The organism is Gilliamella sp. B2911, from assembly GCF_026536965.1.
Lineage (GTDB): Bacteria > Pseudomonadota > Gammaproteobacteria > Enterobacterales > Orbaceae > Gilliamella > Gilliamella apicola_E.
This window is the reverse complement of the sequence record NZ_JAFNNA010000006.1, coordinates 1-115343: the sequence shown is the minus strand read 5'-3', so window position 1 is coordinate 115343 and position 115343 is coordinate 1. Positions and strand designations below refer to the sequence as shown.

Genomic DNA, 115343 nt, shown 5'->3' with positions numbered 1-115343 from the left:
ACTGTTTTAATGCTTCTTCCATTGGGTTCACATCAAAACGCTCAGCTAATAATCTGAACTCTTCCGTGGATATGGTTTGACGTTTTCCTCCCATTGATAGGACTTTTACAAGAACTTCTGCTGATTTTTCAGCTGTATCAATCAAGCCGAAAGCTTCATCTAACGTTGGTCCTGTTCCAAATACACCATGGAAAGCCCATAACACTAAACTATGTTTTGCCATCTGTTTTGCAGTGGCATAACCAATTTCGTCTTTTCCTGGAACCATCCAAGGAACGACACCAACACCATCTGGAAATACAACTAAACATTCGGTACTCATTTCCCACAACAATCGCGTTATTACCGCAGTATCAAGTTCTAGGACATAAGTTAATGCAATTAAATTGGTCGCATGACAGTGCATGATCACGCGGTCTTTTCCTTGGCTTTGTTCGATTCTTACAATATGTGATTGCAGATGAGCAGCGAGTTCAGAAGTCGGTAATCCACCATTTATTAATCCCCACATGATGTAATAACCCTTGCCTTGTTCATCAATTTTGACAATGGCTAACGTATCAGCAGGATCTAAAATGACATTGCGGAAAAACTTACCTGATCCTGTGACAATAAAGTACTGGTTAGCAAGTTTAGTCACATCTTGTGTTAACGATACGTGACGGGGATTTTTATAAAAGTCACTTTGAAAAGAGACCACATCACTTTCAAGTAATCTTAAGCTGACATTACCACCATTACGCTCATCCCATCCTTTTAACCACATATCGTAAGTGGCTTTGATCATCCCTTTTACAAACCAAGAAGAAAGAATCTGTTGCATTTTGTTTTCCTTATGATCGTTTAGTTAAAACTGTTGTTTCATATTGACGAACTTCATCTAACCATCGGCTACCAACTGGTACGTCATTCAATAAACAGTACTGATCCCAAACTGCTTGCCAAGGTAATGATTTTTGTTCTTCGAGTAATGCTAGTCGTGAAGTAAAGTCACGATCGTGTTCATATTTTTTTAATTGTTCGGTAGGTTCTAATAGTGCTTTTAACAAGCATTTTTTCATGTTTCGCGTGCCAATTACCCAAGCGGCAATACGGTTTATAGAGGCATCAAAGAAATCTAAACCAATATGTACTCGGTCAAATAGTTTGTTTCGAATGATTTCACTCGCGATATTTTGAGTTTCATCATCAAAGAGCACTACGTGATCACTATCCCAACGCACTGGACGGCTAACATGTAGTAAGAGATGTTCAACAAAAGGCATTACGGCAGAAATTTTGTCTGAAATGACTTCAGTTGGATGGAAATGTCCAGCATCTAAACATAGTGCAGTTTTACGTGATGTAGCATAAGCGAGATAGAATTCATTTGATCCAGCAGTATAAGATTCAAGACCAATACCAAATAATTTACTTTCGACTGCATCAATGTGATATTTTTGATCAATCTTTTCTCGAATAATTTCATCCAATGATTCAACTAAATGTTGTCTTGGTGCAAATTTATCGACAGTAATGTCTTTCATTCCATCTGGTAGCCAGATATTCATGACTGATGGTGTACCTAATTCTTTACCAAAATATTCTGATACCTTACGACAAGCTTTTCCGTGATCTATCCAGAATTGACGAATTTCTGGATTAACATGAGTAAGAGTGCCTTCGTTACTCAAAGGGTGTGAAAAATATGTTGGATTGAAATCTAGACCAATCTGATGTTTTTTAGCCCATTTGACCCAATTGGCAAAGTGTTCTGGTTTGACTTCATTACGATCGACTTTTTGATCTGATTCTAAATAAGAAGCATGTAGATTTAATCGTTTTGGTCCTGGTATAAGGCTAAAGGCTTTATCTAAATCTGATCTTAATTCATCTGCATTACGAGCTTTCCCCGGATAATTACCTGTCGCTTGTATACCACCAGTTAATTCACCTTCTTGCTTTTCAAAACCAGCAACATCATCGCCTTGCCAGCAATGTACAGAAATCGGTAATTTTGCCATTGCTGCTATAGCAGCATCTGTATCCACACCGATTTCAGCAAATCTTGCTTTAGCGATCTGATAGGCATTTTCAATTGCGCTCATGAAATACTCCTTAATAAATATAAAATTTTTCTATAATTGGTTAATTACTTTTGGGTTGATAATATTTAGTGTCAAAATTCTGTGAAATGAGTTGTCTTAATGCGTTAACATCAGCAATTTCACCTAATGAAATTAACTGGTAACCCACATTGCCTAAGGCTGATGATTCAATGGGACCTGCGGTAACATTGACATTGCATAAGTCAGCACATAACTGGTTTAAAAAAGCATTTTGGCAACCACCACCGACAATATGTAATGTGTTAATTGGTTTACCACTTAGCATCGATAATTCGTTTAATACATCTCGATATAGATGTGCTAGGCTGTCAAAAATACATCTCACCAATTGAGGGAGATTTTTAGGCGCCTGACCAATGTTTTCTAAACATACCTGTTTGATGGTTTCTGTCATATCATCAGGATTTAGAAACCTTGGATCATTAGGATTAATGAGAAAAGCAAAAGGTTGCTCTTGTTTTGCCAATGTGATTAATTGATTGATATCTTTGACTTCGTGTTCAGAACAAACGCGTTGGAATAACCATAATCCCATGATGTTTTTTAACACTCGATAATTACCATCAACACCACCTTCATTGGTAATATTCGCTTTTAACGCTTCTTTTCCTGTGAAAGGTTGTTTAGATTCCAATCCCATAAGTGACCAAGTACCTGAACATAAATAAGCACTATGTTGGTCCATTAATGGCGCAGCAATAACAGCACTGGCAGTATCATGACTTGCAATTGCAATTACTGGAATACGATCTCCCTTGGCACTTTGCCAATATCCAACTTGGTTTCCGGGCATACAAATATCACCAAACCATTTACGTGGTATGCCTAGATAATCAAGTAGATCTTTGTCCCAAGTTTGAGTTGCAACATTAACAAGTTGGGTTGTGGTAGCATTGGTATATTCACGATTTAAAACACCGGTCAATCGATAAATTAGGTAATCAGGAATCATCATAAAATCAGATACTTGTGACAGCCAAGATGGTGATTCAAGCATCATAGCTTTGAGTTGATAGAGTGTATTGAAGGTTAAGAATTGAATTCCGGTTTTTTGATAAATATTTTCTGTTCCAATTTCATCTTGTACCTTTGACATGATATTGTCAGTACGATGATCACGATAAGAGTATGTCGGTCCGACGATTTGGCCTTGCTTGTCAAGCAATACATAATCAACGCCCCATGTATCTATACCAATACTATCGAGTTTGATTCCTTGTTGAATAATTTTGTTTAATCCATTTAAGATTTCTTGTTCTAAATAGTTCAAATCCCAACAAAAATTTTTACCATCACTTTTATACCCATTACTGAATCGGTGGATTTCTGTTAATGTAATTTTTTGAGATTGATAACTCGACAACATAACTCGGCCACTAGATGCACCTAAATCAATTGCAGCAATATATCTATCTGCCATTATAACTACCCTCAATTTTGCTAATGGGGATAGTCTAGAGAACTATTTTGATAGACACTTTTAATTGACTGCCATTGTTAGTGAAGTTTGGCAAAATTTTTAAAATGCTTGTGATCTTTGCCACAAAATATGAATTAAGTTGTGCTATTTATACTTTCAGAATAAATATTGATATAATGCATTATTTCGAAATTAATTTGAGAGCTATCTATGTTAAATCAGTTAAAAGCAATTATTCAGTATCTTCTTCCAAAACAATTATTAACTACCCTATTTGGTTGGTTAGCTAACAGACGTTTAGGAAAAGTCACTACATGGATGATTATCGGTTTTTGTAAATTATATAAAATCGATTTAAGTGAAGCTAAATTGACTGATGCTAAAGAGTACATAACGTTCAATGACTTTTTCGCTCGTGAGCTAAAAGAAGATGCGCGAACAATCGATGATTCGGCAAATAGTATTGTAATGCCAGCAGACGGGGTAATTAGTCAATTTGGTAACATTCAAGATAATCTTCTTTTGCAAGCTAAAGGACATTTTTATTCTTTAGAATCACTGCTTGCTTGTCATCCTGATATGATTAAGTTTTTTAAAAATGGATCTTTTGCGACTACCTACTTATCACCTAAAAACTACCATCGTTTTCATATGCCTTGTGATGGTATATTGCGTGAGATGATTTATGTTCCTGGCTCACTATTTTCAGTGAATAAAGCAACAACAGAAACTATTCCTAATATTTTTGCTCGAAATGAACGTGTAATTTGTCTATTTGAAACTGAATTTGGACCAATGGCACAAATTATGGTTGGGGCAACGATTGTAGGAAGTATTGAATTAAATTGGGAAGGCGTTATTACGCCTCCTCGTGACGGCATAATGAAACGTTGGACTTATTCTGGTCAGATTAAATTAGCGAAGGGTGAAGATATGGGTTGCTTTAAATTAGGTTCAACCGTTATTACGCTGTTTGCTTCAAATGCTGTTGAATTTGACAGCCATCTTAAACTTGGTGACGTTACTCGTGTAGGTCAAAAACTAGCTGAAAGGATCTAACTTTATGTTGATGCGTGGTTTTTTGGGTGGAATATTACTCCTTCTGTCTTGCTTTGCTTTTGCTGAAGAATCAATACCCAATATTGATAATGAAGATCAGCTTACCGAAGTTATTGCTAAGCTTAATGAAAAAAATGAAGATCTTCGTCAGAATATGGAGTATCAAAAAGCGCATTTAACCAGTATCATCAATGAACAAAATAATATTAATACCCAAATTTCCCATGTTCAAAATACGCTCGCAACCCTTGCTGAACAGGGTGAATGGTTAAGTTTTTCAACAGCATTAGGTGAAACCCTTCGCCAACAATTATTACGATTACCTGAAAAACCTAAATCACAACCCCTTGATGCTGAAATCGCAGAAGCCAAAGTTCAGCAACTCAATTATTCAAATACCTTAGCTAGGCTAGATAGTTACCCTACGTTACCAAGTAATTTGAATAATCTAAAATCAGCTAGTCAATATCGCCGTTTATTAAGAGAACAAAGTGAGCTCATCAAAACGTTGATTTCGGGTACTGATACCACGATTCTTGAACTAACTAAATTAAAAATATCGAATAAGCAACTAACCAATGCTATCGATGAGGTTAATGATGCTGCACACCGTTACTTTTTCTGGGTTGCTGACGTCAATCCCGTTTCATTAAGTTTTATTCTTGATTTAGCCAGAGATGTAGTTTATGTCACCGTTCAAATTGATACGCTGTCACAACTATATAATGCTGGTGTTGAAGTGCTTAGTGCGCCAAAACCACTGTTTTTCCTAGTATTATCTTTATTGTTTGTATTTGTACATTTCAAAATGCGAGGAAAATATAACGCTTTCTTAAATAAATCGGCGGCTCGGGTTGGTAAAGTCACCCAAGATAGTTATTCACTTACTTTGGAAGTGATTGTTTTGTCATTAATTATGGCATTGCCGGTTCCTATTTTATGGGCTGCTTTGGGTTATGCTCTTCAAATTAACTGGGATTATCCTGTAGCCGTTGCTCTAGGCTATGGCGTTAATGCAGCTGCTCCAATTTTGTGGGTGTTTATTATCACCGCGCATTTTGCGTCTCAAAATGGGCTATTTATTACTCATTTTGGATGGTCAAAGAAAAATGTCCGTCAAGCTATGAAATATTATCAACTGTCGGTTTGGGTGGTTATCCCTTTAGTAATGGTAGTAATGAGCTTTGATCAGTTTAACAATCGTCAATTTGCAGCAACTATCGGTCGAACTGCGTTCATTATTCTCTGTTTTGCACTCGTATTTATGACTAATTCTATTCATCGCGCTGGAGTTCCACTTTATATCGATAAAAAAGGATCTGGCGATAATTTATTAAGTCATATTCTGTGGTTTGTGTTGTTGAGTGCACCATGGTTAGCCATTATTGCTGCTTGTTTAGGTTATTTATCGACAGCTGAAGTGTTATTAGGACGATTAGAAGCTTCGGTCATTATCTGGTTTGGCTTGTTAGTGGTCTATTTTATGATACGCCGTTGGATGTGGATACAAAAACGACGAATTGAATTTGAACGTACAAAACAACGTCGATTAGAACGTATGCAGCGCGCTAAAGGAATTGAAGAAGATCTCACCCCATTAAATGATAATATGGATGAACCTGTTATCGACTTAGATGTGATCAGTGCCCAATCATTACAACTAGTCAGGTCAATTATTATGCTAATTGCTTTAATTAGTATGATTTTACTTTGGTCTGAACTTCATTCCGCTTTTGCCTTTATGAATAATATCAAGCTATGGGGAACAAGTACCATTATTAATGGCAACGAAATTGAACAACATATTACCCTAGGTGCTGTCTGTATCGCGATCTTGGTTATGACCATTACTGTTCAGTTAGTAAAAAACTTACCTGCGCTGCTTGAGTTAGGCATTTTACAACATTTAGACCTCGCACCCGGCACTGGATATGCCATTTCAACCGTATCAAAATATATTATTTTGATGGTTGGTTGTATGATTGCTTTTTCATTTATCGGGATTGATTGGTCTAAGATTCAGTGGTTAATAGCGGCATTAGGTGTTGGTTTAGGATTTGGTTTACAAGAGATTTTTGCTAACTTTATTTCTGGCTTAATTATTCTGTTTGAAAAACCGGTAAGAATTGGCGATACCGTAACTATTCGTGATTTAACAGGTAATATTACCAAAATTAATACTCGTGCAATAACGATTGTTGATTGGGATCGTAAAGAAATTGTTATGCCAAATAAGGCTTTTATTACTGAACAATTGGTCAACTGGTCTTTATCTGACTCAATTACTCGTATTGTGTTAACTATACCCGCTACGATTGATGCCGATAGTGAACTGGTTATGAAGCTATTACAACAAGTTTCAGAGGAGTGTGAATTTGTTCTTAACGATCCTGAACCGCAAGTTTTTTTAGTGGATATTCAAGAAGGTATTCAATTATTTGAGCTACGTGTTTTTGCAGCTGAAATGGGACATCGTATGAAATTACGTAGCTCAATACAGAAATTGATTCTTGAAGCTTATCGCCAACATAATTTGACATTGCCATTCCCACCTTTACAAACCAATTTAGAAGCGCTTGGTCGCAAAAGTGGGCGTCGTAGTTATACAATTGGTACTATTTAACCAAACAAGGTTTCTAACCATGGCACCCCAAATGCACCGGGTGCCAATAAAACAAATGCCCAGATTGGTGCTGAAGCAATATTGGCGATATTGAATTTTGTTGCTGGCATATGCATTGTTCCTGCAATTAATGGAACGATTGCACGCAATGGTCCAAAGAATCGACCAATAAACACGCCGAAAGTACCGTATCTCTGGAAAAATTGTTCAGCACGAAATATCATTTTTGGGTATTTATTTAAAGGCCATGAAGAGATTACCTGTTGGTGATAATGTTTACCTAACCAATAAGAGATAAAATCCCCTACAATGGCACCTAATGATGCCGATATCAAAACAGGAACAAATGAGATCACCCCTGTTCCCACTAATGCTCCTGCACCTAATAAAATTGCTGTAGCAGGTACCAGCAATGAAATAATCGCTAATGACTCGCCAAACGCTAATATGAAAATAATTGGCAATGCCCAAATTTGATGATGCTCAATAAATTGCATAATAGTATGCGTAATCTCATTTAATGACATAATTTTTTAGCTTCTATTTTTTTAGAATAACTCATTTTAACACAACAAAAGCAGTATAGTTCGACTAATCATTGGTAGAAACTAACAAAAGTAATAAGTTAAATGACAGGCTTTTTATTGATATCAACCTCAGTTATTATAATTGGAATTAAATTGCTAATAATGATGAGACATACCATGACAGTAGGCATTGAAAAATGTAATGTGAATAAATTTAAACAAGGTCAATTACAACCATTGCAAGAAGATACTGTCGCAATTGAAAAACCTGTTGCGCTTATTTATAACGGTATTTCTCACGTGGTAATGATGGCAACACCCAAAGATCTTAATTATTTTGCTATTGGCTTTTCATTAACAGAAAAAATCATCGAGTCTGTTGATGAAATTTATGGTATTGAGATCATCGATACTAAGCAAGGCATTGAAGTCCATATTGAGCTATCTTCACGACGTTTTATGCAATTAAAAGAAAAACGTCGAAATTTAACTGGTAGAAGTGGCTGTGGAATTTGTGGTACCGAACAGATAGAGCAAGTTTGCCAGTTTATTCCCCCCCTTTCTTTGAACGATAAAATTCATCTTTCTGATTTTGAACAGTCCCTTAATTATCTGAAGAAGGTTCAAACTGTGGGCAGCCAAACTGGTTGTACCCATGCTGCGGTATGGTTAGATTTAAACGGTAATTTTATTGTTGGATTTGAAGATGTGGGTAGGCATGTCGCTTTAGATAAGCTATTAGGCTATCGTGCCACATTTCTACGAAAACATAATGAAAATTTAAAAGGGGTAATTCTTGTTTCAAGTCGGGCAAGTTATGAAATAGTACAAAAAACAGCCCGTTGTGGAGTCGAGATCCTCTTTGCCGTTTCAGCAGCAACTTCTATGGCGATTGAACAAGCTAAACAGTGTCAGTTAACATTAGTTGGATTTTTTAGAGATACTCAAGGTGTTATTTATTCTACTAAAGAACGTATTCTCAAATAATATGCAGTTTTTATTTAAATTAATTAAAAATTAATCGATATTAATTATCACAATAAAAACAATATATTAACTTTTTTATACGAAGATATCTCATTCCACGTCTTTCTTTATTGGTCGAAGATCATCATAATATACGCTAAAAATAAAAATGACTTTGTTTTTATTATAGATTACGTGAACTTTTTCTATTTATGATTTTGATCACACAGTTTTATCAATTAAGTAGCTACTAAAATTTGAAAGGATAGTGTTATGCATCAAACAGCAGATATTCAACAAGCAGTTAACTATATTCAACAACACACAGACAAAAAACCAACAATCGGGATTATACTTGGATCAGGTTTAGGTCCTTTTGCCGATACTCTTGAAGATGCCATTCATATTCCTTATGACAATATCCCTCACTTTGCTAAATCTGCTGCTGTTGGCCATGCAAATGAATTAGTGATTGGTAAATGCGGTGATAAGACTGTTGTCGCAATGAAAGGCCGTTTTCATTACTATGAAGGTTTTTCATTAGATCAAGTTACCTTCCCTGTGCGTGTAATGAAAATGCTAGGCGTTGAAAAACTAATCATTACCAATGCTTGTGGCGCAGTCAATACTAGCTTTAAGCCAGGGGATTTAATGATAATCACTGATCACATTAACTTAACAGCCAATAATCCATTAATGGGGCCAAATAATCCTGAATTAGGGGTTCGCTTTTTGGATGTAAGCGAAGTTTATAATAAGCAATTAAGAGCAACAGTTAGCGAAGTAGCCAAGGAACTAAATATCACATTACAACAAGGTGTTTATGCTTGGTGGACAGGCCCAACTTATGAAACCCCAGCAGAAATCAGAATGATCCGTACCCTTGGTGCTGATGCGGTTGGTATGTCTACGGTTCCTGAAGCAATTATTGCTCATCACTCTGGCATTAAAACTATCGGTATTTCATGTTTAACTAATATGGCTTGTGGCATTTTAGATCAACCTTTAGGGCATGAAGAAGTGATTGAAACAGCTGAACGCGTTAAATCAACTTTCTTACAATTGATAACTAAAACAATTGCGCGTTTTTAATTTGTATAATTTCATATCAGCAGTTCACTTTATTTTGGATATAAATAATGAACATGAAGCATAGATTACAAGTAATGATGTTTTTTCAATATTTTATTTGGGGAAGCTGGTTGACAACTTTTGGTATTTATTTAATCAATACGTTGCATTTCTCTGGTGCAGAAGTCGGTCTGGTTTATAGCACTAAAGGCTTTGCGGCATTATTTATGCCGTTTATTATTGGAATAATTGCGGATAAATTTATTCCACCAAAATACTTATTTATGCTTTGCCATACTGTTTGTGCTATTGCACTATTTTATGCGGCAACCGCAACAACACCAATTCAACTTTATTGGTTGATGCTTATCAATGCAATGGCTTTTATGCCAACAATTGCATTATCTAATTCAATTAGTTATCACTGTTTAGATAAAAGCAATTTAGACTCTGTTACCGTTTTTCCAAAAATTCGTGTTTTTGGGACAATAGGCTTTATTATTGCTATGTGGACAATCAGTTTACTAAAATTCGATATTAGTAATGCACAGCTCTATATTGCTTGTGGTGCGTCTGTGATTTTGGTCATCTACAGTGCGACTTTACCTGATATTAAAGTCATCGCTAATCAACAACAATCATGGATTTCACGCCTTGGCTTAGATGCGTTTGTATTATTGAAAAACCCAGTAATGTCGATATTTTTTCTCTTTTCGATGCTATTAGGGGCTATATTACAAATCACCAACACCTTCGGTGGAGCATTTTTAAAAGATTTTGGTAGAATCCCAGAATTTCAAGATAGCGTGATTGTACAACATCCAGCAATATTATTATCAGTGTCACAAATGGCTGAAGTTGCCTTCATTTTGACGATCCCATTTTTTCTCAAGAAATTTGGAATCAAAAAAGTCATAATAATCAGCTTAATCGCTTGGACACTTAGATTTGGCTTTTTTGCCTATGGTGATCCAACGCCATTTGGTTTTGTATTATTGATGTTATCAATGATTGTATATGGTTGTGCTTTTGACTTCTTTAATATTTCAGGCTCTATCTTTATTGAGAAAGAAGTTAACTCTAATATACGTGCGAGTGCCCAAGGGCTATTTATGACGATGGTTAATGGTATTGGTGCGATTATAGGTTCTTTTATCAGTGGTTTTGTCGTTGATATCAATACTCATGATGGATTAAAAGATTGGCACTCAATATGGTTAATTTTTGCGGCTTACGCATTAATTTTAGGTTTTGTTTTTTATTTTACCTTTAATTATAAACAATCTGCGAAGTAACATCTTATCAATATAAATAAGGGATACATCGTCCCTTATTTATCCTCTGTTTTTTTTGAGTATTACCATACCGTAAAAAATAGTGACATAAAGCCGCAAGATATAGCTTGTCGGCTATGATTGTTTTATGCGCCAATTATTGGCGATAAATATAGTTTTAAAAGTAATGAGATTTTAGTATGAAAGAAAAATTTTTTGGTGGTTTATTAGTTTTTTTAGGTGCATGTAGTTTTGGCGTTCTCTCTTCTATTGTAAAAACCGCTTATCAATCAGGTTATACCCTAGGACAAGTTACTGGTGTTCAATGTTTTTTAGGTATGTTGATATTATGGGGGATCCATCTGATTGTAAAAACGCTCAAACAACCAAAGATTAAAAATAAAAAAACATTAACCCCAAAATGGAAAGTATGTGCAGTAGGTATATTTCCCGGATTAGTGGGTATTTGCTATTATCAATGTGTACAGTTGGTGCCAGCATCAATTGCGATTATTTTGCTTATGCAATACTTATGGATTAGTGTCATTATTGATTTTGTTATTTTTAAAAATAGACCTTCACCACTTCAATTAGTCACAGTCGTTATCATAATTGTTGGTAGTTGTTTTGCTGCTGGTCTTTTTAATCAAGCTATTGAATTAAATTTAACAGGTTGTTTATTTGGTTTTCTAGCAGCGCTTATGTATTCGCTTTTTATTACAACTAGTAGCAATATCGGCAATGAATTACCAAAATTAGAGAAAAGTGCCTTGATGATAACCGGTGCTTGTATTGTGACTTTCTGTATTTTTCCGCCACTATTTTTCTTTGAACTCAGTATTGACGATAAAATTTATCAACTCGGATTTTTATTGGCCTTATTAGGTACGGTCTTACCCCCTTTTCTATTTTCAGTCGGTATGCCTAAAATCGGCATTTCGCTGAGTGCGATTTTATCCGCTGCAGAACTGCCTGTAGCTGTAACCTGCTCTTATTTTTATTTAAAAGAATCGGTCTATTTGAATCAATGGATTGGAGTAGTGATTATTTTGTTTGCAATCGCCTTACCAAATCTAAAACATTTAAAGAAATAATATTCAATAAATTAAGTGTGGTTATCCACACTTAATTATCTTCAAACAGATCTTGTACTTAACTTTTTAACCAATAGTCTAAATATTCTTTACAGGATTCTTTTGTTACTCACAAATATTATAACGTTAAGCATAGGCTGTTTTTATCTATCGTGGAGATACAATAAGTTACCCTGATCCCCATTATTTTATCTTGAAGAATATTTGACGTGATAACAATTAGTATATTGTAATAATTTTGAGCTCAAAATCGCTCGAGTGAAAAGAGCAAAAAAAATAATCAGAATGCCAATAATATTTTTCACCGTTATTCTGCCCATTAAAATAATGAAATGTTTAAATAATCTCGCTAAATTAAATTAACAATATATCATTTATCAAATACTGGACAAAAATATAAAAAAATACTAGTATTTAATAACCTGAAAAACAGTAATGTTATTGATAAAATAGTTTATGTTTTTTAAGGTATTTTTTACATCTTTAAAATAAAGTCTTTACCGAGGTTGATACATTTTGTTATTTAGTTTATTTAGTTAAATAAAGTAGAAATGAAGTAATATTATCTTTTGGTATTTAAAAATTTATTGATCGTCCCAATATAAAGTAATATATTTTTATCTTAAAAATATTTTTCATCACCAAGAGTTAATTATTTTCTAAAAATATTTTCTAGTAGAGTAATAACGAAAGAGTTTAAGTCCGATATACGATAAATTAGTAGTTGAGTTTATCCCTTTTATTGCAAACATTTTCAAGAAGATTTGATACTTCTTAAATGGACTTATATCAACCAATGATTGGATTGAGGTATCAATATGCCCCCTAATCTATATTCTAAGACAAATATTTTATCAAGATGAATAGCTTGACTGAGTGATAAATGTTTAGTTGTAAGAAGTCTTATTTATTTTAATCCAGATAGAGTTTATTTAGTTAATCTTTGATTTGTAGATCATAATTGGTATTTTTTTAATTAGTTTTTTCAAAATATTATGGAGGGTACTGAAAAAATAGCCGGTTTAAATAAGCTAGTAATTAGTCTGATAGGCTTATAGTAATCGTATGGTCTTTTTTGTAAAAAAAACACAAGTTTTAATAGTCAGTAGTAAATAGCAGTATTTTAAAAATCTTAATTGATTTTTATTTATAAACATAAAGTTATACAGATATACAGATATACCTTGGCAATGAGTGTTTATTATCAAATTTATTGTTCTATTTTTACCCTGAATTAAAAAGGAAGTTACAGAATGAAGACATATAAAAAGCCATTATTTACCTTAGTGCACAGTAATGATGCTATTCCTGAACACAAAACTTTAGCTTATTTAGATTCAACATTAAATGATTATACCGATCACATCGACGAAATTATTGGTTTACGTATCAAGGAGTTAAAGCTACACCATTCTGAATACAGGGAACATCATAATGACACTAATAAGAAATCAGGTTTTTCATTTATTTTCCCTGAAATATTTGAATCAGAACACCATAAAAAACAGATTGGCATGTTAAAAGAAGAGATGTTAATTGCCAAAGAGTCCAATAAAGTTATGGAATTACTTAGTGATCGTTTAAAAGAATTTGCCAAATTTTACCCAGAAATACAACTTAATTTAAATAATGTTCAACTATTACCAACTAAATTTAAAGAGTACCTTTTTGCTCCACCTTTAGTCTTAACCGAAGATAATGCAATTATGCTTTGGGATGACTAGAAAAAAACTTAACAATAATTAATAAGCTAAAAATCTACAGTAGTAACATACTGTAGATTTTTTTTATTTATAGTTTTATATATTAACTATTAAATGCGCTTTCTCCGTGACTATTAATATCAAGTCCTTCACGTTCATATTCTTCTGAAACACGTAAACCAACTGTAATATCAGCGATTTTATAAGCAATGAAGGCAATAATTGCAGTCCAAATTACACAGGTAATCACACTCATTAATTGTATGCCAACTTGGCTAGCCATAGTAACGCCTTCGGCAAAGCCTATACCACCCAGTGATTCGGAGGTAAATACTCCAGTTAATATACAGCCAACAATACCACACACGCCATGAACGCCAAATACGTCGCAAGTATCATCTACTTTTAAGACTCTTTTTAAAGATGATACGCCCCATACTCCTGCAAAACCACAAGCAAGCCCAATTAACATTGCTCCACCAACACCAACAAAGCCAGCAGCAGGTGTTACACCAACTAATCCAGCTATTACACCCGATGCAGCGCCTAAACATGATGGTTTGCCACGTAGTATCCATTCGGCAATGGTCCAGGCGAGTACAGCTGCGGCTGTTGCAGCTACGGTATTGATAAAGGCTAGTCCAGCGATTTCGTCAGCGTGTGTTGATGATCCTGCATTGAATCCAAACCAACCAATATATAATATTGCGGCCCCTAAATAAACATAAGGTAGGTTGAATGGTTTTAATGGTTCACGGTTATAGCCAATACGGCTTTTAAGCATATAAGCACCTAATAGACCGGCAACAGCTGCATTGATGTGCACAACGGTTCCGCCAGCGAAATCCAATGCACCTTCATCACCAAGGATACCACCACCCCATACCATATGAGCCATTGGAATATAGGAAAAAGTAAACCATAACACCATAAAGATAAGGACAGCTGAAAAACGGACTCTTTCAGCAAACGCACCTAAGATTAAACAACAAGTAATACAAGCAAATGAACCTTGGAATGCAATCCAAATTAGTTCGTAAATCGAACCTGAAATATCAGTAATACCAACATTAACCAATAAGAATTGCTCAAAATTGCCGAAAAACCAGTTACCTTCACCAAATGCTAATGAATACCCATAAGTAATCCATAATACAGCAATTAAAGAAAAGGTGACTAAGACTTGCGATAACATGGATAACACATTTTTAGATCGTAATAATCCGCCATAAAAAAATGCTATACCAGGCACAGACATAAATAACACTAATGCAGTACAAATCATCATAAAACCATTATCGGCTTTATCCGCAATTTCCACTTCGTCGGCAAAGACTGGACTGGCTAAAACTAAACTTAAAGAGAGAATAATTTTCTTCAACATAATGATATCCTTATTGATAGTTATAGTGCTGACTCATCAGTCTCGCCGGTACGAATTCGAACTACGTGTTCTAATGGCGTAACAAATATTTTGCCATCACCTATTTTTCCGGTATACGCAGCTTTTGTAATGGTGTTAATGACTTCATCAAGTAATTCATCGCTAATGGCTAACTCTATTTTTACTTTTGGTAAAAAGTTAACATTGTATTCAGCGCCTCGGTACAGTTCGGCGTGACCTTTTTGTCGGCCAAAACCTTTAACTTCAGTAACAGTTAAACCAGTAACACCTATATTGGATAGTGATTCCCTAACCTCTTCTAATTTAAAAGGCTTAATAACTACAGTGACAAATTTCATCCATTACTCCTTATAACTATTAATCTTATTAAAGTTAATGCAAAGGGCGTGCCAAAAATTAAAAAGAGGGTGATTAATATTGTGAAATACTTAAAATGAGTAAAGGTTATTAGTTGCTATTTAAAAAAAGTTGAGGAACGGGGTTTTTGACGCTAAAAATAGCCTCATTGTCGCACTAATATGGTGCTTGTGCTTATTTTTGGTGCTGTTTTAAATGTGCCAAATTAGAATGTTACCATTAATTTTCGATATTCATCATAAGCAAAATGGTCAGTCATACCGCTGATATAATCTTGAATTAAGCGACAACGATAGTAAAATTCCCAACAATCAAAGTGTTGATTGTCTATCTGCTCAAGTGCTTGTTGATAAGCTACGCAATGTTTTGCTGATAGTTTGTGATACAACCGAGTTTCGATAGGATATTTTTTGTGATTACCTGTTTTGACTAATTTTATAAAATCATCAGTAGGCATAGCTAAAAGTGGGCTGTAGATCTCTAGCAATCCAGTAATGATTCGGTAACCTTGCAGTTCGATATTTTCAACCGTTTCATGGTTAAAGATGTGTTCAAAGCCAACTGTTTTGAAGATACTAAGTAATTTATATTCCGCACCATGATCTTCAAGTAGAGCATGATTAAAGGAACCATGATAAATTGCTTCGATGTTTTCGATAAATCGTTCAGCTGCATGAGGTACGAGTTGACCAATGGTATTTACTCGCAGATACATAAAAAACTGGTCGATACCTATCGCTTCAAATTCATTCTTTTTCAAATTTTCATAAGGGCGATTCACAACTTCATCAAATAAATCACCTTTTTTAACGGGTCCCCATGCTTCTTTTAAATAATGATAAAGCTGCTGAACAGTTAAAATTTTCTTTTCTACAGCATCTTCAAGATCGGCGATACAGTAGGAAATATCATCTGCTGCTTCCATAATATAAGTAAGCGGATAACGATGGAAAGGTTGGATATCAAGTTGTTCCGAAAGTGTTTTAATAAAAGACTCTTCAGATAGATAATACCCAGGTTTTTTCATTAAGTAATTAAATTCATCAGGTATAGGATCAGACCAATAAGCTGGTTTCGAATATTTAAGAATTGACGCAATTTGCGAGTAAGTTAAATTGAGTCGTAAAATCGTATGAACTAATCGAATCGCTTGTGCATTACCCTCAAAATTAGAGAGATCTTGGCGTATTTTTAATTTTAATGATTGAGTTGATTTATCATCAGTATCCTGAATATTAAGCACTGAGTAGCATGACGTTTTATCTATACCTAAACGCATACCAAACCAATGATTGATTGCCGCTTCACCAAAGTGACCAAAAGGTGGATTACCTATATCATGCATTAAACATGCCATTTCAACTAGGCTTTCAATTGACATAACTGAATTTTCAAGGCCAAAGGCTTTTAATTGTCCAGATTTATTAAGTCGATAAATAATCTCTTTTACAATATAACGACCAACTTGTTGTACTTCCATTGAATGAGTAAGGCGTGTTCGAACGACAGAATTACGCTCTAATGGAAATACTTGTGTTTTTTGTTGTAAACGCCTAATGGCAGCAGAATTAAGGATGCGACCACGATCACTTTCGAAAAAGCGTAAAACCGAGTAATCATCAAATGCTTCACGCGGTTTACTTGCATATCGTTGATAATTAATTTTTTTACTAAAGTCGATCATATCGCAGTCCCTTGATTTAATCAGCTATAATTTTTGTTTTGCCCACGCTATTGGTTGACTATATTTCGCTGGTAATAAAAAGGATAATTGGTTTAATGCTTCAATTAATTTTGGACTATAGTTATGAGTTAGGTTGATGTGTCCAACTTTTCGCCCTTCTCTTACTTCTTTTTCATACCAGTGTAGATGCGCTAAATCAACTGATAACCATTTGACATTAAAATCTGTTCCAATCAAATTCACCATGACCGATGGGCAAAAAACATCCGGTTTAGGCATTGGTAGTCCTAAAATTGCCCTTAAGTGTAATTCGAATTGGCTAATAGATGCCCCATTTTGGGTCCAATGCCCGCTATTATGTACTCTTGGCGCTAATTCATTAATTAGTAAGTTATCCCCAATAACAAAACATTCCATCGCCATAACGCCTACATAATTGAGTTTATGCATGATGCTTGAAAGCATCTGTTCAGCTTTATTCTGCAATGTATTATTTTTACTAGGAATGGCAACACTCATTTTTAAAATGCCATCTTGATGGAAATTATTTGTTAATGGATAAAAGACAGTTTCACCTTTGGCATTTCTGGCACCAACTAGTGATAGCTCTTCTTCAAAAGGAATGGCTTGTTCAACAATAGCATGTTGATAAACATCGTCTGGAATCGAATCGTGAGCAGTTATGCGCCATTGGCCTCGACCATCATAGCCACCTGTTCGACGTTTTACGATTAATAAATCACCCAAATTTTTAAATAAATTCGGCCAATCATTTTCATTATTAAGCGGGTACCATTTAGCCGTAGGTAAGTTAAGCTCATCAAGTAACTGCTTTTGACTTAAACGATCTGCTATTATTGGAAATACATCTCGATTAATGAAGTGGGGGTGGCTCGCTAAGAGTTGAGTAAATGTTGTTTCGGGCCAACGCTCAATTTCAGCAGTAATGACTGAACTTTGGTAAGGGATGGTTGCAGGATCAACATCCAAGCCAACTGGATAGACATGGATTCCTAAAGGTTCACCAGCTTGTCTAAGCATTCGTCCTAGCTGGCCATTTCCTAAAACACAAACAGATTGCATTGTCATATTAAATATCGACTCTCGGATCAGGATTATTCAAAACTTCATCAGTTTGACTCAATCGCCAATTTGATAAACGTAGATAGATCTCTGGGTTATGCAATGCCAGAATTTGTGCAGCTAATAAAGCTGCATTTGCCGCTCCAGCTTTACCTATAGCTAAAGTACCAACAGGAATACCTTTAGGCATTTGTACGATAGAATAAAGGCTATCAATACCACTAAGCGCTGCACTTTGTACTGGAACACCTAACACTGGTACTAGTGTTTTCGCCGCTAACATACCAGGTAAATGCGCAGCCCCACCTGCTCCAGCTATGATCACATCAAAACCTCGTGATTTGGCATTTTGCGCAAATTCAAACAATTTATCGGGTGTTCGGTGTGCAGAAACAATTTCGACATGATAAGCAATGGTTAAAGTATCTAAGATATCCGCAGCATGTTGCATGGTACTCCAATCACTTTTCGAGCCCATTACAATGGCAATTTTAGGTTGAGTATGCATAAACGTTTATAGGAAGATATAAAATATTAAGTGTTCAAAGTATACACTAAAATTAAATGAATGGGCTAGCAAGAAGTAAGGTTGATTATCAATAAGTTAAATTATTAGATTGAGAATATCCGCCAAGATTATGACGGATAATTATCTGTATATTACGGACTCACTGCCGCAACAATTTTTATTTCAATTAAATACTCTTTTTTCATTAACCCTGCATGAACGGTACAACGAACAGGCGCTTTTCCTTTTGCTACCCATTCGTCCCATGCTTTGTTCATGGCAGAGAAATCGTTTTTATTTACTAAAAATAGTGTCGCATCAAGAATGCGAGTTTTATCACTATTTGCTCTAGCCAAGATGTGATCTATTTCAGCTAATGCACTTTTAGTTTGTATATAAGCATCATCACTCAAATCAGTTGGAACACTAGTATAGTAAATTACATTGTTATGAATTACTGCTTCTGACCACCTTTCCGCAGGATCTATTCGTGTTATTGTCATTATATTTTCCTTAAAGACTATTTATTAAGATACCTTTATAAAATCCGAACGCAATTTTTTAATCTCATCACGTAATACACCTGCTTTTTCAAATTCAAGATTCTGAGCAGCTTCGTACATCATGGCTTCAAGTTCTTTAACTCTTGCCTGAACTTCTTTTATTGAAACATAATTATACTGACCACCTTGTTCAAATGCTTGAATTTTAGCCGTTGATTTTTTAGTGCTTAAACCTGCATCTAAGATATCTTTGATTTCTTTACGCACTGATTTTGGTGTAATTCCATGTTCCTGATTGAAATCTTCCTGTTTTTTACGACGCCTTGCAGTTTCATCAATAGTGAGTTGCATTGCTGGCGTAATTTTATCAGCATATAATATTGCTTTACCATTAACATTTCGAGCTGCGCGTCCCACGGTCTGAATTAATGAGCTTTCAGAACGTAGAAATCCTTCTCGGTCAGCATCTAAAATTGCGACTAATGATACTTCTGGGATATCTAATCCTTCTCGAAGTAAGTTAATACCAACTAATACATCAATCTTACCTAAACGCAAGTCGCGAATAATTTCCATTCGTTCAACAGTGTTGATATCAGAATGCAAATATTTAACATTGACATTATGTTCTGATAAATAGTCTGTCAAATTCTCAGCCATTCGCTTAGTCAATGTGGTCACAAGAACGCGTTCGTCTTGGTTTATGCGTAATTTAATTTCAGACAAAAGATCATCAACTTGAGTAGCCACAGGCCTAACTTCGATGATTGGATCTAATAATCCTGTAGGTCTTACCACTTGTTCGATGATTTCACCTGCTGATTTTTCAATTTCATATTTAGCAGGTGTTGCCGAAACATAAATTGTTTGTGGCATGATATTTTCAAATTCTGTAAATTTTAATGGTCTATTATCTAAAGCCGAAGGTAATCGAAAACCGTATTCAACCAGATTAAGTTTTCGCGATCTATCACCATTATACATTGCACCCAATTGTGGGATTGCTACATGCGATTCATCAATAAACAATAAGCCATCAGCCGGTAAATAATCAAATAATGTTGCTGGCGGATCGCCTGCATTTCGTCCTGCTAAATAACGAGAATAGTTTTCTATCCCAGAACAATAACCAAGCTCTGTCATCATCTCAATATCAAATAGTGTGCGTTGAGTTAATCGTTGCTCTTCTAGTAGACGATTATTGTCCAACAATACTCTTTGGCGTTCTTGAAGCTCTTGCTTAATTTCAACAATCGCGTCATCCATGATGTTTCTTGGTGTGACATAGTGTGTTTTTGGATAAATAGTAATACGTGGTACTTCATTAATTGCATTACCTGTTAATGGATCAAATATGACTATTCTTTCAACTTCATCATCAAAAAGCTCAACACGCACTGCATGTTCATCTGAATCAGCTGGAAATATATCAATCACATCGCCACGAACACGAAAAGTACCGCGACTAAAGCCAATTTCATTACGTGTATATTGTAATTCTGCTAAGCGCGTTAATACTGCGCGTTGGTCAGTAATCGTCCCTCTTGCCAAATGTAATATCATTGACATGTAAGTTTCAGGTGCACCTAAACCATAAATAGCCGATACCGAAGCAACGATAACAACATCACGGCGTTCTAATAATGATTTGGTTGCCGATAGTCTCATTTGTTCAATGTGCTCGTTAATCGATGCATCTTTCTCTATAAATGTGTCTGTAGACGGAACATAAGATTCTGGCTGATAATAATCATAATAAGAGACGAAATATTCCACCGCATTATCCGGAAAGAACGCTTTCATTTCACCATATAGTTGAGCAGCCAAAGTCTTATTAGGCGCTAAAATAATTGTTGGGCGATTATGCTTTGCAATAACATTAGCCATGGTAAAAGTTTTACCAGATCCTGTTACTCCTAATAATGTTTGATGCGCAATTCCATCATCAAGATTTTGATTTATACGATCAATTGCTACCGGCTGATCACCTGCTGGTTTAAAATCAGAACATAATTTAAATTTTCTCATTACATCGCAACCTAAAATTTCACCTATTAATAAAAATTATCCCCAAAAACACTTGACCTTTAAAAATGTTATATTTTTTGTTCAGTTAAGTTAAAAGTTTGTTAAGACATTATTAAAACTATACCTTGATTTATCGTAACGTTATGATTAATAATAATTATTAAAATCATGGCTAAGTTGTAATCAAATTAAATAAAAACCTGATAGACATTGAAGTTAGCACACTTTTCAATTAACTATTCACAGACTTATCCACAGGCAACGGGGATAACTTGCTAAGTATAATCAATATAGACTTTTTTGAATTTTTAGCTTAAAAAAACGCCACTAAAAAAAAGTTTTTTTATTGATTATTTCTATTTTTAAGTCTCATTTTAATAGTTTATAACTAATCCATTATTTGATACGCTCAATTTTATATTGATAGCCAACAGTATCATTTGGCACAAAAGTTAATCGATGAGTGATGCATTTTGGTGCATCTTCTGCATGATGTGAAACAAACAATAATTGTGTACGACCTTTACCAATTAAATTATCAATCCAATTTTTTACTAGTTCTCTATTTAGATGATCCAGTCCTTGTAGCGGTTCATCTAAGATAAGTAATGTTGGATGTTTCACTAAAGCTCTCGCTATCAATACTAATCGCTGTTGTCCCCAAGATAATGATTGAAAGGGTTTATCGGCTAAATCAGTCAAATCTAGTAATTGTAACCATTGCTTAACTAACTTTGCTTGTTTATCACTAATCGCTTGGTAGACCCCAATTGAATCAAAGTACCCCGATACCAATACATTTTCCACACTCAAGCTAACTCGATAGTCAAGATGAAAACTACTACTGACATAACCAATATGACGTTTAATATCCCATATTGTTTCGCCAGACCCTCGTTTTCGCCCAAATAGCGTCAAATCATTACTATAACCTTGAGGATGATCGCCAGTTATTAGACTTAATAATGTCGATTTACCTGCGCCATTTGGACCAATGATCTGCCAATTTTCATTCGCTTTTACCAACCAACTAAGTCCATTAATAATTGCCTTTCCATCATATTGAACATGACCATTATTTAATATAATGCGGTCTAATGTATCGGGTAGTTGAATGGGTGTTTCATCCGGTTCGGGTAAAGTAAAGTTTGATAGCTGTTCTAAATTCGCAAGTTGCTTGATGGCTACGTCATTTAATATGGTGTCTTTGGATCCAAATTTCAATAGCTGGCAGTTAGCAAGTATTCCAATATTTTTTACAAATATTGGGATTTCATTAAAACGATTCAACACCATTACAATCGTAATATTTTTTTCAGAGAGTTGTTTAAGTTTTTCAGCTAGGTTTGCTCGAGATGCAACATCTAAACCATCAAACGGTTCATCTAAAATTAGCAGTTCCGGTCGGCTCATTAATGTGCGACATATCAATGTTTTGCGTGTTTCACCGGTTGAGAGATATTTAAAGCGACGATCTAACAGATGTTCAATACCAAATTGTCGGGCTAAATGTTCGCAAAGTTCGGCATCTTGATTAACTTCTTGAATAATTTCTGCTGTAGTTAATCCAGTATCATCTTCGTTGTCACTAAGCATATCGGTATTATTGCGTTTCCATTCATCATCTATTATTTTTTGAAGTTGCTCAAATGAGATATGCGCTATTGATTTAAATTGATTGATAACTTTACCCGACAATAACGGTTGATTACCAGCTAATGCTTTAGCCAATACCGACTTGCCCGAGCCATTTCGACCTACAAAAGCGACAATGTCACCACTATTGATAGTCAATGATTCAATTTTAAAAACGTTGAAATCACTTATTTTATATACTGCATTTTCAATTTGTAACATAAATACCTCAAACTGCTAGACTAATGTGGCAACAATGATGTTCTGGGGATGGATGGATATGGTAGTTTTTTGGCCTTCGGTTAATTTTAGATGATTAATTTCACTGGTTGATTTATTAGCATAAAGCATCAGACCGGAAGGTAATGAAAATGAGATCTCAGATAATTGACCATCGCTTACTATTTTTTCAACTTTAACTCTTAATTGATTTTCATTTAAATCATTCAATTCAATCAAAGGTGCTTTAATCAATAAAAGAACAGTTTTATCAATATTCAATTTTAAACGCGCAATACTTTGTTGAGTTATATAAGCTTTTAATTCAGTTTGGTTATCACTTAATTTTACTTTTACAAACCCAGCTATATTGTTAGTTTCAATGCTCGAAACATTGCCATAGATTTGATTACGGGCGCTAGTCTGTAATGATAATTTAGCGGTTATTTTTAATATATCATCAAGAGGAATATTGTCGTCATTTAGAATATTAAAAGCATTATATTGGAGTTGAGTTAAGAGATCATAAAGCTGAATAAACCTTATCGCATAAGCGCTAAGTTTTGTGCCTCCGCCATTTTTACCACCCGTTGCTGTTATTAAAAAAGGTTTTGGTGATAACTGATTGATTTCGTTTATCGCATCCCAAGCAGTTTTATAGCTAATACCGACTTTCTTAGCCGCTTGGGTTAGTGAGCCAGTTAGTTCAATTGCTTTTAATAAGGCAATTCGTCTGGGATCAGTAAATAATTGCTGATTTATGTTTAAAGTTAATAATATTTCTGGTGACAGCATTACTTTATGCCTTAATTGAATAAACAAGCTACTTTCAATAAAAAAGTAAATCTATTGTAGACGTTTTTTTCTTTTCCTTCAAAAAATGTCCTTAGCCTTATTCGTAAAGAATAAAAATAGTGTACTGCTTAAAGTTTGATTGTACTTTATTAATAAATTTTGATAGCATCGCTATATAGTTCATTATATAACGAATGTGAGGAATAAAATGCGTAGAATCATTGGTGTATCACTATTTATAGTAACTTTACTCGTCAGTTTAACAACATCTGCCACCCAAAAAATTACGGTATTTGCAGCAGCATCACTTACTAATGCAATGCAAGATATTGCAACTTCTTACAAAGATGCAGAAATTGTTTTCTCATTTGCTTCATCTTCTGTATTAGCCAAACAAATTGAACAAGGGGCACCTGCTGATATTTTTATGTCTGCTGACCAAAAGTGGATGAATTATCTTATTGAACACAAAGTTGCAACAGATAAACAGAATTTGTTAAAAAATGGATTAGTATTGATTGCTCCAAAACAATCTAAATTAGAAAAGGTAGAAATTAATGCAAATACTGATTGGCAAGCCATTTTACCAAAAGGAGAAAGGTTAGCTGTTGGTGATCCTGACCATGTACCTGCAGGGCTTTATGCTAAGGAATCTTTAACCAATTTAGGCGTATTTGATAAATTATTGCCTCAAATGGCGCCAGCAAGTAATGTTCGTGATGCATTAATGTTAGTTGAGCGTAATGAAGCTGCATTAGGTATTGTTTACAGTACTGATGCGAAAGTAAGTGATAAAGTGAAAATTATTGGTAGTTTTCCCGCTGAGACATTTACGCCAATTGAATATCCGATCACATTACTTAAACCTGAAGCAAAAGAATTTTATCAATATTTAAGTTCTGAAACTGCCAAAAAGATTTTCCAAAAATATGGTTTTATAACTGAATAGAATTTAAACAAGATGATGTTAACTGAGTATGAATGGCAAACATTGCTGTTAAGCTTGAAAATAGCAGGAGCAGCAATTGTCTTTAGCCTTCCAATAGGTGTGTTGACAGCTTGGATTTTAGCAAGATGTCAATTTATCGGTAAATCACTATTTGATAGCATTGTCCATTTGCCTTTAGTGTTGCCTCCAGTAGTATTAGGCTATCTTCTACTCTTAACAATGGGTCGCCATGGCTTTATTGGCGAATGGTTAGATAAATATTTTCATTTAAGCTTTAGCTTCAATTGGCAAGGTGCAGCTTTAGCTTCTGCTGTGGTTGCGTTCCCGCTTATGGTTCGATCGATTCGATTAGCAATTGAATCGATAGATTCACGTTTAGAAAATGTAGCTCGAACTTTAGGTGCTAAACCATTTCGAGTCTTTATGACTGTCACGCTACCATTAGCTTTCCCTGGAATTTTAATGGGAGTCGTGCTCGGTTTTGCTCGTTGCTTGGGTGAATTTGGCGCGACAATTACCTTTGTATCAAACATTCAAGGAGAAACACGCACCCTTCCATTAGCAATGTACACCTTATTACAAACCCCAGATGGCGAGTCAGGAGCATTACGACTTTGTATTGTTTCGATCATTTTATCTTTAGTTGCCTTATTCGTTTCAGAGATGCTAAATCGTTGGCATAAAAAGAAATTAACAGGATAGCGATAATGTTAAATATCAATGTAAGCAAAAAACTTGCCTCGTTTGTTTTCGAATTTAAACATGAAATTAACTGCCAAGGTGTGACTGCTGTTTTAGGGGTTTCTGGTTCGGGAAAATCAACACTTATCAACCTTATTAATGGTTTAATCAAACCTGATAACGGTTATATCAATTTAAAACAAGATAGTTTAGTCGATACAGAAAAACATATTTTTGTCACACCAGAGAAAAGACAAATTGGTACTGTTTTTCAAGATGCACTACTTTTTCCTCATTATAAAGTAATCAAAAATTTAACTTATGGGGCACGATCGTTAAATACAGAAAAATTTGATGATATTGTCAATGTGCTCAATATTGGTTCACTACTTGATCGTTATCCAGCGATGCTGTCAGGTGGTGAAAAACAGCGAGTTGCCATTGGTCGAGCTTTATTAACCAACCCCAAATTATTATTGATGGATGAACCTTTATCCGCTTTAGATATGCCCCGTAAAAAGGAGTTATTAAGCTATATTAATAAACTAGTGAGTGACTTGAACATACCTATTATCTATGTCACCCATAATATTAATGAAGTCAAACGTATTGCTCAGCATGTAGCCGTGTTAGAACAGGGGAAATTAATAGACTTTGGTACGACAGAACAAATATTACAAAGTAACTATTTGAAAGACTGGCTATAAAGCTTTAATGTAGTACTATTCTCTTCTTGTTTTATATATGAAACACCATCATGCCAAGCACCTAATACTATTCTGGTTACTGATTCACCATTAATGGTTAGATGATGGGTTGCAGGTTTATGAGTATGGCCATGAACCATTATATTGGCATTATTCTCAATCATCATATCAATCACTGCTTGTGGATTTACATCCATGATAGTTTCTGATTTTATTTGATTATGCTGACTACTCTCTTTTCGTAATTTCGTCGCAATTTTTAATCGAATAAATAATGGTAAGAATAAAAATAACTTTTGTAGCCACTTTTTATGCATGATTTTTCGGAATTTTTGGTATTGATGATCATCAATACAAAGCAGGTCGCCATGTAAAAAAACAATATTTTTATCCTGATTGACTAAACAATTAATATCACCTAGGAAGGTCATATCACATCGTTTAGCATAGTCTTTACCAATCAGAAAATCACGATTACCGTGGACAAAAAACTTTTTAATTTGCTTTGAGGATAACTCATTTAAAGCATCCGAAATCTGCTTGTGTAGTTTTGAATCAACATCATCCCCCACCCAATAGTCAAACAAATCCCCTAGAATATAGAGTTCACAGCCATTAGGTAATTGTTTAAGAAATGACAAAAAGCCTGCTGTAATATCAAAATGATGTGCAGCAGGCTCGTTTTCACCGAGGTGAATATCTGCGATAAAAAAGCGAACAGGATTATTCAACCGTTACACTCTTAATCACGACATCTTCAACTGGCACATCAGAATGCATTCCATTACGGCCAGTTTTAACGGCTTTGATCTTATCGACAACATCCATGCCATCCACAACTTCTGCAAATACGCAGTAACCAAAACCATTAATATCAGAAGAACGATAATTTAAATAATCATTATCAACGACATTAATAAAGAATTGAGCCGTCGCGGAATGAGGATCACTTGTACGTGCCATAGCTAAAGTACCACGACTATTTTTTAGACCATTAGCAGCCTCATTTTTGATTGGAGCCTTAGTTTTTTTCTGTTTCATACCTGGCTCAAATCCACCACCTTGAATCATAAAATTATTAATCACTCGATGGAATATAGTGTTGTCATAGAAACCTTCTTTACAATATTCAACAAAATTTTTGACTGTTTCAGGAGCTTTATCATCAAAAGTATTGATCTTAATATCACCTAAAGAAGTATGAAATATAATCATAAGATGTCCTTATTTTCATTTTTTAATTCATAAAAATCATAATACAAATCTGTCTATTATCTTAGACTTACTCGCTAAATCTTTCACATGCCTCTAATGTATTACTCATTAACATTGCAACCGTCATTGGCCCTACTCCACCAGGTACAGGTGTGATCCAACCGGCATGTTGGCTAGCAATATCGAATTCTACATCTCCAACAAGTTTGCCATCAGGTAAACGGTTAATTCCAACATCAATTACGATAGCACCAGGTTTGATCCATTCTCCCTTAACATAGTTAGGGATTCCAACACCCGCAACAACAATATCAGCATTACGAACATGCTTTTCTAAATCAATAGTTCTGCTATGAGTAATCGTTGTGGTACAACCTAATAACAATAATTCTAACGCCATAGGACGTCCAACAATGCTCGATGCGCCTACAACTGTTGCGTTTAAGCCAGATAAATTAATGCCGGTTGATTCTAACATTTTAACAACACCATACGGCGTGCATGGGCGTAATATCGGATCGCGTTGTAATAAATGACCAATATTATAAGGATGAAAACCATCAACATCTTTACGAGGATCGATACGCTCTAACACTTTTGTCTTATCAATGTTATCTGGTAATGGAAGCTGAACTAAGATGCCATGAACATCGGCTCGTTGATTTAATTCATCGATCAACGCTAATAATGCCTCAGTGGTTGAAGATGGATAATCATAAGCAAAAGAAGCAAAGCCGACATCGTCACAAGCTTTTTGCTTATTTTTAACATAAATTTTAGAAGCGGGATCAGAACCAACTTGTATAACAGCTAGTCCTGGAACAGATAAACCTTGTTCAGTCCGTGATTTTACCTTTTTGGCTATTTCGTTACGTATTTGCTGCGCTAACGCTTTACCATCAATTATTTTTGCAGTCATAAGCGATTACTTCTTTTACCCAATGAATGGGGTATTCTCGCAAAAGTTTTTATTATTGTCTATTCACTTATCGGTTGATTGACTAAGTTCTGTTAAAATCTGTTGATATTGTTTGTCTATATCAGTAATTACCGAACAAATATGTGAATCGAATGCTTTAAGTTTAGGTTTTTGAGCTTTCCATTCATTTTTTGAGATATCTTTGATGGCACCGAAGTTTTTAAAGAAGTTAAATTCTAAAATACTTCCCCCCACAACATTATAAAAAATACGTTCACCGATATCTTGTCCATCTTTTTTTAATTTATTAAAGTTTTGGTAATAAAATTTTGTTGTTCCATTTTCAGTTATAATTGAACGATGTAACAACTTAACTAATCGTTTATATAATTTATTTAATTCACCATGTAGTTCTCGGTCATCACTTAATTTTCTTGTTATTGCTAGATCGAAAGCAACTTTTACTTCCAATAATAAATCTAATGATTGTTGTTCTAGTTGTGGTAATTGTGATCTTAGACTTTTTTGAAACTCATTGAGATTTTTACGTAATTGAGGGCTAGCTGATATTGTTTTCTTATTAAGTATTACTTTGCCATCATTCTTGATCGATAAATCATTCGACTTATTTACGATTTGGATGTTGTCTTTATTTATCACTATATCGTAATTGGGTTTTACAGCACACTCTTTTTGTGCCGCAAACACTGTTATTGATAAGGTTAATGAAAAAATAACTATTATTTTTTTTAGCATTTTGACATCCATTTAATGGTTGAAATTTAAATTATAGCGAGTAATATCAAATTAGCATCAATTTTAAGAATTAAAAAACCCCGTTCCTCAACTTTTTTTAATAAAAGCAGCTATAAAATAATCAATTAATCATTTAAATGATTAAAACGTATACCTTACACGCTATGCGGATGTAATATCAATAGATATAATCTATTATATCAACTAGATTTATCTACTTTTTTTTATTCAAAACTAAAGTATAGTAATTTTATTCAATTTAACTCATAGAGGTGAAATATGTACGCTGTTATTTTTGGACGTCAAGGATGTCCATATTGTGTGCGAGCTAAAGAGCTTGCCGAAAAGTTATCTCAAGAACGTGATGATTTTTCATATCGATATGTAGATATAAATGCAGAAGGTATTACCAAGGAAGATCTTTCTAAAAGTGTTGGTAAACCGGTTGAAACCGTACCACAAATTTTTATTGATGAAAAACCAATTGGCGGCTGTACTGATTTTGAAGCATATGCCAAAGCTAATTTGGGATTATTTCAAGACTAAATACTTTTGCACATCAAATACAGATAAACCATTTCGGTGGTTTATCTTAACGCCCCGGCAATTTTTGCCATGTAACTTCATTACGCAAATAAGTTGGCTCGACATCTTCAACTTTAACCACTTCATTTCTTAACCATTTTTGATGAGCGATAACCACCAAATCTTGTGCTTCTGGTAAGAATACTTCACTAGGCTTAGTTCCTGTTAACATTTCAGGATAAGTTTGCCAACCTGTACCTGCTGAGTAATAATCATTATGACTTTTTTGAATTTTATTGATTACATTTTCAGGTTTGACGACACATTCTGGAATGATCGTTTGCCAATTTTGGTTTTGATACTCATATTGTCCTAAATAGACTTCGCCCATTCTAGCATCTATCGCAGGTATGACTTTCTTTGCCTCTGTTTTCCTATAAGCGCCTTGCGCTAGGGTCATCAAAGTTGAGACACCTATCATCGGTTTATCAATTCCTAATGCTAATCCTTGAGCTACACCAATACCTATTCTTACTCCAGTAAAGCTACCAGGACCTTGAGCAAAAGCAATAGCATCAAGTTGTGAAAGCGTGCAACCTGATTGACTTAAAATTTTATCAACCATTGGTAAGATCTTTTTAGTATGATCACGTGCCGAAATCATAAAATCATGAGTGATTTCATTTCGAAAAAATAGAGCTACGGAACAAGCTTCTGTCGAAGTATCAATGGCTAAAATAGTACTCATTTGGTTTCCAGATTATCTGATTGGTTGTTAGATAATAAAAAATTGATTACCTTGTTAACATCTCGGGTTCTTGGCGATGGTGGTAAACTATTTATAAACGTTGCCCCATAAGGTCGCATAACTAATCTATTATCGCAAATAATAATTGCTCCTCGATCATTATGATGACGGATTAATCGCCCAACACCTTGTTTTAAGGTAATAACGGCTTCAGGTAATTGCACTTCATTAAAGGCATCGCCACCTTGCATTTGGCAATCTTCCATTCTCGCTTTCATTAAGGGATCATCTGGTGAGGTAAACGGTAATTTATCTATAATAACACAAGATAAAGTATCTCCCCTAACATCAATCCCTTCCCAAAAACTGCTCGTTGCGATTAATAGTGCATTACCACTTTCAATAAACTGTTCAAGAAGTTTTGATTTGCTTGTTTCACCTTGAACTAAAACCGGTAACTCGGTATGTAAGCGAAAATGTTCAGCTAATGCATTCATCATTGCATAAGATGTACAAAGGAAAAAACAACGCCCTTTGTTTGCCTCAATAACCGGTAATAAAATATTGACAAGTTTTTCAGCATTGCCCCTTTCATTTGGTGATGGTATATAACGTGGTACACACAAAATAGTCTGATTGATATAATCAAATGGGCTTTCTAAAATTAATGATTCTGCATTAGTTAAACCTAAACGTTTGGTAAAATAATCTAATTGATTATCAACTGATAATGTTGCTGATGTGAAAATCCAGGCACCTTTACGCTGGATTAATAATTCCTCAAATTTTTCCGTTACCGACAATGGAGTTAATGCAAAGAGGAAAGAGCTGTATGAACTTTCATACCAATAACTGAAACCTGGTACATGAGTTTCGGACAATTTTTTTAATAATTGCTGGTATTGGTTAACTCGATCATAACAATTATCTAAAGTTGTGGATCGCCCTATCGCTAATAACAGAACTTCTTTGCAAAAATCAAGCGCATCAAATAAATAAGATAATTCTTGTTTAATATTGGTTTGATTAAATAGATAACGAAGATTTCCTTTATTATTTTGCTGGCTTATCAACAATCTTAAATCTTGGGTACATTTTTGTAGTTTATCAGCACACTGCTGGAGTTGTGACATGTCTTTGACTTCTGTTCGATAAGCCAAATTTATCTCTTTAGCTAAGTCGAACAGTTGTCGACTTGTTAACTGCTCACCAAAATAGTGACACGCAAGATCAGGAAGTTGATGCGCTTCATCAAATATCATCACATCAGCTTTAGGAATTAGTTCACCAAATCCGGTATCTTTCACAACAACATCAGCTAAAAATAGATGATGATTAACAACAACAATATCAGCGTTCATGGCTCTTTTACGAGCTTTAACCACATAACAATCGTTGTAATGTTCACAATCACTACCCAAACAATTATCATTTGTGCTAGTTAAAATTGGCCAAATTGGATTATCTTCGGTAACAGTTGTACATTTACTAATGTCACCATCTTTTGTTTTGATTGACCAATTTTTAACCCGAACCAGATCAGTTCGTAAATTCTTATCTAAATCTCCGGCAGCAGCATATTGATGATACATGCGCTCTAAACAGAGATAATTGGCTCGACCTTTAAGAAGTGAAATTTTACCAGTATAATTTAAAGCTTTTTTGATAATGGGTAAGTCTTTACTATATAACTGTTCTTGTAAATTCTTGGAGCCTGTCGAGATTATTGCTTTTTTCTCACTGCGTAATGCAGGAACTAAATATGCAAAGGTTTTACCCGTTCCAGTACCCGCTTCGACCACCAATGACTTTTGTGCATTTATTGCTTCAGTGACCTTATTTGCCATATGTCTTTGTGGTTCTCTAGCAACAAAACCATCTATAGCTGTCGCAAGCAAACCATTTTCTGCAAAATCATTAATCACTTAAAATGCACCTAATTAGAAGATAAGCCCAATTTGTCTATGTATATTGGAAAATTTATTTAAGAAATAAGCTAACGTTTGAAAAAAATAAAATATTCATAAAGTTGAGATGAAATTATAAATAAACAGTTATCTAAATTACAAGCTATACTATAGCAATAACCCAGACAAAAATATATACATGAATATTCACTATAAAGAAAAAGCTTAGTTAGAAATAGATTAAGTTTCAAATCTATTGACTAAATAAGCTTATATCTATTAACCGTATATATTTTAGTATTACTTTTTAAACTTAGTTTTTAGATAAATTAGATAATGCTTTATTCCTAATAGATATTTTTTTTGCTTAAACATTAACTTTGAATAAGCACGAATTGAAGAAGTTTTTTTAGGATTATACAAAGGTAAACTGTCATTCTGCCATGGTGATTTTTCTAAATAAGCATCAAATAATTTAGAGCGATAAGGCTCATGCCAAGGTTTATTTTTCGTTATATAATGAATAAAAATAGTTTCGCTAGGGACTTTTGCATCTTCATTACCATTAACCGATAATGCTAATAAATTATTAAATTTTCTTGGCAATATTAATCGTTTTTCTCCGACACAAATATTCAAAACATCTTGGTCTGGATATTGGTACTTTTCACCACTATTCAATAGTTCTAATGTCTTATCAGTAATTTCGTCTTCGCACCAAAGAGGAATATTAATCAGCATAACACCAGAATTAAAATAAGAGCCTTCAACTATATGATATTTAGTACATTGAGATTGTTGCATATATGGTTCGTCAGCAACCGCGGCGACTAAAATACAACTTAAATCAATACTATCAATTTCTGATAAACTATTAATACATAAAGTATCACTATCAACATAAAGTAATTTATCAGTAGTATTTTTTAATAATATTGGTGCTATTAAACGAACACAGGCTGAAAGTGGAAATTGTTCGGTATTTTTTTGATCGACTTTAAACTGATCATTAATAATATATTCAGTTATTGATATAGTATCGAACTTTATTTCACTAAATTTAAGTCTATTTTCATCAGATAGATTATGAGTAAATAAATGAAAATGAATCGGTCTTAAAGGATTATTTTCAAAAATAGATAAAATATTTACACCTGCTGATAATGCATAATTATCATCAAAGCATAATAAAATATGCAAAACAGACTGGTTATTGTCAAAATTATGTGACAGTAATTCATTTCTTTTGTTAATAAATCTATCAACTTGAATCACGACGAACATCCTTATCGTTTTTTAGTAACTTTGTGCTTAAGATAAAGTAAATAATATTTGAACGCCGAAAAATACTTTTTCTGACTAGCTAACAATTTTGCATACCGTCTTGTAGTTGAAGGCGCATTTTCATTAGCCAATGATAATTTTTGATTAGCCCATGGTGAAGAAGCAATATAAGTTTGATAAAGTGGAGTTAAATATAACTGATACCATGGTTTATTGCCGGTAACATAATGAATAATAACAGTATCTTCACTTAACAAATTATCTTCATTACCACCAACGGTAAGTGATGTAAGTTGATTATAAATTTTAGGAAGAAAAACAGTTTTACCTTGCATTAATATATTTAAAACATCTTGATCAGCAAACTTATATACTTTACCGCTATTTATCATAGCAAACGCTTTATCAGTAAGATTATTATCTACCCACATATCAGTATTAATATAGATCATTCCGGCATTAAAATATTCACCGTAAGGGATATCACAAGCTGGGCATTGTTTTTCTTGCGTTTTATCAACATCAGGTACCACTGCTGCATATTTATCACTTAAATCAGTGTGAATTAATTCATTAAGATTATTTGTACAAAGTACATCGCAATCTAAATACAAAACTCGCGAAGTCACTTTATTTAATATCTGAGGAACGACAAATCGTAAGCAGGTTGAGGCAGACACATGCAATACTAATGTATCAGGATTAATAGAAAAATCATCCCCTATTTCATAACAAATTATGCTAATATTATCGTTGTTTAGTTGATTAAACATTGATATTTTTTCATTAGTTACATTATTAACAAATAAATGAAATACCAGATTTTTATCCATATTATTTGAGATAACTGAGGACATCGCTATTCCTGCTGGCATTGCATAATTGTCATCAAAACAAAATGCAATATGTGTGGTTTCTAAAGATGCTTGAGCATTTTCAAATAATGTAGTGATTTTTTTGATAAAAAGATTTTCTTTCATTTTTACTAATATTTAAGGATGATTTTAGAAAATTTGAAATAACATTGTAACATACGTTAAATTAAACAATGAAGTAATAATCAATTTTATATTGACATATTAATTGGGTAATGACTAAATATCACGATAAGTTATTTAAGAGTGTCTGGAATGAATAATATTATTAATATTGCATATTGTACTGATTCAAATTATCTTGAACATGTAGGTGTGTCGATAAGTTCTATAATACATAATAATCTCAATAATAATATTCATTTTCATGTTTTTTTGTATGATGTTTCGCTAGAGGAACAACAGAAGTTAGAACAACTTAGTCCTTCAATTACGCTACATTCAATCCCTTTAGATGAGTTGACAAAATATTCTGATACTCAAAATTACAAAGTCAAACATATTAATCGGTCGATGTATATACGACTATTAGTTCCCAGACTATTAAAGGGTGTTGTTGATAAATTCATTTATCTTGATGCGGATACTTTATGTTTTGCTAATATTTCTTCAATTTCGGATATTAATATAGATTCGGTGGTTTGTGGTGTAACGCCCGATTCATTAGACAAAGAAAATATGTTGAAAAACCAGAAAAGGCTTCAACTTAATTCAACTAATTATTTTAACTCTGGTTTTTTGTATATTAATGTTAATAAGTGGATTGAGTTTGATACTGAAAATAAAGTTAATCAAATATTACTATCGTCTGAAAAAAAACATCTAATTTATCCTGATCAAGATGCTTTAAATGTCGTATTACAAAATCAAGTTTTATGGATAGATCCTAAATGGAATTATTTATTTACCTGGATAAATGACAAGCAAAAAGAGACATTTTTTTACAACAAAAAATCGTTACCATACATAATTCATTTTACTGGTGCAAGAAAGATGTGGTATCAAGAACACACTGGACTTGCACAAAATTTGTATAATTTTTATAAACACTTCACCCCTTGGGCAAATACCCCTCTTAAAAGTTATAAGTATAAAATGCGGGTTAATGATTATCGTATTTATGCCAAATCTCATCTTAAAGATAAAAATTTGATTAGTAGCTTAAAGTATTATTTGCTTTATTTAGTTTTGAAAATAAAGAAACAGTCTTAATTTAATTAAATATATTTATGCATAGTTGTAATTAATCTATCAGGCTTAAATGTATTATTACTAACATAAAAAATTTTTTGTTTATCCATATTATTATTAGGTAACCAGATATCTTTATCTATTCACAATTCCATATTTGGATGATATCTTCTATATATTATTTATCTGAAATCAAATTTTATTATAACCATTTGAAATAATTTGATAATTAAATATAAAAAGACTTTGAATTTTTGAATCTGTCCGAAAATGTTTAAAGGTGTTATGATCATCACATCACCAATGTAATCATTTCTGATTAAAAATCTTTTTTAACAAACTTAGGATTTAGCTGATTCTTTCTTTTGACAAATAAAAAAATTAAAATAGAAATAATTTTTAATTAAATGAATATCCTAATTTTTAGGAAAAATTACATTTCCAGTTGAATTCTTGAAATTTATATTTCAATCCATTTAAAATTATCTCTATTTAGAGCGTTATTTCATTCTAATTTTATTAATTCTTCTTTTAACTGTTCAAGTACAATGTTTGGATTAAGATTTGCAATTGGATCACCTAGACCTGTACCAAGATTTTCTTTAGTGAATATTTGCAATGCATTAGGATAGTTAGGTCCCCATACAAAGTTATTAATAAATTTATTATCAATTATTCGATTATTATATATACAAAGCATTTTTTTATCATATATCGATGCAACATGTACAATTGAAGTATCAACGGTAATAACTAAAGTTGCGAACTTAATCAAAGCTACAGTTTCAAAAAAGGAGCCTAACGGATTAATAATGATATTTGTTGAGGTCTTAATATGTTTTATTTTATTCGGCTCCCCAACTACTATAGTTACACAATTATCATAGTGAGATAGAAAAGATAAAATAGTTTCAATTTGTGTATCTGAAAAGCTTCTTGCTATATTGGAACCATAAGGGTTAAAAATAATAATATTTTTACCTGATAATAAATAGGGCCTAATAAATTTTTCTACAGATTCATGAGCTTGATCAGGAAGATTCACATGATATTTAATTGAATCAGCTTCTATATTTAATAGTTTTAAAATTTGTTCACTTCTCTTTGAAATATGTGATGTATATTGATCATAAAAAATCGATGTATCATACAATTTATATTTTTCTTGATTAAAACCTATAGTATGTAAAGGATTAATCGCTAAAATTATTTGAGAACGTCTTATACTATTATGACCTTTATCAACAAGATCAATAGCTACGTCAATAGATAAACTATTAAGTTGTTTTTTAAATTGCTTTATCCCTTTCTTTTTATCATACAATATAACACCATCAACAGTAATAAATTGTTCAAACAGAAATGCAATTCTTTTTTCAACTACAACATATACTTTTAATCTATTTTCTCTTAAAGATTTAATCAAATAAGAAGTAACTATTGCATCACCAATACCTTGATCATTCATTAAAATAGCTGCTGAAAGGTACTCTTTCGGAGTTAACGGTGATCTTACCTTTTTTTTTCGATTTAAAAGAGCTAATTTAACAGCTAGTTTTATTGGTTTAATTTTTAAATTCCGCTGCCTATTTAAGAATTTAATAAACTCCAAAAATTTATTTATCATCTTCCTTTTAAGATCCTAAAGTGAAAAATTTTAGCAAATTATTTATTATTAATTTTTGATATTATTTATTAAAATTTATTTGATACAAATCTGCATACAATCCATTTAATGACAACAACTCTTTATGGGTACCTTGCTCTATAATTTTACCACTGTCTATTACTAATATTTTATTAGCATTTTCAATGGTGGATAAACGATGTGCAATAATGAGCGATGTTCGCCCTTTTTGTAAATCATCTAAAGCTTTTTGTATTGCTTGTTCTGATTCTGTATCTAAGGCTGAAGTTGCTTCGTCAAGAATTAAAATAGGAGTGTTTCGTAATAACGCTCTTGCTATAGCAATCCTTTGGCGTTGACCACCAGATAATAATACACCACTCTCACCAACAATTGTTTCGAATCCGTTTTCAAGTCCCATTATAAAATCATAGGCATAGGCTTGTTTAGCTGCTTCCTCTATTTGCTCTTGTGAATAATCTCCAACTCGGCCATAAGCAATATTATTTGCAACAGTATCATTAAATAAGTGTACATTTTGTGAAACCAAACCAATTTGATTGCGTAAACAACTTAGTGTTAAGTCTTGAATATTATGGTTATCAATCAAAATTTCACCGTTACTGATATCATAAAAGCGAGTAAGCAAACTTGCTATTGTACTTTTTCCTGAGCCAGAACGACCAACTAAAGCAATGGTTTTACATGGTTCGACTGAAAAACTAATATTTTGTAAAGCTGGTTCTTGTCTGCTTTCGTAAGTAAAACTGACATTTTTAAATTCAATGGCGCCTTGTACCCGTTGAATATTTATTTTGCCATCATCTTTTTCAATTGGTTGTTCAAAAATAGCAAATAGAGTTTGACAAGCAGCCATACCTTTTTGAAAATCAGCATTAACACTCGTTAGACTTTTTATTGGTTGCATCAACGCAACTAGTGAAGAAAAAACAACTGTAAATTGACCTGGTGTAATATTTAAATCAGGGTTACTCGCCATTAACAGAACAAACGCAATGGCAAAGGAAATTATAAGTTGAACTATAGGTGTTGATAAAGCTGATATTGAGACTAGTCTCATACCATCTCGCCGAAATTTATTATTTACTTTATTGAAGTTTTTAGACTCTTCATCTTGTGCACCAAAAAGAATAATTTCACGATGCCCTTTCAACATTTGCTCGACGGACATAGTTACCCCACCCATCGAATTTTGCATGTTTTTAGCTAATTTCCTAAATTTTACCGATATAAAAGTTATTAAACCTATCACAATGGGAGTAATGATAATTAATGATAAAGATAGTTCCCAACTATTGATAAACATTGTATAAAAAAGCCCACAAATAAAGGCAGACTCTCGAACAATTGTAATTAATGCATCAGAAGAAGATGAAGCGACTTGGTCGGTATCATAGGTTATACGTGAAAGTAATCTTCCTGTTGAGTTTTTATCATAAAAACTTACTGGTGCATCAACAAAATGGTTAAAAAGTTGTTGACGAATTTTAAGTACGATTTTTGTGGAAATAAAAGATAAAAAGAATGAATATCCATAATTAGCAACTCCTCTCAGAAGAACTAACCCAAAAATATAGAAAGGAGCCATAATTAAAAATTGCTGATCGTTTTGAACAAATCCCTTATCCAATAAAGGTTGTAGCATACCAATCAATGAAGTATCAGCAAAAGCACTAATAACGAGTAAAATTATTGATAATAAAAGAATTAATTTATGTTTGGCAATATAAGGCCATAACTTGGAAAAAGTTTGCCATGTTGAAGCATCTTTATCGATATCACTATGAGCTGATTGAATATTTTTTTTCATAAAATTTTTTTATTAAGAATTAAATTGCATTTGGTACATTTTGGCATAAATACCATTTTCAAGTACCAGCTTATTATGTGGGCCTTCTTCGACTATTTTTCCATCATCAATAACTAATATACGATCAGATTGTTCAATAGTTGATAATCGATGAGCAATAATTATAGAAGTTCGATTTTTTTGTAAATTTTCTATTGCTTGTTGAACTAATCGTTCAGATTCATTATCTAACGCTGAAGTAGCTTCATCGAAAACTAATATTGGGCTATTACGCAAAAGCACTCTGGCGATCGCAATTCGTTGTCGTTGCCCACCTGAAAGTAAAATACCATTATCGCCAATTTCTGTATCAAAACCATGTTCTAATTTTTCGATAAATTCTATCGCATTAGCCTGAATTGCTGCATTAATAATATCTTGCTTCTTATATTTATTTTTGGCCCCATACACAATATTGTCAGCTATAGTACTATTAAATAAATGCACTTTTTGTGATACAAATCCAATTTGATTACGTAGCGATTTTAGCGTGTAATTTTTAATATTTATACCATCAAGCAATATTTCCCCTTTTTCTACATCATAAAATCTTGGAATCAAACTTGCTATAGTTGATTTTCCTGCGCCAGAACGACCGACCAATGCTACAGTTTCACCTGGCTTGATTTTAAAACTTATATTATTTAAAGAAGGAGTAGTTCTGGAAGGATAAGTATAGGTTACTTGATGAAATTCAATTTCTCCATTTGCGCGCTGCAACTCAACTGTTCCATTATCTTCTTCTACAGGAGAATTTAAAAGCCCAAAAAGCGATTCGCAGGCCACAGAGCCTTTTTGTAATTCAAGATGAACACTCGTCAATTCTCTCAAAGGTCTCATAACAGCAACCATAGCAGAAAAAACAACAGTAAAAGATCCAGGAGTAATATCTATAGTTTGGTTTGCCACAAGAAATAAAATAAAACCTAACGCTAGTGTTGCTATTAGTTGAATTATTGGAGTTGACAGTCCAGACACTAATACGATTTTTAATAAACTTCGCCTAAAAATTTTATTGATTATATAAAAATTGTTTTTTTCATATTTTTGAGCATTAAAAACTAGTATTTCTTTATGACCTTTTAACATTTCATCGGCAGCAGTTGTTATATTCCCTATTCCTTTTTGCATAGAAAGAAGTGAATTTCGGAATTTTTTTGCAATAAATTGAGCAATAAAAATAACTAAAGGTACGACAATAATAAGGACTAATGCCAATTTCCAATTCCCATAAAACATCACTATGCATAATCCGATTGCATAAGCTATTTCTCTTACTAATATAATTAGCGCATCAGAAGATGCTTTAGATAATAGCTGTGTGTTATATGTAATAACAGTAACAAGTTCACCAACTGGATTTTTGTCTAAAAAATTAATAGGACTTTTGACTAAATGATCAAAAATCAATTGACGAAAATTAGTTATAACTTTACCTGAAAGCCAAGAAAGACAATAAGTTGAACAGTAGTTAGACAAACCACGTAATGCGATTAAAGCAATAATACCAACTGAAAAAAGAATAAGTAATTCATAATTTTTATCCATTAATCCATTGTCTAATAACGGTTTAGTTAATGAAATTAATGTTGCATCAGTTGCGGCATTCAATAAAAGAGCAAAAATTGCAACAATTAAAGCTTTTTTATGGGGATAAATAAAAGGCCACAATTGTTTAATGGTATTCAGAGAGCTATATTTATTTGACATAAGAAAGTAAATAAGTTTATTTGAAGTCGAATTATACTATACATACTTTGTGAATTTAAATTTTATTGCAATTCTTTTTCAACTAGAAATAATTTTTATAACCTTTATAATAATGTAAAGAATATTCAAATTAACTATCACTATTTAAACTGATCAACAGATAATAATAAGTTAAAAAGAACAGACGCATTGATTTTCGTGTTTTTTTCAATAAGTAATAGACATGATTTATTATAACTCAATAACAATAATAATAAATTAGATAGAAATTAATTTAGTTCAAATAATGCAACAGGAAACAAGCAATGTATTTTAATGCGAGTAGTATTATTAAAAAAAAAATTACAATTGGAACCACCAGTGATATTAATATCAAACAGTTAAACATTGCTTATGGAATTGATAAAAACTTTTTTTTAGGCTGTGCTGTTTCAATTACATCTATCTTATTAACTAATTCAGAACTCAATTTTAATTTTCATATTTTCACAAACTCTATTAATGATGATTTTCAGCAAAAATTACAACAATTAACAGACAAATATAAAACCCAAATAACTATATATTTAGTGGAAGATTCTTATTTTAAGAATTTACCAACAACAATAAATTGGACATTAGCAACATATTTCCGATTCATTGTCGCAGATTATTTTTACAATAAAATAGACAAAATACTTTATTTAGATGCTGATATTTTATGTATAGGATCTTTAGTTGAATTGTTCAACTTAGAATTTGATAACAATATTGCTTATGTAGTTATTGAAAAAGACCCAATATGGTGGGAAAAATGTGCAAAAAGGCTTAATGAAAATAAATTATTGAATGGTTATTTTAACGCAGGTTTTCTACTAGTTAATCTGAAAAAATGGAAAGAGAATAATATAAATGAAAAAGCATTAAAATTGCTAACAAACGAGAACTTACGTAAGAAATTTACCCATTTAGATCAAGATGTGTTAAATCTATTATTATTGGATAAAGTTAAGTACCTTGATAGAAAATATAACCAACAAATTAGTATTAATTACGAGTTAAAATATAAATCAAATAAAGTTCGCAAATATCCTATAACCGATGCAACTATATTAATTCATTATATTGGACCTACAAAACCTTGGCACAAATGGGCTGAAAATTATGAATGTTCAAAATATTTTTTGGATGCAAAAAATAATTCTCCATGGCAAATGACACCCTTATTATTAGCTACCACTTCGAGCCAAATGAGATATTGTGCAAAACATAAGTTACATCAAAATAAAGTCGTTGAGAGTTTAATTAGTTATTTCATTTATTGCTTGAAAAAATTAAAATCTTATTTTTAATCGAAAGCATCTGTAATTGTTTCTAACATTGCATTGGAGCTATATTTGTATAATTTATGTAAACTGATTGGAACGAATGGACATTCTAAAAATTTTTTTATTTGATGGTGATTATTTTCATCAAGAATAAAAATTTGCTCTGGAGAATAAAAATCATATTCTTTTATAGATTTATTAGTAGTAATTAATCTTTTATTCAATAACACTGCTTCAATAGCTCTTAAAGTTACACCTGTTTGACCTATTTGTCCTATTTCTAAGATGACATCACTATGTTTTACTTTTTCAATATTATCTAAATAACTAATTTTATTACCGAGTTTATAATAATCTGATGAGTGAAATAAACTTTCAGTATTGGTTGCTTTATAGTTAATTAAATTAAAATCTGTTTGATAACCATTTTCATGCAAAATAGGGGCAATTCTGTTAAGCACTTTAGCTCTATCATCCCAATACTCCCCGATGAAAAAACATGTTTTAATAATATTAGATTTGTTATCTTGTTCGGCTCGCAATTTTTTCATTTCTGAATATGTAAAAGGAAGAAACTGATTCAAATATATAAATTTATATTTCTTACAATCATTAAAATCAAAACTGTATATTTTATCAAAATATGGTGTAATTTTACTTATATAATCTTCATTTTGTTGTAACCATTTTTTTTTATTTTTCATACTATCGTTTAAAACATCAATAGTATCTCGTAACACCAAAACTCGATGGCATTTAACATCCTTAATTAAATCTATAAATCCTGAAACACCAAAACCACTACATAATAAGATATCATCATATTTCAATTGTCTTAATTTTATAAATTGATGAAATTTTATAAACCAATGTCGAGGAAGGTTATTTCTATCAAGTTTTAAATTAATATTTCTAAAATGTTTCATTAATTTATTAAAAAGTACAACATCGTACTCAGACTTAAGGGTATTAACCATATATTTTTCATAGTCAGCATTCCACTCGGCAAAATAAATAGTCATACTTTAACCCTTAATTGAATCAATTTTAGCTATACAAAGTTCAAGTTTTTCAACCATATCTGAACTTAAAATACCATATTGATTTAGTTTTTTCATATCAAGAACAGAATATTTTGGTCTTTTTGCTTTAAATTGAAAAAATGAGGTTTTAACAGGAAAAACTTCCGGTATCTTATTCAATTTGCCTTGATTGGTAGCTGTCGTTATTATTTGCTTGGTAAATGAATACCAAGACATAGATTTATTACCACAATAGTGATAAATACCCCCTACAATATTTTTTTCGATAATACGAATCATCAACTCAGCTAGATCTCCTGCATAGGTTGGACATCCAATCTGATCATCCACTATAGATAATTTATTATTCTGATTGACTAATTTTAAAATAGTTTTTACAAAGTTATTTCCATATTCACTAAATACCCAAGATGTGCGAATTATTATTGCTGATGAATCAACACTCATAACAGCAATTTCACCTTCTCGTTTTGTTTTACCATAGACATTGATAGGATTTGTCAAATCATCTTCTGTATAAGGATATTTTTTTAAACCGTCGAAAACATAATCCGTTGAAATATGGATGAATTTAGCTCTATTTTTTTTTGCCGCTAAAGCCAAGTTTTCTGGACCAAAAACATTAACTTTATAAGCCAAATCGTATTCAGTTTCAGCATTATCAACAGCAGTATATGCAGCTGCATTTACAATTACATCTGGTTTATATTTAGCAATCCATTTTTCGACATTGGATCTATCGCTAATATCCAGTTCAAAATGATTTGCAGTAATCAATTGCCAATTATTAGGATATATATCACAAAAGCACTGTCCTACTTGACCTTGAGCACCAGTTAACAAAACTTTCATTAAGTTATAATAATTCCTGTAAAGTTTTACCTAATTTATCTTTATCTGATAATATTGGATTTTTCATCGGCCAATTAATATTAATAGTAGGATCATTCCACGACAAGCATTCCTCAGAACTTGGATTATAATAATCAGTACATTTATATTCAAAAGCAGCAAAATCAGATAAAACTTGAAAACCATGTGCAAATCCAGGTGGAACCCATAATTGAGTATGATTATCTGATGACAAAATCATGCCCACCCATTTACCAAAAGTCTTAGAATCCTTTCTTATATCTACTGCAACGTCAAAAACTTTACCTTGAACAACTCTCAGTAATTTTCCTTGAGGATTATCTTTTTGGAAATGCAATCCGCGTAATACATTTTTATATGAATATGAGTAATTATCTTGGACAAAGTCATATTCAATCCTTAATAACTTTTGATAAAGTTTCTTCTGAAAAATTTCAAAAAAATGACCTCTATTATCTTTATAAATTCTTGGCTGAATAATTTTCAGCCCAGGAATTGTTGTTTCAAAAATTTGCATAATTAAATCTTTTCAACTAATTGATATAAATATTGACCATATAAAGTTTTTTTAGCATCTAACGCCTCCCTTCTCACCTGTTCCGCACTCAACCAGCCATTTCTAAATGAAATTTCTTCTAAACAGGCAACTTTTAATCCCTGCCTTTTTTCGATAATTTGGACAAAAGATGATGCTTCAAGCAAGCTATCGTGGGTTCCTGTATCAAGCCAAGCAAATCCTCTACCAAGGATCTCAACATTCAATAATCCAGAATCTAAATACATTTGATTAAGTGTAGTTATTTCTAATTCTCCGCGGCTCGATGGCTTAACTTGTTTTGCCATCTCGACTACATTTTCATCATAAAAATAAAGTCCTGTCACAGCCCAATTTGATTTCGGTTTAATGGGTTTTTCTTCAATAGACAGTGCTTTGAAATTTATATCAAAATCTACAACCCCAAAACGTTCAGGATCTACGACTTGATAACCAAAAATAGTCGCTCCTACTTTGTTAGCTACAACTTTCTCCAACTTTTTACCAAAACTTTCACCAAAAAAAAGGTTGTCACCCAAAATAAGAGCACAACGTTGTTTTTGAATAAACTCCTCACCTATAATAAATGCCTGAGCTAAACCTTCAGGTTTTGCTTGTACTGCATAACTTAGTTTAATTCCAAAGCGAGAACCATCACCTAATAATCGTTGAAACATAGGCATGTCATCCGGAGTTGTAATAATTAAAATATCACGAATCCCAGCTATCATTAATACTGATAATGGATAATAAATCATTGGTTTATCATAAATAGGTAATAACTGTTTAGATACACCTCGAGTTATAGGATAAAGACGGGTTCCTGAACCACCTGCAAGCACTATACCTTTCATAAATATTCCTATTTTTTGATTATCCCTTGTCGCGAACTTATATATGTACCATCTTTGATATGCTCACACCAACTTTTGTGATCTAGATACCATTGTACTGTTTTTCTCATTCCGCTTTTAAAAGTTTCTTGAGGTTGCCATCCTAAGTCTTTATATATTTTTGATGCATCAATTGCATATCGCTGATCATGCCCAGGTCTATCAGTTACATACGTGATTAGATCTTTATAGTGATTAACACCATTAGGTTTAATTTGCACTAACTCTTCAAGCAAATCACAGATTATATTCACAACATCAATATTTTTTTGTTCATTGTGCCCACCAATATTATAGGTTTCACCTACAATGGCTTTAGTCGCAACTAAATAAAGTGCTCTAGCATGATCTTCAACATATAACCAATCCCTTATTTGCTGACCATTTCCATAAACAGGTAACGGTTTGCCTTCAATTGCATTAAGTATTGTTAGAGGAATTAGCTTTTCAGGAAAATGATACGGCCCATAGTTATTAGAGCAGTTCGTAATAATAGTAGGTAAACCAAATGTTCTATACCAAGCACGGACTAAATGATCGCTTGAAGCTTTTGAAGCTGAATAAGGGCTACTTGGTGAATAAGGCGTTCTTTCAGTAAATAGATCATTGGTACCATGTAAGTCACCATATACTTCATCAGTAGAAATATGATGAAAACGAAAATTATTTTTCTTATCTTTTTCTAAACTATGCCAATATGTTAAAGCTGATTCCAAAAGCGTATATGTACCAATTATATTTGTTTCAATAAATACTGATGGATTATCAATAGAACGGTCAACATGACTTTCAGCAGCTAAATGCATTATAATATCAGGTTTAAAATCATTCAGAATATTGTCAATAGCTTTTCGATCACAAATATCAACTTGTCTGAAATTAAAGCGATTATTTTTAGATACTTCATCTAAAGATTCCAAATTACCAGCATATGTTAATTTATCAATAACTAATACATGATGTTCAGTTTCTTCTATAATATAGCGTACAACAGCAGAACCTATAAATCCAGCTCCACCAGTAATAATAAATTTCATATGTTATCAATCCTAATCATTAGCATATTTAAAATAAATCTTTTAAATATTATTCTTACTTATAATAGCCACAGCCATTGCTGTATCTTTATCATGAGATAAACTTATTTTAATATCCAAATTTTCATAGCCTTTTTTTAAAATTCTTACTATTGGATAATTCGTTTTTCTATCATTTTCAATTTCTATTTCATGAATTAATATATTATTTATACCAATACCACTTAATGCTTTAATTACTGCTTCTTTAGCACAGAATCTGACAGCTAGATGTTGTGCTGGGTAGGATTTTGATAAACAATAATCAAGCTCTATTAATGAAAATATTTTTTCTAAGAAAACAGTATTAGAAACTTTATCTACAAACCTGTTAATTTTTTCAACATCACATCCAACAGAAAACATCATTTAATCCAATTTAAAGAAATTTTTTGCTAATAATTAAATCAATTCCGCAAAAATGTAATACCCACATTTTTACACTGTTTTTTCTATATCTACGTATTTCAATTATGTTATAAATTAAGTTTACTCTTTTAGTTAATTTTCCAAATAAAAAACAATTAAGTACCTCTTTATTGACATTTTTAAAATTTGTTTTAGTTAACAAAATATTTTCATACTGTAATGTCAAATCATATAAATTCTGGATTTTTTCACTTTGTTTAATAGTGTTACTCTGATGCCACCTATAAGAAAAAAGCACTTTATCTAAATATTTAATTTTCGAATACTTAGATATTTGAAGATTCATAAACCAATCTTCTAGCGGAGCATTTTCATTATTTAGCCCAGTTTTGTCATATATTGATTTTCGAACTAAATAACCATTGGGAATATGATTACCTCGATATAAATATAAATAAGAACCAAAATTCGTGCCTAATTGTTTAATTTTTAGAAATTCTGCAAATGTTTTATAACAAGCATTCGCTTCATTATAAGTGATATTCCTTTTTTTATCCCAGTAACAAACTATACCATTACTATCGATAATTTCATTATTTCCGACAACTAAAGCATACTCTTTATGTTTTTCTAAAAAACAAACTTGATCTGTAATAGCGTTCGGTTTTGCTAAATCATCTGATGCAATATAATATAAGTATTCGCCATGCGACAACTTTATAAGTTCATTGCAAGTTAGACCAATACCTCGATTTTTTTGTTTCTTGAAATAAACATTTACAAAATGTTCTTTACAAACGTTTTCCATTTCAAGTGTTTTTTCAAATGTTAAATCAGTTGAACCGTCATCAATAATAATTAATTCAATTTTCTCATAAGTTTGAGAAATAATTGATTCTATTGTTTTCTGTACAAAAGTTTCATGGTTATATGATGAAATCAGTACAGAAACTAGAGGTAACTTATCGATATTCATTTATTACCTGAACAACTTTTTTAATTTCCTCATCAGTCATTACAGGACTGATTGGTAGTGATAAAACTTCTCTATGTATTTTCTCAGTAATAGGTAAACTCAATTCATTCCATTCTTTATATGCTACTTGCTTATGAATAGGAATTGGATAATGAATTAATGTTTGTATTCCATATTCCAATAAATAATTTTGTAAATGTTCTCTATTTTTTGTTCTTATTACAAATAAATGCCACACATGCATTTCTTCAACAGATGACTTTGGCAAAATAATTAATGGATTGGTTATATTGTTAATATAATAATTGGCAATACTACGCCTTTTTTTATTATCATTATCTAGATGAGGTAATTTAACATTTAAGACTGCAGCTTGAATTTCATCTAATCTTGAATTTTCGCCTTTATATAAATTAACATATTTTTGATTTGAACCATAATTAGCCAATGCTTTAACTTTCAAATACAAATCTTTATCATTTGTTGTAATCGCACCACCATCACCTAAACAACCTAAATTTTTCCCAGGGTAAAAAGAAAAACCACTGGCATCACCAAGATTACCAACTCTTCTACCTTTATAAATAGCACCATGAGCTTGAGCTGAATCTTCAATTATTTTTAAGTTGTATTTTTCAGCTAATTGCCATACATCACTCATATCAACTGCTTGTCCATATAAATGAACAACCATAATAGCCTTAGTTTTAGGTGTAATCGCTTTCTCAATAAGTTTTGTATCAATATTATAAGTATTTATATCTGGTTCAACTAATACTGGTTTACAACCATTAGCTGAAATTGCCAGTACTGATGCAATATAAGTATTAGCAGGAACAATAATTTCATCATTAGAAGCAAATCCATATGCTTTGATTATTAGATCAAGCGCATCTAAACCGTTTGCTACACCAATTGCATATTTTGTTCCACAATATTCTGAGAAAGTTTCTTCAAAAGCTTTATTCTCATCACCTTGTAAATACCAACCTTTATCGAATATTTGTTCAATTTTCTGTTGTATTGCTATTTGGTATTGATTATTTATTTTCTTAAGATCTAAAAATTTTATTTCATTTATTTCTTCTTCATTTTTTTTCATCAAAATTTTTTCCTCTTAATTTTTCTTTCTCAATACAGTCTGGAAATGAATATCCAGTTTGAATATTTAATGCAAATAACTTAATAAAGAATAGATAAAATTTACAAGCATTAAACTTTTTATAAGATTTCCATAATGGAATCTTAAATAAATAATATTTTTTCGAATATTGTGCATATTTAGCACTAAACAATCTAAATCTCCCAAATAATAAAAAATGTCTTTCCCTAGGAGATAAATAAAGTTTATAGATACTGACACCAAAAATATAAATTGATTTTTTGATAAAAGAATTGTAAGGCATAACTTTAAATAATTTTTTTAAATCTTTATATGTTAATGAGGTATTATAAAGAGCTTCAACAAATATATTACCAATTTTTTTAATATTGGCATGGTGTTCAACAAGATAATTATAACTTTTTTCCCCAAACTCTTTTTTTAACCCTTTATCATAAATATCTTCTATAACTTTATCAATTTGTTGAGCTTTAGGATTAATATTATCTTTTTCATTCGTTTGACCCAACTGAAGTCCTTGCGCATCAAAAATCCATAAAAATTTATTAATAGATATCGGAATATTTGTTTCGTGCATACCTATTACTGGTATTTTTAATGCAGCACCATTAAGCATAGATGTTCCCATAGCAAATAATACATCAATATTATTTGTAATGTAATTATCCCTATCCTCATTAATCATTCGACCACAGAAAATAAAGGTTATTTTATCTTCATATTTTTCAACAATATGCTTCAATTCATTTTCGTATAATCCATTCCCAATAATATGAAAATACTTAGGTCTTGAATCTTTACTTTTATATAAGCACTCTAATAAATTAATTAAAGATAAACACTTAGTATATGCTAGTCGACCAAGCCAACCAAAATTAATTTGTTTTTTAGATATAAGTTTAGGAGAACTTTTAAGTACTTTAGAACTTATCGGAAAATAGATAGGTAAATAAGGTTGAGGAAAAACAACACCTAGCGGTTTACCTCCTCTTACAGCACAACCTTCATCAATAGAAAGGACCGCATCTTTTTTTTTCAACAAATATCCTAATTTATTTATTTCATTTTTTTGGCAAAGAATGTCCCACCCAATTATCGTTTCCCACAAAATAGTTAATATACGCACATTCTGTCGATTAGCTATTCGAGAAATCGTTGTTATTCTATCCAATGGAGTAAAAAGTATTGAATTTTCATCTAATTTAAAATAATAATTATTAGGGTCGTAAGCAATATACTCAACTCGCTCATCTTGGAAATTAGTAGTTATTGTTCCATCAATAAAGTCAATTACGGCAACTTGAATGTTTGTATAATCTAATAAATATTTCATTAAATTAATTAAAAAAGGCTCTCCACCACCTGACGGAATATAAGAAGGAAAATAAAAATAAACTTTATTAACAAGATTCTCATTTTTTATTTTATTCACGATATCAACTTTACCTTGATTATAAAAAATCATAAAAGACCATAAAAATAATCTTTTAAACTATCAAAATCATTTTTATTTAAAACAAAATACAAGTTATCTTCATCTTGACTGATTTCTTTTGCACCTTTCATTTTATGATAATTAATTACTTTATTATTACCCTTCCTTACATCAAAATAATTATTTTGTAAATTTAAAATATCAAAAACACAATGCTGCAATAATAAATCACCCTCTATTACTTCCTGTACAGAAGCACCATTTTTCATCAACCAACTACCACCAGTACATTCATTATCTTTAATATTATAAAGTCTGACTGTACCTAATGGTTCTTTTACCTTATTTTCAATAATGAAATAGTATTCATTATTCAATTTTTTATAATTATTTAAATAGTCTATTTGTTTTTTTAAATCATTTTCTGTCTTATGTAAAAACTTAGATTTAGACTCATCGGTTCTCAAAGATAAAATGAATTCTGCATCGTCTATTTCTACTTCACGTAAGTTAACATGCTTGCCGATAATAGGATCAGGAATTTTTATTTTATCCAAAGCAACCTCCATCCATAATATAATTTTGACCAGTAATCCAACGAGCTTTATCTGATAATAAAAATGTAGACATTTCAGCTATATCGCTAGGTTTACCTATACCTAAAGCATAATTCGAAACATCTGCCCCAATTGATTCCTTATTTTTAAAATACATTGGAGTTTCAACGAAAGCCGGAGATATACAATTACAACGTACTCCTCTTGATGCTACTTCTTTACTGATAGATTTAGCTGAGGCAATCAGAGCGGCTTTAGATGCAGCATATAATGACTGTCCTTTTTCAGGATAAACACCTGCGGTAGAAGCAATAAAAATGATACTAGCTCCTGAACCAACATTAACCCTTTTATCTATAAAACCCTTTGCTAAAAAGAGAGGTGCAAAATAATTAATATCGAATAATAATTTTCCATTATTGAGATCTAATGCTTGAATAGGTGAAGGCATATCCATTCCAGCACTACATACCATTCCAGTAAATTTACCATATTTATCTTTTAAAGCTTTAATATAATTTGGTAATTCACCTATATCCTCTGAAAGATCTTTCTGTTCGATAAGCAAAGCTTCTGGCGTTTCAGATTGCTTTTTTAGTAATAACAATCTTTCTTGATTCCTACCTATAGCAACAACAGTTGCTCCCAATTTATTTAAGAAAAGTGAAATTTCTTGCCCAATACCTGAACTAGCCCCAGTAACAATAAATATCTGTTCTTTTGAAAAAGAATTCATTATGTTAGATTCCTGCTTTAATTGCTACATCATCTATTGTTTTCATATTTTGAAAATCATCAAATACGACTTTAACACCAAAATTTTGGTCCAGAAAAGCAACCGTTGCCAATTTTGCTAAAGAATCCCACTCTTCTATATCATCTAGGATCATATCAAACGATAAAATATCTTCAGTTTGCAAAATATCTTGAAACTTTTCTAAAAATTCTTCTCTATTCATAAAATTTACCCTTCTTTAAATTGTTTAGCCCAATATAAGGCTTGTTCCATTCTTGTTGAACTTTTAGATGGATTCTTCATTACAGAAACACCACCATTATATATATCTTTAATATTAACTACAGCTGCTCCCCATGACAATCCCACACCAAATGCTGAAATTAATATATGGTTTACAATATTATTGTTTAGTTGATCACAAATAACCGTTGCTACGGAATTAGTGGAATTATTACCATATTTTGAAAAGGTTTCCGATGAGGTTTTGTCTGACGGGATATTTGCGATTCTTGCAACATTTTCTACAATTTGTTTATTTGCCTGATGAATAACAAAATAGTCTATTTCAGATATATCTTTTTGAGAAAACTCTAATACTTGTTTGATATTTTTAGGAGCAACATCCATTGTGAAATTAAAAACATCCATTCCGTGTAAAATTTCATCACCAATAAACCATACGTTACCTGCTGCATCAACTTCGCTTATATTAACAATATCTTCTTTTATCGGAAGTTTTCGTCCTCCCGCTGGAACTATAATTCTATCCCACCCTTTACCATCAGTCCCTAAAGAAAAATAAGCTGAATTATCTTCTGAAGAGTATGTTATGTAAGTTGCAGACGCGGCATCACCAAATAATGGATTACATTTTCTATTTGCAACATTAGAATGAGTGCTAGGTGCATCGCCAGCAACTAATAATACATTTTTGGCTGCCCCACTTGCTATTAAAGAATGAACCATCCATAGACCATAAACATATCCAGAGCAACCCAAACTAATATCAAATGTAGCACAATTTGGACTTAATGAGAGCCTGCCATGTAAAATACATGACGATGAAGGCAATAAATAGTCTGGACTTTGACATACAAGCACTAATGCATCTATATCATTTCGATCTATACTCATATCCGTTATTAATTTATTAGCAGCAGCTTCACATAAATCAATTGCTGTAGTATCCCCCATGACAACATGACGTTTTCCAAAACCAATCATTCTTTTTGCTCGTTCAAGCTTTTTAGTATTATTATCAAAATACTTTATTTCATCATCAATGTTGATAATATTTTCAGGAACAATTGTTGTGATACCTTTAATACAACTATTTTTTAAACAAACGTTACTCATTTTTTTCTCCAGAATAAATTTGAGGAGTTAAAATAGTAATATCATCTAAAGCCAATTGACAGGCTCCCCATGACAAGCCTATTCCAAAGCCTTGAATTATGACTTGAGTAGAAGAGTTAATTTTATCAAATAATGTTGCACATATTGTTCCTGGTATTGCAGCACTATTTTGATTACCAAAATCAGAAAAAATAACAGGAACTTTTTCTTTTGGTAATTGAGCTGATTTAGAAATAGTATCAACTATGTATTTATTTCCTTGGTGAAATAAGAAATAATCTATTTCATCTTTCATTTTACCTGAATATTCCAAAATATCTTTTAGCAAAGGAGGCTGTTCAGTTAAAGTAAAATTGAATATTTCAAAACCATTCATATAAATATTTTCTTGGCTTCTTGTATTTCCATCTTTATCAATGATCTCTTTTCGAGTTTCCTCTGAAGAAGGCAAACGATATGCACCAGCAGGCTGTAACATATGTTTTACACCTGTACCATCAGATTTCAAAATAAAATATGATGGTGCATTTTTTTCTGTTTTTTCAATTATAGTTGCCGAACCAGCATCACAAAATAAAGGATATTCTGTTCTATCTTTAGGGTTTGCTGATTTACTTAATGTGTCTCCTGTTAGTAATAATATTCTATTTAATCCAGATGATACCATCATATAAGATAACCAAAGACCATACACAAATCCAGAACAACCTAGTTCAACATCAAGCGCCAATGTTTCCTTAGGAAATTGGAGCTTTTCATGTATAACATGAGCATTACCTGGCATAAAATAATCTGGAGTTTGTGTAACAAATATAATTGCATCAATGTCATTTACAGATATCTTTGTTTCACATAATAGTCTTCTAGCAGCATCTTCACATAAATCACACGTTGTCGTATCTTGTGCAGCAACATAGCGTGTACCAAAACCGATTGTTTTTTTTAGTCTAGCTAAAAAGGCATCATCATTATTATAATAAAAGGGATCATCATCAATAACTCTTTTATTTTCACCTAAAGTAATCGACATACCTTTTATCGTAACATTATTAAAATGGGATTTTGCCATATTAAGATTATCCTTTATTTATTTGAACTAACTCAACCATCATCATATTTTTTAACATTAAAAAACAAATTTTGCTAAAAAATGTTGCTTTAGTTATTGGTACAACGACTATAGCTTTGTTGCTAGCTATTAGTGAAGCAACATCTTTTTCAATATCATTTGTCTCATAAGCAAAATGATAAAATTTAATCCCCTTTTCTAAACATGATGTTAATGGTCCTTTATCAGTTAAATTTTCTAATAACTCAAGAGTGGGTTGCCCTTTTGCTTCAATAAAAATACCTTTTATGCCCTGAATATTATCACAAAAAAAATCTGATGATTCTTTATAGCCAAGCATCTTATAATAAGCTAGCTCTTTTTCAATATTGCGAGTTGCTACACCAATATGGTGAAATTTTAAATTAAAAGTTAATGCACTATTCATTATTAACAATCTCGATTTTTATTCCATCAGTAATTATTTCATTAGGAACAGAACACAAAATATAACCATTTTTTTCAAGGTTATTGTTATAAAATTCACTTAACCATTTTAAAGCAGGAGTATTTCTTTCTCCTTTTTTATAATTTATTTTTATTTTATCAATAGTTTGTAATTTATCTTTACCCAGTTTAAACATAAATGGAATCATTATCGACTCTAAATTGCGTCCTAGCGCTCTACAACTTACAGTCAATTCATTCAAAATCAATATGTTACTTTCAATATCTTTAGATAAAACTAAAATAGCAATAATACCACTATCGGATAGATTATCAGACATTGAAGCAGTTATTACACAACTTTTATCTGATTTTAATAAATTAGTTAACTCCAACTCACTATAACGCTGGTAATTTAAAATAAATTGATTTGTTTTACCTAAAAGCTCAGCACATCTAGGTATTTTTGCAACATCATTGATGGAAAAACAAAGCTTTATTCCTAATTTTTTAAAGTAATCTTGAGGTGAAAGAGTTTTAGCCATTATGCTTCTTTCTTTATTAGCTCGGATATCTTTATCTCGAATTAAATCTTCATTTGATTTTTTTAGCTTCATTAAGCCTGGATAATATTTTACAATTTGCGCAGTCTGATTACTGTCATTAGCCAATATAGTCTTAAGACCTAACCCATTTGTATTTTCAATTTCTGCAGGATTATCATCAATGAACAACATAGCATCTGTGCCAATATTAAGTTCATGAGCCAAACTTTTTATATTTTCATATTTTGAATTCCAATTAACTCGGATGGCAGTAAAATCTTCTAATCTCAAAATAAAATCAGTTCTTTTCTTAAAAAGCTCTATAACATCACTTTCTTCATTTTTTGACGCTAAACAAAGAAACATGCCATTATCTTTCAATTTTTTTACTTCTTTTTGTAGTTCTAAATTAGGAAGTAAACAATCAACTCCATCCTCACCCAGTATACCTTGATATAGCGTGTTATCTAGATCGAGAATAACAGCTTTAATAATAGGCTTAAAAACCGCCGGTATATACTGTAAACCTATCACTCTGGCACAATATAAACTGGCTTTATTAGATAATCTCGTTCCTGAATAAGGTTCTTTTATTAAATCAAAAGCATCATCTTTCAATAAATTCAATTCTTGATTTAAAGAAAATATATAACAATCAGGAATATTATTTGATAAAATAATTTCAGTTTTATTTCCAATGCAAATAAAAATAATTGGAGAATCAGATAACCCTCTTAAAGCTTGTGCTCTTTCATTAATAAAGCCAGAGATATCATCCATCTTATACCGAGCAACATCTAACCAAATTAAATTCAAATCAGCATTTAATTGCTGAAAATTTAAACTGTCATCATAGCTACTATATATATATTCTGCAGAAAGTTCTGAAAAAGCCAAAAAAGAATTTAAAACGCTAGCTATCATTTCGAAGGAATGATTTCTATATACAGCTATTTTTATTTTTTGGTAATTTTTCTCAGGCTCTATAGATAATAAATTAAATCTTTTTAGATCATTTGCAAAAAGAGTCTTAATTAAAATATTAGTATTCAATTAATTTATCCTATAAATTTCTAATTTCTTCTATGATTTTTGACATTGAAGTTAAAGTTGGAATTGTTTCTGGTTTAAAAGTTATCCCAAGTTCTTCTTCTAATACCATTATTACTTCAATATGTTTCATAGAGTCCCATTTGGGTTCTGAATCCATTGATAAATTATCGTTTATATTAATTGTTCGTTTAAATAAGGTTGAAAAAATTTCAACAATTTTATCATTTAATTGATTTGACATTTTTATTCCTTTGTTTGTATTTGTGTCATATAAAAACTTTCATATTCTCTTATATAGTCATTTTCATCATAAAAATCATCCGCTAGAACTACCAGTACCGCATTTTCAGAAAAATTTTGCATTATATGCCACACTGGTCCTTCGAGAACAAGACCTATATTCGGAGAGTTTAACGAATATGTTTGTTTTTTATTTTGATATTCACAATAAATATCAACTGAACCTGATACTGCTATCAATAATTGCTTTAATTTTTTATGGGCGTGAAATCCTCTTGAAATATTTTTTTTGGTACTATAGATATAGTACATACGTTTGATATCGAAACCAATATTTCTACTATTTTCTAATGAAATTAAGGATCCTCTGTCATCCCCTAAAAGATTAAAATTAACCAGTTCTGCTTTTGGTTTTATCATGTGAATAAACTCTGTTAACTTAAAATTAAACTTTTGTAAAGTACACCATTTACGAAATAATTGGAAATATTTTTATAATATTGGGTGAAAAAGGTTAATAATAACCACAACTATTGTAAATCAAAAATCGCTAATTTTTCTTGATTCTACCGCCCCACCCCATAATCCCTAAGCTTATTAGCAATCGCAGTATGCGATACACCCAATCTTTTTGCGAGTTTTCTAGAGCTTGGATATTCGGTATACAAGCTTTTTAAAACTTCTTTTTCGAATTGTTTGGTCATTTCATCAAGTGTTTTATTTTCGATATCATTGATCCAAGAAACTTGGGTCGATGTTATCGTAGGTAGAACAATATCTTTTACTGTTAATTGTGATGATGTCAATTGAGATAATGCGGAATAAAGTACATTTTTAAGCTGTCTTACATTACCTGGCCAAGAGTATTGCGTTAAGTAAGGAATAACATCCTGACTCACTTTTGGCGGTGTAATACCTTGCTTATTAGCAAATTCATCAATGAAAATATGAGTAAGTGGTTCTATGTCATCCTTGCGCTCTTTTAGTGAAGGTAAATTTAAAGACAATACATTCAAGCGATAATAAAGATCTTTCCTAAACTTTCCTTGTTCCACCAACTCAGCTAAATCAACTTTAGTCGCACAGATGATTCTAACATCAACGTAAACTTCGTTATCGTCACCTACTCTTCGAAAATATCCATCATTAATAAAACGTAATAATTTGGTTTGCATTTGGAATGACATCTCATCAATGCCATCAAGTAATACAGAACCACCATTTGCTTGCTCAAAAAAACCTTTTTTACTTTCAACTGCTCCGGGATAAGCGCCTGCTGCATGTCCATAAAGTTCACTTTCAACAACATCATCGGGCATTGCTGCACAATTTAAACCTAAAAAAGCTTTATCACCCCTAGGACTATATTGGTGACATGCGCTAGCTAATAAATCTTTACCAGTCCCAGTTTCACCAGTGATTAGTAATGGTTCTCGTTGCACCGAAAATGCTTTAGCTTGAGCAATCAACTTTTGCATAGCTTGACTTTGAACGGCAAAAATATCAAAAGCATGACTGCCAACAACATTGATTTTTGATAGTCGTCTTTTTAAATATTCAACCGGTTGTAAAACAAAAGTAATTTTGAATGATTCACGGACTTTTTGCAATAAAAAATACTGCGAATTTAAAACAATAATAGCATCATCATGCTGAGCTAAATTGAATGCTGCATCCAAATTAAATACATTTTGATAATCAAATTTTTGATTTAAATTCAATAAATTAACAGAAAATAGCGCTTTTGCTACATTATTATAAGCCAACAGTTTTGAATTATTATCGATTTCAATGATGGCTGCTTGCATTATAATTATCCCACTTTTCATTTAACTTCATTAAATTGTTATGACGAACTTGCCACTCATGGCTATTAATTAAGTCAACACAATTGATTTTAGTTGTCGTCAATAACTGTTTTGCTTTATCAGTTAGTAATGATTGTTTTTTATTTAAATTAGTCAACGCATCTAAAATAGCTAATGTGCCATTGCGGTTATTACATGCCAATAATAAATCACAACCAGCATTAAGTGCAGCTTCTGCTCGTTGAGCATGATTACCTAAAATCGCTGCACCTTCCATTGATAAATCATCCGAAAATATAATGCCATTAAAATGTAATTGTTCACGTAATACAGTTTTAAGCCAAAATGCTGATCCGCTAGCTGGTTTATCATTAAATTCAGGATAAATGACGTGAGCAGGCATAATGGCATCAAGTTTCTTTTCTGCGATCAATTTTGCAAAGATCTGCATATCATTTTCAATAAGTGCTTTAGATCGATGATCAATTGGTGTTTCTTTATGAGAATCAGCAATCACATGACCATGACCGGGAAAATGTTTACCCGTTGTTTTCATCCCTGCACAATGCATACCATCAATCATAGATGATGCAATTTGATAAGCAATATTGATATCTGAATGAAAGGATCGACTACCTATTGCTAAACACTCATGGCCTAAATCTAATACCGGCGCATAACTAAGATCGATATCGTAGGCAATCAATTCTATAGCCAACAACCAGCCAGCATCGAAGGCCAATGATTTAGCCTTTTCGATATCATTAAGCAATGCGAATGATTGAGCAGGAGGAATATGGGTAAAACCTTTTTTAAAGCGTTGAACTCGCCCCCCCTCATGATCGACCGAAATTAATAAACGCTCAGATGTGGTAGCACGAATCTGTTTAATAAGTTCAGTTAATTGTTCTGGATCTTCGTAATTACGACTAAATAAGATGATACCTGCAACCAACGGATTTTGTAGAAGCTTTACATCATCATTAGTTAACGATGTTCCTTGCACATCAATCAATAAAGGCCCCATTATTCCGCAGCCCCTTGAACATTATTCGATGGCATATCTTTTGATGTTACCCGTTGTAAAATTTCACCAGTTTGCGTTGAAAGTAACTCCATAGAAAGGTTTGCATTATCATTTTCTGATGGAGATTTATAAAGTGTAGTAAAAAGCACATATCCAGCATTCATTGATTTTGCTAAGCCTATCATTTTGCTTCGTGATACAAGTTTATCATCAGCCGAAATACCTAATGCTTGTTTGGCTCGGTTGATAGATTGCCTATCAGCGACAGTAAAAAGATTTTGTTTATTCATTAAGCTATGTAACGTTTCATCAACCTGATTTGTTGCTAAATAATCTCCACTGCGATTTTGAATATCACTAATCAACAAAACTTTATTGCCTTCAATTGAGGATGAAGATTGCATTATTTTATTTACAAGTGGTGATAAAATTGTATTCCAATCAATTGTCTTTGCAATCTGTGGAGGCGTATCTACTACACCTGGATCACTCGGTGTTTCAATTGGGGCTTTAACTTCAGTTTTTTGATTAGAACCTAAAAGTTGACAACCAGCCAAGCTTAAAGCCAGCATACTAATTACTGCGGTACGTTTTAACTGTTTCATATAAGTTAACCTATTAATCGCCCTAAATTTTTACCACCCAATAAATGCATATGAATATGAAAGACTTCTTGTCCCGCATCCTTATTACAATTCATAATTAGACGGTAACCACTCTCATCAATACCTTCCTGCTTGGCAATTTTAGCTGCCACTACCACCATATGACCAAGCAAAGCTTCATCAGACGCTTCTATATGATTTATGGTTGGAATCAATTTATTGGGAATAATTAAGATATGTGTAGGAGCTTGAGGCGAAATATCTCGAAATGCAGTAACTTTATCATCTTGAAAGACAATATCAGAAGGAATTTCACGGCGAATAATCTTACTAAAAATGGTTTCTTCAGCCATATAAACACTCCCTAAAAAAATAGCTATTAATTTTAAATTTTTATTCTGTTAAGAATAGCATACTTTAATGACAAAAATGTATAGATATCGTTACATTTTTATATTTACGCTTCATATTTTGATAAAAAAAGTTGAGGAACGGGGTTTTTGAGGGAGCTAGTAGCCGTTTTTTTGATGATTAAGACTATATTTTCCTCGTAAATAGCCAAATCGTATTTTTATAACTTATTCATTTGTTAAAGAGATTAATTTGATATATAATGCGCCGTCGATTTCAACCGCTTAATTTTCATGTTCCTTGCTTTCAATGGGTTGCGGTTGCCCCGACAGAAAGCTGATTAATCCGTAGGGAGCGATAATGCGTCATTACGAAATTGTATTTATGGTTCACCCAGATCAAAGTGAACAAGTACCTGGTATGATTGAACGTTATACTGGTACATTAACCACTGATGGTGGAAAAATCCATCGTTTAGAAGATTGGGGTCGTCGCCAATTAGCCTATCCTATCGAAAAACTGCATAAAGCACACTATGTGTTAATGAATGTAGAAGCTACTCAAGAAGCAGTAAATGAACTTGAAGATAACTTCCGTTTCAATGATGCAGTAATTCGCAGTTTAATTATGCGCACAAAACACGCTGTAACTGAAACATCACCTATGCTAAAAGCTAAAGATGAACGTCGTAGTTCAGAAGAAGATTATAGCGATGTAAACATGGACGATGATTCAGAAGAATAATCGTTTAGTTTTGTCGGGCTTGGTTACCAAAACCCCGATAAAAAAAATGAGTCCCAGTGGGATTTTACACTGCCAGTTTTATTTAGAACACGTTTCTGAACAAATCGAAGCAGGATTCCCAAGACAAGCATGGTGCACAATGCCAGTTATTGTCAGTGGACAACAAGAGTTAAGTTACAGTATTAAAAAAGGCAGCAAAGTATTAGTAAGTGGCTTTATCAGCACACATACTAAACGAGATAAAACCAGTCAATTAGTTTTACATGCTGACCAAATTAAACTATTAGGAGAATAGCCAAATGGCACGTTATTTCCGTCGTCGCAAATTCTGCCGTTTTACAGCAGAAGGCGTTAAAGAAATTGATTATAAAGATGTTTCTTTATTAAAAAGCTATATCACAGAAAGTGGTAAAATTGTACCAAGCCGTATCACTGGTACTAGCGCAAAATATCAACGTCAATTAGCTCGCGCTATCAAACGCGCTCGTTACTTGGCATTATTACCATATACTGACAACCATCAGTAATTAGCAACAGAGGGAACATATAATGCAAATTATTCTACTCGATAAAGTTGCTAATTTAGGCAGCTTAGGTGATCAAGTTAATGTTAAAGCGGGTTATGCTCGTAACTTTTTAATTCCACAAGGTAAAGCAGTACCTGCGACTAAAAAGAATATTGAATTCTTTGAAGCGCGTCGTGCTGAATTAGAAGCAAAACTAGCAGAAACGTTAAAAGCCGCAGAAGAGCGCGTATCTGAAATCAATGCATTAGGTAAAGTAACTATTACTTCTAAAGCGGGTGATGAAGGTCGTCTATTCGGTTCAATTGGTACTCGTGATATCGCTGATGCAGTTAAAGCTCGTGGTATTCAAGTATCAAAAAGCGAAGTTCGCCTGCCAAATGGTGTATTACGTACTACTGGTGAACACGAAGTGTTATTCCAAGTACATAGCGAAGCTTTTGCTAAAATTATTGTTGAGATTATTCCTGAATAATCATCAGATAATAGCAATAAAAAAACCCGTTTACTATAACGGGTTTTTTATTATATCAATTTATTTTTTCTATCTATTACTACCTTAACAAGAATAATTCATTAAACGATTTTGTGACTTATTCTTCAGTTTGAACTTCTGTTTCTGATTTTACTTGTTCTTCTTTATAAAGTTTATTGTCGTACATTTTGACAAACGGCAAATAAATCACCAAAGCTAATATTGCTGAAAGTATCGCAACAAACATAGCACGATAATCACCACCGGTACCAATAAATGCCCCTAATCCCATTGGTGATGGCCACGGCACTAGCGCAATAATAGGATTCATAAAACCACTACTTATAGCAAAATAACCTAAAGTACCACAAGCCATTGGCGCTAATAAAAATGGTATGGCAAGATATGGGTTATAAACTATCGGCATACCAAAAATAATTGGCTCATTGATATTAAAGATTGCAGGAACTGCTGAGGCTCGACCTAAAATTTTCAATTGACTCGACTTAGCACAAAAAGCAATAAAGAATGTCATAAGAAGTGTAGAACCTGAACCACCTAAAATAACCAAAGAATTGTTAAACTCTCCCGCAAATGGAATATGAGCACCACCAACGTTTTCATTCATATTAGCCAGCATTATTGGTGTTATAAAAGCACCAATGATACTTGCACCATGAATACCTACAACCCAAAGCGCATGAATTAAAAATAAAATGACCATAATACCAAGCCAGCTTTTAGTCAAATTGGTTACAAAGGTAAATGGAACACCAATAATATCGAAAATATCAGTACCAAAGAAAATTAAAATACCGTTTAAAATAATAACTGTAAAAGCAATAACAAAGGTTGGAATTAGTGCAGTAAATGAGCGTGATACACCTAATGGAACGGTTTCAGGCATTTTAACCACCCAGTTACGACGTACACAGAGGAAATAAAGTTGAGTTGCCACAATAGCCATTACTATTGCAATAAAAATACCCGAAGTACCTAATCGGAAAACAAATGGTTGTAATCGTAATCCATTGAAGACTTCACTTTGGTCACTAAGTAATACCATAGAACCATTTTGTAGAACTAATTCCGGTAAAGTCATAACAAAAGCAAATACTGATAACATAGCACCATTAAGCGCATTCACTTTTAAACCGGTTTCTTCTTCCTCAATTTTGGTTAATTCATAACCAACTACAATATTAAAATAAAGCGCCAATATTCCCATTGTCGCTGTGTTCGCAATCATATAAAGATCGCTTACTTTGAAAATGGTATTTTGGAAAAGAGTTTCTAATCCAGTAAATGTCATTGGTAATGTATTAAATACTAAAAACATCGACCCAACGATACAAAAAGGAACTGATGCCATCCCCGCTGCCATTACTGCCCTTACAATCTTAAACTGCGATATTTTAGCCATCGGAGTCATTAGATATTTTTGTAGCAACACAAATCCGGTATTCATTTTGTTTTCCTCATTTAATTAATGATTTCTTGATAAGCTTGAATTCTTTTAAAATGTTTATCCTCATTACGTTCGATTTTTTTCAATTTTATTAATATAAGAATTGTAAAAACTAAACTTGTTAACATTATTCCCAATAGTATGTTTATGGCCTCTTGTGAATTTTTTAAGAATGGAAAGAAAAAGTGAAATAATGGAGTGAATATCGAAACAATTAACGCAATGATAGATATCAACATTATTTGATAAAATAAACTTGCATAGCGTAGATGGTTTTTATGATTTCGATAAAGTTTAATTTGCTCAAAACTGGTTAGCGTAGCAAGTATTATGAGCATAATAGGTAGCACGATAGCTATAGATAAACTTCCCATCAAAAAAACTGCCCAATAGAGATTTATAAACAAAAAAAATGCTGTAGCATAACGAACCGCTAAAAAGCGATTAAAATAGAGGTTAGTCAAACTAACTTTTTTATGTAATTTAAGTTGGCTTTCTAGTGGTGTATTCATCTCAAACCTCTTTATTGATTTGATAACTTATATGTTTGTTGATATAGATGGGACATCTCAATAGCAATTTCTCTCAATGTCATCGTCGTCATCAAATGATCTTGAGCATGAACCATAATGATTTCCATCTCAATTTTAGTGCCACTTGCATAAGATTGAAGCAATTCAGTTTGAGATTTATGTGCTTCTAAAATCTCATGATTGGCTTCTTCAAGTAACTGCGTTGCTTGTTCGAAATTAGCCTCTCTCATCGCTTTAAATGCAAGGTGAATTTTGGTTTTGGCATTACCACTATGCAAAATAATATTGAAAGCAGTAATTTGAATATCCTCCGAGCTCATTATGTCAGTCATTGCTACGCTCCTTTTTCAATTAGTTGGATAAAGTAAGATTTGAATTGATTAAAATCGGTAATTTTTAACATTGCATCTTGCATAGCTAAATCATCAATTAAATTGACAATCGCTTTGGTCATCATAGCTAAGTTGGAATTTTGGTATATTGATGGAGAAATCATAAAAATAAACTTAACATCTTGATAATTTATATCCCAACTCACACCTTGAGGCATAACAGCAATCGCTATTTTGGCTATCTTACCTACTGGAATAGCTGGATGAGGAACCACTATGGTTGGACTAAAGATTATTTCACCTAACGCCATCCTTTTTTCCATCTGTTTTTTCATCTCTTGCTTAAAGTTCTTTGATTCATTGATAGATAATAAATCAAGCAAATGATCCAACACGGCTTGTTTAGATGGTTTATTGGGACACAAGTAAAAAAAATCAGCAGCAATTTCATCAAATACTTGAGCTATATATTTTGAATGATTCTGTTTTTTATCATCAATTGGTAAGAAATTTTTGGGTAATGAATTGGGGGTTTGTCTATGAGAAAGATATCGGCGAATTGCTTGAACATCTTCCTCACAAAAAAATACAGAGACATGAAATACTGGTACTTTAAATACTTTGGATGATAAATCGACAGAAGAAATAATAAAATCGATATCATTTAACATCCCTTGTTCTATTTCATAATAACCACGTGTTGCTATAATTTTTACTCGCTCATCAAATTCACTTTCTACTCGATTTTTAAGTAATTGTGCACTACCAAGCCCCGTTGCGCAGATAATTAATACTTTAGCTTTCTGTTCATTTTTTAATTTTTCCAGTGATGCTAAAAAATGAAGTGCTAAATATCCCCACTCATCATCAATGACGTCATATTTATTTAAATTGGGTAGTTGATTGAAATAATGTTTAACTAACCCAAAAACTTCACCATATTGGCTTTTAATTTCATCTATTAGAGGATTTTCTAATTTTATATTCTGTGCTAAACGCACAAGCATTGGTTTTAAATGCTGAATTAACCCATTTTTCAACTGTTCATCATGCCAAAAAGGATAGCCTGTTTCTTGTTCAATTTTTAAAAGTAAATTAGTTAATAAAGCGCCAAGTTCTTCATCAAGATCGTCTTGGATTAAATTTGATTTACTCATCAAATGTAGCGTAAGGTACATTTGCTCTTCTTTAGGAAAATGAAAACCAATTATCGATTCAATACGAGCGATGATTCGATTAGCAACTTGATATTCAATAGCTGAATCAGCTGAAACAAGTAAATCAAGATTTTGGATTGTAAGCCCCGACTGCAAACGTTTAATACTTAATGACAAATGTAGGACTATATTTTGAATCATTACATCAGATAATTTGATATTCGCTTCACGACACTCATCTAAAATAATGATAGTTAAGGTATCAAAGCTAATTGCTTCACATGCTTGATTAAAATAGGATAAATGGTGTAAAAAATTGATTGAATCCTCATGAAAAAAGTAACTCATAATAAAATGACGTTTAGCTTTTTCTTCACCATCAACATAAATTAAAGAATGGCTTTTTTTAAGCGTGAGTTCATAAGGTTGTAATTGGGACTTAATTTCCGTAATATCTTTATTCAATTGGGATGAGCTAATAAATAGCTGTTCAGATAATGCTTCAACATCAATTTTTTGGCTTTCAAGTAATAATAAATTAAGGATATAGTGCTTTCGTTCACTTGCTTCCCGGCATTGGGATTTCTCAATATTTTTATCTAATAAATGATATTCAATCAAAAATAAATTAAATGCAGTTCGATCTAATATTTCAAGTTGAAAACCATAGCCTTGTTTACTAACAATATTACCGCCATTGCGTTCTATTAATGTTTTTAAATCTTTAAGATAGGTACGTACAGTACGATCTGATAACGATAATTCCTCCGCGAGTTCTTGACTACTTTTAAATCCATTTTTAGAACGAATTAATAAACTAATAAGTTCTCGTTGTTTTTGTTTTATCATTATCTACTATACCTTAACTATTAATGAGAATTATCCTAAAAGATCAAGTCATTAAAATATAAGCTACTTCTATGATGCGATTATTAAACTAAACAATCGCATCAAGAACGGTAGAACTCAGATTTGCCTAAATTTAATTAATATTGTCCTCAACTAATTTAGCTAGTTGTTCAATACCAGATTGAATTGGAATATAAGCCTGAAAAGGAATACTCACAACAGGTTTACCCACTTCATCACCAAATGCTTTTAATTTATCAAACATCATCATGGTTTGTGGACTAATTAAAAACAGTGAAAAATCACTATTTTTAATTTTATTACTACCTTCAGTTGCAGATACCGCATCAAGTTCAATAGGTACATTTTTACTAGCAAAAAATTCAGTTACCTTTTTGGCCATAAGCGATGATGACATGCCAGCTGCACAAATAATTAACGCTTTTTTCATAACTTCTCCTAATGAATTTAAATCGTTATAAGGTTTCACCATTTGACTCAATGACTTTTTTATACCAAGCAAATGAATCTTTACGGCTACGTTTTAAGGTTCCATTACCTTTATTGTCTTTATCAACATAAATAAAGCCGTAACGTTTTTCCATTTCACCGGTTCCAGCTGACACTAAATCAATACAACCCCATGGAGTATATCCCATCAAATCTACACCATCTTCTTCAACCGCTAACTTCATTTGTTTAATATGTTCTCGAAGATATTCAATACGATAACTATCATGAATACTTCCATCAGCTTCAACTTTATCATATGCACCAAATCCATTTTCCACAATGAAAAGCGGTAAATGATACATATCAGTTAGCCAATTTAATGTGTAGCGCAAACCTTCCGGATCGATCTGCCACCCCCAATCAGATTTTTTAACGTATTGATTACCAATTAAATCGGTTTTTTCATTATATTCATAGTTATCTGATTTTTTTCTAATCGCATTAGACATGTAATAACTAAAACCAATGTAATCGACTGTACCGTTTTCTAATACTTCGAGATCTTGGCTTGTCACGTCTAATTTAAAGCCTTTGCGTTGCCAGTATTTGATAATATGATTAGGATATTGACCATGAACATGAACATCAGTAAAGAAATACTTACGTTCCATGACTTTTTGAGCCATTAAGATATCACCTGGTTTACAGGTTTCCGGATAGATTGGCACAACGGCAATCATACAACCAATTTGAAAATCAGGATTGATAGCATGACCTATTTGCACCGCTTTTGCACTAGCAACCAATTCATAATGTGCCGCTTGATACATTATTTGTTCACGATTATCGCCAGCTTTATAGTAGATACCAGAGTTAGTAAACGGTGCAAAGTCTTCATCAAAATTGGCTTGATTATTGATTTCATTAAACGTCATCCAATATTTAACTTTATTTTTGTAACGATCAAAGCAAACCTCTGCAAAGCGCACAAAGAAATCAATTAATTTACGATTACGAAAACCGCCATATTCGGTAACTAAATAATAAGGTAATTCAAAGTGCGAAAGGGTAACAACCGGCTCAATATTATATTTTAAACATTCATCGAAAAGATCATCATAAAACTTCAACCCTTCTTCATTTGGTGCAAGCTCATCACCTTTCGGGAAGATTCGAGTCCAAGCAATCGAAGTTCGAAAACATTTAAACCCCATTTCAGCGAAGAGTTTAATATCATCTTTATAATGATGATAAAAGTCGATAGCCTCGTGATTAGGATAATACTCACCAGGAATGATTCCTTCGGTAATTTTTCGATAACTTTTAGGCGATCCAACAGTCATCACATCGGCAACACTAGGCCCCTTACCACCAGCTTGCCAAGCACCCTCTAATTGATGAGCAGCAACCGCACCACCCCATAAAAAATCTTTTGGTAAACCTTTATTATTCATAATCAAGCACCTGTATTATTAAGAATTCAAGTTAAGTATAAAAGGAAAAAAATCGAATTACGAACCAATATTTTCCGTATTGATAAGGAAAATAGATATGCATTGCTGGAATGTCCTAAACATAATTAGGACATATTTAGAACAGTATCAACTTATCTTAAAAGATAATTTAGATAGGTTTTTGAATCCAACTTTTCTTTTATAATCATTCTTGCTCGATGCAATCTGCTTTTTACTGCCTCAATAGTGATACCCAATTTTTCAGCAACTTCGGGTGCACTATATTCTTCAATATCGCGCAAAATTAATACTTGACGATAGATGAATGGTAACGAACCAATAGCATTGGTTAAATCAATATGCAGACTCAAATCTGTATTTTGCATAGCGATGTTTTCTAGATTAAATTCACTATTAATACTTTTTGATTGTCTAGCTCTAAATAATCGATAACACTCCCTTTCAATAATTCGAAATAACCAGCTGGCGAAAGTCGCTATTGTTTTCAATGTGCCAATTTTTCTATACATTAGCCAAAGAGCGATTTGCACAGCATCTTCAACATCTTCAGCTGAAGAACAAGTTCGCCTAGCAAACCTTTATCAGGTTGGCAAAGGATAAGTAGTTGTTCTAAAGCTTGTTTATTGCCCATACAAGCCGCTTGAATGAGTTTTTCGTTTTTTAGGTTCATATAATTTAATTATTGTGAATTTTTTAATTTTGTTATGCTAAAAGTATCATTTCCTAAGACTTTTAAATAACATTTATTTGATTATATAGAGGATGAATAGTGGCAAAAGGATTCATAAAAATTTGCAATTTTAGATATTGATTAAATCTGCGTGCGGATTATGACGATCAATTAGTCGAGCAAATTCCTATCATATTTATGAAATTTTGAAGATATCACTAAATTGAATATTTAAGCTTGAATATTCAATTGGTAAGTATTAAATAAATGCTTCAAATCCGTTGGCATATTTAGTCGGTACAAATTCAATTATGTCGTACTCGGCAATTTGATAAATATAAAACGGATCTTCTTGCATTATTGCTAGTGCTTGTTCTTTACTTTCTGCACGACAAAGAATCACCCCACCAGTACGAGGAACTTTGCGACCAGAAGCAATAAAATGCCCTGATTGATAATGACGTTCTAGATAATCGATATGTTGCGGTAAGTATTTTTCTACTTCACTAATGGATTTCAGGTAGGTAAGAGAGAAAATAAACATTTTAATGTCTCCATTTAAAAAATAATAAGCCAACCATATATGTTGGCTTTGATTATACTAGTTTTTATTGAGCATAAATCATACACTATTATGAGAATGTTAAAAAAAAGTATACATCGTTAAAATTACTATTTTGCAACCCATTTGCCGTTTTCATCTTTATGATAAAGCTTTTCAACCGCTGACCAAGCAACACGAAAAGCAACTTGCTCTGGTGAACTATTGTCTCGTCGTTTTTTAGGATCTTGATACTCTTTTATGGCACTATTGAATGCTTCTTTAAAAATATCTTGAGCATGGACAGGTAAAACATGTCGAACAGATTCTGGTAAGTCATCTCGTGTTTGATAAGGCATATCACATTCCCCTATTTAAAATACTCAAATAAAATTAATCATTCTAAACAGTCATTGCGAATTTTACTTTCAAAACAGCTAAAAGTAAATTTAGTCTGATATTATAGGAAATACAAGAATTATTACACAATCAATTGTGTTAATTTTTATCTGAATAGATCTAGGTACTAATAAAGTGGTGTAAAATGACACCACTTTATTGCATATTGATTTACTTATTTACATCAACCACAAAGCGACCTTTAATTTTACTTGCGATCATCTTATTTGCCACTTCAATGCATTCATTTAATGCAATAGTCTGGGCGATATGAGAATACAGCTTTTCATCCATGTTTTCTGCTATTAATTGCCAAGCAGCTATTCGTTTATCATAACTAGCCATCACACTATCCACACCAGCTAATGTCACTCCTCGTAAAATAAACGGTGCAACCGTTGCAGGGAAATCCATACCTTGCGCAAGACCACAACAAGCAACAATACCACCATATTGAGTTTGTGCACAAATATTGGCTAATGTATAAGAGCCAACCACGTCGATTGCTGCAGACCATAACTCTTTTTGTAACGGTCGATTAGGCTCTTTCAAAGATTGACCATCAATAATTTCGACAGTACCAAGTTTATGCAGATAATCTTCATCTGCCACTTTGCTAGTGGAGGCAGCAACCTGATAACCTAATTTACTCAATAACGCGACAGCAACTGAACCTACACCGCCTGTCGCTCCCGTAACTAAAATCTTGCCATCTTCTGGTTTAACGCCAAAATCAATAATGCGTTTCACACATAATGCCGCTGTATATCCCGCCGTGCCAAGCACCATGGATTGATAAGGAGTCATATTTTTCGGTAATGGAATTAACCATTCTGATTTTAAATAGGCATATTGCCCTAAACATCCCCAGTGCGTTTCACCACATCCCCAACCATTCAAGATGACAATATCCCCTTTTTGATAGTGACCATTTGCACATTCAATGACACTACCCACGCCATCAATGCCCGGTATCATTGGCCATTGTCTTACAACCGGGCTTTTGTTAGTCAGTGCTAACGCATCTTTATAGTTGATACTTGAATAGTGGACTTGGATTAGTGTGTCGCCTTGTTGAGCAAGTAATTGTTGTTGAGGTACGGCTTTTATTGAATGGGTAAAACCGTGAGTATCATTTTTTTCTAATACTATCGCTTTGAATGACATGGTTATTCCTTATTACGTTTGGCAGTATAAGATTTGCTAATTTACTCAATAGGTCGATCAGCAAGTCAATTAACAGGCTGATTTTGTGTAACTAGACAATTGATCTAAAAATTATAGACCAACTGTCTTGTCTATTGCAATCAATATCATTCAATCTATTAGATACGTAAAAAATGGTATTAACTGTTTTTATCAATGTGGTTAATTTTAAGGTCAATTCTTCTAGCATAAATTTGTAAGATTGTTTTCATATAAAAAACCGATATTTGTTAAGATCACATAATATCGGTTTAGTCTGTGTTTATTACGCTATTTACCAGTTAGCTTTGATGCCTATTGAACCATTGATTGGAGCTTTTACTCGGGCATTTCCACCATTTGACCAAATATGACCCAATTCGCCATAGGCGGTTAATTGATTATTAATGTCAAAACTTCCACCAATAGCCAATTCGGTACTGGTGTGTGAAGCTCCACTTCTGATTGATGTTGTGTAACTCGATGTAGCAAAATGTGTATGATCATCTCCGTTCGGCGAATAGAATAGGTTTGCTCTTGCATAGGGACGTAAAGTGCCTAGGTCAAGGTCAACTTCGTTTTCGACTCTACCCCCAATACGGAATAGCCAAGCATTATTGTTACTGTGTTTGACTGTTGTGTTACCTTTTATATGGCTTTTATCCAGATCAAGCCATTGGTGTATAATTTGTGCTTGAGGTTCTAGCTTCCAACCATTATCAAATAACGTAAAAGGTTTACCAAATTCGACTGAAGCGGTGCCGCCATAACCTTTTTGTTTGCTGTCGGCGTTACTGTTTGGTTTGATATTGACTTTATGTCGAGCCGCTTGCAAGACGAGATCGACATAACTTCCGTCATCATGGTTATATGTACTATAAGCACCGATAAAATACGTGTTCGTGGTATTTTTTCCAACATGTCCATTTACACCACTGGCAAACCCGTTAACTTTTAAATCACCGTAGAGATAACCCCAATAAGCACCAAAACGCCAATGATTAGTCTGCCAGATATCACTACCTAATTGTAAACCGGTGTGATTTCCTTTGCTGTGAGTATTCAATACGCCATTTTGTTTTATATCGTTGCGTGCAGCAATGGTTCTACCCCACGTGTTTGTCTCTTCGTTGGTTGGTGTATTACCAATGCGCTGATGTAGATTGCTGAGCATGATAATATCAGCTTGGCGTAATTGTTCACCAACAGCTGAATAGAGCGGTACTTGTTTTCGATAGGTTATGCGTCGGTTATTGATATTCGTTTTATCTTCTTGTTCATGATTTGAACCAATAATATGGTTTAAGTCATTATTATTTTCTTTATTGCCCGATTGATGATTGTTGTTCGAATCATTATTGGTTTTATCTTTATTTTGATCTTCAGATTCTTTCTTCAAATAGGAGCGTAAATACCAATTTTCGTTTTGCTTATTCAGATCCCCTTTATAAAGATAATATTCGTAGGCACCGGCTTCTAAATGTCCACCTTGAAGATTGAAAGCATCATTAGTGCTGCTTCCTGTTACATTCACAATTTTAATGCCGTTTGTGTTTGTGGTGTCAGCCCCAATCCCATTGACATTATTTATCTGTATTTGTGTTTTTCCAGTGACATGACCATTCACATTTAATCTATCGGTATCGCTTTCGCTGCCTTGTACAACAGTATCCAGTATTAATTTACCATTGTTGCCGACATAGTCACCGTTGATGATTAAATTTTCCCCAGCATTTGCATTACTAAGCGTAATGGTGCCTGCATTATTCACATTACCGTTTACCGTTGCTTGATTTAATGATCTTTGTAATTTTAAAACCGCATCCGAGTTTAGGTTGAGGTTTTGTGTATCTAAATCACCGGTTAATGTAAAAGTTACCGCTTGTCCCACATTGATGTTTTCCCAATTAAGAACAGAAACATCGCCAATACGTCCTGTACTTGTTGATGATCCCGTCAGATTTTGGTAAAGATTGAGTGTATCGGTTGAAGTTGATTGTGCATTACGAGTCACATCACTACCACCATCAATAATGGTGAGATCGGTCACATTTGCATTTTTATGAATGGTCAGCGTATTATTACCTGTGCCAAGCTGAATTAGTCCACTGACTTTTGAACCATCATTTAGGGTAATGATCGCATCACTAATTTCATTTTTGATTGATGCGCCTATTACGGCTGAAACATCTGCCCCCGCATTGAGATTTAGATAGGTTTTTGTCCCTACGTTGCCTGATGAATAGATACCCGCACCAGGCCGGCTAAGTTGGTTTTCTCCCTTACCAATTACTGTACCAGCGATATCAATTCTGGTAAAGCCTGTCCCGTTGTTGGTGACATTAATCCCACTATTTAGTCCAATGATGCTACCCGCTGTTTGCGATAAGATGAGATCACTCGATGTGTTGCCATTTTTCACTAATATTCCTGATCCATTGTCACCATTGACTTTCCCCGATACGGTAACGGATGAAAAACCGGTACCTAAATTAGTCACATTAATCCCATTCTCCGAGCTGGTTATGCTACTTGTTGACTTCTGATCAATATAGAGATGTTGAGCATTATTTTTATTCGAGGCAGAGATCGCATCGCCGTGTCCTGCTTTAATGTTCCCTTCAACAGTAATGGTTGTCGATCCCTGTCCTTGGTTAGTCAGATTGACACCATTTTTACTTCCCTGAATATTTGCATGATTTTGAAGCGAAAAGGTTAAATCTTTGGTTGTTGTGTCATTTGCTACAATTAATGCATCTAAAGAATGACTTATGACGCTTCCATTAATGTTAATAGAGGTTGAGCCATGACCTTTATTGACTAAATTGATACCATTAAGTTGTCCTTGAATAGTGGCATTATTATCAAGTATGACCGATAAATCTTGAGCAGTTGTATGATTTGAAGCAACGACCGCATCAAAAGTTGAACCGGTTACATTTCCGCTTAATGTTATATATGATGAACCTTGCCCTTTGTTGGTAATATTGATACCGTTTTTTTTGCCTGTAATGTCACCGCCTATATGATTTATCTTCATATTTTGGGTTTTTACATCGTTAACGGCATATAATCCATCGTATTGTGCACCCGTTACTGATCCTAAAGTAGTAATGTTAGTGTCACCAAGCCCGTTGTTTGCCATATTGATACCATTTAATTCACCATAAATATCCCCAGATGATTGCTTAACGGTTAGATCATGTGATTTCGCGCCGTTTAACGCGTACATACCATCATTATTTTGACCTTTTATTGTGCCAGCGGTTGAAATTGAGGTCGATCCATTCCCATGATTTGCAATGTTGATCCCATTTTTATTCCCTTTAATGCTTCCAGCGGATTGATTAATGGTTAAATGTTGGGTATTGGATTGATTTGCTGAATATAAACCGTCATTTTGATTGCCAATCACTTCGCCTGATGTGTTGATTGTGGTTGAGCCTTTTCCGCTATTGGCCATATTAATGCCGTTTAAATTACCGTTTATTTTTCCTTGTTCTTGATTGACGGTAATGTTTTGCGTATTGATATCATTAAAAGCATACATACCATCGTTATTTTTACCAATTATTTCACCCGATGTCGTAATTTGGGTCGAACCGTTCCCTTTATTTGCCATGTTAATACCATTCTTATTACCTTGAATGCTACCGTCAGATTGTTCTACGATAATGTTTTGAGTGGTATTTTCATTAATTGCATACATGCCATCACTTAGGTTGCCTATCACAGTTCCTTTAGTTGTGATAAATGTTGAGCCTTTCCCTTTATTTGCAAGATTAATGCCATTTAAATTACCATTGATTTTTCCGCTGTTTTGTTTAATGGTTAGATCTTGCGTGTTGGCATCATTAGCCACATACATACCATCATTCTGATCGCCAATGACATCACCAACGGAATTGATGGTGGTTGATCCGTTTCCATGATTGGCAAGATTGATACCATTAAGTTTACCATGCACAGTACCGCCTGATTGATGTACAATTAGATCTTGACTGCTATTGCCGTTAATGGAATAGAGCCCATCATTTTCAGTACCAATAATTTCACCTAATGTGGTGATATAGGTTGAACCTTTACCATTATTCGCCATATTGATGCCATTTCTCTTACCTTGAATTTTTCCTGCTAATTGATTGAGAGTAAGATCATGAGCGTTGGTATCATTGGTGTTGAATAGCCCGTCATCTTGATCACCAATGACATTACCAGAGGTCGTGACAAGTGTTGAACCACGACCATAATTATTCATGTTAATGCCGTTGGTAGTACCATGAATAGTGCCTTCTATTTGATTGACGGTGAGATCTTCTGTTTGTTCATAGTTAATGATAAACATTCCATTTGTGGTTTGGCCTTCAATATTTCCAGACGCATTAACCAAGGTTGAGCCTATACCGTCGTTAATAATACTTGCACCATTTGAGTATCCTTTGATACTACTGCCCTTCATTTGTGTAACGTTTATATCTTTGGCGGTTTTATCGTTATGTACGTAAATTCCTTCATTGTGGGCACCAATGACTTCGCCAGAGGTTGTGACAGTTGTCGATCCAAGCCCGCTATTGTTTGCATAAATTCCGTTGGCGCCGCCAGATATACTACCTACTAGTTGTATAACTTTAAGATCCTTTGAATTCTTATCATTATTAGCTTGTATTCCGTTAGATTGCTCACCGACAACCTGTCCAGATGTGGTGAGTGTTGTGGTTCCATTACCTTTATTTTCGACTTCAATACCATTATTTTTGCCTTGAATAGTACTGTTAGCCATTTGTGTGACTTTTAAATCTTTTGTAGTATCAGTGTTTTTTACGACAAGTCCATTATCCGATTTTCCTGTTATGACACCTGACAGCATGATATTACTTGAACCAATACCGCCGTGAGAAATGTTTACACCACTATTTTGACCGGTTATTGAGCCAGCAGCTTGGTTAAAGGTGAGATCAGTAGTGTTGGTATCAGTTGATAAGTCGTATCCATCACTTGCGTTTTCAATGTCGTTTGATATTGTAATGATTTTTGTGGTAGCAAAGGGACTGATACCGGCACGTTGATTAATAAAATTTTGTTGATATTTGTCATTGTATGACAAGTTTAATGATTGATTGATGATGCTCTTTTGAATAGGTATGTCATTTTTTAAATCGTTGGCTGTGTCATTTGCATAGCTGTTAGATGTTAACACAGAAGTTAAACTAACGACTGTCAGCAAATTAACCGAAAAACTTTTACCTTTTGATTGAGTTTTTTCCGAAGTCGGAACATAACTTTGACGAACTGCATTCCAGATAAGCTTATAGACTTTGTTCATTATTTCCTCTCACTTAATCAGAGATGATTCTATTTATGTAAAATATAGCTTTTAATTGAAGATGCTGTTAGAGATTAACCAAATGAAAACTGATCCTTCATTTAAGAAGACAAAAAATAACCTATTGAAAATTAAAAATATTATTTAAAGACATTTATGAATACAAATAAAATAGCTTTATTTACAAATAAAATGGTGTCACAAAGTACAGGGTGGAGAGATTAACTATTGAAATTATCGATTTTTGCTTAACTAGCTAATTCGACAATTCGTTTTTATTTGTATCATATTGCCTAAAGATAGGCAATCGAAATAATGCAAAGTGTCTTTTGATGGTCGTTATTGTGTTTGTAAAATAAGATGGCGTTTGTAAAATAAGACGGCATTGGTAAATAAATCAAAATTAACTTTTGATATTAATTGATGATTTTATCAAAAAAAAGTTGCATAAACAGATCTAAAGGTTGTGATTTTTTTATTAATTTGCTTCGAGTTACTGCACCTTCCCAACCAATCCAAAAAAATTCTGCAAGTGCTTTGCAGTTGGCTTGTGAACTTAATTCTCCAGATTGTTGTGCCAGTAGTAAGCATTTTTCAAGTTTGGCTTGCCAATTTTGTAAAATTTGTTCAAGTATTTGTGCATACCCATCCGGTAATAACGATTCTTCTTGTATCAATTCACCGATTAGGCAACCTCGATTAAAATCATATTTTGCCATACCTTGCTTTGCATCTTCATAAAAAGCTAAAATTCGATCAATAGCTGAAGCAATCGATGAATTGGTTAAATGCTTATCTAATTTGTGAGTAAAAAAACTGTCATAGCTAGCTATAATTGCTATTCCAAAGTCTTCCTTACTTTTAAAGTAATGATAAAAAGAACCTTTGGGGACTCCTACCTGCTTTAAGATTCTTTCAATGTTTGATGAAATATACCCATAAGTAGTCATCAACTCTACTCCACTACGAATCAAGGCAGATCTTGTCTCATTACCTTTTTTTGTATTACCTATTCTTGTAGGTGTTATTGCAAAAGTATTTTGATTAATTGACATAGAGTTCCAACATATTAGGTGAATATCAATGATTGAGCTTTAAATTATGATAAATAGTCATATCACTAAATGCAATAATTGGCCTTGTGATTAAACCTTTTTAATTGTAAAAAAGCCTGATAAATTTATTATTTATCAGGCTATTAAAGTAAGTACAAACTAATTTCTAAATATCAAAAAACTATTTTGTTTCATTACGTTTTACTTTTTCTGATACTGCACCAATAAATACAACATCACTTGATGAATTAAGCGCAGTTTCAACCGAATCTTGAATAACACCAATAGCTATACCGATACCAATAACTTTAGCTGAAATTTCGTTAGGAATTCCAAACATGCTACAAGCGACAGGAATAAGCAGTAATGAACCACCTGCGATTCCTGATGCACCACAAGCACATATACTCGTCACAATACAAAGTAATACTGCAGAAAGAATATCAACGTCTATATGCAAAGAATTTACGGTAGCTAACGTTAAAATAGTGATAGTAATTGCCGCTCCTGACATATTAATTGCTGCGCCCAGTGGTACAGCGACAGAATAAGTATCTTCATCCATTTTTAATTTTTTACAAATTTCGATATTAACTGGAATATTTGCTGCTGAGCTACGAGTAAAGAAAGCAGGAATAGCACTATCTTTTAATGAGGTAAAAACCAATGGATACGGATTTTTACGCATTACAATATAAGCTAATAATGGATTAATAATCAATGCCACAATTAACATACAAGACACTAATACAACTAATAGATGAGCATACTTAAGTAATTCACCAAATCCTGTTTCTGCAAGTGTTGAAGCAACCAAACCAAAAACCCCTAATGGAGCAAAACGAATAATGATTTTTACAATGAATGAAATTGCTAAAGAAAGATCGCTCATCATCGTTTTGGTTGTTTCACTTGAGTGTCTTAATGCAATACCAATTCCGACTCCCCAAACAATGAGCCCAATATAGTTAGCATTAACAAGCGCATTAACAGGATTGTCTATCATTTTATTTAGCAGAGTTTTTAATACTTCAATAATACTACCTGGAGGCGTTAATTTGCTCTGATCCGCAGCATCACCTAATGAAATATCAGAAGGAAAGATGAAACTAGCAATAGTTGCTAACAAAGCGGCCAACATCATACCCGAAAAATATAGGGCAAAAAGTTTACCCATATTAGCGCGTTTACCACGTTGGTGATTAGATATTGACGCAATAACTAAAATAAGTACCAAAATTGGCGCAACGGATTTTAAGGCATTAATAAAGAGCGAGCCAATAAAAGACATATTTAACGCAACTTCTTGAGAAATTGCTGCTAATGTTATACCAAAGAGCAAACCCAAAACAATTTGAGGAATAAGCCCTACTTTAAAATAAAAACGCACCAAAGGATTGGTTGAATGAGTCATGGAACTTCCTTATATAGCAAAACGATGCAAAAACATTACCATAAATAAATCTTAAAACTATAAAAAAATTATTATGATAACTATTTTTTATATGACTTAGATTAATTATTAAGATTAATTATTTTAAATGAATAAAGAAAAAACCGATACTTTCTATTAAAAGTATCGGTCAGGAAGATAAACAACTTAGTTTATTACTCGTGTTACCAATTAGCTCTTATTCCTAAAGAGCCATTAATTGGCGACTTAACGTTTGCATCACCACTATTAGACCAAGTATGACCAATCTCAGTATAAGCACTAACTTGATTATTAAATTCATAACTACCACCGATAGCTAATTCCGTGCTTGTATAACCAGCACCACTATTAAATTTAGTTGAAGCTCTGGAACAATCAAATCTTATACGATCTGAACCATCGGGTGAATAGTATAAATTTAAACGAGTATAAGGACGAAACGTTCCTAACTCTGACTGGAAATGATTTTCAAGTCTAGCACCCACTCGGAAAAGCCATGAATCATTATGACTTTGTTTGACGGTGGTATTACCACTTATATGACTATTATTAAGATTCATCCATTGGTGAATAATTTGAAACTGAGGTTCAATTCGCCAATCATAATAATTTAAATCAAATGGTTTACCGACTTCCGCGGAAGCACTTAATCCTTTTCCCTTTTGTTTACTATTTTTATTATAATTTGGTTTAATGTCTACTTTATGACGCCCCCCTTGGAACACCAAATCTAAGTAAGCCCCATTCTCATCCATATAGTTACCATAGAGACCTAAGAAATAACTATTTGAGCGATTTTTTCCTACATATCCTTTCATACTACTGGCAAAACCATCAACATCTAAACTACCATGTAAATAACCGAAGTAACCACCTACACGCCAATAGCTATCTTCTTCTTTCCAGATATCGCTACCTATTTGGAAACCAGTATAATTCCCTTTGCTATGTGTATCAGCTATGCCATTTTGTTTTATATCTGTGCGCTCAGCGATTATTCGTCCCCAACTAATTTTTGAGTCTGGTAGTAAAGTATTACCAATACGTTGATGCATATTTGCTTGCATAATTAAATCAGCCTGACGTAATTGTGCCGCTACCCCAGCAAACATTGGTACTTCTTTACGATAAGCAACCTTATTCGGAGACACTGGATTAACAGGTTGCTCTGGGTTTGTTGGGTTTGTTGGGTTTGTTGGATTGGTTGGATTCGTCGGATTAGTTGGATTAGTTGGTTCAGTAGGTTTACTAGAACGTAAGTACCAGTTATTATTTTGTTGATTAATATCGCCTTTATGTAAATAGTATTCATAAGCGCCCACATCTAAATGTGATCCTTCTAAATTAAATGCATCGTTCGAACTTACACCATTAACATTGACAATTTCAATACCATTCGTTTTGCCAGTATCTGCACCTAATCCACCAATATTGGTTATTTTAACCAATGTATTTCCGGAAGCATTCCCTCCAATAAACAACTTATCAGTTGAGCTACTACTATCTTGCAATACTGTATCAAGCAAAAGCTGACCATTATTACCAATATAATTACCGGTTATAGTTAGATGATCTCCAGTAAAATTATTATTCAGCGCAATAGTACCACTATTATAAACATCGCCACTTACCGAAGCTTGATGTATCCTTGGAACAAAATCTAAAATAGCATTTGAATTTAGAGTAAGCTTATCGGTATTTAAGTTACCAGTTAATGATAACCTTCCGTTTGAACCAACATTGATATTTTCCCAGTTAAGAATCGCTACATCACCACGAATACCTACTGAATCAGAAGATCCAACTAGATGGGTACTAAAATTAAGAACATCCATTTCATTCGATGAACTAGCTCGAATATTTTTACGTCCACCATCAATCATGGTTAAATCTGAAATATCAGAGCCTTGATTGATATTAAGCGTATCATCACCTGTTCCTAGTAATATTTTACCACTTACTTTAGAACCACTATTTAAATTAACAATAGAATTGGTCACATCATTTCTTATTGCAGTACCAAGAACAGAAGAAACATTAGCACCATCATTAAGGTTAATATTAGTTGTTGTGTCTGATTTACCCGTTGTATAGATACCCGCATCTAAATTATTGTTTACATCGGTCCCATTCGCATAAACCGTATCATAGATATCAATAACCGTTGAGCCAGTACCACTGTTATTGATTGTTATTCCATTATTTTTACCAAAAATTGTTCCAGAATTTTGTTTAACATTAACATCAGTGCTTGTACCACGATTATTAATAACTATACCAGCTTGTTGTTCACCACTAACCGTTCCATAAGTAGTAATAGTTGTAGAACCAGATCCTGTATTCTCTAATTCTATGCCATTTCTTAAACCATTAAGACTACTGGTTGCTAATTGTTGAACAGTCAAGTTAGTAGCATTATTTTCATTTATAGCATAAATAGCATCATCTTGATCAGCTTCAATGTTGCCATTTAAGAGAATTTTTGTTTCACCATTTCCTTTATTTGTTAAATTGAGTCCTTTATTATGGCCCTTAACAAAACCTGAGTCGTTCAAAGAAACAATTAAGTTCTGTGCCCCAACATCATTAAGCACAAAAATGCCATCAGAATTATTACCAAAAACCTTACCTGCAATTTTTATTTCAGTCGTCCCACTTCCTTTATTGGTTACATTAAGTCCATTATAATTACCTGTAATCGTACCTCCAAATTGATCAATATTAAGATTATTGGCTGTACTATTATTTAAAACGAACAAACCATGTTGTTGAACACTCTCTAAATCGCCTGAAGTTTTTACACTTGTTGAACCGACACCATTGTTAACTAAATTAACCGCATTTAATAAACCTTTGATTTTTCCTGCTATCTGAATTAAATTTAAGTGACTTGATTGTGTACCATTTTGAACTACAACGCCTTCATTAATATCGCCTGTTACTGAGCCACTAAGATTAACATTTGTATTCCCTTTTCCATTATTGGTTAAATTTATGCCACGAAGTTTGCCAGCAATACTACCTGCTGATTGGATTATCGTTAAATCACTTGATGTATTACCGTTAGTAACCACAATACCATCATTTTGATCACCAATAATATTTTTAGCTGTTTGAATTGACGTATAGCCCTGTCCATTATTCGTTACATTTATGCCATTAAGATTTCCATGAATTGTGCCATTTGACTGAATAACGCTCATATTAGAGGTTGTCGAATTGTTATTGATTGCCCTAATTCCATCGTTTTGAGCACCTTCAACAACACCAGAAGTTGAAATGATCGTCGACTTTTTACCATTATTAGTGATATTTATGCCATTATTATGACCTTTAATCGTACCTGATATCTGATTTAATTTTATATTACTAGAACTAGTTCCATTTACAACTACAATACCATCTTGTTGATCACCCTGAATATTATTTTTAGTTGAGATAGTGGTATCACCATTACCATTATTCAATAAATTCACACCATTCACATGACCATAAATACTACCGCCTAACTGTCTTAAAGACATAGCAGTTGATGTATCTGAAAGATTTTTAGCAACAATACCATCAATTTGCTCACCTGTTACCGAACCAGAAATGATTAAATCACTAAATCCATTACCATTATTAAGAATATTAATACCGTTATTATGACCTTTAATTTGAGAATCAGCCATTTGCGTTAAAAAGACATCTGATGTTGTACTTGACGACTCTGAATAAATTGCATCATTATTACGACCTTCAACATAACCAGCAATGGTGATATCAGTTTGTTCCTTACCATTATTATAAGCGGCCAAACCATAACTTTGCCCACTAACCTCACTGCCATCATATTGATTAATTGTGATATTCTTGCTATTAGTGCTATTTTTTATAAATATACCTTCACTACTCAATCCATTCACATTACCGGAAACAATGATTTCAGAGATACCATTACCTTGATTTTCAGCACTTATTCCACGATTATGCCCTTCAATACTGCCTCTTGATTGATTAATAGTTAAATCGGTAGATTGAGTCCCATTGAGCACTGATATACCGTTATCCTGATTACCAGAGATTATTCCAGCTGTATTAATAATGGTTAAACCTTTACCATTATTAGTAGCCTCTATGCCCGATTTACTCCCTCTCGTTTCACCACTCACTAATTGTGTTATTTTGATATCTTGTGAATTGCTACTATTTTGAGCATTAATTCCATCCCCTCCGTTACCAAAAACTTTCGCTAATGTATTGATGCTCAAAATACCATTGCCATGGTAATTAATTTCTACCCCATTTTTACTACCTGTAATAGATCCATCAGATTGGACAAAAGAGAAAATATCAGAAGAATTTGTATTTTCATACCCATTACCGTTGGGATTATTTACATCACCGGTACAAGCCTGATTATTTGGATCGCTAGTAATACACTGAGCAAAGCTTGGATTTGTCATTGCTAAAGTTATGCTCGTTGTAGTAATAAATTTGATTAGAGATGCTTTACCTTTAAATTTTCCTTTCCTTGAATTACTAACAGCATATTGTGAATTCAAAATTAACTTATTTATTTTATTCATATTTTATCTCACTAAATCTTTTATTGGTTATAATCCAATTTTTAATTTAAAAACATGAAAAACTTAATTAATGAAACTCTTGAATAATGTGATCCTTACATTTCAAAATAAATACTGGATTTATTTTTTAAATAACTTGGATAACATGTTAATAGATAAAACAATTATTACTTTATTGAAAAACAAAGCTCAAAATTATTTTTAAATATTTAAGATGGAAAAAAGAAAAGTATTGATAGTTCAGAAATATTAAGGAATTAACCTTTCAAAAAAATGAACTATCAATTGCTAGTTGTACCATATACCATTAAAAACAACAATAAAATTATAAAAATTTACATATAATAATGTAAAGTTTCTTAAAAAACTGCTAAGCAATATTCTAATTCGAAAGCAATTATAGAAAATTATTGTTAAAAATTAGTCAATAACATAATTTATAGTAATAAAATTATTCATCTCGGTTTTACTAAATCAACACACACATAATGGTCGTTTTTATAATCAAAATTTTATAAACTAAAAAGTTATATTAATTACTTTTCAATTTATTTATAAGAACTGACATAGAATTATAATTAGGAATATAGGAAATGAAGTATTATCTGGAGTTTAAGGATACATTATCGAATAAATTTTGGTATATCACCCAACAAGACGAATCCCTAACAATCGTATTTGGTAAGATAGGAACAAAAGGACAAACACAAGTTAAAACGTTTTCATCGCCTGCCGATGCGGAAAAAGAAGCCAACAAACTGATCAGATCGAAAATCAAAAAAGGCTATCAGGAAAAAGCGATCCCACCAGCGCTTGAACAATCAACCTGTACAGAAAAAACAATCATCAAAATGCCCGATGCCCCAAAACCGAAAAACCACCCCAAACCCACACCACCCAAAGATGTGATTGATGACGGTAAAGAAAAACCATGGTTTTACCTCGACGAATGGGTTGGTGAAGGTCAACCTAACCCATTTGATTTTGAAGAGTTACGTAAGGTTCCGCCTAAAAAAGTTGCTCCAGTTAAACAACCACCAAAACAAAGTAATACTCCGATTAAAAAAGAGACAGTCACCAAAACACCACAAGAACAAGAATTTGATAACTTAAAAGTTTTGTTACGGAAATATATAAAGCAAGGTGAGCAGTTCGATATTGAAGCTAAGTTCGAACAATTAAAAGCGTTAAGTCCAAACAATAAGGAATTTCAAATTTTCATCAAAGATATGCTTCAAATGATATTTTCAAAATTTATGAAGAAAATATCACCGATTCACTTTGATTGCATTCCTTATCTTTTGAGAATCAGAGATCCAGAAATTCTTTTCCAAGAAATCTTTGCGCAAGGTGTGATGAAATATATTTATGACCGTTATCAGACTCATTCCGAATCAATCCATTATCTGGCTGAACAATATCTTACCGATTATCCGGTACAAATGGTGGATAAAATAGTTAACGCATTACAGAGTATTTTTGAAACTACCCAGACAGAAGAAGATGAAAAAAATACTCCAGCTAACAAATTCCCTGAAAATGTTTGTGGCTTTAATATCACCTTTGATTATAAAACGCTGGAAATATATGCTTTATTCAATGAACGAAATTCCAAACGCTATTATTCAGAAAGTCTAAATGAGCTAGAATATGATGGGACTAGTTATGGCGTTGAGATAAATAATCAATACTTTGTTCCATTACTTACCGAAAAACTTCAAAAAATGCTGGATGATGGTTTTTTTGGTGGTATGACTGATAAATATTTCAGAATTGCCCTTTTCCAAACAGATAATATTCTTATTGAAATACCAATAGAACAAACCTACCGACAAACAAGGATATTTAAGCTTGAAAGCGACCTAAAATATCTCGAGCAATCAGAAGAATATTATGCAGATTTGCTAACTGACACGATTGAGGAATATTTTGCCCTTAATGGCGTTATTGAGCAATACGATACCGATAGAATTTTAGCATTACTAAAAAAATATATTTATTCATGTGAAAAAGAGGCTGAATCGAAAGGACGTTCTCTGTTAAGGAAATACAAAGATTTTGATTATAACAAATGGAGTTTAGTTTCTTTACAGTTTGAATGGGAAAATTTTAGTTATAAATATGCTTATAACGGTGTTGAATGCTTAGTTGATAAAGGATATGAACCAGCAATTATACAAAAACAAGCATGGGATAAACTGGGCATTATTGATAACAAGCCTGATATTAAACTAGAAAAAAAAGACGATCCAGACGATCAATCAGAAACCGAACGTTTTTATGATACTTTTACTGAAACTGATGTTTTTTGTGAAACTGACACTATTATCGCCAGAGCCATGCCAACTGACGGAGAAATTTATTTACGCTTTAAACAAGAAAGCGAACAGGCATATTCCGATGCGCTTGATTATTTAAATAACTTAATGGCAAAAGGTTATTCAAAAATATTTGAGGGGCATTGGCTTCATATTTATTTTGTTGCCAAGCCTGAATACTATTCTGAATTCGCTAAATACGTTGAAGAATATGAAGACTTTGAAGAATTAGAGCTAGGGGCAGGAGGAATCGCCTGTTGTTCACATGTCTTTTTCCGCAAAGCAGCCATGTACGAAAGTTTACATGATAAAATAAGAGAGTTTGTTGACTTAACCATGTATGAACTTGATTATAGTTTTGATTTACAAGATGAATATAATTCAGTCGCCGGAGCATTTGCTGCTATTGCCCTGGCAATGACGGATGTGAAACATATGGATTTGGCTATTAAATTTGCACTTGAAACCGATGGTGACCATGAATATTTGGCAGGTAATTTTGGTATTGTTCTTGAAAAATATTGGGGTATTACGCCCGAAACTGCGGTTGCGATTGCTCTATTGCAATTAACTCAAGGTCAACATATGTATGAATTATCCAGTCAATTTTATAAAATTCCGCAAAATTTAGCTAGTTTGACCGATTATTACAGTATGAACGAGCCAAAAAATCCATATTGTAAATTGAGTTATTTAGTAAAATATCTTTTTGGTAAACCTAGTGATAGTCTTAAAAAGTTAAAAAAATTATTTAATAATGCAACGGATCCGCAAGAAAAGTTGATATATGCAGATTTTCATGATTTAGTTTTAGAAGCTCTTAAGGATGAAGATGAAGTTAGCGGTCAACCAATTATTTATAACATCCCACCTAAGCCAGAAAGCGATTCCGAATCGCTAATCATTAATGAGCAAGATTTTATCGAAAATCCACCTTGTGTCATTACGCCATTACAAGCTAAAAAGCGTGGGTTTAATATCGATGAATTAGATTCTGATGGTTCATCGTGGGAAGCATTTATTTTTGCCCCATTAACGATAACTAATCCTTATCTATTTGACCATCTGATTGAATTTATTAAACCTAGGAAAAAAATAACCGCTAACTCATCTATCATTTGGGGCGCTGGACAAGCGTACCGTTTTGGTCAAAAGGTCGTGATTGATTTTAGTGGCACACCTTATCAAGTGGGTATGGGTATTTATGGTAAAAACCAAGCTCAGCTAATTTATGGAGTAATGGATTTTGCTAAGATTGCAGATGCAATGAACAAACAAGCGCCCGATAAAGAGAAATTATTCGCACTGCGAAAACAATACTATTACTTCGATAGTCCAAAAGGAAGCCCAAACATTGATTACTCCAAGCCCGGTATGATGTATTTGGATGAAGCTATAGCCGCCGGAGTTTTGAAGGATGATAATTATCGGGCAATCAAACAGCTTGAAAAAATCACCCCGGATATGGGCGAAGCCTATGATGCCTCACTACTGTTTAGGGCATATATGCAGCAGAAAAAACTAGATTATGCATTGGAGAGAATGGAAAGAAAACTCGATACTACTGAACTAAAACAGGTGTACCAAACTGCACAAAAACGCCTGCCACAATATCAAGAATACTGGCAGGAAAAGTTAGCAAAATTATAAAAAAGATGCAAATGAAATTAAAATGGACCTCCTTCTAGGCCTATAGAACTAAGAGGAAGTCAAATCTAGGTATATTCAATAATTTGGATATTATTACCTTGTTCATCTTTAGCTTAGTTTTTTATCACAGTTTAATTAAAATTTATATTTCACAACTAATTAATCCTAATTTGTGATAACTTTTTTAGTGATATATAATCTTTTTAGTTTTCTTAATTAACTAAGGAACAATAGTTAAAGGAATATTAAACATGTCTAGTCAAATAGTTTCATATGTAGATAGAGCAGTACAGTTGTTGAATAAAATCGGCATCATGGTTAAACCTCAGGCTGATGCGCCAATTTTAAAGTTATTGGATAATGTTGCTGAAATTGATAAAAATCGTATTATCGCCATTGCTCACACTTTGCAACAACAAAGCGCATTTAATGAAGTAGTCCGGGAACAAATTGATGGCGTACATGTTTCTGATCGCTATTCTAATATTGTCAAGCATTTTGATAGTATCCGTACCGATATGGAAAAAATGCTTGGTTGGTTAGATGACGGAAAGTTAGATCTTTTGGAAAAAATTAAAATGGGTTGGATGACATTTCAACGTGGTTCTATTCCTGATCGTTTTAGTTTAATAAAAAAAACCTATTTAGATGTTTCAAAAGAAACAAGTAATCAAGTCGAGCGTGAACATATTATTTTAAACGCCTACCAAGATTTCCGTTTTGGACTAAAACAAGCTCAAATCGTTGCTGAAGAAGTACTGCAAATTGCGACAGATCGTCTTGAAGAACGCAAACAAAAATTAACCGACGCTATTGCTCAAGTTGATAATTTTACAGGTGATGATCATGTCGCTCGAGGACGATTAGAACTTGCTAGAGACGAAGCTCTACGCAATGTACAACAAGAAGATAGCCGTTATCAAATCATCTTAGATCTCGCCAATAATTTAACCGTTTCTTATAATTCTGCCGAAGCAGTATTTGCAAGATTGCAACAAACAACCTCCATAAAAGAGCGTGTCTACCAACAAAGTGTAAGCTTTTTTTCAACCAACGAAATTGTATTTACTGCATTAAGCGCTTCTATAACTTCATTGACAGGTTTGAGTGAAAGCACTAAAACACTAGAAGCAATGAAAGATGGTATGAATAAAGGCATTGAAAGTATTGCTACTTCAGCTAATAAGCAACTTGAAGAAGGTTTAAGAGCTGGTTATGGTTCGACGATTAAAGCTGATTCTTTACGTGCATTAGTTGAAGCCATTGTCAATTATCAAGAATCAAGCCAACAATTAATTACAGAGCTAAGAAATGAATCGATTGATAATGCTAAAGAAATCGATCGTATAGTGGAAGATGGAAAACAGCGCTTTAATAATATTATCTTGAAGGTTGATGGTTAATGCAGGATGTTAAACTTAGTGACCAACTAGGTGCAATGGCAATAATTGATGAATTATATCAAAAACAACAATTACTACTTGAGCACCTTGACCGCGAAGGATTACGAGCTAATTTAAAAGAAAACATTAAAACCTTCTATGAAGCCAAAGGTCAAATTGTGGACGATAAAATCGTTGATGAAGGAATCGATCTTTGGTTTGATAATCGGTTACGGTTTGTTGCACCTAAACGTCCTTGGTTTCAACATTTTCTAGTTCGTTGTTATATCAAAAGAAAGTTAATATTTAGCCTTTTTAGCATATTCTTATTTATTTTAGCCTTAATCTTTTTTAATAATTTAATCTATACAAGAGACGTTAGACAAGAAATTGATAGTTACTATAGTCAAATATTAGCGTCGGAAGATTCATTAGCAGAATTACGCAACGAGTTTAAGCAAATTGATAAAACTTCTGTTCATTATGCGCAGATTCCAGTAAAAAATTTAAAGACCTTAATTTCTAATCTACTTAGCCAGAAAATTATTCCCACAGTCACCAAGCCAACCATTAACGGGGCTTTTATTACAGATGATGAAAATAGTTTAGTTAAACAATTTAAGCAAATTAATGACTCAGTAACCACTAAATTGTCGGATATTAGAACTCAATTAAATATATTAAAAAAATTATTGGAAGATGATAAACGGCTAGCTAATTTAATAGATGATGATGAGTTTATAAAAACAAGCAAAGAGTATCACGTACTACAAAATGCAGTCGATACCGTTCTTGATAATCTTAATCAAGGACAAAGAGTTATCGATTTCAATCAAATTGAAACACTTTACAATTCCACAGAACGAGCAAAAACCATTATAAATAAAATTCAGATTGATAATCAGAAATTATTAGCCCTAAAAGTTCCGAAGTCGGATATGGTACCTGTTATTGCTTTACAAAGTGATTTACAAGCTGACCTAAAAAATCTCAACTTTGATAAGTTTGAAAATTATCAACAAATGATGTCTTATTATTTCAATCTAGCTCAAACTAATTTGACACTTACTATTGTCGACAAACCTAATTATAAATCAGGAGTTGAGCGCACCCACGAAAAAACAAACGGTAAATCTTGGTATGTGATTGTCACACCAACAACATCATCCGGAATAGCAACACCGCTATGGGTAACCAGTATTGAAACAGGTGAAAAGAAACTCGTAGATATGTTTGGTCAGCAGGTTTCTCAAAAAGAATTTAATAAGGTTAAAAAAGATAAAATTGCCGATGGGCATATTGATGAAAATAAATTATGTAAAAAACCAATTGGTCGTCTAGAATTTAACTGTCCTAATACAGTTAAAACAGGTAGGATTTTAGAGTGGTAAATATGCAATCTAGCAATATTGAACGAAGTATTGAAATAAAACTTCAGGAAATCTTTAGTGCAATCGAGAAAACTAATAACGAGGTGCAAAACTCTCGTCAAAAAATCCTTGATTTGACAAATAAACAAGTAGAGATTTATCAAAAGATAGCGACTATTTATCTATTAGAATCTCCCCAAAATAACGATTTGGAAATTCAGAAAATCATTAAACAGTTAAAGGATTTAAACTGTAATTTAAAAAATAAATCCAGTAATTTAGATCATTTTATTGCTGATTCCCAACAAAAAATGGATGAAACATTATTAAAATTAGATGAATTAACAGCGGAAAAGATTCGACAACTTGAAAGTGATGCAGATTATCTATCACTATTAAATAATTATAACATTACTAAAGACGAGCTAACCAAAGAAACAAAAAACTTCAAAAGTTCACAACAAGAATTTTCAACCAAGTTGAAACAATATCAACAAAATTACTATTACAATTATTTAATTAATCGTCGCTTTGGAGAGAAAAATTATAAAGCCTTCAAAATATTTCGTTATTTAGACTCATGGGTAGCAAGGTTTATCAATTTTTCAGAAAATTTCAAAAATCATAAAATGCTTAAAGATTTATATAAAGAATCTCAGTTACGGTTTAATAATAAAAAACGAGCATATGAGCAAGCATTAAAAGCAAAAGAGCGGAAAGAACGCGAGGTTGATACTAACCTAAATTTATCTAAATTGAAAAAAACAATAGCGCTAACTGAGCAAGATTTAGCACATTATAAAAAACAGAAACAAGATACAGAAAATACCTTACAAGAACTTCAAAAAGGCAATAATTCGCAGTTTAAACTAATTTCAAATCAATTAGTTAAACTGTTACAAAAACAATCTTTAAGTCAACTTAATGATTTAACATTACAAACTAAATCAACAGAAGATGATAAATTATTAGAAAAAATTGTCGCGATAAATAAACAAATACTTGATATTGATGCATATCTGGCCTCGTTATTAAAAACGCTTAACGAATTAGACAATGTTTATAATCGTTTTGAACAAACATTCTATTTATTTAGGGAAAACAATATTCCTAGCTCAATTTATGAATATAACATACCATCGTTCAAGCTTAATGATTTATTAGACCAGCTATTTAGCAATCAAATTTTTCCAGAAACAGTTGTTCAAACCCTTTTTGGGTATAGAGCAATAAGGAGAGAATTAAAATCATCTAATCATAATTCAGGATGGGCGAGTGACAATTCATCATCAAGGAGATCTTCTTCTTTCTCTTCATCCTCTTCACACTCATCATCATCATCTTCCTATTCGAGCTCATCATCCTCTTCGGATTCTTCCTCCTCGTCATCTTATAGTTCATCAAGTGACAGTGGGTTTTCATCCAGCTCATCAACAGGTGGCGGAGGTTTTAAAACGACTGATAGTTTCTAATCAGGACAAAAATAATCGTGTTTATAAAATTTTAATTACTGCTTTTAATAGCAAGAATTTCAAATTCAAGCAATGAGATCTGTTGCTAATGTATCAATTTATTTGTATTGTTGCTTTGTGGGTGTTAAAAACCAGAAACAGCATAATTATTCATTATTAACTTATTAATTAATGAATACAAAAATAATAATGTTTTAATTATAAATAAGTTAACCATAACGGCTAGCTTATTTAATTATAAAGCTTAAAATTCCACAAAATTCATTAAGAATTAATCGTTTTTTATTCCAGATTAAATAATAAAACATCTAAAAAATTTCAGAAAAAATTTTGTGTTAAGATGAAATTGGAGCGGGAATCGTTCTTTTTTATTTAAATTTAATTCATTGAAATGTAATCATTTTAAAAAAACTATATAGTACTAATGTAGCACTTTCTATTGTATACCTATTTTAATATGAGAGAGCGGTTAACCAATACAAATCACCTAGAATGCACAAGGGAAAAGACTTTAAATCGTTATGCGGTATGTGAGCTAACCTAAATCATTTCTATTAACTGATAAGATCGTTATCGCCTAGCGCGCCCAATGCTTTAGTAAAAACGATTTATTTGACAAACCAGCATAAAAGAGTTTTTCACAAAAAACTGCATCAACAGTATTAAGTGCGACACAAATAATAGCTAGACATTTTCTTGTTGATGTAGTTAGCATCGGCTTTCCTGACTGCATCAGCTAAATCGTAGTCGTTATTGTTAAAAGGTATCTACGAAAAAAAAGATTCTGTTTGCTGATGAATAGTCATCGCATTATCTATCGTAATGTTGTAGTTAACAGCCTTGTTTTGTTCTATCGTTACTTACTACATCCTAGTTATAGTAAATCAATAAGGTATTTTATAATCATTTAGTTAGATCAATTCTGCATTATTGAGCGATTAAGAAAACATCTTTATCGATAGCTCTTTAAGGCAAAATTAATTTATTTGAGTGATAACAAGGATATTTTTATATCCTATAAAAGTTTTTTATTGGTTAATATAACGACTAAAATAGGCATAATACTATTTTCAAAAGTAACAACTTAAAATATAAAATTTAATATATTGTATACTTTACTCATTATACTTTTATACCTAAATGCATATTACCTATAAATAAATCTAAACTAACCATCATTTATTAGCATGAAGCTAAAACCATCGTTAACATCTATTGGAATTACCAAAAAAACATTCATAGACAACCGGTCTATTTTATTGTTTAATAAATTGAACTAAAGAAGTATTTTTATACTCAATATATAAATAAGGAATTTTATGAAAAAACAACTCGCTCTGATCATGCTAGTCTTTTGTAGTATGAATACTTTAGCTAAAACGGATGTTCCTAGTTTTATTGATTCAAAGTCTATTGAAAATGCTAAATTTATTTGTCGTAATGCTCCACAGAATTATTCTGATGAAGAAAAAATACTAGTTGATAAATTGTGGGATGAAACCATCATATATTTAGGTACTTTAGCAGAAGCACTAAGTACATCTCAGTCACCTGATTGCACAAATTCTGACACCGCTATTATACAAACAGGTTCGTCTATCTCACCAAATAAACCAATACGCCAATGTATTATGGATAACCGGGATGTACAAGTACTTGTTAAGCATTTGTATACAATTGTCCATAATAAAGAAAAAGCGTTTCAATGTTTTTCACCACAAAAAAGAATAGATGGATTATATAGTCCTAATGACACATTAGAAAGACAATCAGATGTTGCTATGTGGTTAAAACGACCATCATTACATAAATACTATCAAAATAGTGACAAAGTTCAAATTCAAACCGCTGGTACTAAGTTTTCAGAACAATTTTATTCAGTTACAACTGATGATTCTATCAAAATGCCACTAAATTTTGTAAATGATATCAGTGCCAGAGCACTTCCTACTCTTTGGGCTAGTGTCGGTTGGGTTCCGATGTACTCAACAAATACAGAAAGAAACCAACACACAGGAGATGAAAATTTTCGTGCGGGTTATGCTTATGCTGAAATTATGGGACATTGGGGGTTGCTACAAATTGATTCAATTAATGGTGAAGCAGTAGGAGCTGAAATTGGTATGACAGTTCAATCAGGTAACACTTTTTACCCTTATCATCATCATGACACAAATGAAATCTATTATACAATTCGAGAACCATCATGTAATGATGGAATTAAACAGTTTGTTGTCTCTCCAGAAGAAAATATTTTTACCTTATTATCTTCATTGCCAAATCAATTAGTTATTCAATTAGAAGGATCTAAAATAGTGGATTTAGATAGTTATTGGGCGCCAACAACCCCTTCAAAGGATGCTTTATTATATATTCCCAGAAATTCGATTCATGCTTTTAATCTAACAGAAAAAAAATGTGATAATCAAGATTATGCTCATGTAACCGTATGGGCAAGAACTAATGCCCATGAAAAAAATGAAGATTATGGTACAACCAATATTTGTCGATTAAAGGATACAACATTACCCAAAGATACCATTAATAAGATAAATCCAGATATTATCTGTTATATCAACAGAACTAGTAAGTAGTATTTTATATTAATAAACCCTTTAATATATTAAATTTGAAGGGTTTATAATTATCTATTAAGGTTATTACTCTACTATTTTCTGAATACAGAGATTATTTCGAACAAGCCCATTAGTTAGGTAGATCCTTTCATCACAAGTAATAACAATAGCTTCAATATTCGTTTGCTGATTTAAAAATTCGATACTTTGCTGAGCGTTTGACAGGAAACCAGCAGTACTCCATATTTCACCATCAAGAGATTGCTTTGAAATAATAGTAATACTCGCAATATTAGTAATAATAGGCGCTCCAGTAATTGAATCAAGTATATGGTGATAACGTTTATTATCAACAGAAAGAAATCGTTCATAAATTCCAGATGTTACAACAGAGCAATCTTTTGTTAGAACAGCACAAATCATATTACCACGTGGCTTAAAAGGATTTTGAATACCCACAACCCAGTTATTATTGAGATTATTGGGTGAACAACCAATAGTCAGTACATTTCCTCCTAAATCAATAAACCCACTACTTACTCCATGATTGAGAAATATTTTTTTTATTTGATCAGCAAAATAGCCTTTAGCAATTGAACCCAAATCAAGTTCCATTCTCTCTTTTGTTAGATAAATAGTTTTATCTTTTTGATTGAGTAAAATATTTTTGGGATTAACTAATGATAGGCAATCAGCTATTTCTTGATCAGTTGGGCGCTTTGCGTTATTGAAACCTATTCGCCAAGCCTTAACTAATGGACCGATTGCGATGTTGAATGGGTTATTAGCTTGTATACTTATATTTTTACTTAGTTTAATTAACTCAAAAATATCCTCTTTAACATATATCGGTTTTCTTCCTGCATTTTTATTGATTTCCATTAACTCGGAGTGTGTTCGGTTTACAGTAAAACGCGTTTCAAATTCTAATAGTAAATTATAAGCTTCGTTAAGGACTTTTTCACCATGAGTATGATAAATAAGTAGATTAATCATTGTTCCCATCAGAGGAAAGTTCGCCTCATATCTATTCATTACTAGGACACCTTATATTTTTGGCGGAGAGTGTAATTTAAAAGAAGAATGAATGGTGATCATCCTTCTTTTATTTAATGACATCTCTTATTTAAATCGACGCAGCCGCGCTTTCACCTGCGATTCGACCATAGGTAAAAATATCAATTAAGGCATTACCACCTAAACGATTACCGGCATGAATTCCACCAGCAACTTCCCCCGCAGCATATAATCCACTAATAACATTACCCTGTTTATTAATTACTCGAGCATAAGTATCAATTTTAAGCCCACCCATTGTATGATGAACAGAGGGTTTTCTTGGTGTGGCATAAAATGGGGCTTGTTCTACTTTTAAACTCAATGCACTTTTATGAAACTCAGGATCTTTTCCTTGTGTAACATAATTGTTATATTTATTTATGGTTTCTATTAATGAAGACGCAGGCACACCAATTTTATCGGCTAATTCTTCTAAAGAATCAGCCTGATAAATAATACCTTCTTTAATTTCTCTTTCAATAGTTTCGTCTGAAGTATTCGCTGCTGTTTGTCGAATTTTTTCGTCTGCTATCATATAAACTAAACCGCCATTATCTATAAAGGCTTGCGATAAAATATCTCGGCTTTCACACTCATTTATAAACCGTTTACCTTGTTGATTAATAAAAACGAAGTTCTCAGGTGGAACGATTAGCCCGGTAAGTAATGCACCAGATTTAGGGTCTCCTACTGGCATAAGTTGTACAAACCCCATACCAACTAAATCAGCACCAACTTCTTCTCCCATTTTGATACCATCACCAACCAAAGCAGGTGAGTTAGTTGTTTTTATATCATCCGCGATTTCTTTCCAATAGGTATTATATTGTTTAATCATTTGTGTGTTGGCACCAAAACCGCCACAGGCTAGAATAACGCCATTATTTACATGAATAATCATTTTTGAACCATTAGCTTGCTTCGCTTCAATGCCAATAACTTTACTATCTTTTAAGATCAGTTTTTCTGCTTTAGTATCTACTATGATTCGCCCACCTTTTTCTTCAATACGTTGTTGTAATACATTAATGAACTCAACCCCCTTCGGACGTTTTGGTTTATGACTTCTACGCCATAAGGCACCCACAGGAATTTCTACTACGCTTCGATCAAAGTCAACGCCTTTTTCCGTTAGCCAATGAATTGATTCCATTGAACGGTTGGTGAGCGTTTTTACTAAATCATATTGGCCGTAAATAATTTGTCCATTAAGAGCCGTTCTTTTACCACCTAAATAGGTTTGAATTCTGTGCAGCTCAGTAGAATCAAATAGAAAATCACCTTGCTCGGTTTTTGCTAGGTATTCTTTTATTTGCTGTTTTAATATTTGAAAGTCTTGTAGATATTCAGCTGTAAACTCTGATTCAGGCATATTGATAAGCTCAACGAGTGTTTGTTTTTCTCCAGCTAAACTAGGGAATTGTTTTTGCCATTCTGGTTCGGCTGCATTAACCCAACCTCCAGTACGAATTGTATTACCTCCAATTGCCGGAAATTTTTCTAATAAAATAACAGTTTTCCCTTTATCAATAGCTGATAACGCTGCGCTTAATCCAGCACCACCACCACCGACAACAACAATATCCACCGTTTCTTCTATAAGCTGAGATGACCACTCTACAGGTACTTTCGCTCGATAACGTAGTGCTTCCGAGTTGCCTCCTGCCATATCAACCGCCTGAGCAACACCATTAATAACAGCTTGACTGCTGACCGTTGCACCTGAAATCACATCAACGTTAAGAGTTTGTCCATCAATAATTTGTTGAGGTATACGCTCAAATGCTGGATTAGCAATACCTTCTGACTCTTTAGATTGATCAACTAAAATATCTAGAATCTTATTTTCAGAGAAGGTAACTGTAATCGGTAGTTCACCATTATGTCCTCGACCGAAGGCGGTGTATTTACCTGCATTAAAACGAATGTCAATATTTTGTAATGCTTTAATTTTTTGATATTTTTGCTGTTCAGCTAAACTATCAACAATCATAAAATCCATAACATGCCATAATGGGAATGGGATTTTAAGTTGTTGTCTTTGCGTGATATCAGCAAAAGTAGCACATAGCTCATTATTTTTAACTTTCGTTGCCCACGTAGGTTCAACCAAATAACCTTTACCAATACTAACAAGATCGTAACCACTCAATAGTGCATTTTCTGCATCAATACCTTGTGCTATACCACCTACACCAATAACTGGAATTTTCGCTAAAGTGGTTGATTGTAGTTTACGATATTGGCTAATAAGTTGCTGTTTATTATCAGTATCAACAATAGATGTTCTATCCCAATTGCCCATAGAGAAATGGATATAGTCCAAACCATAAGAACTCAATTTATTTAAAAGATACATGGAATCAGAAAAACGAATCCCCGGTTGTTCAATTTCTTCTGGTGAGAAGCGATAACCGACAATAAAATCACTTTTACCATATTCCTGTATAATTTGGTGGACTCTTTTCAATATCGCTAAGGGAAAAGACGACCTTTTTTCAATATCTCCACCCCACTTATCTGATCTTTGATTGGAATGAGGTGAAAAAAATTGCTGAATCAGGTAGGTATTTGCGCCATGAATTTCAATGCCATCAAAATTTGCTAATAAAGCACGTTTGACTGCTTGCGCAAAATTTTCAATCATTAATTCAATTTGCTCTGACGTCATTTGCAATGGTGTTACTGCATTATCCCTAAGCGCAGCCACTGGGCTAGCAGAGATCGGCTGATGACCACCATTATATTCAGGATTAGCCATTCTACCAGCATGATAGATTTGTATAATCGCTTTAGAACCTTTGACTTTAATTGCCTCAGCTAATTGTTTTAGACCTTCTATTTTACTGTCGTGATCAATCCCAAGTGCACCAGGAAAAGCTCTTCCATAGTTTTCAACAAAAGCACTCTCGACAATGATAGCGGCCGCATCACCCGAGCGTAATGCATAATAATCGATCATCTCTTGCGTAACGCTACCATCAAAAAAAGCGGATTCAATTGTCATTGGCGCCATGACAATTCTATTTTTTAATACTGCCCCAGATCTTAAAGTTAATTTATTAAATAGTTGGCTCATTAGGAGTGTCCTCTGTTATGTTAATCATCTATCCATAGTACGTATTGTCGATTTATCAAATTAGTGTTTAGCTGGATGTTATTGGTTTACATCAACAATAAACCGACCTTTGATTCTCCCTGAGAACATATTCTCAGCAGCTAGTTGACATTGATCCAAGGTAATAATATTAGCGATATGATTAAGTTGTTGTGCATCTAAGTACGTTGCAAGAAAATTCCATGCTGCAATACGTTTTTGATAAGGGGTCATAACACTATCAATCCCTGCTAATGTTATCCCTCTTAAAATAAACGGAGCAACAGTTGATGGAAAATCCAAACCTTGAGCCAAGCCACAAGCAGCAACAATGCCACCATATTGAATTTGGGCACAAATATTTGCTAAAGTATGTGATCCTAATACATCAATAGCAGCTATCCATTGTTCCTTTTGCAATGGTTTCCCTGACTCACTTAGTATTTTTCTATCAATGCAATGACTAGCACCAAGTTGGTATAAATAGTCCGTATCCTGCATTTTAGATGTAGCCGCTGTTATTGAATAACCTAATTTAGCCAGTAGCATAATTGCGATAGAACCAACTCCTCCTGTTGCTCCTGTAACTAAAATACGACCTTGCTCTGGTTTAACGCCATGATCAATAATGCATTGCACACATAATGCTGCCGTATAACCAGCGGTACCAATATTCATTGCTTGTTGTGGTGTCATATTAGGTGGTAAAGGAATTAACCAGTCTGATTTTAAATAAGCATATTGGCTTAAACATCCCCAATGTGTCTCACCGCACCCCCAGCCATTTAAAATAACAGAATCGCCTTCTTTATATTGGCGATTGACGCTGTGAATAACCGTCCCAACACCATCAATTCCCGGAATCATTGGCCACATCCTTACCACGGGTCCTTTATTAGTGATAGCTAATGCATCTTTATAATTTAGGCTTGAATACTGAACTTGAATAAGTGTATCGCCTTCTTGTTTAAATAATTCTTTTTTTGAGAGAGAACTAACCTCGCAAGAGAATTTGGTATCATTTTTTTCTAATAGAATGGTTTTAAACAGCATATTTTATTCCTTAGCAATCATTACTAGACAATCGGTCTAATAATTATAGACCGATCGTCTAGTAATGATCAATAGAATTTGTAAGGTTAATTATTTATATGCTGTATAGGGGCAATTTAAGAGGAAAGAGCCAAGTCAACAAACGTGAGTTTTTGCTCTAATCTGTTAGTAAAATGAATAAAGAAACAAAAATATAATAATTAATCTGAAGGTTCGGATTTTATAGATAGTAAAAACTGTCGCATAAATATATCAAGCGGTTCGGCATTCTTAATCAATTTAGAACGAGTGACCGCACCTTCCCAGCCTAACCAGAAAAATACCGCAAGCTCTTCACAATTGACATTAGATTTTATTTCTTTTATTTTCTGAGCTTGTTGCAAACAAATTGCTATTTTCTGCTGCCAGCTTTGTAAAATATCCACTAATAAAGTGCTATAACCTTCGGGTAAAAGCGACTCCTCTTGTGTTAATTCTCCGATTAAGCAGCCCCTATCAAAATTATATTTTGCCATACTCAATTTTGCATCTTCATAAAACGACTTAATTCGAGATAAAGGCAATTCAATTGACTCATTTAAAAGGTGTTTATCTAACTTATAACGAAAAAAACTATCATAACTTTCTATGATTGCTTTACCGAAATCTTCTTTGCTTTTGAAGTAATAATAAAAAGATCCTTTTGGCACACCAACTTTTTTTAAAATATTTTCAATATTTGAAGATACATAACCATTGATGGTCATAGCCTCCACACCACTGCGGATCAATGCCATTTTAGTATTATTGCCTTTTTTTGAAAGCGAATGCTCTTTTGGGGTATCAATGACTGCCATAAAGACCTTAAAATATCTATTAATTTTGATTGTCTATTCTGGTTGTCATCATAACAAAATTTATCAATTTTTAATATAACCGAAGATAACAATTGGTAACAGATAAATAAATCTGCCTTACACTTCATAACTATACTATTTAATGCAGTTTTTTATTCCATCAAGAAGTTGTGGATTTAACTTTAATTAATAAGCACAACTTATTGTTTAAATCTTTTATAATTATGCTAAATAGTATAGCTATTCTAACCCATAGAAAACAAGGGTGTGAAGCCAAAATAAAATAGAAAAAAGAGATTCCAATTATTGATAGATAGAACTAAAAAACAGTCAAAAATACAGTAAACAGCTTGTTCTATTTAATGATCCGTTGGTTGTGCCACTTACGAATAGATTATAATACACATAAATACTCTTTAATGATATAAAAACAAAGCTTAATAACTGATACTAAAAGATAAAAATTCTTAATTGTGTGATTATAAAAAACTATAAATCTTGACTTGGAGCGGGAAACGAGGTTCGAACTCGCGACCTCAACCTTGGCAAGGTTGCGCTCTACCAACTGAGCTATTCCCGCATATTGAACGCTTCGAAAGAAGTGGTGAGCATTATACAAAAATATTTATACCTGACAACCTATTTTATTCTTTATTTTTTGTTTTTCCAGCTAAGTGCTTCAAAAACACCAAAAATAAAAAATCTAAGTGCTTTAAATTTATCCTGTTCTTTTTCTTGATTAACCATTGTTGATTGTAATATCCATGCTTGTAATCCATGAATAAGTGTAAAAGCAACCAATCCAATATAAGCGAGAATATTTGCTGGTTTAGGAAACGGATGAACAAGATTAAATAATAAAAATAACCATATAAATAAATAGACTAGTTTACCTAAAAGTATGAACATTATCTCTCTTCTCGTATAAATAAATAGCTATGAACTTGCCCTGCTGTCTTCTCTCGATGCAAATACCAATTTGATGGAATATTAAAATCATGCCCCAGCTCAGATTCAATATAAATATAAGCAGATGGACTTAGCCAATGGTTATTCTCAAGAAGCTCTAGTGTTTTCTCGATTAAAGAATAATGAAAAGGCGGATCGATAAATACAATATCAAATTGTCTTTGGGCTGGTCTATCAAGCCATTGAAAAGTATCTGTCGAATAAATTTCGACATTATCACATGCAATCAACTGCTTATTTTTCTTAAGCTGATTGGCAACTTGTTTATCTTTCTCTAATAATGTGACATTTTGAGCACCGCGTGATGCGGCTTCAAAACCTAATGATCCACTACCAGAAAAACAATCCAAACAAACACTATTTTGTATAACTGGCATTAGCCAGTTATACAAAGTCTCTTTTACTCTATCTGTGGTTGGTCGCAAGCCTTGTTTATCAAGCACTGACAACTTTCTTCCGCGCCATTTTCCACCAATAATTCTTATAGAACCATTCATATAAAAACCTTACTTAGAATAGTTCTTGCGTATTACCTTGTGAATCCTTCACGCTGGTACCAACTTCTTGCGATCCATAGGTAGTTGGCTCGGTTCCCTTGATAAAGTATTCTGACATCGTTCTCGCTCCAGAACCTGGTAACATACCGGTTCGCTGATCGATAGTAACAGAAATAACATTATCTGGTTTTACATCTTGTTTTTCAGGTACATCTTTAAGAGCAACTTTCATATAGTCAACCCAAATAGGGTTAGCTGTAACTGCACCGGCTTCAGCGCGGAAAGTTCGACCTAAAGCACGTCGGTGGTCATCAAACCCCATCCAGACCGAGGTAACAATGTTACCGCCGAAACCAGAAAACCAAACGTCTTTCGATTGGTTAGTTGTACCCGTTTTACCACCAACATCCTTACGACCTAATGCTTTTACACGCCAAGCAGTACCTTGCCAATCCGAACCGCCAAAAACAATTGTTCTTAGTCCATCTTTCATAATATATGCTATACCACTATCAACGGTGTGTGGTGCATATTTAGGTGTCACATCAGTGGTTTTATTGTCTTTATTAATATTAGGTAAGATTAAATTATCTTCTGTTTTAAGATTTGCCTCTTCAGGCTCTTCACTACCCGTCTCATTTGATTCGTTTTCAACGTTAACTAACGATACTGAAACAGAATCAAATTTTACCACTTCATCTTTACAGTTATGACAAGCAATCAATGGTTGATGCTGATAAATTACGCCACTATCATTGTCATATTCAATTTTTTCGATCAAGTAAGGCGTAATTAAATACCCACCATTAACAATAACGGAATAAGCACGTGCAACCTGCAATGGCGTAAATGAAGCTGAACCTAAAGCAAGTGATTCATTATGTGAAATATTCTCTTTTGGGAATCCAAAACGTTCTAAATACGTGGCAGCATAATCGATACCGATTGCGCGTAATGCACGTACCATCATCACATTTTTAGACATCCCTAAACCAATTCGCATTCTTAATGGACCAGCATAAGTAGGCGGTGAATTTTTTGGACGCCAAGTCACACTACCTGTTGTACGAACGATCGGCGCATCATTAAGTAGCGTCGCCATCGTTAGCCCTTTCTCTAACGTAGCCGTATACACAAATGGTTTTATATTAGAACCTAGTTGACGTAAAGCTTGTGTTGCACGATTAAATTTACTTAAATTGAAATCATAACCACCAACAATCGCCTTAATTGCACCATTATCAGAATCAAGAGAAACCAGTGCAGCGTTAACTACTGGAATTTGCGCTAATGCCCAATTCTCACCAGATTTTTTAACCCAAATCAGCTGACCTGGTTTTAAAGTATCATTAACCTTTCTCGGCGAGGCACCTTGTTGATTATCACTAATAAATTTTCGCGCCCATTTCATATCTTGAAAGGCAATAGTTATATTACTTTTATCGGATAATACTGCTTTTGCTTCCTTATCAGATGATTCAAGAACCACGGCTGGACACATCCCGCTATAGCAAATATATTTATGTAAAGCTTCTTGAATTTTCTCGTCACTCAGTGCCGGCTCATTATTTTGCCATAACACTTTTTCAGGCCCACGATAGCCATGTCGCATATCATAATCAATAATATGCTTTTGTATTGATTCTGTTGCTGCCACCTGGTCTGTCTTAGATATGGTGGTATAAACTTTATAACCATCGGTATAAGCGTTCTCACCAAATTTATCGAACATAAACTGTCTTGCCATTTCAGCAACATATGGCGCAGAAAATTCAATTTTTGGCGTATGATAACTTGCATTTAAAGGCTTCTTAGTCGCTTCATCATATTGCGCTTGAGTAATATAATTTTGATCAAGCATACGACCTAAAACCCAATTACGTCTTGTTAATGCTTTTTCTGGGTGGGAAATTGGATTATAGGCAGAAGGCGCATTAGGTAAACCAGCTAGTAGTGCCGCTTCATCGATAGTTAACTGATCTGGCGTTTTACCAAAGAAAGTATATGAAGCAGCAGCCACACCATAAGCACGCGAACCAAAGTTGATCATATTAAGATATAATGCCATTATCTCGTCTTTAGATAATTCTCGCTCCATACGAATTGCAATAATCATCTCTTTTACTTTACGAGAAATACTTTTTTCTGGTGTTAAAAAGAAGTTTTTCGCCACTTGTTGAGTGATAGTACTACCACCTTGTGAAAAGCTCTTATCCTTCAACCCGATATACATAGCACGCACAATACCGATAGGATCAATCCCAAAATGCTCATGGAAACGTGCATCTTCGGTAGCTATAACAGCATTAACGACAATCGGGGGGATTTCATCATATTTTAGAGGAATTCGGCGACGTTCACCAAAAATAGCGATTAGTTCACCATCTTTACTTAATACTTGCATTGGGGTTTGCAAGCGAACATCTTTTAAAGTCGCTACATCTGGCAGATCTTTAGAATAATAACTGTAGCCAGCGATACCTATCACTAAGCCACAAAGTACTAAACCGATTATAAGTTTAAGGCAAAATTTTAATATTTTTAATATTATCACAAATCATTCCTATCCAATTGATTTTAAATCAAAGAAAGATAATAAAACTGTATTAATTGATCTCAATCCATTTTAGCCGATGAGTATACTACTTACTCGAAAAGACTCAAAATAAAAAGCGACGCTAACCCATGCTTAAAAAATTGTTTAAATCCATTAAACAATTATTAACATATTAAATTAAAAAAGAAATTTACCTTTAATATATTTTCACTTTCATATTCCATTACTTATTAGTTTATAACTTAATTTTTTAGCAGAACTTAATAGATCAGATATTAAATACCACATAGGTTTGCTACAGGTTAAACAACTAATTGATAGGTTCTCAAAAGTTAGTAAATTTTCAAATTATTTTGTGTATTATCTCACAATATTTTTATATTTTTAAATAAAACTGATAAAACGAATAGATAATTGTGATTTTATCAATTTAAACAAGATTAATATGTGGAGCACAAAACTTACCCCTTCGTTATTACAATTTTTGAGTGCAACCTGCTTTTATCTTATTTTGATTATTCTTTGCTTATTGCAATTAGCGCATACTTCATTAAATAGTTATACTTTTGTTTTAATATTAATCTTAATAATCGAATGGTGGCGTAGTATTTGCTATTTCAAAACTATAAAAGGTGAATTTGCGCTATTTGAATATATACATCAAATTTATTGGTACAAACAGCGTTGGTATTTAACGCGAAAACCACTACTACTACGTTATATAATCATTATTAATTTAAAATCACGGCGAAATGGTAAAAGAAGAACGCTTTTTTTAATGATTGATAACCTTGCGCCTAATGACTGGCGCACACTTCGTTATCATTTCAAAAAAATTGATTTATCAAAATAGGTAATAAAAAATAGCTTAACACACTATATTAATGTGATTTTTTAATCCAATATTCAAATGGTATGGATTCAACTTGTGAGTTAACTAATTGGTGATCCATATGCCGGCAAAAGCTCGGGATATCACGCGTTGTGGCCAAATCATCAGCAACAACGTGCAGTATTTGACCAACAGCTAATTCCCTAATCGCTTTACGCACTAGCATAATCGGCTCAGGACAACGCAAACCTAATGTATTTAATTCTTTATCAATAATCATAATTAATAGATTAAAGTAAAAGATTAGCTAAATAATGGGGAACAGCATCATCAGCATTAGATCCAATAACTTCCAACTCAGGAAGCAGTGCTTTAAGTTCAGGACTCGCATCTTGCATAATACAGCCCTTACCTGCCATTTTTAACATCTCGTAATCATTCATACCATCACCAAAAGCGATGCTGTCTTTAAGTTGATAGCCTAAGCTTTCAACCACTAACTTTAATGCACTGCCTTTAGTCACATTTTCCGCCATAACTTCAAGACAGTTTGGCGTTGAAAACGCGATGCTAACTTTATTACCATATTGCTTTTCAATTTTGTCCTTCAACTCCACCAAATAATGGTTATGGTTAATATCAGAGGTCGTAAAATAAATTTTGGCAATATCACTGGTATCAAAATTAGTTGGATCAAAAAATTGATATTTAAATTTTGTATCAACAAAAAAGCTAAGCGAATAGGCATCAGGTTTATTAATCAGCCAATCATCACCACGGTAAACATGGGTATAAATATATGGACTGTCTTTACAAATCACCGCCAACTCTTTAGCTAAATTAGGATCAAAACTACGGCTAAAAACTAAATTACCATTACTATCGTGAACTCTTGCCCCATTTGATGTAATCATAAAAGCATCGATTTCCATATTTTCACGCATTTGAGTAACATCAATATGGTGTCGGCCTGTCGCAAAAGCAAAATGAATACCCATTTCCCGTAATGCCTGAAGAATTTTTTTTGTAAACGGCGATAAACTATGTTCGGTATTTAACAAAGTACCATCTAGATCAGAAGCAACAAAATGAAACATGATATTCTCAACTTTTATAATAATTGGTGATTAGAATAACGACACTTTGCAGAGAATCAACTAACTCAATACAAAGTCATAAATTATGGTAGAGTATGATACAACTCCATCGCTATTTACTCAACTAATTGCGGAGTAATAAAAATCACTAATTCCCTTTTTTGATTTTTTTTAGCATTATATTTAAAGGCATTCCCAATAATTGGCACTTGAGCAAGACCAGGTACTTTCTTTTTCCCATTACTATTAACTTGCTGAAAAATTCCACCCAAAACCACGGTTTCACCATCTTTAACTTTCACTTGAGTTTTAATTTCTTGCGTTTCAATGGCTAAAGCTTCTCCCCCATCACGGCGCTTAATCGAACGACCCGTAGTATTTTGTGTGATATATAAATCCAAGATCATTTGTTTATCAGCAACAATTTTAGGCGTAACTTCTAAACCTAATACCGCTTGTTTAAATTCAATGGATGTCGAACCATTCCCCCCCGTTGACACTTCGTACGGAATCTCTGTTCCCTGCTTAATCGATGCCATATTTTGATTTGCAGTTAATAAATTCGGACTAGCAATAATTTCTAACTGATTTTCTGATTCTAATGCTGAAAGTTCCAAATTCAACAAACTACCAGAAAGTTTCGCTAAATTAAAACCCACAGAAGAAGAAGGATTAACGACCCCAAGGTCAACATCCAGCTGATTAAAAAATTGTGAAGATTTACCCAAATATCCCCATTTAATCCCTAACTCCTCCATACTCTCATCACTCATAGTGACAATATGGGCCGAGATATGGACTTGTGGAATGGGTTGATCCAAAGCCTTAACTAACTTCTTAATATCCGCAAATTGTTTGGTCATATCAGTAATAAGCACTGAATTGGTTCGCTTATCAACTATCGCCTTTCCGCGTTCAGATAATAATCCTTGTTGCTGGATGGTCTCTACTAAATTATTAGGATCGCCATGTTTAATCGGAATGGTTAACAAAGTTAACGGCTGATTTAACTCCTGTTCCTTTTGCTCTAATAACTCTCTTTGCGCAAGCACCTCCGGCTCAATAGATTTTGAGACAAACAAAATATTGTCCTCAATTTCGGCCTGTAAATTTGCTGAATTTAACACCACTTTTAAAGCTTTTTGCCAATCAACATTCTTAAGTTTGAGGGTTTGTTTAGTTGATATATCATCTATCATCACTAAATTCATCTGCTTATTATCAGCCAGCGCTTGCAAAATAATTGCGACATCCGTTTGATAAAAATTCATTGAAATAAGATCATTTGATTCTTTTTGTGCTGAAATGGAAGGCTCAGCCAAACATGGAATTGATAAAAGCATAAGCAAAATCGTCAATTGCCTTAAATTCTTTGCTAATTGACGAACTAATTGACTAAATAGTTGGCTGGCTTGATTCATTAATTACAACCTCAAATATCGATCTCATCTTATTTAGTTAACGGCATTGTCCAAAGCACATTATCGTTACAATACTCAGGTAAACTTGCTTGCCATAAAATTTTATCGCTTAACACAGCTTCAATTTCCCAAGGAAACAAAACATGAGGAACATTATTATCAGTAATAGCTAACCAATCATTATCTGACGAAAGCCATAATTGCTGATAATTAACGCGTTGAATAGATCCTCTAAACTGCCAAGCCTGAATCTGCATATTTAAAAGATCGGTCTGTTCTTGGCAACCTAACTCAATCTTTTGCAAAAAAGGATCGCGATGACCATCAGCATTCACTATGAAACAACACATCATCAATGCAAAAACAAATAAATAACGACTCATTGCATACCCTTCTTAAACAACAAACTAAATCTAATCCGCAAATAATTATCTTGCTTACCGATTGATAACTGTTGAAAGTTCAAATAGTAGAAATTCTCGTTAAAATCGCCAATAAATTTCATAAAATCAGAAAATTGCCCATTTAATTCAACATCCCAATAAGTTGCTGAATCATTTTGTTCCAGTTTGAACGACATCAACTTCAAATGATGACGATCAATAGCGTTAGCAAGTTCATGCTCGGTTATCAAAGTTAGCAAACTGTTTTTAGCCGCATGATAACGTTCAATTCTTGCTTGAAGCATTTCAATTTCAACTTGCTTTTCTTGATACACTGCCATTTGCTGATCAGCTTGTTGCTTTAAGTCTTGAATAAAAAATTGATAACCAATAAAAAACAGTGTTAACGGTAATAAAATACAAACTAAGTATTGTTGCCAAATCGGCCTCTCTAGAAAGTCGTTATTCATTCAACTCAATATCCATTTGAAACAACAAACTATCCTGACTTTTCTCGATATTTTTTACCTGACTTTTCGTTACATTTGCAGAAAGTTGCTGATTAAAATTGATAATATCCACATAATTGACACTACGACCGGTAATTTTAATTTTTTCAGGCTCATATTCGTACAGATTTAACCAAATCGTTGCTGGTAGTTTATTAGAAAGCATTTGTAGCGACTGTTGGATCTGTTTTTGACTTGGTGAAGGATTAGGAATATAAGATTCAGCCAACAACTCTTGTTGCAACACTTGTTGAGCAGATAGTTGTTGAGAATAGTGTTCGATGTCTGACTGTGTGTTCATCAAAAGATAAAAAAAATAACAGGTCAACACCCCGATAAAATTAACAACAAAAAGAAGTAACTTGAATTGGTGCTGTTTTGCCTTTTGTTTTCGCCATGGTAGAAAGTTAAATGAACTATTTTCAAAATGACTACCGACAAATGTTACTCCATATTTTTGGAACAAATCTAACCAGTCATTAACCGTTTTACGCTCACAAATAGCAATCATTAAAGTTTTAGGTGAAATGGATACATAATCAAAAAAAAGCTGATTGCCAGATTGTTGGAAAAGTTTGTATAGGGATGCTTCAACATAACTAGTCAATTCGCTTACCGTCAGTTTAACATCGGGATAAGTGGTTTTTTGATACTGTACAAAATCATCACTTAAATTTAATTCAATTGACGTTAATCTTGGTAGTTTTAGATTATGCATAAACTGATCGATATCAGCCAAATCTTGATAAACGATAAAATCCTCATTCACCTTACCGCTTGATTCGACTAACTGATAGTGCAGTTTTGTGGGTTCGATATAAATTACTACGCGACTTTTATTAAAAACCATCATACTAAATAGATTGAAAAACAATATCGCCCAATCTTAATCACAATTATCTAGATTCAAACCTACAAAATCCATTTTTGCGAAGTATCATCCAAAAAATGACTAAAATTACACCGAACAGGGCTAAATTTTAGGAAAAGTAAAAAAAAAGGTTGACTGAAATAAGACACGCCTTATAATGCACATCCACACGGTAAGGGTGATTAGCTCAGTTGGGAGAGCACCTCCCTTACAAGGAGGGGGTCACTGGTTCGAACCCGGTATCACCCACCAATTCTTACCGTGAAGTTTTCGAAAGAAACATTGGGGTGATTAGCTCAGTTGGGAGAGCACCTCCCTTACAAGGAGGGGGTCACTGGTTCGAACCCGGTATCACCCACCACTTACTACTTATTTTATGGGTTGTTAGCTCAGTCGGTAGAGCAGCGGACTTTTAATCCGTTTGTCGAGCGTTCGAATCGCTCACGACCCACCATTTTTTCTTCCTTATCAAAAAATCATTAATCAAACTCATTGAGATATAAGAACGTTATCGTTCAATCTATTTATTATTTACCTCAAAAAACTACGTTGAAGCGTCCCTTCAAAATAAAAAAATAATAGAGATAAGTGAGAACTATTGATTAAAGATAAAATTGATAGAGAAAATGATGTAACGCAAAACAGCTATTGCCCTTAGGCAATAGCATTGAATAAAACGACATTAAAAAGGTCCAAACGACTAACGGGTTACTCCATAACCTAACGGATAGAGCGCCTTCATATCGTTTGGTAAATCAGAAGATTGTTTGATAACACTATCCATTGAATCTGGTAATGCAATTGGCAATTTAGCATTATAAGGTTTGCTATCAAATAAACGTTTAAATAGCACCTCATCTTTAACACCAAAATTTGCTACAATCGCATTAGCACTTTGCTTAATAGGTGTTAAAACGGCTGGGCGATCCAAATAAACAGTTACTACAACGGGATGTGATTTTCTCGCCTCATTGATAAATTTAATATCTTTATCATCCGCCGCAAATTCTAATGAACCTTCATGATATCTTGCGCCAAAAAAGTAGTTCTTATGAGGTTGCTCAAAAGGTGCATTTACCCTAGCCACAACTACATCAGCTTGCTCTAACTTATCGACAATGGTGACTTTACCTTTAAGGGTATTTTTAGCGTCATCGGCAAAACCGTATAAAAAGACTTTACTTTTCGCTTTCAATGGCAAAACTTTATCATTATTTTCTAGTAAAACCATTGAATTAAATTGTGCTTCATCAGCAATCTTTTGGAAATTTTTATTGCCGACAAAACGACTAGCTTGGTTTGGATCGACATAAGGATTTTCAAATTGTCCTAAAGCAAATTTTTGCGTCAAAATCGCTAACACAGCACTATCGACTGCCTTTTCGTCCAATTTATTATTTTTTACTGCTGACACAATAACAGAACTATCACTCACGCCACCAAATTGTTGAACACCCGCTTCGATAGCTTTAATAAACCGTTGCTCGACAGTCAAATCTTCAACGCCCCAAGGCATACCTTCAGGTTTAGACGGAACATCAGGCGGATTACCATTAATACAGACTTCATTACAATCTTTAGTGATATTCCAATCACTAATAATCACCCCTTTAAATTTATAAGTATCGCGTAGCAAATCTTTCAACAAATAACGGTTAAAGCCAGCACCAACTGCTTCGATTTTATGACCATTAATTTCCGCATTTTTTAAAATCGAATATGTCGGCATAACCGCTGCCACATTCACCTCAAAAGCACCTATAAATGGAATGATATGCTCTTCCAAACTATCTTTTTTCGAATAAAGTGCATATTTACCATAAGAACTGTGACTATCAAAACCATTCTCGGCGGCACCATAGCCAACCCAATGTTTAACCACGGCTGACACGCTTTGTGAATTTAGACCAAGTTTACCATTTTGCATACCAGAGATATAACCACGAACCATGCTTTTGCTCAGCATTGGATCTTCACCGAATGTCCCCTCAAAACGAGACCATCTTGGTTCAGTTCCCAGATCAGCCATGGGTGATAATGCCTGAGTGACACCCAATGAACGGTACTCTTGTCGAATGATATTACCATACTCATTAATCACAAACTCATTACCAATCGCCGCCATCCCCAAAGTTCCTGGCCATTGGCTAAAACCGCTTTTACTGGTCACTTTATCATCATAATAAAAGGTATTTCTAGGATCGATGCTAATTGTTAAAGGAATGCCCAATCGAGAAGACTCAGCAATTTCTTGTAATTGATTATTTTGCTTAGCAAAATCCTTAGGATTGACTTCTAAACGCGTAATTAAACTATTTACCTTATCAGTAAGCACTAACTGCTTAATTTCATCTAGATTATACTTATCACCATGCCCAATCTCACTACCATAAGCTTTGGCATTACCGTGCATCATTAAGCCTGCTTTTTCTTCTAACGACAATTTGGCAAGTAGATCTTGTGCACGAACTTCGGGAGATAAGCGCCAATCTTCAAAAGGTGATAACTTACCATCACGATCAAAGTCTTTAAATTTCAGATTATCAACTACAATATTTTTTAATTGATGACTCTTAAGCCCTATTTGTTTAAGCGCTAGTGCTTGCCCAGTGACTAGCGTTGCACTAATCAACAACGTCAACTTAACTATTTTACTTGTCATATAAACTCCTTATCTAAACAATCAACTTTGAACGCCTTATTCCATTGAGCGTTTTTTGGCAAAAATAAAGCAAAAATAATTGACTAAAAATGTTAATAATCAGCCGAAAAAAGCTTGGATCAAATTATTACTGACAAATTAACACCAAAATAAATATCGTATAAGAGAAGAAATCTGATAATTGTGATGGATATCACGTAAAAAATGAGTAAGAAATGAGGAAAACGAACAGATTAATAAAAAATGCAACGCCAAAAGCGTCACATTATTGACCACAAATCACATAAACAATAAGTCGATAAGCAATATAAAACATCACCAGCCCAACAACCGAATCCAATATGACCCACATCCTTTTTTGTCTAAATAGAGGCGTAAGCAACCTAGCGCCATACCCAATACCAAAAAACCAAATAAATGACACACAAACTGCACCAATTAAAAACGCCCATTTTTGCTCAGTAGAAAACGTACCGGCAATCCCACCAACAATTACCACTGTATCCAAATAAACATGAGGATTAAGTAAAGTCACCGCAATTGTCGACAAAATCACTTTTGTTAAAGAACTCTTTCGTTGCTCGGCAGAATCAACCTGCATACTACTATCACCTCTCACTGCGCTTTTAAATGCATTAAATCCATACCAAAGCAAAAACAATGCACCAAAGATGGCTAATGAATTAGTAATTATAGGATAACGACTAATAAAAGACCCCACGCCCCATATACCAATAGTCATCAAAGCGAAATCACAAAAAAAACAGATAGCAGCAACAAAAAAGATATGATTTTTTAACAATCCTTGCTTAAGCACAAACAAATTTTGCGCGCCAATAGCAATAATTAAACTCGCCGAAATCATTGCACCACGTAAAATATCGGTCAGCATTTAACCTAAAATCCTTAATCAACGAAAAGTAAGCATTATACAAAAACAATAAAGAATTTTGTATCAAAACCAAGAATTATTACGCACTTATAAAAAACAGTTATAATTATCTCCCTGAATTTAAAAAATGATAAAAAAGTACAAGAAATGGTTGTTGAATTTATAATCTTCTTAATGATAGGCGCATTTGCGGGATTGCTAGCCGGTATATTTGGCGTGGGTGGTGGATCGTTAATTGTACCTGCATTAATTATAGTACTTAATCACTTTAATCATGGTGGAGAATGGATAAACCACATCGCCGTCGCCTCATCGCTTGCCACCATTATTGGCACCAGCTTATCATCAAGTTGGGTTCAGAATAAAAATCATAATATCCAATGGTCGATTCTAAAAAAGATGGTGTTAGGATGTATGATTGGCACGATGGGCGGATCGTATATGACACCTTATATTCCCGGTGTTTGGTTAAAATGGATTTTTATCGTTTTTCTTATCTACACCGGAAGTAAATTTATTCTCAAAAGCACCAATGTCGCCCAAAATCGAAACGCTGTATCATTTCATGACACGATTTATATCATTATTGGTGGACTAATTGGCGTGTTTGCTGCCCTAGTTGGTGTCGGTGGGGGGGTATTGGTGGTTCCTTTCTTAAAAAAATGCGGGGTAGATATACGTAAAGCGATTGGCACCTCTGCGGCATTTACCTTACCGGTAGCGCTTGGCGGAACGATTGGCTACATTATTGCAGGATGGAATATTGAAGAATTACCAGAATATAGTTTAGGCTTTGTCTATCTACCAGCAGTAATATCCATTATGATCACCAGTATCCCCATGGCAAAAATGGGTGTACAAATTGCACAACGATTATCGATAAATAAATTGATAAAATACTTTGGTATCTTTTTATTGCTAATAGCTATAAAACTTATAATTTCGTGATTTAAAGCTTCAAAAACCCCGCTCCTCAACTTTTTTTGAGATAAAATACCTAAAAAATAAACCCGCCGAGGCGGGTAATTGAAGCATCGCTTAGCCGCAAAATCGCTTTTTTATGGCTAAACGACGTTGACTCTTAGCTTACTTTTAATGACTTAATATTATCTTTAATTACTCCCACCCCCGCCCTTAGGATTAAGGACAATGGAATAAGAACTAAGGATAGACACAAAGTTCGTAAGCGCGTACGGAGCCGGAGTACTTAGACACAGGACCGTAGTTTGAATACACGACAAACTGGCTACTACCAGTCGAGTCACTAGTCCAGAACCAATTGTTATCGCGGAAGCCAACGCCAGAGTAATTGTACATAGCCCCCCACTCAGAGAAAAAGCCTGAACCTATATGACGTATATACCCATTATCAGGTGAGGACGGAGTGGCGCCGACTGAACCACGACAGTTAGAATCTGAATTACTACCACGACAAGATGCATTGGTTAAATCCCTTACGCGAGACACACGATAACCAAGACTATCACACCAAGATAAAGTATCAGAATAATTGCTCTGCGTAGAACCATCGATCACGAACCACTGCTTCAAAGTAAAACCATATCTGACGACTGGAGTACCATTATTGTCACGACCGACCAACTCGAATGTCTGAGGCAAAGATGGAGTAGAAATACGACCAGAATTGTCACCATAAAAAGTAGCGTAAGGACCAGTTAAAGTAACGCGTACGCTTGTAGCAGTAGAATTAGACATTGTGACTGTGATACCACCCCGAGAAACAGAAGACCAAGACAATGGCTGACTACTACCACTAATATCTAAATCAAAGTACAATCCATTAGCGCCAGTTGTAGGAAAGTTTTGACCGTAATAGAGAGGGTCTGTTTTTTGAGTGAGAAAACCCTTAGCAGGGTCCCACATTGAAGACGGACCAGCAAAATCCCAAGATGGGTAACTAGGATAATCACCACGCTTACCAAACCTTAAGCTAGGCCTAGCAAAACAAACCACCGGCGCAGCCTTAGGATTAACGTAATAAGTCACATTACTGGCATTAAAAGTACTACGATTAGGAAATCCGTAACGAGTTGATAATGTACCGTTAGTACTAGATAGCGTAACTTTATAAGGTGCATTACAAACTGTTAGCACTGAATTACGTGATACAACTTGATTGTTTTTATCGACGATAGATAAACTTAAAGAACCTGTAGCACTAACGCCAGAATCACCATCATCATCCCCCCAATAATTAT

The 115343-nt window shown here is 33.2% G+C and carries 102 protein-coding genes and 4 tRNA genes (1 of these 106 running past the window's edge); 27 read left to right on the top strand and 79 right to left on the bottom strand.

Annotated elements, in window-relative coordinates; translation table 11 throughout:
• The 3 genes in view from rhaD to rhaB are tightly spaced (at most 40 nt apart) and all read right to left on the bottom strand, a layout consistent with a single transcriptional unit that may run on beyond the window.
• Positions 1-823, bottom strand: partial view of a rhamnulose-1-phosphate aldolase gene (gene rhaD / locus J3U27_RS07130; protein ID WP_065562550.1) — the 5' portion only. The gene continues 2 nt to the left of window position 1, outside the view; the window shows 823 of its 825 coding nt (coding positions 1-823); its start codon is at positions 821-823; only part of the stop codon is in view: it crosses the left edge, with 1 base visible at position 1.
• Positions 824-833: 10 nt separating this feature from the next.
• Positions 834-2087, bottom strand: coding sequence for an L-rhamnose isomerase (locus tag J3U27_RS07125; protein WP_065734588.1), 1254 nt, complete (start codon positions 2085-2087; stop codon positions 834-836).
• A gap of 40 nt (positions 2088-2127) precedes the next feature.
• The gene (gene rhaB / locus J3U27_RS07120; protein ID WP_267377145.1) at positions 2128-3528 is read right to left on the bottom strand and encodes a rhamnulokinase; all 1401 of its coding nucleotides are present in this window, start codon (positions 3526-3528) and stop codon (positions 2128-2130) included.
• Between the two features lie 210 nt (positions 3529-3738).
• Here rhaB and asd point away from each other — a divergent pair, with 210 nt between their 5' ends.
• The gene (gene asd / locus J3U27_RS07115; RefSeq protein ID WP_267377144.1) at positions 3739-4587 is read left to right on the top strand and encodes an archaetidylserine decarboxylase; all 849 of its coding nucleotides are present in this window, start codon (positions 3739-3741) and stop codon (positions 4585-4587) included.
• A 4-nt stretch (positions 4588-4591) separates the two neighbouring features.
• Complete coding sequence (gene mscM / locus J3U27_RS07110) at positions 4592-7210, top strand: miniconductance mechanosensitive channel MscM (protein ID WP_267330204.1); 2619 nt, start codon at positions 4592-4594, stop codon at positions 7208-7210.
• On the opposite strand, the gene J3U27_RS07105 is transcribed toward mscM, so the two are convergent.
• Entirely contained in the window at positions 7207-7737 is a 531-nt protein-coding gene (locus J3U27_RS07105) for a DedA family protein (RefSeq protein WP_267330203.1), read from the bottom strand. The two genes, mscM and J3U27_RS07105, sit on opposite strands and share 4 nt — an antisense overlap.
• Before the next feature lie 177 nt (positions 7738-7914).
• On the opposite strand from J3U27_RS07105, the gene fdhD reads away from it, so the two are divergent.
• From fdhD to J3U27_RS07080, 5 genes are all read left to right on the top strand, one after another.
• Positions 7915-8724, top strand: a complete 810-nt coding sequence (fdhD, locus tag J3U27_RS07100) for a formate dehydrogenase accessory sulfurtransferase FdhD (RefSeq protein ID WP_267377143.1) — start codon at positions 7915-7917, stop codon at positions 8722-8724.
• 252 nt (positions 8725-8976) lie between these two features.
• The gene (locus tag J3U27_RS07095) at positions 8977-9795 is read left to right on the top strand and encodes a purine-nucleoside phosphorylase (protein ID WP_267352689.1); all 819 of its coding nucleotides are present in this window, start codon (positions 8977-8979) and stop codon (positions 9793-9795) included.
• Positions 9796-9842: 47 nt separating this feature from the next.
• Positions 9843-11069: a nucleoside permease gene (locus J3U27_RS07090; protein WP_065562558.1), complete on the top strand. Its 1227-nt coding sequence runs from the start codon at positions 9843-9845 to the stop codon at positions 11067-11069.
• Between the two features lie 179 nt (positions 11070-11248).
• Positions 11249-12142 carry an EamA family transporter gene (locus J3U27_RS07085; RefSeq protein ID WP_267342836.1) on the top strand — a complete coding sequence of 298 codons (894 nt, stop codon included), beginning with the start codon at positions 11249-11251 and terminating at the stop codon, positions 12140-12142.
• A 1253-nt stretch (positions 12143-13395) separates the two neighbouring features.
• Positions 13396-13866, top strand: coding sequence for a hypothetical protein (locus J3U27_RS07080; protein ID WP_065562560.1), 471 nt, complete (start codon positions 13396-13398; stop codon positions 13864-13866).
• An 82-nt stretch (positions 13867-13948) separates the two neighbouring features.
• On the opposite strand, the gene amtB is transcribed toward J3U27_RS07080, so the two are convergent.
• The 9 genes from amtB to J3U27_RS07035 all read right to left on the bottom strand — a co-directional run bounded on the left by amtB (position 13949) and on the right by J3U27_RS07035 (position 24062).
• On the bottom strand, positions 13949-15229 hold the full coding sequence (amtB, locus tag J3U27_RS07075; RefSeq protein ID WP_065734595.1) for an ammonium transporter AmtB: 1281 nt from the start codon (positions 15227-15229) through the stop codon (positions 13949-13951).
• A gap of 20 nt (positions 15230-15249) precedes the next feature.
• A complete protein-coding gene (gene glnK, locus J3U27_RS07070; RefSeq protein WP_065562562.1) occupies positions 15250-15588 on the bottom strand; it encodes a P-II family nitrogen regulator in 339 nt (112 codons plus the stop codon).
• A 224-nt stretch (positions 15589-15812) separates the two neighbouring features.
• Positions 15813-17291 carry a dGTPase gene (gene dgt, locus J3U27_RS07065; protein ID WP_267342837.1) on the bottom strand — a complete coding sequence of 493 codons (1479 nt, stop codon included), beginning with the start codon at positions 17289-17291 and terminating at the stop codon, positions 15813-15815.
• Positions 17292-17315: 24 nt separating this feature from the next.
• Positions 17316-18374: a 5-(carboxyamino)imidazole ribonucleotide synthase gene (gene purK / locus J3U27_RS07060; RefSeq protein WP_416380551.1), complete on the bottom strand. Its 1059-nt coding sequence runs from the start codon at positions 18372-18374 to the stop codon at positions 17316-17318.
• A 7-nt stretch (positions 18375-18381) separates the two neighbouring features.
• Entirely contained in the window at positions 18382-18882 is a 501-nt protein-coding gene (purE, locus tag J3U27_RS07055) for a 5-(carboxyamino)imidazole ribonucleotide mutase (protein ID WP_065562564.1), read from the bottom strand.
• Positions 18883-19034: 152 nt separating this feature from the next.
• Positions 19035-19385 (bottom strand): RidA family protein, encoded by a 351-nt coding sequence (locus J3U27_RS07050; RefSeq protein ID WP_065562565.1) that lies wholly within the window; start codon positions 19383-19385, stop codon positions 19035-19037.
• Positions 19386-19409: 24 nt separating this feature from the next.
• On the bottom strand, positions 19410-21413 hold the full coding sequence (uvrB, locus tag J3U27_RS07045; protein ID WP_065562566.1) for an excinuclease ABC subunit UvrB: 2004 nt from the start codon (positions 21411-21413) through the stop codon (positions 19410-19412).
• 396 nt (positions 21414-21809) lie between these two features.
• Positions 21810-23270: a molybdate ABC transporter ATP-binding protein ModF gene (modF, locus tag J3U27_RS07040; RefSeq protein ID WP_267377141.1), complete on the bottom strand. Its 1461-nt coding sequence runs from the start codon at positions 23268-23270 to the stop codon at positions 21810-21812.
• Between the two features lie 15 nt (positions 23271-23285).
• Positions 23286-24062 carry a TOBE domain-containing protein gene (locus tag J3U27_RS07035; protein ID WP_065562568.1) on the bottom strand — a complete coding sequence of 259 codons (777 nt, stop codon included), beginning with the start codon at positions 24060-24062 and terminating at the stop codon, positions 23286-23288.
• 208 nt (positions 24063-24270) lie between these two features.
• On the opposite strand from J3U27_RS07035, the gene modA reads away from it, so the two are divergent.
• The 3 genes from modA to modC are packed head-to-tail and all read left to right on the top strand — an operon-like array spanning position 24271 to position 26399.
• Positions 24271-25011, top strand: coding sequence for a molybdate ABC transporter substrate-binding protein (gene modA, locus J3U27_RS07030; protein WP_218058406.1), 741 nt, complete (start codon positions 24271-24273; stop codon positions 25009-25011).
• A gap of 12 nt (positions 25012-25023) precedes the next feature.
• Positions 25024-25713, top strand: coding sequence for a molybdate ABC transporter permease subunit (gene modB, locus J3U27_RS07025; RefSeq protein WP_065562570.1), 690 nt, complete (start codon positions 25024-25026; stop codon positions 25711-25713).
• Positions 25714-25718: 5 nt separating this feature from the next.
• A complete protein-coding gene (gene modC, locus J3U27_RS07020; RefSeq protein ID WP_267330196.1) occupies positions 25719-26399 on the top strand; it encodes a molybdenum ABC transporter ATP-binding protein in 681 nt (226 codons plus the stop codon).
• On the opposite strand, the gene J3U27_RS07015 is transcribed toward modC, so the two are convergent.
• From J3U27_RS07015 to J3U27_RS07000, 4 genes are all read right to left on the bottom strand, one after another.
• Positions 26378-27130 carry a UDP-2,3-diacylglucosamine diphosphatase gene (locus J3U27_RS07015; protein WP_267377140.1) on the bottom strand — a complete coding sequence of 251 codons (753 nt, stop codon included), beginning with the start codon at positions 27128-27130 and terminating at the stop codon, positions 26378-26380. The two genes, modC and J3U27_RS07015, sit on opposite strands and share 22 nt — an antisense overlap.
• Positions 27123-27614, bottom strand: a complete 492-nt coding sequence (gene ppiB / locus J3U27_RS07010; RefSeq protein WP_065562573.1) for a peptidylprolyl isomerase B — start codon at positions 27612-27614, stop codon at positions 27123-27125. Before ppiB ends, J3U27_RS07015 begins: the two co-directional genes overlap by 8 nt.
• Before the next feature lie 67 nt (positions 27615-27681).
• On the bottom strand, positions 27682-28533 hold the full coding sequence (folD, locus tag J3U27_RS07005) for a bifunctional methylenetetrahydrofolate dehydrogenase/methenyltetrahydrofolate cyclohydrolase FolD (protein WP_065562574.1): 852 nt from the start codon (positions 28531-28533) through the stop codon (positions 27682-27684).
• A 63-nt stretch (positions 28534-28596) separates the two neighbouring features.
• Positions 28597-29289 (bottom strand): DUF2884 family protein, encoded by a 693-nt coding sequence (locus tag J3U27_RS07000; protein WP_065734601.1) that lies wholly within the window; start codon positions 29287-29289, stop codon positions 28597-28599.
• A gap of 279 nt (positions 29290-29568) precedes the next feature.
• On the opposite strand from J3U27_RS07000, the gene J3U27_RS06995 reads away from it, so the two are divergent.
• Positions 29569-29835, top strand: coding sequence for a GrxA family glutaredoxin (locus J3U27_RS06995; protein WP_065562576.1), 267 nt, complete (start codon positions 29569-29571; stop codon positions 29833-29835).
• Positions 29836-29881: 46 nt separating this feature from the next.
• Here the strand turns inward: J3U27_RS06995 and tsaB are convergent, their stop codons facing one another.
• The 4 genes from tsaB to J3U27_RS06975 form a co-directional block, all read right to left on the bottom strand.
• Positions 29882-30562 (bottom strand): tRNA (adenosine(37)-N6)-threonylcarbamoyltransferase complex dimerization subunit type 1 TsaB, encoded by a 681-nt coding sequence (tsaB, locus tag J3U27_RS06990; protein ID WP_267377139.1) that lies wholly within the window; start codon positions 30560-30562, stop codon positions 29882-29884.
• Positions 30559-32487, bottom strand: coding sequence for an ATP-dependent DNA helicase (locus tag J3U27_RS06985; RefSeq protein ID WP_065562578.1), 1929 nt, complete (start codon positions 32485-32487; stop codon positions 30559-30561). Before J3U27_RS06985 ends, tsaB begins: the two co-directional genes overlap by 4 nt.
• A 282-nt stretch (positions 32488-32769) precedes the next feature.
• A complete protein-coding gene (locus J3U27_RS06980) occupies positions 32770-33744 on the bottom strand; it encodes a glycosyltransferase family 8 protein (RefSeq protein ID WP_267377138.1) in 975 nt (324 codons plus the stop codon).
• A gap of 11 nt (positions 33745-33755) precedes the next feature.
• Positions 33756-34733 (bottom strand): glycosyltransferase family 8 protein, encoded by a 978-nt coding sequence (locus tag J3U27_RS06975; RefSeq protein ID WP_267377137.1) that lies wholly within the window; start codon positions 34731-34733, stop codon positions 33756-33758.
• Positions 34734-34883: 150 nt separating this feature from the next.
• Between J3U27_RS06975 and J3U27_RS06970 the strand changes: the two genes are divergently transcribed.
• Positions 34884-35840, top strand: a complete 957-nt coding sequence (locus tag J3U27_RS06970) for a glycosyltransferase family 8 protein (protein ID WP_267377135.1) — start codon at positions 34884-34886, stop codon at positions 35838-35840.
• Positions 35841-36324: 484 nt separating this feature from the next.
• Here J3U27_RS06970 and J3U27_RS06965 read toward each other — a convergent pair whose 3' ends face one another.
• The 3 genes from J3U27_RS06965 to msbA (J3U27_RS06955) form a co-directional block, all read right to left on the bottom strand.
• Positions 36325-37446 (bottom strand): glycosyltransferase family 9 protein, encoded by a 1122-nt coding sequence (locus J3U27_RS06965; RefSeq protein ID WP_267377134.1) that lies wholly within the window; start codon positions 37444-37446, stop codon positions 36325-36327.
• Between the two features lie 61 nt (positions 37447-37507).
• Complete coding sequence (msbA, locus tag J3U27_RS06960; RefSeq protein WP_267377133.1) at positions 37508-39277, bottom strand: lipid A ABC transporter ATP-binding protein/permease MsbA; 1770 nt, start codon at positions 39275-39277, stop codon at positions 37508-37510.
• A gap of 12 nt (positions 39278-39289) precedes the next feature.
• Positions 39290-41026 (bottom strand): lipid A export permease/ATP-binding protein MsbA, encoded by a 1737-nt coding sequence (gene msbA / locus J3U27_RS06955; RefSeq protein WP_267377132.1) that lies wholly within the window; start codon positions 41024-41026, stop codon positions 39290-39292.
• Between the two features lie 305 nt (positions 41027-41331).
• Between msbA (J3U27_RS06955) and J3U27_RS06950 the strand changes: the two genes are divergently transcribed.
• On the top strand, positions 41332-42357 hold the full coding sequence (locus J3U27_RS06950) for a glycosyltransferase (RefSeq protein WP_267377130.1): 1026 nt from the start codon (positions 41332-41334) through the stop codon (positions 42355-42357).
• Here the strand turns inward: J3U27_RS06950 and J3U27_RS06945 are convergent.
• The 22 genes from J3U27_RS06945 to hinT form a co-directional block, all read right to left on the bottom strand.
• The gene (locus J3U27_RS06945) at positions 42354-43355 is read right to left on the bottom strand and encodes a hypothetical protein (protein WP_267377129.1); all 1002 of its coding nucleotides are present in this window, start codon (positions 43353-43355) and stop codon (positions 42354-42356) included. The two genes, J3U27_RS06950 and J3U27_RS06945, sit on opposite strands and share 4 nt — an antisense overlap.
• A gap of 3 nt (positions 43356-43358) precedes the next feature.
• The gene (gene rfbD / locus J3U27_RS06940; RefSeq protein WP_267377128.1) at positions 43359-44228 is read right to left on the bottom strand and encodes a dTDP-4-dehydrorhamnose reductase; all 870 of its coding nucleotides are present in this window, start codon (positions 44226-44228) and stop codon (positions 43359-43361) included.
• Positions 44229-44232: 4 nt separating this feature from the next.
• Positions 44233-44766, bottom strand: coding sequence for a dTDP-4-dehydrorhamnose 3,5-epimerase (gene rfbC, locus J3U27_RS06935; RefSeq protein ID WP_220224958.1), 534 nt, complete (start codon positions 44764-44766; stop codon positions 44233-44235).
• Between the two features lie 2 nt (positions 44767-44768).
• Positions 44769-45638 carry a glucose-1-phosphate thymidylyltransferase RfbA gene (gene rfbA, locus J3U27_RS06930; protein WP_065563064.1) on the bottom strand — a complete coding sequence of 290 codons (870 nt, stop codon included), beginning with the start codon at positions 45636-45638 and terminating at the stop codon, positions 44769-44771.
• A gap of 8 nt (positions 45639-45646) precedes the next feature.
• Complete coding sequence (gene rfbB / locus J3U27_RS06925; RefSeq protein ID WP_267377127.1) at positions 45647-46714, bottom strand: dTDP-glucose 4,6-dehydratase; 1068 nt, start codon at positions 46712-46714, stop codon at positions 45647-45649.
• A 42-nt stretch (positions 46715-46756) separates the two neighbouring features.
• Positions 46757-47119 (bottom strand): holo-ACP synthase, encoded by a 363-nt coding sequence (gene acpS / locus J3U27_RS06920; RefSeq protein WP_267377126.1) that lies wholly within the window; start codon positions 47117-47119, stop codon positions 46757-46759.
• 13 nt (positions 47120-47132) lie between these two features.
• Positions 47133-48098: a glycosyltransferase family 2 protein gene (locus J3U27_RS06915; protein ID WP_267377125.1), complete on the bottom strand. Its 966-nt coding sequence runs from the start codon at positions 48096-48098 to the stop codon at positions 47133-47135.
• The gene (locus J3U27_RS06910) at positions 48085-49200 is read right to left on the bottom strand and encodes a DegT/DnrJ/EryC1/StrS family aminotransferase (protein WP_267377124.1); all 1116 of its coding nucleotides are present in this window, start codon (positions 49198-49200) and stop codon (positions 48085-48087) included. Before J3U27_RS06910 ends, J3U27_RS06915 begins: the two co-directional genes overlap by 14 nt.
• Complete coding sequence (locus tag J3U27_RS06905; RefSeq protein ID WP_267377123.1) at positions 49187-50653, bottom strand: hypothetical protein; 1467 nt, start codon at positions 50651-50653, stop codon at positions 49187-49189. The genes J3U27_RS06910 and J3U27_RS06905 overlap by 14 nt, the downstream gene beginning before the upstream one ends.
• A gap of 29 nt (positions 50654-50682) precedes the next feature.
• Positions 50683-51213 carry a GNAT family N-acetyltransferase gene (locus J3U27_RS06900; protein WP_267377122.1) on the bottom strand — a complete coding sequence of 177 codons (531 nt, stop codon included), beginning with the start codon at positions 51211-51213 and terminating at the stop codon, positions 50683-50685.
• Positions 51206-51949, bottom strand: coding sequence for an SDR family NAD(P)-dependent oxidoreductase (locus J3U27_RS06895; RefSeq protein WP_267377121.1), 744 nt, complete (start codon positions 51947-51949; stop codon positions 51206-51208). The genes J3U27_RS06900 and J3U27_RS06895 overlap by 8 nt, the downstream gene beginning before the upstream one ends.
• A 4-nt stretch (positions 51950-51953) precedes the next feature.
• Entirely contained in the window at positions 51954-52172 is a 219-nt protein-coding gene (locus J3U27_RS06890) for a hypothetical protein (protein WP_267377120.1), read from the bottom strand.
• A 5-nt stretch (positions 52173-52177) separates the two neighbouring features.
• Positions 52178-53308, bottom strand: a complete 1131-nt coding sequence (locus J3U27_RS06885; RefSeq protein ID WP_267377119.1) for a 3-oxoacyl-[acyl-carrier-protein] synthase III C-terminal domain-containing protein — start codon at positions 53306-53308, stop codon at positions 52178-52180.
• Positions 53301-54377, bottom strand: a complete 1077-nt coding sequence (locus J3U27_RS06880; RefSeq protein ID WP_267377118.1) for a 3-oxoacyl-[acyl-carrier-protein] synthase III C-terminal domain-containing protein — start codon at positions 54375-54377, stop codon at positions 53301-53303. The genes J3U27_RS06885 and J3U27_RS06880 overlap by 8 nt, the downstream gene beginning before the upstream one ends.
• Positions 54378-54384: 7 nt before the next feature.
• On the bottom strand, positions 54385-54804 hold the full coding sequence (locus tag J3U27_RS06875) for a VOC family protein (RefSeq protein ID WP_267377117.1): 420 nt from the start codon (positions 54802-54804) through the stop codon (positions 54385-54387).
• On the bottom strand, positions 54797-56401 hold the full coding sequence (locus J3U27_RS06870; RefSeq protein WP_267377116.1) for an HAD-IIIC family phosphatase: 1605 nt from the start codon (positions 56399-56401) through the stop codon (positions 54797-54799). Before J3U27_RS06870 ends, J3U27_RS06875 begins: the two co-directional genes overlap by 8 nt.
• Positions 56402-56411: 10 nt before the next feature.
• On the bottom strand, positions 56412-56642 hold the full coding sequence (locus J3U27_RS06865) for an acyl carrier protein (RefSeq protein WP_267377115.1): 231 nt from the start codon (positions 56640-56642) through the stop codon (positions 56412-56414).
• Positions 56643-56644: 2 nt separating this feature from the next.
• Positions 56645-57061 carry a sugar 3,4-ketoisomerase gene (locus J3U27_RS06860; protein WP_267377114.1) on the bottom strand — a complete coding sequence of 139 codons (417 nt, stop codon included), beginning with the start codon at positions 57059-57061 and terminating at the stop codon, positions 56645-56647.
• A gap of 146 nt (positions 57062-57207) precedes the next feature.
• Positions 57208-58449: a sigma 54-interacting transcriptional regulator gene (locus J3U27_RS06855; protein ID WP_267377113.1), complete on the bottom strand. Its 1242-nt coding sequence runs from the start codon at positions 58447-58449 to the stop codon at positions 57208-57210.
• Positions 58430-59476 (bottom strand): beta-N-acetylhexosaminidase, encoded by a 1047-nt coding sequence (nagZ, locus tag J3U27_RS06850; RefSeq protein ID WP_267377112.1) that lies wholly within the window; start codon positions 59474-59476, stop codon positions 58430-58432. Before nagZ ends, J3U27_RS06855 begins: the two co-directional genes overlap by 20 nt.
• Positions 59476-60081 (bottom strand): penicillin-binding protein activator LpoB, encoded by a 606-nt coding sequence (locus tag J3U27_RS06845; protein WP_267377111.1) that lies wholly within the window; start codon positions 60079-60081, stop codon positions 59476-59478. The genes nagZ and J3U27_RS06845 overlap by 1 nt, the downstream gene beginning before the upstream one ends.
• A 5-nt stretch (positions 60082-60086) precedes the next feature.
• The gene (hinT, locus tag J3U27_RS06840) at positions 60087-60434 is read right to left on the bottom strand and encodes a purine nucleoside phosphoramidase (RefSeq protein WP_267330180.1); all 348 of its coding nucleotides are present in this window, start codon (positions 60432-60434) and stop codon (positions 60087-60089) included.
• A 358-nt stretch (positions 60435-60792) separates the two neighbouring features.
• Between hinT and rpsF the strand changes: the two genes are divergently transcribed.
• The 4 genes from rpsF to rplI are packed head-to-tail and all read left to right on the top strand — an operon-like array spanning position 60793 to position 62175.
• Positions 60793-61176 carry a 30S ribosomal protein S6 gene (rpsF, locus tag J3U27_RS06835; protein ID WP_034882519.1) on the top strand — a complete coding sequence of 128 codons (384 nt, stop codon included), beginning with the start codon at positions 60793-60795 and terminating at the stop codon, positions 61174-61176.
• Complete coding sequence (priB, locus tag J3U27_RS06830) at positions 61160-61471, top strand: primosomal replication protein N (RefSeq protein WP_065563076.1); 312 nt, start codon at positions 61160-61162, stop codon at positions 61469-61471. Before rpsF ends, priB begins: the two co-directional genes overlap by 17 nt.
• Positions 61472-61475: 4 nt before the next feature.
• The gene (gene rpsR, locus J3U27_RS06825) at positions 61476-61703 is read left to right on the top strand and encodes a 30S ribosomal protein S18 (protein ID WP_025314965.1); all 228 of its coding nucleotides are present in this window, start codon (positions 61476-61478) and stop codon (positions 61701-61703) included.
• A 22-nt stretch (positions 61704-61725) separates the two neighbouring features.
• A complete protein-coding gene (gene rplI, locus J3U27_RS06820; protein WP_065563077.1) occupies positions 61726-62175 on the top strand; it encodes a 50S ribosomal protein L9 in 450 nt (149 codons plus the stop codon).
• Positions 62176-62293: 118 nt separating this feature from the next.
• Here the strand turns inward: rplI and celB are convergent, their stop codons facing one another.
• The 15 genes from celB to J3U27_RS06745 all read right to left on the bottom strand — a co-directional run bounded on the left by celB (position 62294) and on the right by J3U27_RS06745 (position 83621).
• On the bottom strand, positions 62294-63643 hold the full coding sequence (gene celB, locus J3U27_RS06815; protein WP_267337484.1) for a PTS cellobiose transporter subunit IIC: 1350 nt from the start codon (positions 63641-63643) through the stop codon (positions 62294-62296).
• A gap of 14 nt (positions 63644-63657) precedes the next feature.
• Positions 63658-64155 (bottom strand): hypothetical protein, encoded by a 498-nt coding sequence (locus J3U27_RS06810; RefSeq protein ID WP_065563079.1) that lies wholly within the window; start codon positions 64153-64155, stop codon positions 63658-63660.
• A gap of 11 nt (positions 64156-64166) precedes the next feature.
• Positions 64167-64508: a PTS cellobiose transporter subunit IIA gene (locus tag J3U27_RS06805; RefSeq protein ID WP_065563080.1), complete on the bottom strand. Its 342-nt coding sequence runs from the start codon at positions 64506-64508 to the stop codon at positions 64167-64169.
• A gap of 2 nt (positions 64509-64510) precedes the next feature.
• Positions 64511-66514: a BglG family transcription antiterminator gene (locus J3U27_RS06800; protein ID WP_267377110.1), complete on the bottom strand. Its 2004-nt coding sequence runs from the start codon at positions 66512-66514 to the stop codon at positions 64511-64513.
• Positions 66515-66647: 133 nt separating this feature from the next.
• Positions 66648-66965: a PTS cellobiose transporter subunit IIB gene (locus tag J3U27_RS06795; RefSeq protein ID WP_267377109.1), complete on the bottom strand. Its 318-nt coding sequence runs from the start codon at positions 66963-66965 to the stop codon at positions 66648-66650.
• A 25-nt stretch (positions 66966-66990) separates the two neighbouring features.
• Positions 66991-68421: a 6-phospho-beta-glucosidase gene (locus tag J3U27_RS06790; protein ID WP_267377108.1), complete on the bottom strand. Its 1431-nt coding sequence runs from the start codon at positions 68419-68421 to the stop codon at positions 66991-66993.
• 152 nt (positions 68422-68573) lie between these two features.
• Positions 68574-68972, bottom strand: coding sequence for an RNA polymerase sigma factor (locus J3U27_RS06785; protein WP_267377107.1), 399 nt, complete (start codon positions 68970-68972; stop codon positions 68574-68576).
• On the bottom strand, positions 68951-69112 hold the full coding sequence (locus J3U27_RS06780; protein ID WP_267377106.1) for a hypothetical protein: 162 nt from the start codon (positions 69110-69112) through the stop codon (positions 68951-68953). The genes J3U27_RS06785 and J3U27_RS06780 overlap by 22 nt, the downstream gene beginning before the upstream one ends.
• Before the next feature lie 259 nt (positions 69113-69371).
• A complete protein-coding gene (locus J3U27_RS06775; protein ID WP_065734374.1) occupies positions 69372-69656 on the bottom strand; it encodes a YciI family protein in 285 nt (94 codons plus the stop codon).
• A 128-nt stretch (positions 69657-69784) separates the two neighbouring features.
• The gene (locus J3U27_RS06770; RefSeq protein WP_267330175.1) at positions 69785-70012 is read right to left on the bottom strand and encodes a ChaB family protein; all 228 of its coding nucleotides are present in this window, start codon (positions 70010-70012) and stop codon (positions 69785-69787) included.
• Between the two features lie 211 nt (positions 70013-70223).
• Positions 70224-71219 (bottom strand): MDR family oxidoreductase, encoded by a 996-nt coding sequence (locus J3U27_RS06765; RefSeq protein WP_267377105.1) that lies wholly within the window; start codon positions 71217-71219, stop codon positions 70224-70226.
• A gap of 313 nt (positions 71220-71532) precedes the next feature.
• Positions 71533-76560, bottom strand: a complete 5028-nt coding sequence (locus J3U27_RS06760; protein WP_267377104.1) for an autotransporter outer membrane beta-barrel domain-containing protein — start codon at positions 76558-76560, stop codon at positions 71533-71535.
• Positions 76561-76976: 416 nt separating this feature from the next.
• Positions 76977-77615, bottom strand: coding sequence for a TetR/AcrR family transcriptional regulator (locus tag J3U27_RS06755; protein WP_267377103.1), 639 nt, complete (start codon positions 77613-77615; stop codon positions 76977-76979).
• A gap of 181 nt (positions 77616-77796) precedes the next feature.
• On the bottom strand, positions 77797-79029 hold the full coding sequence (gene sstT, locus J3U27_RS06750) for a serine/threonine transporter SstT (protein WP_065734369.1): 1233 nt from the start codon (positions 79027-79029) through the stop codon (positions 77797-77799).
• Between the two features lie 203 nt (positions 79030-79232).
• Positions 79233-83621, bottom strand: a complete 4389-nt coding sequence (locus J3U27_RS06745) for an autotransporter outer membrane beta-barrel domain-containing protein (protein ID WP_267377102.1) — start codon at positions 83619-83621, stop codon at positions 79233-79235.
• Between the two features lie 593 nt (positions 83622-84214).
• Between J3U27_RS06745 and J3U27_RS06740 the strand changes: the two genes are divergently transcribed.
• The 4 genes from J3U27_RS06740 to J3U27_RS06725 all read left to right on the top strand — a co-directional run bounded on the left by J3U27_RS06740 (position 84215) and on the right by J3U27_RS06725 (position 91813).
• Positions 84215-87589 carry a DUF6138 family protein gene (locus tag J3U27_RS06740; protein WP_267377101.1) on the top strand — a complete coding sequence of 1125 codons (3375 nt, stop codon included), beginning with the start codon at positions 84215-84217 and terminating at the stop codon, positions 87587-87589.
• Positions 87590-87840: 251 nt separating this feature from the next.
• Complete coding sequence (locus tag J3U27_RS06735; protein WP_267330167.1) at positions 87841-88992, top strand: hypothetical protein; 1152 nt, start codon at positions 87841-87843, stop codon at positions 88990-88992.
• Positions 88992-90362, top strand: a complete 1371-nt coding sequence (locus J3U27_RS06730) for a DUF6384 family protein (RefSeq protein ID WP_267377100.1) — start codon at positions 88992-88994, stop codon at positions 90360-90362. The genes J3U27_RS06735 and J3U27_RS06730 overlap by 1 nt, the downstream gene beginning before the upstream one ends.
• Positions 90356-91813, top strand: a complete 1458-nt coding sequence (locus J3U27_RS06725; protein ID WP_267377099.1) for a hypothetical protein — start codon at positions 90356-90358, stop codon at positions 91811-91813. Before J3U27_RS06730 ends, J3U27_RS06725 begins: the two co-directional genes overlap by 7 nt.
• A gap of 577 nt (positions 91814-92390) precedes the next feature.
• On the opposite strand, the gene J3U27_RS06720 is transcribed toward J3U27_RS06725, so the two are convergent.
• Positions 92391-92528 carry a hypothetical protein gene (locus tag J3U27_RS06720; RefSeq protein ID WP_176701530.1) on the bottom strand — a complete coding sequence of 46 codons (138 nt, stop codon included), beginning with the start codon at positions 92526-92528 and terminating at the stop codon, positions 92391-92393.
• A 604-nt stretch (positions 92529-93132) separates the two neighbouring features.
• On the opposite strand from J3U27_RS06720, the gene J3U27_RS06715 reads away from it, so the two are divergent.
• On the top strand, positions 93133-94407 hold the full coding sequence (locus J3U27_RS06715; protein ID WP_065563091.1) for a dimethylsulfonioproprionate lyase family protein: 1275 nt from the start codon (positions 93133-93135) through the stop codon (positions 94405-94407).
• A gap of 66 nt (positions 94408-94473) precedes the next feature.
• Here J3U27_RS06715 and J3U27_RS06710 read toward each other — a convergent pair whose 3' ends face one another.
• The 8 genes from J3U27_RS06710 to J3U27_RS06675 form a co-directional block, all read right to left on the bottom strand.
• A complete protein-coding gene (locus J3U27_RS06710) occupies positions 94474-95424 on the bottom strand; it encodes an FAD:protein FMN transferase (RefSeq protein ID WP_267377098.1) in 951 nt (316 codons plus the stop codon).
• Positions 95425-95515: 91 nt separating this feature from the next.
• Positions 95516-98527, bottom strand: a complete 3012-nt coding sequence (locus J3U27_RS06705; RefSeq protein ID WP_220224980.1) for a flavocytochrome c — start codon at positions 98525-98527, stop codon at positions 95516-95518.
• A gap of 78 nt (positions 98528-98605) precedes the next feature.
• Entirely contained in the window at positions 98606-99595 is a 990-nt protein-coding gene (locus tag J3U27_RS06700; RefSeq protein ID WP_065563108.1) for an MDR family oxidoreductase, read from the bottom strand.
• A gap of 203 nt (positions 99596-99798) precedes the next feature.
• Positions 99799-100434 carry a TetR/AcrR family transcriptional regulator gene (locus tag J3U27_RS06695; protein WP_065563093.1) on the bottom strand — a complete coding sequence of 212 codons (636 nt, stop codon included), beginning with the start codon at positions 100432-100434 and terminating at the stop codon, positions 99799-99801.
• 504 nt (positions 100435-100938) lie between these two features.
• A tRNA-Gly gene (locus tag J3U27_RS06690) sits at positions 100939-101014 on the bottom strand.
• 71 nt (positions 101015-101085) lie between these two features.
• Positions 101086-101343, bottom strand: coding sequence for a DUF1145 domain-containing protein (locus tag J3U27_RS06685; RefSeq protein WP_065563094.1), 258 nt, complete (start codon positions 101341-101343; stop codon positions 101086-101088).
• A complete protein-coding gene (gene rsmD, locus J3U27_RS06680) occupies positions 101343-101900 on the bottom strand; it encodes a 16S rRNA (guanine(966)-N(2))-methyltransferase RsmD (protein WP_065563095.1) in 558 nt (185 codons plus the stop codon). Before rsmD ends, J3U27_RS06685 begins: the two co-directional genes overlap by 1 nt.
• A 13-nt stretch (positions 101901-101913) precedes the next feature.
• Positions 101914-104454 (bottom strand): PBP1A family penicillin-binding protein, encoded by a 2541-nt coding sequence (locus J3U27_RS06675; protein ID WP_324170007.1) that lies wholly within the window; start codon positions 104452-104454, stop codon positions 101914-101916.
• Positions 104455-104902: 448 nt separating this feature from the next.
• On the opposite strand from J3U27_RS06675, the gene J3U27_RS06670 reads away from it, so the two are divergent.
• Positions 104903-105310 (top strand): protein YgfX, encoded by a 408-nt coding sequence (locus J3U27_RS06670; protein WP_065734363.1) that lies wholly within the window; start codon positions 104903-104905, stop codon positions 105308-105310.
• A gap of 28 nt (positions 105311-105338) precedes the next feature.
• Here J3U27_RS06670 and tusA read toward each other — a convergent pair whose 3' ends face one another.
• The 6 genes from tusA to J3U27_RS06640 all read right to left on the bottom strand — a co-directional run bounded on the left by tusA (position 105339) and on the right by J3U27_RS06640 (position 109552).
• Complete coding sequence (gene tusA, locus J3U27_RS06665; RefSeq protein WP_065563097.1) at positions 105339-105569, bottom strand: sulfurtransferase TusA; 231 nt, start codon at positions 105567-105569, stop codon at positions 105339-105341.
• Between the two features lie 10 nt (positions 105570-105579).
• Positions 105580-106386 carry a Cof-type HAD-IIB family hydrolase gene (locus tag J3U27_RS06660; RefSeq protein WP_267337467.1) on the bottom strand — a complete coding sequence of 269 codons (807 nt, stop codon included), beginning with the start codon at positions 106384-106386 and terminating at the stop codon, positions 105580-105582.
• Positions 106387-106502: 116 nt separating this feature from the next.
• A complete protein-coding gene (locus tag J3U27_RS06655; RefSeq protein ID WP_267377097.1) occupies positions 106503-107807 on the bottom strand; it encodes a secretin N-terminal domain-containing protein in 1305 nt (434 codons plus the stop codon).
• A gap of 29 nt (positions 107808-107836) precedes the next feature.
• The gene (locus J3U27_RS06650; protein WP_267377096.1) at positions 107837-108190 is read right to left on the bottom strand and encodes a hypothetical protein; all 354 of its coding nucleotides are present in this window, start codon (positions 108188-108190) and stop codon (positions 107837-107839) included.
• Entirely contained in the window at positions 108187-108660 is a 474-nt protein-coding gene (locus J3U27_RS06645; protein ID WP_267377095.1) for a hypothetical protein, read from the bottom strand. Before J3U27_RS06645 ends, J3U27_RS06650 begins: the two co-directional genes overlap by 4 nt.
• Positions 108653-109552 carry a PilN domain-containing protein gene (locus J3U27_RS06640; protein WP_267330160.1) on the bottom strand — a complete coding sequence of 300 codons (900 nt, stop codon included), beginning with the start codon at positions 109550-109552 and terminating at the stop codon, positions 108653-108655. The genes J3U27_RS06645 and J3U27_RS06640 overlap by 8 nt, the downstream gene beginning before the upstream one ends.
• A gap of 194 nt (positions 109553-109746) precedes the next feature.
• On the opposite strand from J3U27_RS06640, the gene J3U27_RS06635 reads away from it, so the two are divergent.
• The 3 genes from J3U27_RS06635 to J3U27_RS06625 all read left to right on the top strand — a co-directional run bounded on the left by J3U27_RS06635 (position 109747) and on the right by J3U27_RS06625 (position 110024).
• A tRNA-Val gene (locus J3U27_RS06635) sits at positions 109747-109822 on the top strand.
• Between the two features lie 33 nt (positions 109823-109855).
• Positions 109856-109931, top strand: a tRNA-Val gene (locus J3U27_RS06630).
• A 17-nt stretch (positions 109932-109948) separates the two neighbouring features.
• Positions 109949-110024 (top strand) — tRNA-Lys (locus J3U27_RS06625).
• Positions 110025-110270: 246 nt separating this feature from the next.
• Here J3U27_RS06625 and J3U27_RS06620 read toward each other — a convergent pair.
• Together J3U27_RS06620 and J3U27_RS06615 are read right to left on the bottom strand one after the other, a co-directional pair.
• Positions 110271-112232 carry a glycoside hydrolase family 3 protein gene (locus J3U27_RS06620; RefSeq protein ID WP_267337460.1) on the bottom strand — a complete coding sequence of 654 codons (1962 nt, stop codon included), beginning with the start codon at positions 112230-112232 and terminating at the stop codon, positions 110271-110273.
• A gap of 265 nt (positions 112233-112497) precedes the next feature.
• Complete coding sequence (locus J3U27_RS06615; RefSeq protein ID WP_141677480.1) at positions 112498-113121, bottom strand: LysE/ArgO family amino acid transporter; 624 nt, start codon at positions 113119-113121, stop codon at positions 112498-112500.
• Positions 113122-113271: 150 nt separating this feature from the next.
• Here J3U27_RS06615 and J3U27_RS06610 point away from each other — a divergent pair, with 150 nt between their 5' ends.
• Positions 113272-114072, top strand: coding sequence for a sulfite exporter TauE/SafE family protein (locus tag J3U27_RS06610; protein ID WP_220224990.1), 801 nt, complete (start codon positions 113272-113274; stop codon positions 114070-114072).
• A gap of 213 nt (positions 114073-114285) precedes the next feature.
• Here J3U27_RS06610 and J3U27_RS06605 read toward each other — a convergent pair.
• Positions 114286-115343: hypothetical protein (locus J3U27_RS06605; protein WP_267377094.1), on the bottom strand; the 1058-nt coding region annotated here is incomplete at its 5' end.

What these genes read in the sequence shown, in the direction of transcription:
- folD (WP_065562574.1), bottom strand. Translation starts at nt 28,533, where the DNA reads ATGACTGCAAAAATAATTGATGGTAAAGCGTTAGCGCAGCAAATACGT.
- J3U27_RS06715 (WP_065563091.1), top strand. Translation starts at nt 93,133, where the DNA reads ATGAAAAAACAACTCGCTCTGATCATGCTAGTCTTTTGTAGTATGAAT.
- J3U27_RS06975 (WP_267377137.1), bottom strand. Translation starts at nt 34,733, where the DNA reads ATGAAAGAAAATCTTTTTATCAAAAAAATCACTACATTATTTGAAAAT.
- rfbB (WP_267377127.1), bottom strand. Translation starts at nt 46,714, where the DNA reads ATGAAATTTATTATTACTGGTGGAGCTGGATTTATAGGTTCTGCTGTT.
- J3U27_RS06730 (WP_267377100.1), top strand. Translation starts at nt 88,992, where the DNA reads ATGCAGGATGTTAAACTTAGTGACCAACTAGGTGCAATGGCAATAATT.
- J3U27_RS06790 (WP_267377108.1), bottom strand. Translation starts at nt 68,421, where the DNA reads ATGAATAATAAAGGTTTACCAAAAGATTTTTTATGGGGTGGTGCGGTT.
- J3U27_RS06745 (WP_267377102.1), bottom strand. Translation starts at nt 83,621, where the DNA reads ATGAATAAAATAAATAAGTTAATTTTGAATTCACAATATGCTGTTAGT.
- celB (WP_267337484.1), bottom strand. Translation starts at nt 63,643, where the DNA reads ATGAATACCGGATTTGTGTTGCTACAAAAATATCTAATGACTCCGATG.
- J3U27_RS06810 (WP_065563079.1), bottom strand. Translation starts at nt 64,155, where the DNA reads ATGAATACACCACTAGAAAGCCAACTTAAATTACATAAAAAAGTTAGT.
- J3U27_RS07125 (WP_065734588.1), bottom strand. Translation starts at nt 2,087, where the DNA reads ATGAGCGCAATTGAAAATGCCTATCAGATCGCTAAAGCAAGATTTGCT.
- J3U27_RS06865 (WP_267377115.1), bottom strand. Translation starts at nt 56,642, where the DNA reads ATGTCAAATCAATTAAATGATAAAATTGTTGAAATTTTTTCAACCTTA.
- J3U27_RS06995 (WP_065562576.1), top strand. Translation starts at nt 29,569, where the DNA reads ATGTACGCTGTTATTTTTGGACGTCAAGGATGTCCATATTGTGTGCGA.
- purK (WP_416380551.1), bottom strand. Translation starts at nt 18,374, where the DNA reads ATGCAATCTGTTTGTGTTTTAGGAAATGGCCAGCTAGGACGAATGCTT.
- J3U27_RS06695 (WP_065563093.1), bottom strand. Translation starts at nt 100,434, where the DNA reads ATGGCAGTCATTGATACCCCAAAAGAGCATTCGCTTTCAAAAAAAGGC.
- J3U27_RS06705 (WP_220224980.1), bottom strand. Translation starts at nt 98,527, where the DNA reads ATGAGCCAACTATTTAATAAATTAACTTTAAGATCTGGGGCAGTATTA.
- modF (WP_267377141.1), bottom strand. Translation starts at nt 23,270, where the DNA reads ATGTTACAAATTGAAAATGCAGTATATAAAATAAGTGATTTCAACGTT.
- J3U27_RS06800 (WP_267377110.1), bottom strand. Translation starts at nt 66,514, where the DNA reads ATGATAAAACAAAAACAACGAGAACTTATTAGTTTATTAATTCGTTCT.
- J3U27_RS06620 (WP_267337460.1), bottom strand. Translation starts at nt 112,232, where the DNA reads ATGACAAGTAAAATAGTTAAGTTGACGTTGTTGATTAGTGCAACGCTA.
- msbA (WP_267377132.1), bottom strand. Translation starts at nt 41,026, where the DNA reads ATGTCAAATAAATATAGCTCTCTGAATACCATTAAACAATTGTGGCCT.
- J3U27_RS06755 (WP_267377103.1), bottom strand. Translation starts at nt 77,615, where the DNA reads ATGTCAATTAATCAAAATACTTTTGCAATAACACCTACAAGAATAGGT.
- J3U27_RS07105 (WP_267330203.1), bottom strand. Translation starts at nt 7,737, where the DNA reads ATGTCATTAAATGAGATTACGCATACTATTATGCAATTTATTGAGCAT.
- J3U27_RS06780 (WP_267377106.1), bottom strand. Translation starts at nt 69,112, where the DNA reads ATGAACCTAAAAAACGAAAAACTCATTCAAGCGGCTTGTATGGGCAAT.
- modC (WP_267330196.1), top strand. Translation starts at nt 25,719, where the DNA reads ATGTTAAATATCAATGTAAGCAAAAAACTTGCCTCGTTTGTTTTCGAA.
- rfbC (WP_220224958.1), bottom strand. Translation starts at nt 44,766, where the DNA reads ATGCAAATTTTTGAAACAACAATTCCTGGGCTGAAAATTATTCAGCCA.
- J3U27_RS06765 (WP_267377105.1), bottom strand. Translation starts at nt 71,219, where the DNA reads ATGTCATTCAAAGCGATAGTATTAGAAAAAAATGATACTCACGGTTTT.
- J3U27_RS06890 (WP_267377120.1), bottom strand. Translation starts at nt 52,172, where the DNA reads ATGAATAGAGAAGAATTTTTAGAAAAGTTTCAAGATATTTTGCAAACT.
- J3U27_RS06910 (WP_267377124.1), bottom strand. Translation starts at nt 49,200, where the DNA reads ATGAAAAAAAATGAAGAAGAAATAAATGAAATAAAATTTTTAGATCTT.
- tusA (WP_065563097.1), bottom strand. Translation starts at nt 105,569, where the DNA reads ATGATTATTGATAAAGAATTAAATACATTAGGTTTGCGTTGTCCTGAG.
- J3U27_RS06645 (WP_267377095.1), bottom strand. Translation starts at nt 108,660, where the DNA reads ATGAATAACGACTTTCTAGAGAGGCCGATTTGGCAACAATACTTAGTT.
- purE (WP_065562564.1), bottom strand. Translation starts at nt 18,882, where the DNA reads ATGCATACTCAACCTAAAATTGCCATTGTAATGGGCTCGAAAAGTGAT.
- J3U27_RS06795 (WP_267377109.1), bottom strand. Translation starts at nt 66,965, where the DNA reads ATGAAAAAAGCGTTAATTATTTGTGCAGCTGGCATGTCATCATCGCTT.
- J3U27_RS06660 (WP_267337467.1), bottom strand. Translation starts at nt 106,386, where the DNA reads ATGTTTCATTTTGTTGCTTCTGATCTAGATGGTACTTTGTTAAATACC.
- J3U27_RS06945 (WP_267377129.1), bottom strand. Translation starts at nt 43,355, where the DNA reads ATGACTATTTATTTTGCCGAGTGGAATGCTGACTATGAAAAATATATG.
- J3U27_RS06775 (WP_065734374.1), bottom strand. Translation starts at nt 69,656, where the DNA reads ATGTTTATTTTCTCTCTTACCTACCTGAAATCCATTAGTGAAGTAGAA.
- J3U27_RS06740 (WP_267377101.1), top strand. Translation starts at nt 84,215, where the DNA reads ATGAAGTATTATCTGGAGTTTAAGGATACATTATCGAATAAATTTTGG.
- J3U27_RS06710 (WP_267377098.1), bottom strand. Translation starts at nt 95,424, where the DNA reads ATGAATAGATATGAGGCGAACTTTCCTCTGATGGGAACAATGATTAAT.
- nagZ (WP_267377112.1), bottom strand. Translation starts at nt 59,476, where the DNA reads ATGGGGCCTTTATTGATTGATGTGCAAGGAACATCGTTAACTAATGAT.
- dgt (WP_267342837.1), bottom strand. Translation starts at nt 17,291, where the DNA reads ATGATCGACTTTAGTAAAAAAATTAATTATCAACGATATGCAAGTAAA.
- J3U27_RS06895 (WP_267377121.1), bottom strand. Translation starts at nt 51,949, where the DNA reads ATGAATTCTTTTTCAAAAGAACAGATATTTATTGTTACTGGGGCTAGT.
- J3U27_RS06610 (WP_220224990.1), top strand. Translation starts at nt 113,272, where the DNA reads ATGGTTGTTGAATTTATAATCTTCTTAATGATAGGCGCATTTGCGGGA.
- amtB (WP_065734595.1), bottom strand. Translation starts at nt 15,229, where the DNA reads ATGTTGAAGAAAATTATTCTCTCTTTAAGTTTAGTTTTAGCCAGTCCA.
- J3U27_RS07090 (WP_065562558.1), top strand. Translation starts at nt 9,843, where the DNA reads ATGAACATGAAGCATAGATTACAAGTAATGATGTTTTTTCAATATTTT.
- J3U27_RS06760 (WP_267377104.1), bottom strand. Translation starts at nt 76,560, where the DNA reads ATGAACAAAGTCTATAAGCTTATCTGGAATGCAGTTCGTCAAAGTTAT.
- J3U27_RS07080 (WP_065562560.1), top strand. Translation starts at nt 13,396, where the DNA reads ATGAAGACATATAAAAAGCCATTATTTACCTTAGTGCACAGTAATGAT.
- modB (WP_065562570.1), top strand. Translation starts at nt 25,024, where the DNA reads ATGATGTTAACTGAGTATGAATGGCAAACATTGCTGTTAAGCTTGAAA.
- tsaB (WP_267377139.1), bottom strand. Translation starts at nt 30,562, where the DNA reads ATGAGTACTATTTTAGCCATTGATACTTCGACAGAAGCTTGTTCCGTA.
- J3U27_RS07035 (WP_065562568.1), bottom strand. Translation starts at nt 24,062, where the DNA reads ATGCTGTCACCAGAAATATTATTAACTTTAAACATAAATCAGCAATTA.
- J3U27_RS06915 (WP_267377125.1), bottom strand. Translation starts at nt 48,098, where the DNA reads ATGAATATCGATAAGTTACCTCTAGTTTCTGTACTGATTTCATCATAT.
- sstT (WP_065734369.1), bottom strand. Translation starts at nt 79,029, where the DNA reads ATGACTCATTCAACCAATCCTTTGGTGCGTTTTTATTTTAAAGTAGGG.
- msbA (WP_267377133.1), bottom strand. Translation starts at nt 39,277, where the DNA reads ATGAAAAAAAATATTCAATCAGCTCATAGTGATATCGATAAAGATGCT.
- J3U27_RS06650 (WP_267377096.1), bottom strand. Translation starts at nt 108,190, where the DNA reads ATGAGTCGTTATTTATTTGTTTTTGCATTGATGATGTGTTGTTTCATA.
- priB (WP_065563076.1), top strand. Translation starts at nt 61,160, where the DNA reads ATGATTCAGAAGAATAATCGTTTAGTTTTGTCGGGCTTGGTTACCAAA.
- J3U27_RS07050 (WP_065562565.1), bottom strand. Translation starts at nt 19,385, where the DNA reads ATGACAATAACACGAATAGATCCTGCGGAAAGGTGGTCAGAAGCAGTA.
- J3U27_RS06885 (WP_267377119.1), bottom strand. Translation starts at nt 53,308, where the DNA reads ATGAGTAACGTTTGTTTAAAAAATAGTTGTATTAAAGGTATCACAACA.
- modA (WP_218058406.1), top strand. Translation starts at nt 24,271, where the DNA reads ATGCGTAGAATCATTGGTGTATCACTATTTATAGTAACTTTACTCGTC.
- J3U27_RS06845 (WP_267377111.1), bottom strand. Translation starts at nt 60,081, where the DNA reads ATGAAACAGTTAAAACGTACCGCAGTAATTAGTATGCTGGCTTTAAGC.
- rpsF (WP_034882519.1), top strand. Translation starts at nt 60,793, where the DNA reads ATGCGTCATTACGAAATTGTATTTATGGTTCACCCAGATCAAAGTGAA.
- J3U27_RS06880 (WP_267377118.1), bottom strand. Translation starts at nt 54,377, where the DNA reads ATGGCAAAATCCCATTTTAATAATGTTACGATAAAAGGTATGTCGATT.
- J3U27_RS06720 (WP_176701530.1), bottom strand. Translation starts at nt 92,528, where the DNA reads ATGCTAACTACATCAACAAGAAAATGTCTAGCTATTATTTGTGTCGCA.
- rplI (WP_065563077.1), top strand. Translation starts at nt 61,726, where the DNA reads ATGCAAATTATTCTACTCGATAAAGTTGCTAATTTAGGCAGCTTAGGT.
- J3U27_RS06805 (WP_065563080.1), bottom strand. Translation starts at nt 64,508, where the DNA reads ATGACTGACATAATGAGCTCGGAGGATATTCAAATTACTGCTTTCAAT.
- J3U27_RS06855 (WP_267377113.1), bottom strand. Translation starts at nt 58,449, where the DNA reads ATGCAAGCAGCCATCATTGAAATCGATAATAATTCAAAACTGTTGGCT.
- glnK (WP_065562562.1), bottom strand. Translation starts at nt 15,588, where the DNA reads ATGAAATTTGTCACTGTAGTTATTAAGCCTTTTAAATTAGAAGAGGTT.
- J3U27_RS06860 (WP_267377114.1), bottom strand. Translation starts at nt 57,061, where the DNA reads ATGATAAAACCAAAAGCAGAACTGGTTAATTTTAATCTTTTAGGGGAT.
- J3U27_RS06670 (WP_065734363.1), top strand. Translation starts at nt 104,903, where the DNA reads ATGTGGAGCACAAAACTTACCCCTTCGTTATTACAATTTTTGAGTGCA.
- ppiB (WP_065562573.1), bottom strand. Translation starts at nt 27,614, where the DNA reads ATGATTATATTTCATACTTCTTTAGGTGATATTAAGATCAATACTTTT.
- J3U27_RS06875 (WP_267377117.1), bottom strand. Translation starts at nt 54,804, where the DNA reads ATGAATAGTGCATTAACTTTTAATTTAAAATTTCACCATATTGGTGTA.
- rfbA (WP_065563064.1), bottom strand. Translation starts at nt 45,638, where the DNA reads ATGAAAGGTATAGTGCTTGCAGGTGGTTCAGGAACCCGTCTTTATCCT.
- J3U27_RS06770 (WP_267330175.1), bottom strand. Translation starts at nt 70,012, where the DNA reads ATGCCTTATCAAACACGAGATGACTTACCAGAATCTGTTCGACATGTT.
- rpsR (WP_025314965.1), top strand. Translation starts at nt 61,476, where the DNA reads ATGGCACGTTATTTCCGTCGTCGCAAATTCTGCCGTTTTACAGCAGAA.
- rfbD (WP_267377128.1), bottom strand. Translation starts at nt 44,228, where the DNA reads ATGAAAGTTTTGTTAACTGGTGCTCAAGGTCAAGTAGGACAGTGCTTT.
- J3U27_RS06965 (WP_267377134.1), bottom strand. Translation starts at nt 37,446, where the DNA reads ATGATAAATAAATTTTTGGAGTTTATTAAATTCTTAAATAGGCAGCGG.
- J3U27_RS07000 (WP_065734601.1), bottom strand. Translation starts at nt 29,289, where the DNA reads ATGCTAAAAAAAATAATAGTTATTTTTTCATTAACCTTATCAATAACA.
- J3U27_RS06950 (WP_267377130.1), top strand. Translation starts at nt 41,332, where the DNA reads ATGTATTTTAATGCGAGTAGTATTATTAAAAAAAAAATTACAATTGGA.
- J3U27_RS06970 (WP_267377135.1), top strand. Translation starts at nt 34,884, where the DNA reads ATGAATAATATTATTAATATTGCATATTGTACTGATTCAAATTATCTT.
- fdhD (WP_267377143.1), top strand. Translation starts at nt 7,915, where the DNA reads ATGACAGTAGGCATTGAAAAATGTAATGTGAATAAATTTAAACAAGGT.
- J3U27_RS06735 (WP_267330167.1), top strand. Translation starts at nt 87,841, where the DNA reads ATGTCTAGTCAAATAGTTTCATATGTAGATAGAGCAGTACAGTTGTTG.
- J3U27_RS07095 (WP_267352689.1), top strand. Translation starts at nt 8,977, where the DNA reads ATGCATCAAACAGCAGATATTCAACAAGCAGTTAACTATATTCAACAA.
- acpS (WP_267377126.1), bottom strand. Translation starts at nt 47,119, where the DNA reads ATGTTTTCTGTTGGATGTGATGTTGAAAAAATTAACAGGTTTGTAGAT.
- hinT (WP_267330180.1), bottom strand. Translation starts at nt 60,434, where the DNA reads ATGGCTGAAGAAACCATTTTTAGTAAGATTATTCGCCGTGAAATTCCT.
- J3U27_RS06655 (WP_267377097.1), bottom strand. Translation starts at nt 107,807, where the DNA reads ATGAATCAAGCCAGCCAACTATTTAGTCAATTAGTTCGTCAATTAGCA.
- J3U27_RS06640 (WP_267330160.1), bottom strand. Translation starts at nt 109,552, where the DNA reads ATGATGGTTTTTAATAAAAGTCGCGTAGTAATTTATATCGAACCCACA.
- asd (WP_267377144.1), top strand. Translation starts at nt 3,739, where the DNA reads ATGTTAAATCAGTTAAAAGCAATTATTCAGTATCTTCTTCCAAAACAA.
- J3U27_RS07085 (WP_267342836.1), top strand. Translation starts at nt 11,249, where the DNA reads ATGAAAGAAAAATTTTTTGGTGGTTTATTAGTTTTTTTAGGTGCATGT.
- J3U27_RS06685 (WP_065563094.1), bottom strand. Translation starts at nt 101,343, where the DNA reads ATGTTCATACTTTTAGGTAAACTAGTCTATTTATTTATATGGTTATTT.
- rsmD (WP_065563095.1), bottom strand. Translation starts at nt 101,900, where the DNA reads ATGAATGGTTCTATAAGAATTATTGGTGGAAAATGGCGCGGAAGAAAG.
- rhaB (WP_267377145.1), bottom strand. Translation starts at nt 3,528, where the DNA reads ATGGCAGATAGATATATTGCTGCAATTGATTTAGGTGCATCTAGTGGC.
- mscM (WP_267330204.1), top strand. Translation starts at nt 4,592, where the DNA reads ATGTTGATGCGTGGTTTTTTGGGTGGAATATTACTCCTTCTGTCTTGC.
- uvrB (WP_065562566.1), bottom strand. Translation starts at nt 21,413, where the DNA reads ATGAGAAAATTTAAATTATGTTCTGATTTTAAACCAGCAGGTGATCAG.